The organism is Paenibacillus sp. sg306046 (assembly GCF_059821225.1).
The window spans coordinates 1-115,343 of record NZ_JCAMRT010000010.1; the positions used below are offsets into that span (position 1 = coordinate 1).

Annotated in this window: 94 protein-coding genes, 1 tRNA gene, 5 pseudogenes and 2 riboswitches (1 of these 102 running past the window's edge); of the genes and pseudogenes, 73 read left to right on the forward strand and 27 right to left on the reverse strand. The window is 53.3% G+C overall.

The genetic code is table 11. From position 1 onward, the window contains the following. Window positions 1–75: 75 nt before the first annotated feature. Together AC6ROY_RS11975 and AC6ROY_RS11980 are read right to left on the reverse strand one after the other, a co-directional pair. Complete coding sequence (locus AC6ROY_RS11975) at window positions 76–756, reverse strand: transposase (protein ID WP_500100674.1); 681 nt, start codon at window positions 754–756, stop codon at window positions 76–78. A gap of 466 nt (window positions 757–1,222) precedes the next feature. Continuing rightward, a complete protein-coding gene (locus tag AC6ROY_RS11980) occupies window positions 1,223–1,732 on the reverse strand; it encodes a hypothetical protein (RefSeq protein WP_500100676.1) in 510 nt (169 codons plus the stop codon). 355 nt (window positions 1,733–2,087) lie between these two features. Here AC6ROY_RS11980 and AC6ROY_RS11985 point away from each other — a divergent pair, with 355 nt between their 5' ends. Continuing rightward, the gene (locus AC6ROY_RS11985) at window positions 2,088–2,294 is read left to right on the forward strand and encodes a helix-turn-helix domain-containing protein (RefSeq protein ID WP_500100677.1); all 207 of its coding nucleotides are present in this window, start codon (window positions 2,088–2,090) and stop codon (window positions 2,292–2,294) included. A gap of 221 nt (window positions 2,295–2,515) precedes the next feature. Here AC6ROY_RS11985 and AC6ROY_RS11990 read toward each other — a convergent pair whose 3' ends face one another. Then, window positions 2,516–3,661, reverse strand: a complete 1,146-nt coding sequence (locus AC6ROY_RS11990) for a GGDEF domain-containing protein (protein WP_500100679.1) — start codon at window positions 3,659–3,661, stop codon at window positions 2,516–2,518. 195 nt (window positions 3,662–3,856) lie between these two features. Here AC6ROY_RS11990 and AC6ROY_RS11995 point away from each other — a divergent pair, with 195 nt between their 5' ends. Continuing rightward, on the forward strand, window positions 3,857–4,990 hold the full coding sequence (locus tag AC6ROY_RS11995) for a glycosyltransferase family 4 protein (RefSeq protein WP_500100680.1): 1,134 nt from the start codon (window positions 3,857–3,859) through the stop codon (window positions 4,988–4,990). A gap of 311 nt (window positions 4,991–5,301) precedes the next feature. On the opposite strand, the gene AC6ROY_RS12000 is transcribed toward AC6ROY_RS11995, so the two are convergent. Continuing rightward, window positions 5,302–6,339: an EamA family transporter gene (locus tag AC6ROY_RS12000; protein WP_500100682.1), complete on the reverse strand. Its 1,038-nt coding sequence runs from the start codon at window positions 6,337–6,339 to the stop codon at window positions 5,302–5,304. Window positions 6,340–6,459: 120 nt separating this feature from the next. After that, the gene (locus AC6ROY_RS12005; protein WP_500100683.1) at window positions 6,460–7,221 is read right to left on the reverse strand and encodes an SDR family NAD(P)-dependent oxidoreductase; all 762 of its coding nucleotides are present in this window, start codon (window positions 7,219–7,221) and stop codon (window positions 6,460–6,462) included. A 104-nt stretch (window positions 7,222–7,325) separates the two neighbouring features. On the opposite strand from AC6ROY_RS12005, the gene AC6ROY_RS12010 reads away from it, so the two are divergent. Then, the gene (locus tag AC6ROY_RS12010) at window positions 7,326–8,036 is read left to right on the forward strand and encodes a hypothetical protein (protein ID WP_500100684.1); all 711 of its coding nucleotides are present in this window, start codon (window positions 7,326–7,328) and stop codon (window positions 8,034–8,036) included. 31 nt (window positions 8,037–8,067) lie between these two features. Beyond that, window positions 8,068–8,529 (forward strand): hypothetical protein, encoded by a 462-nt coding sequence (locus AC6ROY_RS12015; RefSeq protein ID WP_500100685.1) that lies wholly within the window; start codon window positions 8,068–8,070, stop codon window positions 8,527–8,529. Here the strand turns inward: AC6ROY_RS12015 and AC6ROY_RS12020 are convergent. Further along, window positions 8,449–9,501, reverse strand: a complete 1,053-nt coding sequence (locus AC6ROY_RS12020; RefSeq protein WP_500100687.1) for a YkvI family membrane protein — start codon at window positions 9,499–9,501, stop codon at window positions 8,449–8,451. The genes AC6ROY_RS12015 and AC6ROY_RS12020 overlap by 81 nt on opposite strands. A 177-nt stretch (window positions 9,502–9,678) precedes the next feature. Between AC6ROY_RS12020 and AC6ROY_RS12025 the strand changes: the two genes are divergently transcribed. After that, on the forward strand, window positions 9,679–10,302 hold the full coding sequence (locus AC6ROY_RS12025) for a DedA family protein (protein ID WP_500100689.1): 624 nt from the start codon (window positions 9,679–9,681) through the stop codon (window positions 10,300–10,302). Between the two features lie 114 nt (window positions 10,303–10,416). Here AC6ROY_RS12025 and AC6ROY_RS12030 read toward each other — a convergent pair whose 3' ends face one another. Then, window positions 10,417–11,142, reverse strand: coding sequence for a DUF4309 domain-containing protein (locus tag AC6ROY_RS12030; RefSeq protein WP_500100690.1), 726 nt, complete (start codon window positions 11,140–11,142; stop codon window positions 10,417–10,419). A gap of 336 nt (window positions 11,143–11,478) precedes the next feature. Here AC6ROY_RS12030 and AC6ROY_RS12035 point away from each other — a divergent pair, with 336 nt between their 5' ends. Together AC6ROY_RS12035 and AC6ROY_RS12040 are read left to right on the forward strand one after the other, a co-directional pair. After that, window positions 11,479–12,048, forward strand: coding sequence for a xanthine phosphoribosyltransferase (locus AC6ROY_RS12035; RefSeq protein ID WP_500100691.1), 570 nt, complete (start codon window positions 11,479–11,481; stop codon window positions 12,046–12,048). 139 nt (window positions 12,049–12,187) lie between these two features. Further along, complete coding sequence (locus tag AC6ROY_RS12040; RefSeq protein ID WP_500100693.1) at window positions 12,188–12,511, forward strand: hypothetical protein; 324 nt, start codon at window positions 12,188–12,190, stop codon at window positions 12,509–12,511. 100 nt (window positions 12,512–12,611) lie between these two features. On the opposite strand, the gene AC6ROY_RS12045 is transcribed toward AC6ROY_RS12040, so the two are convergent. Continuing rightward, window positions 12,612–12,932, reverse strand: a complete 321-nt coding sequence (locus tag AC6ROY_RS12045) for a hypothetical protein (RefSeq protein ID WP_500100694.1) — start codon at window positions 12,930–12,932, stop codon at window positions 12,612–12,614. 122 nt (window positions 12,933–13,054) lie between these two features. On the opposite strand from AC6ROY_RS12045, the gene AC6ROY_RS12050 reads away from it, so the two are divergent. The 4 genes and pseudogenes from AC6ROY_RS12050 to AC6ROY_RS12065 form a co-directional block, all read left to right on the forward strand. Then, window positions 13,055–13,288, forward strand: coding sequence for a hypothetical protein (locus tag AC6ROY_RS12050; protein ID WP_500100695.1), 234 nt, complete (start codon window positions 13,055–13,057; stop codon window positions 13,286–13,288). 100 nt (window positions 13,289–13,388) lie between these two features. Further along, window positions 13,389–13,613: a hypothetical protein gene (locus AC6ROY_RS12055; protein WP_500100696.1), complete on the forward strand. Its 225-nt coding sequence runs from the start codon at window positions 13,389–13,391 to the stop codon at window positions 13,611–13,613. A 307-nt stretch (window positions 13,614–13,920) separates the two neighbouring features. Next, a tRNA-Leu gene (locus tag AC6ROY_RS12060) sits at window positions 13,921–14,004 on the forward strand. A gap of 142 nt (window positions 14,005–14,146) precedes the next feature. Next, window positions 14,147–14,457, forward strand: a pseudogene (locus tag AC6ROY_RS12065) (staphylopine family metallophore export MFS transporter CntE); the annotation flags it as partial. Window positions 14,458–14,543: 86 nt separating this feature from the next. Here the strand turns inward: AC6ROY_RS12065 and AC6ROY_RS12070 are convergent. Together AC6ROY_RS12070 and AC6ROY_RS12075 are read right to left on the reverse strand one after the other, a co-directional pair. After that, a complete protein-coding gene (locus tag AC6ROY_RS12070) occupies window positions 14,544–15,092 on the reverse strand; it encodes a GNAT family N-acetyltransferase (protein ID WP_500100697.1) in 549 nt (182 codons plus the stop codon). A 444-nt stretch (window positions 15,093–15,536) separates the two neighbouring features. Beyond that, on the reverse strand, window positions 15,537–15,689 hold the full coding sequence (locus AC6ROY_RS12075; RefSeq protein ID WP_500100698.1) for a hypothetical protein: 153 nt from the start codon (window positions 15,687–15,689) through the stop codon (window positions 15,537–15,539). A gap of 125 nt (window positions 15,690–15,814) precedes the next feature. Here AC6ROY_RS12075 and AC6ROY_RS12080 point away from each other — a divergent pair, with 125 nt between their 5' ends. From AC6ROY_RS12080 to AC6ROY_RS12125, 10 genes are all read left to right on the forward strand, one after another. Next, window positions 15,815–16,645, forward strand: coding sequence for a MerR family transcriptional regulator (locus tag AC6ROY_RS12080; RefSeq protein ID WP_500100699.1), 831 nt, complete (start codon window positions 15,815–15,817; stop codon window positions 16,643–16,645). A 136-nt stretch (window positions 16,646–16,781) separates the two neighbouring features. Then, window positions 16,782–18,800, forward strand: a complete 2,019-nt coding sequence (locus AC6ROY_RS12085) for a methyl-accepting chemotaxis protein (RefSeq protein WP_500100700.1) — start codon at window positions 16,782–16,784, stop codon at window positions 18,798–18,800. A 378-nt stretch (window positions 18,801–19,178) separates the two neighbouring features. Next, window positions 19,179–20,210, forward strand: coding sequence for an ABC transporter substrate-binding protein (locus AC6ROY_RS12090; protein ID WP_500100701.1), 1,032 nt, complete (start codon window positions 19,179–19,181; stop codon window positions 20,208–20,210). 62 nt (window positions 20,211–20,272) lie between these two features. After that, on the forward strand, window positions 20,273–21,283 hold the full coding sequence (locus tag AC6ROY_RS12095; protein ID WP_500100702.1) for a FecCD family ABC transporter permease: 1,011 nt from the start codon (window positions 20,273–20,275) through the stop codon (window positions 21,281–21,283). Then, window positions 21,280–22,320 (forward strand): FecCD family ABC transporter permease, encoded by a 1,041-nt coding sequence (locus AC6ROY_RS12100; RefSeq protein WP_500100703.1) that lies wholly within the window; start codon window positions 21,280–21,282, stop codon window positions 22,318–22,320. The genes AC6ROY_RS12095 and AC6ROY_RS12100 overlap by 4 nt, the downstream gene beginning before the upstream one ends. Before the next feature lie 66 nt (window positions 22,321–22,386). Then, window positions 22,387–22,959, forward strand: a complete 573-nt coding sequence (locus tag AC6ROY_RS12105; RefSeq protein WP_500100704.1) for a nitroreductase family protein — start codon at window positions 22,387–22,389, stop codon at window positions 22,957–22,959. Between the two features lie 59 nt (window positions 22,960–23,018). After that, complete coding sequence (locus tag AC6ROY_RS12110) at window positions 23,019–24,617, forward strand: helix-turn-helix domain-containing protein (RefSeq protein WP_500100705.1); 1,599 nt, start codon at window positions 23,019–23,021, stop codon at window positions 24,615–24,617. A 134-nt stretch (window positions 24,618–24,751) separates the two neighbouring features. Continuing rightward, on the forward strand, window positions 24,752–25,153 hold the full coding sequence (locus tag AC6ROY_RS12115) for an Rrf2 family transcriptional regulator (protein ID WP_500100706.1): 402 nt from the start codon (window positions 24,752–24,754) through the stop codon (window positions 25,151–25,153). 85 nt (window positions 25,154–25,238) lie between these two features. Beyond that, complete coding sequence (locus AC6ROY_RS12120) at window positions 25,239–26,141, forward strand: NAD(P)/FAD-dependent oxidoreductase (RefSeq protein WP_500100707.1); 903 nt, start codon at window positions 25,239–25,241, stop codon at window positions 26,139–26,141. A gap of 240 nt (window positions 26,142–26,381) precedes the next feature. Beyond that, entirely contained in the window at window positions 26,382–26,717 is a 336-nt protein-coding gene (locus tag AC6ROY_RS12125) for an antibiotic biosynthesis monooxygenase (RefSeq protein WP_500100708.1), read from the forward strand. A gap of 129 nt (window positions 26,718–26,846) precedes the next feature. Here AC6ROY_RS12125 and AC6ROY_RS12130 read toward each other — a convergent pair whose 3' ends face one another. Beyond that, window positions 26,847–27,803, reverse strand: coding sequence for a CAP domain-containing protein (locus AC6ROY_RS12130; RefSeq protein ID WP_500100709.1), 957 nt, complete (start codon window positions 27,801–27,803; stop codon window positions 26,847–26,849). An 8-nt stretch (window positions 27,804–27,811) separates the two neighbouring features. Beyond that, window positions 27,812–27,946, reverse strand: a riboswitch (cyclic di-AMP (ydaO/yuaA leader). 476 nt (window positions 27,947–28,422) lie between these two features. On the opposite strand from AC6ROY_RS12130, the gene AC6ROY_RS12135 reads away from it, so the two are divergent. Continuing rightward, complete coding sequence (locus tag AC6ROY_RS12135; RefSeq protein WP_500100710.1) at window positions 28,423–30,177, forward strand: methyl-accepting chemotaxis protein; 1,755 nt, start codon at window positions 28,423–28,425, stop codon at window positions 30,175–30,177. A gap of 19 nt (window positions 30,178–30,196) precedes the next feature. Further along, window positions 30,197–33,925, forward strand: coding sequence for a non-ribosomal peptide synthetase family protein (locus tag AC6ROY_RS12140; protein WP_500100712.1), 3,729 nt, complete (start codon window positions 30,197–30,199; stop codon window positions 33,923–33,925). A gap of 277 nt (window positions 33,926–34,202) precedes the next feature. Here AC6ROY_RS12140 and AC6ROY_RS12145 read toward each other — a convergent pair whose 3' ends face one another. Together AC6ROY_RS12145 and AC6ROY_RS12150 are read right to left on the reverse strand one after the other, a co-directional pair. Next, window positions 34,203–34,349 carry a zinc ribbon domain-containing protein gene (locus AC6ROY_RS12145; RefSeq protein ID WP_500100872.1) on the reverse strand — a complete coding sequence of 49 codons (147 nt, stop codon included), beginning with the start codon at window positions 34,347–34,349 and terminating at the stop codon, window positions 34,203–34,205. 141 nt (window positions 34,350–34,490) lie between these two features. Next, a pseudogene (locus AC6ROY_RS12150) lies at window positions 34,491–34,607 on the reverse strand (IS200/IS605 family transposase); the annotation flags it as partial. A 390-nt stretch (window positions 34,608–34,997) separates the two neighbouring features. On the opposite strand from AC6ROY_RS12150, the pseudogene AC6ROY_RS12155 reads away from it, so the two are divergent. The 7 genes and pseudogenes from AC6ROY_RS12155 to AC6ROY_RS12185 all read left to right on the forward strand — a co-directional run. Then, window positions 34,998–35,309 (forward strand): annotated as a pseudogene (locus AC6ROY_RS12155) (ABC transporter permease); the annotation flags it as partial. Between the two features lie 304 nt (window positions 35,310–35,613). Beyond that, window positions 35,614–36,789, forward strand: a complete 1,176-nt coding sequence (locus AC6ROY_RS12160; RefSeq protein ID WP_500100874.1) for an MFS transporter — start codon at window positions 35,614–35,616, stop codon at window positions 36,787–36,789. 232 nt (window positions 36,790–37,021) lie between these two features. Then, window positions 37,022–37,101, forward strand: a riboswitch (ZMP/ZTP riboswitch). Between the two features lie 46 nt (window positions 37,102–37,147). Next, entirely contained in the window at window positions 37,148–37,768 is a 621-nt protein-coding gene (locus AC6ROY_RS12165) for a DJ-1/PfpI family protein (protein ID WP_500100713.1), read from the forward strand. 445 nt (window positions 37,769–38,213) lie between these two features. Continuing rightward, window positions 38,214–42,791, forward strand: a complete 4,578-nt coding sequence (locus tag AC6ROY_RS12170; protein WP_500100875.1) for a DEAD/DEAH box helicase — start codon at window positions 38,214–38,216, stop codon at window positions 42,789–42,791. Window positions 42,792–42,919: 128 nt separating this feature from the next. Then, the gene (locus tag AC6ROY_RS12175; RefSeq protein ID WP_500100715.1) at window positions 42,920–43,405 is read left to right on the forward strand and encodes a GNAT family N-acetyltransferase; all 486 of its coding nucleotides are present in this window, start codon (window positions 42,920–42,922) and stop codon (window positions 43,403–43,405) included. Window positions 43,406–43,591: 186 nt separating this feature from the next. Beyond that, entirely contained in the window at window positions 43,592–45,313 is a 1,722-nt protein-coding gene (argS, locus tag AC6ROY_RS12180) for an arginine--tRNA ligase (protein ID WP_500100716.1), read from the forward strand. A 332-nt stretch (window positions 45,314–45,645) separates the two neighbouring features. Then, window positions 45,646–45,852, forward strand: a complete 207-nt coding sequence (locus AC6ROY_RS12185; protein ID WP_500100718.1) for a YqzE family protein — start codon at window positions 45,646–45,648, stop codon at window positions 45,850–45,852. Window positions 45,853–46,045: 193 nt separating this feature from the next. Here AC6ROY_RS12185 and AC6ROY_RS12190 read toward each other — a convergent pair whose 3' ends face one another. From AC6ROY_RS12190 to AC6ROY_RS12200, 3 genes are all read right to left on the reverse strand, one after another. Further along, window positions 46,046–47,089: a hypothetical protein gene (locus AC6ROY_RS12190; RefSeq protein WP_500100719.1), complete on the reverse strand. Its 1,044-nt coding sequence runs from the start codon at window positions 47,087–47,089 to the stop codon at window positions 46,046–46,048. A 165-nt stretch (window positions 47,090–47,254) separates the two neighbouring features. After that, the gene (locus AC6ROY_RS12195) at window positions 47,255–48,466 is read right to left on the reverse strand and encodes a YqhG family protein (protein ID WP_500100720.1); all 1,212 of its coding nucleotides are present in this window, start codon (window positions 48,464–48,466) and stop codon (window positions 47,255–47,257) included. Then, complete coding sequence (locus AC6ROY_RS12200; RefSeq protein ID WP_500100722.1) at window positions 48,463–50,289, reverse strand: DEAD/DEAH box helicase; 1,827 nt, start codon at window positions 50,287–50,289, stop codon at window positions 48,463–48,465. The genes AC6ROY_RS12195 and AC6ROY_RS12200 overlap by 4 nt, the downstream gene beginning before the upstream one ends. A gap of 169 nt (window positions 50,290–50,458) precedes the next feature. On the opposite strand from AC6ROY_RS12200, the gene AC6ROY_RS12205 reads away from it, so the two are divergent. Further along, entirely contained in the window at window positions 50,459–51,307 is an 849-nt protein-coding gene (locus AC6ROY_RS12205) for a lipoate--protein ligase family protein (protein ID WP_500100723.1), read from the forward strand. 121 nt (window positions 51,308–51,428) lie between these two features. Here AC6ROY_RS12205 and dat read toward each other — a convergent pair whose 3' ends face one another. Then, on the reverse strand, window positions 51,429–52,277 hold the full coding sequence (gene dat / locus AC6ROY_RS12210) for a D-amino-acid transaminase (RefSeq protein ID WP_500100724.1): 849 nt from the start codon (window positions 52,275–52,277) through the stop codon (window positions 51,429–51,431). A 321-nt stretch (window positions 52,278–52,598) separates the two neighbouring features. Between dat and AC6ROY_RS12215 the strand changes: the two genes are divergently transcribed. After that, window positions 52,599–55,370, forward strand: a complete 2,772-nt coding sequence (locus AC6ROY_RS12215; protein ID WP_500100725.1) for an adenosylcobalamin-dependent ribonucleoside-diphosphate reductase — start codon at window positions 52,599–52,601, stop codon at window positions 55,368–55,370. 298 nt (window positions 55,371–55,668) lie between these two features. Here AC6ROY_RS12215 and AC6ROY_RS12220 read toward each other — a convergent pair whose 3' ends face one another. Continuing rightward, complete coding sequence (locus tag AC6ROY_RS12220; RefSeq protein WP_500100726.1) at window positions 55,669–56,646, reverse strand: DMT family transporter; 978 nt, start codon at window positions 56,644–56,646, stop codon at window positions 55,669–55,671. A gap of 134 nt (window positions 56,647–56,780) precedes the next feature. Here AC6ROY_RS12220 and AC6ROY_RS12225 point away from each other — a divergent pair, with 134 nt between their 5' ends. After that, window positions 56,781–58,649 carry an ABC transporter substrate-binding protein gene (locus AC6ROY_RS12225; RefSeq protein WP_500100727.1) on the forward strand — a complete coding sequence of 623 codons (1,869 nt, stop codon included), beginning with the start codon at window positions 56,781–56,783 and terminating at the stop codon, window positions 58,647–58,649. 97 nt (window positions 58,650–58,746) lie between these two features. Here AC6ROY_RS12225 and AC6ROY_RS12230 read toward each other — a convergent pair. Then, window positions 58,747–59,462: pseudogene (locus tag AC6ROY_RS12230) on the reverse strand (SDR family oxidoreductase). A gap of 208 nt (window positions 59,463–59,670) precedes the next feature. On the opposite strand from AC6ROY_RS12230, the pseudogene AC6ROY_RS12235 reads away from it, so the two are divergent. The 15 genes and pseudogenes from AC6ROY_RS12235 to AC6ROY_RS12305 form a co-directional block, all read left to right on the forward strand. Continuing rightward, window positions 59,671–59,841: pseudogene (locus AC6ROY_RS12235) on the forward strand (winged helix-turn-helix transcriptional regulator); the annotation flags it as partial. 236 nt (window positions 59,842–60,077) lie between these two features. After that, complete coding sequence (locus AC6ROY_RS12240; RefSeq protein ID WP_500100728.1) at window positions 60,078–61,064, forward strand: thiamine pyrophosphate-dependent dehydrogenase E1 component subunit alpha; 987 nt, start codon at window positions 60,078–60,080, stop codon at window positions 61,062–61,064. Window positions 61,065–61,103: 39 nt separating this feature from the next. Next, window positions 61,104–62,081 carry an alpha-ketoacid dehydrogenase subunit beta gene (locus AC6ROY_RS12245; protein WP_500100729.1) on the forward strand — a complete coding sequence of 326 codons (978 nt, stop codon included), beginning with the start codon at window positions 61,104–61,106 and terminating at the stop codon, window positions 62,079–62,081. 23 nt (window positions 62,082–62,104) lie between these two features. After that, window positions 62,105–63,463: a dihydrolipoamide acetyltransferase family protein gene (locus AC6ROY_RS12250; protein WP_500100730.1), complete on the forward strand. Its 1,359-nt coding sequence runs from the start codon at window positions 62,105–62,107 to the stop codon at window positions 63,461–63,463. 23 nt (window positions 63,464–63,486) lie between these two features. Then, entirely contained in the window at window positions 63,487–64,866 is a 1,380-nt protein-coding gene (lpdA, locus tag AC6ROY_RS12255; protein ID WP_500100731.1) for a dihydrolipoyl dehydrogenase, read from the forward strand. Window positions 64,867–65,126: 260 nt separating this feature from the next. Further along, on the forward strand, window positions 65,127–67,802 hold the full coding sequence (gene ppdK, locus AC6ROY_RS12260) for a pyruvate, phosphate dikinase (RefSeq protein WP_500100732.1): 2,676 nt from the start codon (window positions 65,127–65,129) through the stop codon (window positions 67,800–67,802). A 208-nt stretch (window positions 67,803–68,010) separates the two neighbouring features. After that, window positions 68,011–69,309, forward strand: coding sequence for an NAD(P)H-dependent oxidoreductase (locus AC6ROY_RS12265; protein WP_500100734.1), 1,299 nt, complete (start codon window positions 68,011–68,013; stop codon window positions 69,307–69,309). Between the two features lie 42 nt (window positions 69,310–69,351). Then, complete coding sequence (locus AC6ROY_RS12270; protein WP_500100877.1) at window positions 69,352–69,861, forward strand: methyl-accepting chemotaxis protein; 510 nt, start codon at window positions 69,352–69,354, stop codon at window positions 69,859–69,861. Window positions 69,862–70,056: 195 nt separating this feature from the next. Next, window positions 70,057–71,010, forward strand: coding sequence for a sugar-binding transcriptional regulator (locus tag AC6ROY_RS12275; protein ID WP_500100735.1), 954 nt, complete (start codon window positions 70,057–70,059; stop codon window positions 71,008–71,010). Window positions 71,011–71,170: 160 nt separating this feature from the next. Next, on the forward strand, window positions 71,171–71,548 hold the full coding sequence (locus tag AC6ROY_RS12280) for a transcriptional regulator GutM (RefSeq protein WP_500100736.1): 378 nt from the start codon (window positions 71,171–71,173) through the stop codon (window positions 71,546–71,548). Between the two features lie 13 nt (window positions 71,549–71,561). Continuing rightward, entirely contained in the window at window positions 71,562–72,092 is a 531-nt protein-coding gene (srlA, locus tag AC6ROY_RS12285; protein WP_500100738.1) for a PTS glucitol/sorbitol transporter subunit IIC, read from the forward strand. A gap of 19 nt (window positions 72,093–72,111) precedes the next feature. Then, window positions 72,112–73,122 carry a PTS glucitol/sorbitol transporter subunit IIB gene (gene srlE / locus AC6ROY_RS12290; RefSeq protein WP_500100740.1) on the forward strand — a complete coding sequence of 337 codons (1,011 nt, stop codon included), beginning with the start codon at window positions 72,112–72,114 and terminating at the stop codon, window positions 73,120–73,122. 37 nt (window positions 73,123–73,159) lie between these two features. Further along, window positions 73,160–73,528, forward strand: a complete 369-nt coding sequence (locus AC6ROY_RS12295; protein ID WP_500100742.1) for a PTS glucitol/sorbitol transporter subunit IIA — start codon at window positions 73,160–73,162, stop codon at window positions 73,526–73,528. Window positions 73,529–73,659: 131 nt separating this feature from the next. Beyond that, entirely contained in the window at window positions 73,660–75,324 is a 1,665-nt protein-coding gene (gene ptsP, locus AC6ROY_RS12300; RefSeq protein WP_500100743.1) for a phosphoenolpyruvate--protein phosphotransferase, read from the forward strand. Window positions 75,325–75,348: 24 nt separating this feature from the next. Further along, window positions 75,349–75,615: an HPr family phosphocarrier protein gene (locus AC6ROY_RS12305; RefSeq protein ID WP_500100744.1), complete on the forward strand. Its 267-nt coding sequence runs from the start codon at window positions 75,349–75,351 to the stop codon at window positions 75,613–75,615. Window positions 75,616–76,224: 609 nt separating this feature from the next. On the opposite strand, the gene AC6ROY_RS12310 is transcribed toward AC6ROY_RS12305, so the two are convergent. Further along, window positions 76,225–76,350, reverse strand: coding sequence for a helix-turn-helix domain-containing protein (locus tag AC6ROY_RS12310; protein ID WP_500100745.1), 126 nt, complete (start codon window positions 76,348–76,350; stop codon window positions 76,225–76,227). 548 nt (window positions 76,351–76,898) lie between these two features. Here AC6ROY_RS12310 and AC6ROY_RS12315 point away from each other — a divergent pair. Continuing rightward, window positions 76,899–77,936, forward strand: coding sequence for a glycoside hydrolase family 88/105 protein (locus AC6ROY_RS12315; RefSeq protein ID WP_500100747.1), 1,038 nt, complete (start codon window positions 76,899–76,901; stop codon window positions 77,934–77,936). A gap of 79 nt (window positions 77,937–78,015) precedes the next feature. Here AC6ROY_RS12315 and AC6ROY_RS12320 read toward each other — a convergent pair whose 3' ends face one another. The 3 genes from AC6ROY_RS12320 to AC6ROY_RS12330 all read right to left on the reverse strand — a co-directional run bounded on the left by AC6ROY_RS12320 (window position 78,016) and on the right by AC6ROY_RS12330 (window position 81,162). Continuing rightward, complete coding sequence (locus tag AC6ROY_RS12320; RefSeq protein ID WP_500100748.1) at window positions 78,016–78,840, reverse strand: carbohydrate ABC transporter permease; 825 nt, start codon at window positions 78,838–78,840, stop codon at window positions 78,016–78,018. A 13-nt stretch (window positions 78,841–78,853) separates the two neighbouring features. Further along, entirely contained in the window at window positions 78,854–79,744 is an 891-nt protein-coding gene (locus tag AC6ROY_RS12325) for a carbohydrate ABC transporter permease (protein WP_500100749.1), read from the reverse strand. Between the two features lie 74 nt (window positions 79,745–79,818). Continuing rightward, window positions 79,819–81,162 carry an ABC transporter substrate-binding protein gene (locus AC6ROY_RS12330; RefSeq protein ID WP_500100750.1) on the reverse strand — a complete coding sequence of 448 codons (1,344 nt, stop codon included), beginning with the start codon at window positions 81,160–81,162 and terminating at the stop codon, window positions 79,819–79,821. Between the two features lie 191 nt (window positions 81,163–81,353). Here AC6ROY_RS12330 and AC6ROY_RS12335 point away from each other — a divergent pair, with 191 nt between their 5' ends. After that, window positions 81,354–83,192 carry a sensor histidine kinase gene (locus AC6ROY_RS12335; RefSeq protein WP_500100751.1) on the forward strand — a complete coding sequence of 613 codons (1,839 nt, stop codon included), beginning with the start codon at window positions 81,354–81,356 and terminating at the stop codon, window positions 83,190–83,192. Then, window positions 83,167–84,765, forward strand: a complete 1,599-nt coding sequence (locus AC6ROY_RS12340; protein WP_500100752.1) for a response regulator transcription factor — start codon at window positions 83,167–83,169, stop codon at window positions 84,763–84,765. The genes AC6ROY_RS12335 and AC6ROY_RS12340 overlap by 26 nt, the downstream gene beginning before the upstream one ends. Window positions 84,766–84,863: 98 nt before the next feature. On the opposite strand, the gene AC6ROY_RS12345 is transcribed toward AC6ROY_RS12340, so the two are convergent. Continuing rightward, a complete protein-coding gene (locus tag AC6ROY_RS12345; protein WP_500100753.1) occupies window positions 84,864–86,261 on the reverse strand; it encodes a sulfatase family protein in 1,398 nt (465 codons plus the stop codon). Between the two features lie 264 nt (window positions 86,262–86,525). Between AC6ROY_RS12345 and AC6ROY_RS12350 the strand changes: the two genes are divergently transcribed. The 14 genes from AC6ROY_RS12350 to AC6ROY_RS12415 all read left to right on the forward strand — a co-directional run bounded on the left by AC6ROY_RS12350 (window position 86,526) and on the right by AC6ROY_RS12415 (window position 101,363). Then, window positions 86,526–88,013 carry a sulfatase family protein gene (locus tag AC6ROY_RS12350; RefSeq protein WP_500100754.1) on the forward strand — a complete coding sequence of 496 codons (1,488 nt, stop codon included), beginning with the start codon at window positions 86,526–86,528 and terminating at the stop codon, window positions 88,011–88,013. Between the two features lie 25 nt (window positions 88,014–88,038). Further along, on the forward strand, window positions 88,039–89,574 hold the full coding sequence (locus tag AC6ROY_RS12355; protein ID WP_500100755.1) for an extracellular solute-binding protein: 1,536 nt from the start codon (window positions 88,039–88,041) through the stop codon (window positions 89,572–89,574). Between the two features lie 99 nt (window positions 89,575–89,673). Further along, window positions 89,674–90,627, forward strand: coding sequence for an ABC transporter permease (locus tag AC6ROY_RS12360; protein WP_500100756.1), 954 nt, complete (start codon window positions 89,674–89,676; stop codon window positions 90,625–90,627). A gap of 1 nt (window position 90,628) precedes the next feature. Further along, a complete protein-coding gene (locus AC6ROY_RS12365; RefSeq protein WP_500100757.1) occupies window positions 90,629–91,498 on the forward strand; it encodes a carbohydrate ABC transporter permease in 870 nt (289 codons plus the stop codon). A 114-nt stretch (window positions 91,499–91,612) separates the two neighbouring features. After that, on the forward strand, window positions 91,613–92,629 hold the full coding sequence (locus AC6ROY_RS12370; protein WP_500100758.1) for a helix-turn-helix domain-containing protein: 1,017 nt from the start codon (window positions 91,613–91,615) through the stop codon (window positions 92,627–92,629). Between the two features lie 4 nt (window positions 92,630–92,633). Next, entirely contained in the window at window positions 92,634–94,472 is a 1,839-nt protein-coding gene (locus tag AC6ROY_RS12375; protein WP_500100760.1) for a cache domain-containing sensor histidine kinase, read from the forward strand. Then, window positions 94,469–95,932 (forward strand): sulfatase, encoded by a 1,464-nt coding sequence (locus tag AC6ROY_RS12380; protein WP_500100761.1) that lies wholly within the window; start codon window positions 94,469–94,471, stop codon window positions 95,930–95,932. Before AC6ROY_RS12375 ends, AC6ROY_RS12380 begins: the two co-directional genes overlap by 4 nt. Before the next feature lie 205 nt (window positions 95,933–96,137). Further along, window positions 96,138–96,590 carry a BlaI/MecI/CopY family transcriptional regulator gene (locus AC6ROY_RS12385; protein ID WP_500100762.1) on the forward strand — a complete coding sequence of 151 codons (453 nt, stop codon included), beginning with the start codon at window positions 96,138–96,140 and terminating at the stop codon, window positions 96,588–96,590. Then, window positions 96,568–97,425 carry a M56 family metallopeptidase gene (locus tag AC6ROY_RS12390; RefSeq protein WP_500100763.1) on the forward strand — a complete coding sequence of 286 codons (858 nt, stop codon included), beginning with the start codon at window positions 96,568–96,570 and terminating at the stop codon, window positions 97,423–97,425. Before AC6ROY_RS12385 ends, AC6ROY_RS12390 begins: the two co-directional genes overlap by 23 nt. Before the next feature lie 269 nt (window positions 97,426–97,694). After that, entirely contained in the window at window positions 97,695–98,339 is a 645-nt protein-coding gene (locus AC6ROY_RS12395; RefSeq protein WP_500100764.1) for a DsbA family protein, read from the forward strand. Continuing rightward, window positions 98,339–98,776, forward strand: coding sequence for a disulfide oxidoreductase (locus AC6ROY_RS12400; protein WP_500100765.1), 438 nt, complete (start codon window positions 98,339–98,341; stop codon window positions 98,774–98,776). Before AC6ROY_RS12395 ends, AC6ROY_RS12400 begins: the two co-directional genes overlap by 1 nt. A gap of 66 nt (window positions 98,777–98,842) precedes the next feature. Continuing rightward, the gene (locus AC6ROY_RS12405; protein ID WP_500100766.1) at window positions 98,843–99,109 is read left to right on the forward strand and encodes a hypothetical protein; all 267 of its coding nucleotides are present in this window, start codon (window positions 98,843–98,845) and stop codon (window positions 99,107–99,109) included. Between the two features lie 276 nt (window positions 99,110–99,385). Continuing rightward, window positions 99,386–99,562: a hypothetical protein gene (locus AC6ROY_RS12410; RefSeq protein ID WP_500100767.1), complete on the forward strand. Its 177-nt coding sequence runs from the start codon at window positions 99,386–99,388 to the stop codon at window positions 99,560–99,562. Between the two features lie 376 nt (window positions 99,563–99,938). Beyond that, window positions 99,939–101,363: a DHA2 family efflux MFS transporter permease subunit gene (locus AC6ROY_RS12415; RefSeq protein ID WP_500100878.1), complete on the forward strand. Its 1,425-nt coding sequence runs from the start codon at window positions 99,939–99,941 to the stop codon at window positions 101,361–101,363. Window positions 101,364–101,533: 170 nt separating this feature from the next. Here AC6ROY_RS12415 and AC6ROY_RS12420 read toward each other — a convergent pair whose 3' ends face one another. After that, window positions 101,534–102,424: a hypothetical protein gene (locus tag AC6ROY_RS12420; RefSeq protein WP_500100768.1), complete on the reverse strand. Its 891-nt coding sequence runs from the start codon at window positions 102,422–102,424 to the stop codon at window positions 101,534–101,536. Between the two features lie 182 nt (window positions 102,425–102,606). Further along, on the reverse strand, window positions 102,607–104,586 hold the full coding sequence (locus tag AC6ROY_RS12425; RefSeq protein WP_500100769.1) for a glycoside hydrolase family 127 protein: 1,980 nt from the start codon (window positions 104,584–104,586) through the stop codon (window positions 102,607–102,609). A 129-nt stretch (window positions 104,587–104,715) separates the two neighbouring features. Here AC6ROY_RS12425 and AC6ROY_RS12430 point away from each other — a divergent pair, with 129 nt between their 5' ends. Both AC6ROY_RS12430 and AC6ROY_RS12435 read left to right on the forward strand, forming a co-directional pair. Further along, window positions 104,716–105,618, forward strand: a complete 903-nt coding sequence (locus AC6ROY_RS12430; RefSeq protein WP_500100770.1) for a helix-turn-helix domain-containing protein — start codon at window positions 104,716–104,718, stop codon at window positions 105,616–105,618. A gap of 67 nt (window positions 105,619–105,685) precedes the next feature. Continuing rightward, entirely contained in the window at window positions 105,686–106,255 is a 570-nt protein-coding gene (locus AC6ROY_RS12435; RefSeq protein WP_500100771.1) for an NUDIX domain-containing protein, read from the forward strand. Here AC6ROY_RS12435 and AC6ROY_RS12440 read toward each other — a convergent pair. Then, on the reverse strand, window positions 106,218–106,823 hold the full coding sequence (locus tag AC6ROY_RS12440; protein WP_500100772.1) for a P-loop nucleotide/nucleoside kinase family protein: 606 nt from the start codon (window positions 106,821–106,823) through the stop codon (window positions 106,218–106,220). The two genes, AC6ROY_RS12435 and AC6ROY_RS12440, sit on opposite strands and share 38 nt — an antisense overlap. A 534-nt stretch (window positions 106,824–107,357) precedes the next feature. Between AC6ROY_RS12440 and AC6ROY_RS12445 the strand changes: the two genes are divergently transcribed. From AC6ROY_RS12445 to AC6ROY_RS12470, 6 genes are all read left to right on the forward strand, one after another. Next, window positions 107,358–109,472, forward strand: a complete 2,115-nt coding sequence (locus AC6ROY_RS12445) for a methyl-accepting chemotaxis protein (protein ID WP_500100773.1) — start codon at window positions 107,358–107,360, stop codon at window positions 109,470–109,472. A gap of 341 nt (window positions 109,473–109,813) precedes the next feature. After that, window positions 109,814–111,430: a response regulator transcription factor gene (locus tag AC6ROY_RS12450; RefSeq protein WP_500100774.1), complete on the forward strand. Its 1,617-nt coding sequence runs from the start codon at window positions 109,814–109,816 to the stop codon at window positions 111,428–111,430. Between the two features lie 118 nt (window positions 111,431–111,548). Beyond that, window positions 111,549–112,439, forward strand: coding sequence for a carbohydrate ABC transporter permease (locus tag AC6ROY_RS12455; protein WP_500100775.1), 891 nt, complete (start codon window positions 111,549–111,551; stop codon window positions 112,437–112,439). Between the two features lie 112 nt (window positions 112,440–112,551). Then, the gene (locus AC6ROY_RS12460; RefSeq protein WP_500100879.1) at window positions 112,552–113,364 is read left to right on the forward strand and encodes a carbohydrate ABC transporter permease; all 813 of its coding nucleotides are present in this window, start codon (window positions 112,552–112,554) and stop codon (window positions 113,362–113,364) included. Between the two features lie 93 nt (window positions 113,365–113,457). After that, a complete protein-coding gene (locus AC6ROY_RS12465) occupies window positions 113,458–115,251 on the forward strand; it encodes a cache domain-containing sensor histidine kinase (RefSeq protein WP_500100777.1) in 1,794 nt (597 codons plus the stop codon). An 88-nt stretch (window positions 115,252–115,339) separates the two neighbouring features. After that, window positions 115,340–115,343, forward strand: the start of a protein-coding gene (locus AC6ROY_RS12470) for an ABC transporter substrate-binding protein (RefSeq protein WP_500100779.1). It continues 1,388 nt past the right edge of the window; the window shows 4 of its 1,392 coding nt (coding positions 1–4); the start codon lies at window positions 115,340–115,342; the stop codon falls past the right edge of the window.

The following is a 115,343-nucleotide window of genomic DNA, read 5'->3' on the forward strand; positions in this document are numbered from 1 at the left end:
AACTGCCGTCTCAGCTAATCTTTCTTCATCATACACTCGCTCCCATCTGTCTGCTAGGTGGGGGCTATTTGACCCTCACGAAGAATCGTTGAATACTTGCCGGCGCAAGGCTCGTGGTTTTTCAAGATGAACATTGTCACGAAGTCGAATGACAAAGGATTGTCCCTCTTTTTTATAACGATCCAAACGCTCCAATTTACCATAAGCGCGATCCATGACCATAATAAAATCAGTGTTTTCTAACGATTCACTTATCGGTCCGTCATGCTTAGAGCCAATCGTTTCCGTCACTTGAAGTGGCTGCATGTTTCGATCCTGCAAGGCTACATGTAGCTTCACAGCAGAACGTTCGCCGTGGTATGGAGCCCAAGGCAACCGTGTTTTTCCCACCGTCATCGTCGTGGAATCAATGAGTAGTAATTCTTTAGGAAAGGCCAGCTTCCGCCTCGTTTCACGGTTGCATTTACGGACAAGCAGATGAAAAAGTGCCTTAAATACTTCAAAAGGTACATCTGCTGCTTTGCCTGAAAAGCAAGAATAGTGCACCTTGGGTAAACCAATACGGGAGGCACGGTCCGCGCCGAAACGGTAACCTGACCATTCTTCACTTGCCGCAGCACACCAATACTGTAACAAATGATAAACGGTAAACTTTCGAGCTGTGTCCACATAACCGACGGCTTGAACGACGAGTGCAACTTCTTCAGGTGTTAGTATGGATTGAAGGATCGATGGAATCGTGATAGACTTTTTCATGGAGTCGTCACCTTTCGGTTGGTTTGTAGGGGTACAAACATTTTACCGAGTTGACGACTCTTTTTCTACCATTTAGTGGTTAATCAACAGGCCTGAGATGAAACAGGATTCATGAAGGTGGCTTACGTCGTCGGCGGCATCGATATTGAGGGAACAAGGATGTGCGGGGCATTTGGTCGGCGAGAATGAGTCCGTAAAATTTCGGCTTACGGCGCTGGATGATTAAATACACTGCAGTGTCAGTTAAAAGAGGCTACTCCGTGCTTAACGAATCTACCGACTTCGTCACATAGAAATTAAAACAAGCTACCGAAGGAACGAGCGCCTGCTAGGCTTTCTCTAACAATGCTTTCTCCCGTGATATAGTAAGGTTAAGCAGTACGAGAAAACAAAAAGGCAAGCACAGGCAAGGTTTGCCTGTGCTTTTTGAGGCGCTCAGCAATCCATGTATTGCTGAGGCTTCTCTTTAATTAAAAGCGATGTTCTTGATTTCGGCAAAGGACAAGCCGCTGGAGTAGCCGGTTTTGGCGACGGCATCCACGACGAAATATACATTACCTGTATACCAGGATGGAATATCGATTGAAGCTGAGCCGTAGTCGTCGCGAACCTCTTCACGGTAAAGCTCGAAATCGCCGCTGCCCAGACCGTCAGCATAAACATGGATGTAAGCGGAGTGGTTGGTTGATGTGATTGCGTAGGACCAGTCGAATGTAACCTGGCTGATGCCGCCGGAAACATAAGATTGGCCTATCACCTGAATGTGGCAGTCCACATAAGTGTTCGTCGCATATTGAAGAACGTATGCGCCTGTTGATGTTTCGTCGTGCTCACGGAAAGAGGCTGTGCAGTTCCCGGACCCGGTGTCTGTGTTCACCGTCCATTGAATCGGATCGGCGCCGGCTAATGCGGACTGACTGAATGTAAACATCAGAAAAATAGCCAGAAGCAGAATGACAGACTTTCTTAATCTCATTATATCACTCCAGTAAAATTGATAGTTATAGCGACATGGCGCTATATTCCAAATCATATCGAATTTACCTATAAAGTAAATATGTATTAAGCTCTAGAATGCTGTCGATTTCTTGGAATAAAAGGGGAATTCATTGTCGATTTATCGTTTTTGCTGAGAGGAACGGTTAGGCGGAAGCCGTATTCTTTGGCGGCAATCCAATCCTTGAGAAGTGTTTTTGCTTATGCATTCGCCAGAAAAGATTATTAACCGGTCCGGAATTTTGTTAACAAAAGTAAAATAAAATGGTTGCATTAGTAAATTAAGGGACATATAATAGTTCGTATGGAAAGGGTTGAGCTTGGGGGAGATAGAAATGCGGATTATTGCCAAGTCAAATGCAGTTACGAAGGCGCGGATTGTGAAAGGGTTGACCCAGCGCGAGCTGGCTGAGCGAACGGGGCTGAGCTACGCTTATGTCAGTTTGCTGGAGCGGTCCATGAAAACGATCGGACCCGGCACGGCCAAAAAGCTGACGGAGGCGTTGGAGCGTCCGTTTGATGAACTGTTTGAGCTGCAGTAATGCTGGAGGGGACGCGGTCTGATGCAAACAGACCCTTCTGGAATGGCTGCGGATGCTCAGTCACTGAGCGAAGCAAGGACAGGCCGGAATGCCCGGCCCGCAGTACAGAGCAGGCGGCGCACAGAGCAGGCAGCAAAACAGCAATCCCTCGCATCGTGTACGCCTGTGCGGCGGAGATGCGGGGGATGTGCATTTCAGCAGGGAAGCAAAAGTCTTCCATGTCAGTTCCAGCCGACGACTTTATTTTTGCCTGTCGTTTTGGCCTTGTACATGGCTTCATCTGCTTGCTTGACCAGTTCGTCAGCATGGCCACCCTTCTTCAGCTTGCTGTATCCCACACTTACGGTGACAATCGTTTCCGATTCGACGCGGGCGCGGACGCGCTCGGCCAGTTCCTCGACAGCCGCATCCGCATCCGTTACCATCACGACCATTTCTTCCCCGCCGTATCGTCCGCAGATGCCGCTTTCCGCTGTTTCATCCTTTACGATCTGAGCCACCTGCTTGAGCACCTGGTCGCCGATCTGATGCCCTTTCGTGTCGTTCAATTTTTTAAAGTTGTCGATGTCGCTGAAGATCACGGACACCGGCAGCTGCTGCTGAATGGCCTGGTTGAGACGATTATGAAAATATTTGCGGTTGTACAGCTTGGTCAGGCCATCGGTGATGGATGACGTGTAGATCGCCTGCATAATTTCGATGATGCGCTCGAAGATGAACAGAAACAAAATGATGTGGAACACAAATGGAATCGTTTGCTCCAGCAGCTTGAGCAGCGGCTGCTCGTCAGCGAATATGTACATATTGGCCATATGCAGCGTATGCGCAATAAAATAAAATGTCAGCATCGCTTGATATTTGCCGTTTTGCCCGATGCGCGGGTTTACGAGCAGGAAGCTGAGAAAAACAAGCAGAAACAGATACAGCTCCAGACCAAGCGGCTGCAGCAGCTTCGCTTGCTCGGCGGTGCTTGACAGCCAGTAAGGAGCAAGCCAGTAGGTGGAGCAGGCGGCGCCTGTCATCAGGAAAAAGAGGATAATCACGACGCCATGTCGCTTGCGGGTAGGGTTATATAGCTGGAAAATGCCGATGTTGATCATCATAAACGCCAGCACCTTCAAGGTCAGCTCCATAAATTGCTCCATGTCCCCCGCTTCGGCGCTCCAGGCCCGGCTGATCAGCTGCCCATATTGCACGAGTGTAATGGTAAGCGCGATCAGCATCGAGAAGTAGCCAACCTTGCGCCGTGACAGCAGCAGACGAATGGATAACAGCATGGTCATGATAATGATGACCGACAGCATGGAATGAATCCATAACATGCCTGGCGGCCCGAATAAGCCTTGTGAAAATGTCAAGCGATCCATAACCGGGATGCGGCCTCCGTCCTGCGCCTAAAGTTGGTTCTCATTATACCAAACCTATATTCGAGTAGGAAGTCTTGTTCTGCCTTTTCATACCTGATAGGATGGAAGATAGAGAGGCACCATGTGCAAGCAAGCTTGGTACATCATGGCTCAAGGCGCCATACAACTTTGGAAAGACCGGAGGTTTGTTTGATCATGCGAGTGCTTCAGGCATTATTTTTTCCGCCGGAACAGCCGGGCGGGGTATCGTCGATGGTCCCCTTCATGCTGGACCGGTTCAATAAACGCGGGTGGGAGATGGAGCTGTTTTCGCTGCCCAAGCGTATTCGCAATAAAGGCAGTGAAGAGGTACAGTTCGAAACCTTCGATTGGACGGTGTATGCCGGTCATCCGGTGGTCGACAAATATATACAGACGGTGAAGGATTATACGTGGTGGACGAAGCTGCGCATTCAGCGTTCCTTTGATTTGATTCATGCGCATCATCCGATTGCCGCTATGGTGATGAAGCAGGTATTTCCCGATACGCCGCTTATTATGACCGTCCATTCGAGCTATGAGCGGGAGCTGATTTTGAATGGGAAAATTGCGGTCAACGGTCCTGAGCATCAATTTCTGACCTCGGTGTACCGGGAGCTGGAGGAGAAGGCCGACCAGCTGATTACGGTGTCCAATTCATTCAAGCAGTATTTGTCCGACTACGTGCAGGAGCCGGAGCGGATCGGAGTCATTCCGAACGGCTTCGACGAGAAGCGGTTTCGGCCGGTGCATCATGAGAACAAGGTGCCGCAGCTAATCTCCGTTTGCCGGCTGGTTCCGGCCAAGGGACTGGATACGCTGCTGCGCGCTTGCGCCGACCTGAAGCGCCGGGGGCATAAATTCGTGCTTCATCTGATCGGAGACGGCCCGATCCGTACGGAGCTGGAGGAGCTGGCCGTGGAGCTCGATATTTATGAGGAAACGATTTTTTACGGCTATATTTTGCACCCGGAAGATTTTATGCCGTTTTTCGATGTATTTGTGCTTCCGTCGCGTGCGGAGTCATTCGGCTCGGTGTATGCCGAGGCTGCCTTGTGCGGGCTGGCTGTTGTCGGCACCCAGGTAGGCGGCATCGCAGAGCAGATTGAGCACGGCGTCAACGGCCTGCTTGTGCCGGTCGACGATGTCTCCGCATTGTCCGTAACGCTGGAGAAGGTGATTGGCGATCCGATGTACCGCTACCAGCTGTCGCGGGTGGCGCTTGACAAAGCCTTGAAGTCGTATTCGATGACCCGCGTCGTGCAGCAGCTGCGTACGGTGTATCGCTCGTACCGCAGCAAGGAAAGCTGAGTGCCGCTCAAGCCGCGGCTGTTGACCGGGAAGCGGGCAAGAGCTAACGAAAGTGGGAATGAATCACGGAGCGAACCTTCCGGAAAACCTGGCCGCTGGTCAGGTTTTTTGTTCCTTTGGATGAGGTGAATGAATGCGTGGGGGAATGATTGGATGGGCGAGGGGGGCCTCTGGGAAAGAGGAAAGGGGAAGGCAGTCCTCCCGGCTGCGCAGGTTACGGACGCTGTATGTTGCGCAGCCGGGAAACTTGAAGGTTGCTTTTGCAAACGAGAAGTACGATTGGGCCTATGATCTGGAGGCTGCCCGAGACGCTACGACAGCAGCTTGAGCAGCACGATGCCGGCGAAGCCAATCATCAGGCCGACGGCCTCCAGCCGCTTGAAGCTCTCGCGCAGTACAAACCGCGCATACAGCATGACGATGACGACGTTGGCGGCGGTCACAACCGATACAAGGCCGGTCACGCCGAGCTTGAATGCAGGCATCGCAAACATCATGCCGCATGCATTGGTGATGCCGACAGCCATTCCCCACAGCAGCGTTTTGCGGCTAGACCACCATGGCTTGTTGTTCGCCTGAGTGGCGGTTGCCGACTGGCTCGGCGCAGAGCGGGCATTCGCATGAGCAACTGCAACTGCCGCTTCGTTCACTTCGTAAGCTGCGGCTGGCCGTGAATCCACTCCCTGAGTGATGACCGCAGGTTCGGCCGCAGCGGCTGTCTCCTGCGGGGCGAGCCGGAGGCTGCTGCGGGCTGCCGCCGCCCGGCGCAAATCGAGCAGCCAGGTTGCGCCGAACAGCAAGCCGCCGGTGCCGTACATCAAGGCCAGCGTAGGAAAGGTGGCGGCATGCAGCAGCGTGGCCTGCTTGGTGAAAAAGTCTGTCAGGCCAAAAAACAGCATCGTCAGCACACCCCACTGGGCGCCCTGCAAGTTGCGCAGCGATAAATCTCCGGAGTACCGGACCAGCATCAGCCCGGTCATGATGACGATAAAAGCAAACAGCTGGCCGACGCTTAGCCGCTCGCCCCATACGGCAAAAGCGAGCAGCACGACAACAACGGGCGGAAGCCCGGTAAACATGGCGACCAGCGACGCCTTGCCGACCGCGTAGCCTTTGTACATCGAGGCATTGGAAATAAAGGAAAATAAGCCCATTAGCGCGCCCAGCCATACACCGCCGGACCAGGGCTCATGCATCAGCAGTGAGCCGCTTACTGTAATGACGGTGCCTGATATATAGACGCCCAGCAGCATCAAATTGCGGTTCAGCGGTTGTTTCGAAGACCATTGGTACAAAATGCCCCGTAATCCAAAGCTGATGGCCGAGGCACACGCGAGTAAAAACCACATGAGGTGTCAAGCTCCTTAGCAGGTAGATATAAGTAAATGTGAGTAAAGGAAAGTAACAGCAAATAAAAGCGAGTAACAGCAAATAACGAAAAATAACGGCAAGCGGCAGTGGGTGTAAAATCAAGGCTCGTAAATCATGTTGACGGTCATGCCGCCGTCGATGACCAGGTTTTGCCCGGTGATGAAGCCGCTCTCCGCTCCGGTCAAGTACAGGCAAGCGGCCGCAATATCTGACGGCGTGCCGACGCGTCCGACCGGGTGCTGCAGCCGGTCCCGCTCGGAATGGGCGGGGGTGGTGCGTGCGGACATTTTTTGCCAATCGCCCGTTTCGATCCAGCCGGGGCTGACGGCATTTACGCGGATGCCCAGCGGGCCCAGACTGACCGCCATGGCATGAGTCAGCGCGAGCAGCCCGCCTTTGGAAGCGGCGTAGCTTTCGGTATTCGCCTCGGACATCAGGGCGCGGGTGGAGGCAATATGGACGATTGCACCCGAGCTGCGAGCTTTCATCAGACGTGCGGCTTGCTGCGAGCAGACGAAGGCCCCGCGCAAATTGGTGCCGAGCACTTCGTCGAAGGAAGCCAGCGGCAGCTCAAGCATCGGGGCGTTTCGCGAAATCCCGGCATTGTTGATGAGTACGTCTAATCTTCCGTATTCCGAGCCGATGAGCTTGAACCAGCGCTCCACTTGCTGCTCGTCGGCCACGTCAACGGGTAAAAAGCTGCCCTTGCCACCCAGCTTGCCCACTTCCTGCATCAGCTCGCTGCCGGCCTCCCGGTCGAGATCCGCTACGCAAATGTTATAGCCTGCACGGGCATAGGCAAGCGAAATGGCCCGGCCGATTCCTTGAGCGCCTCCCGTGACCGCCGCTACTTGTGTCATCTAACTTCCTCCCTTTCAGGCTGGAGTAGCCGTTGCTTTTTGTGTAGACTATCACTACTATAACTATATAGCATACCATAAAAATGTGCCGGAGGTGCTTAAAGTTGAAACCGGAACAACGACAAAGCCGTGAATTAACGTACAAGGTCGGCTGGAAACGGGAGAAAATTAACCAGGCTCCGGTCCAAGGAACGTCGGCCAATGGGAAGCAGGAGGCAGCCGCTAGCGAAAAAAAGGAGACGGCAGCTAGCGCCAAACGTGCGTCAGCGGCGAGCGAGGCTGAAGCGCCCGTTGTTAGCGAAAAGCAGGAGACTGCGGCTAGCGCAAAGCAAGCAGCTGCGACTAGCGGAAAACAAGCGCCTGCTGCCAGCGGAAAGCGGCCGACCGCCGCTAACAAGAAGCAAGCCGCCGCAGCTAACGGAAAACCGGCGTCTGCGACCAGCGAGCGGCAAGAGCCTGCTTCCAGCAAGAAGAAGTCGTCGGCTGCTGGCAAAAAGCAGGCTTCCGCGACAAACAAAAAGCAGCCGCCTGCTGCCAAACAGCCGCAAGCTTCTGTAACTGGCGGAGAGTGGCTGCCCGCCACAAGCAAGCAGCATGCCTCCGCCGCCGGCAAAAAGCCCTCGCAAGCGCCTGCTAATGCGCCTGCTGCGGCTGGAGCCGAGAGCCTGCTGGCCCGGTGGAACAGGACGCTGCTTTGGCGCAAGGCGCCTGCGCCTGGCGGATTCGGTACGCTGCTCGTTTGTCTGACGGTTTTTCCGGCTGTGTGCTTCGCTTTATTTGTCTGGGCCGTGTATGAGCTGTCCAGACTTTCGTAGGGATAGATTTGAAGGAAAGGAGTGGTTGAATATGATGACGGTACTCGCCATCATTGGGGCGGTTGTCGGGTTGCTGGTAACCGGCTCCGCGATTTATCTCGTCTTGACGGTAGCCATGCGCCCGGTCGGCCAGCAGCAGACTCAGGCGGCTGAGCCGGGAGCAAGCATCGTGGAGAAGCTGCGTGCGATCGACAAGCTCAGAAGCGCGGCTCCGCAGCTGCTGCAATGGACATTTTTTGATTACGCGCTGCTGCTGCTGTTTCTGGTCGGGAACTTGTTTCTGCTAACCGATCTGATTGCGGTGCTGCGTGATGCCGAGGCTTTTCCGCCTTACCATGCGTCGTATTTATTGTGCGGGTTTATTTTTACGCTGACGGCGACATTGATGATGCTGATTCGGCTGGCGCTGGTGCTAGCGGTCGCCCGGAGCGGGCGGTCCGCTGCGGCGGAATACCAGAAGCACGAGCCAAGCCATGCTCAGCATGCCGAATAACGGATACAGCGAGCTGACCAGCGGCTTAAAGCCGAGCTGACTGCCGGCATAGCTGGACAGCAGCACAAGACGCAGGATGATGGCATACCGGATGCCCAGCCGCTGCTCCAGCTGCAGGCACAGCCCGTATACATTGGCAAGCAAGGTGGTGAAAATTTCACCGTAGATGACCAGCAGAAACAGCCACTGCACCCAGCCGCCGACGCTCCCGATCAGTTGACCCATCGGGATATCGAACTGCTGTACGCCGGGCATTTGCGAGGATAGGGCAATGTGGGCGGCGAGCAGCATGGCGCCGATGATGACGCCTCCGATCAGTCCTCCCCGTACAAGAATGCGCCTGTCCTTGATCTGGGCGCCGAGCGGGACAAGCACCGCCTGCGCCATTGCCAGATTAAACGCTGCATACAGAAACGGAGCGAGCCATACGCGTACAGGCGAGAAATCCGAGGTCAGCAGCAGCCAGTTGCTTGCGCCGGGAGAGTCGGCCGCCTGCCACACATTTAGAACACTGAACAGCATCATCATCGGTACGACAATCGTATTCACCGTCATAATCGCTTCCATGCCGCGCACAAGCAGCACATAGGCGGCTGCGAGCGTCAGCAGCAGTCCGAGCTGATAAGGAATATGCAACGGCTCGGCGAACACGGCTCCGCCGCCGGCCAGCATGACCATGCTGACCCCGAGCAGGGAGATCAAGGTGATCAGACTGATGCAGGCTCCCGCACGCGGTCCGAATAGCAGGTTGTTGACATCCTCATAAGACCGGGAGTCCAGCTCACCGGCCACGACCATCAGCTTGATGCCAAGCCATGTAAACAGCAGTGTGGCGATACCGATTGTAATCGTTGCCATTGAGCCGTACCGGGTAAAAAATTGTAAAATTTCCTGCCCGGTGGCGAAGCCGGCTCCGACTACAGTACCAATGTAGGTGAAGCTGACCTGCATGACGCTTCCCCATGTTTTCATACGGGATGGGCTCCCTTCCTGGACGGCTTGTATATCTAACCATATGAAACTTGTACGGGCCTGATGACTTGTTTCTGCTATTGGGAAACGGCGGCAGTTTCTGGTACAATGAGCTTAGGCATGTCTGTCACCTGCAAGAGATGCCTGGGAAATTCAGGCAGTTTGGGGCGTGTCATCTTGGAACACTTACTGGGATTAATTGAGCAGTATGGATATATCGCCTTGTATGGGCTATTGGCACTAGGTATTGTCGGCATACCTGTGCCGGATGAAATTTTAATGACGACTGTAGGCACGCTGACCATTGGTCGGGATCCGTTGCTGCACTTTTTTCCGTCCTTGGCTGTAAGCTTCGCCGGATCAATGACTGGAATGCTCATCAGCTATTGCTTGGGACGGGCAGTGGGCAAGCCTTTTTTAACGAAATATGGCCGCTGGATCAAGCTGACGCCTGAACGGCTTGCGCTTTCGGAGCGGTGGTTTTCCAAATACGGCCTCTGGGCGGTTGCCTTTGGCTACTACGTACCGGGTTTGCGTCACCTTACGTGTTACTTGTCAGGGGTAAGTAATGTGAACTTTTTCCGTTACCTGCTGTTTGCAAGCTCCGGGGCGCTGGTCTGGTGCATGACCTTTCTGTCGCTTGGTCACCTGATTGGCCGCAAAGCGCCTGTGCTGCTGCACGCTGCGGAGCCGTATCTCGGAGCTTGTGCGATTGCACTCATTCTCATCCTGATTGTCGTCGGAGTGATCTTCTATCGCCGCCGTCAGCGGAGGCGTACATCGTCAGCGGGCTCGAAGTAAGCAGGCTTCGCGGGAAACGAAGTACAAAGCAAAGAAGCCTGGGCAACCACGGGTACGTGATTGCTCAGGCTTCTTCAGGCCGCTTCCGTGCATCAGAGCAGGAGCGATCTGCGATTATTCGGCAAATAACTTGATCGAGTTGACCTTCTGCGTCTTCGGGTCGATATCCAGCTTGAGAATGGCTCCGCTGGCCTTGTAGGTGAAAACGTAGGTGGAGTTGGTCGTCGGCTTGCCCAGCGCCTTGCTGACTCCGGCTACCGGATCGCCCAGCTTCAAGCCGTTCAGTCCCGGGTCGATATCCGCACTGCGGACATCAATAAAATGGACTTCTTTTTTGTCATTGAAGCCAATGAGAAAATCGCTGTAGTCATAGACGGAAATCGGATCGACGTCATCATCCATCACAAATTCATCCTTGGGCTTGCCGAACTTGTTTAAAATTTCTCCCGCGCTTGTTTTCAAGGTCAGTCCAAGCAGCGTTGGTTTCGCTTGCGTGTACGGGTTTTCAATCTCGATCTTGGGTTTGGCGCCGGCAGCGGTTTTTCCCTTGGCGCCGGAGGACGGCTCGGGTTCTGTCTTGGCGTCCTTGTCGGCGCTCGCCAGTGATACCTTCTCGTTGTTGGGCAGCGGAGTAGCGGGAGCCGGTACCGAGCTGTCCGCCACAGGCTGACTCGTTTCAGGCGCGGGAGCCTGGGTAACAGTCTGCTGCTGTGGCGGCAGCGGCGCCGCTGGCTCGGCAACTGGCGGCGGCACAGGCTGCTTGGATTGACAGCCGGGTGTGAAGGCGGTCAGGCATATGGCAACGGACAAGAAACCGATGAAGGATCTCTTTCGTTTCATCATGTACTTCCTTTCCGTGGGTCTTGTAATCGTCTAGGTGAGGAACCTTTCTAATCATACTCTTTCGCTGTATGGTTCACAAAGACGAAAAAGCTGCAAATAACGCTAAAAATTATGAAAATAGGCCATTTTCATTTTCAAAGTTGCTGAATCGCGTTGGCAGACTTTCTTTCCCCGGTTCTTACCCTTTTAGACGAAAGTTAAATCATAAAGTTGCAGTTTTCTTAATAATTTTGGAAAACTCCATATTTTTTTAGCAGGCTGCTACTTGAAAGGGGGTTTGCCGATGTGATAAGTTTACGAAAAGACGGTTCTACTATTGAAAGGCGTGGGGTTATGGAGCTATTGAAGCAACGCATAAAGGAGCAAGGTATCGTCCTGTCGGATGAAGTGCTCAAGCTGGACGCAATTTTGAATCATGCTGTCGATCCGGTGCTGACGACCGAGATGGGACGTGAATTTGCCCGTCTGTTCCGTGAGGAGCAGGTGACCAAAATTATGACAATCGAATCCTCAGGTATTCCGATTGCGTTTGCGGCTGCACAGGAGCTTGGCGTTCCGCTGGTATTTGCCAGACGCAAGAAGCCGCTGAATACGGACACGGAGACGTACTGTGAGCGGGTTCCTTCGTTTACAAAGGGGTTTGTGACGGACATTATGGTGTCCAAGGAGTTTCTGGACGAACAGGACCGGGTGCTGCTGATTGATGATCTGATTGCGAATGGAGCGGCCGCACGCGGTCTGATCCGGATTATTCGCCGCTCGGGCGCTGCGCTTGTCGGGGTCGGGATTGCGGTGGAGAAGTCGTTCCAGCCTGGCGGACGGACGATTCGCGAATCTGGCGTGCGGGTAGAGTCACTTGTAAAAATTTCGTCGCTGGCGAACGGACAGGTTCATTTCGAGTAGCAACATTTGCACATGACGGAAAGCAGCGAATGCCTTCCATATCGGCGCATTTTCCTTTATAATAGTAGCAGTGACTTTTTATTCAGCTTGAACAGCAGCAGTTGGTTCCGACTGACTACTTGGGGGAGGTGCTACTAGCATGGGCAAAGAAATTCCGGCAGATTTTTTTGTGACGAAATTAGGTGAGGCCAAGGTTCATTTCGAACGTGCCCTTGATTGTAAACATACGGACTTCGACGATCTGTATCCTTATATGATTGAGCATCCTCAGTTTTTTTGGTACAAACGTTATGTGGCCTGGTCTGAATTGCTGACGATCGTGAAGCTGTGCAAGGAACTGGACATTGCTTGGGAGGATCAGTTTACCGAGCAGCAGGTCGAGTATATTCATAAACGTGTAATGTCCAGCAAGGTGCTTGACTACTGGTTCGAAACGAATGATTCCAGAGAGCATGTGGGTTAACCCCTTGCTTGACTGACGAGAAAAACCTGAATGCCGTTCGTGTGCATTCAGGTTTTTTTGCAGTTCGCTTCTCCGCCAAGACGCACGTCCCATCGTTCGCTCAGGATGAGGAGGGGAGAACGCCCATCGCTTCGATTTGCTTGCGTGTGTCCGCTGTTCCCAGCCGGTGCAGCAGCATGTAGATTTCCGTTAGCGTCCAATCGTAGGCATCATTTTGCTCGTCGTCGGACAGCATCCGTAAGGGAGTAAGTCCGCCCATGAACGTTGTTTGTTCGTCGTCCTCCTTGTCCTCGAACAATTCCTGCAGCTGATCAATTTCTTCCTGGTTCGCCTGAATTTCGAATTCAAAATTGCCTGTCATGGCTGCCGGCTCCAAAATTTCTCCGCTGCCGACAGCGATATAGTACGTTTTTTTGTCCATAGGGAATAGGTTCCGCTCCTCGTCTGGGATATGGCGCACTTTTATTGTATCCCCTGATTGGTGTATATTTATGAGACCTATTCTTGTGCTGAGCACGGCCATGGGCCGAAAGGAGACAGAGAATGATTACCGAAGAGGAACTTGATCGCTACCGGGTCGACGGGACGATGCTTCGTGTTGTGCGCGACGCGGACAAGGCCAATGACGTCAAAGGCATCGTGGTGGCCTGGGACGAGGAGACGGTGATGGTCCGCAGATTGAACCGGCGAATTGTCAAGCTGGACCGGGCGTACCATTACCAGCCCTTCAGCGAGCCGCGAACGGAGCTGTTCGGCGGTCCGGAGCTTGCGCCCTGACGAACGAGGCAGCCGGACCTGAGCAACAGGCATCACGCATGAGACCGCGTAATCAGGGAAAGCTAGTTTTAAACGCATTTTCTTGAGGGCGGTGACTTGGATGGAGCAGAGGCAATCGGAGCTGATCCGGCTTGCGGGTGGATTTCTGCTGCGTGTGCATCCGGCAGAGCGGGGCGTTAGCGGTGAAGTGATTATGCCTGATGCCGCCTGCGACGCGCAGGGCCGTATGTCCGGTACGCTGCTGTTCCATGCTCCGCAGCAATTAACGCGCGAGGAGTTGGCGGAGTGGTCCAACCAGGCGGTTCGGGCTTATTTGGAAGGATGAAGCCGCGCAGAGCCAATCGAGCGGGGGACAGGGGACGGCAAGAAGCATAAATTCGCCGCGGCACTCATATCGTAGTACCTGGGATGACAGCGTCAGGGGAAGGTGGCGTGGGATGAAGCAGGGCTCTGCAATTCGGGGAACCATCTACGGGATTTTATTTACGATTCCGATCTGGGGACTTATCATCTGGGCAATCTATAGCTGGTGGATCGCGGATTAAAAAATATTAAAAAATCGTTTGACATCCGAATCAAACGATGATATTATACGTCTTGTCCCCTAATAAAGGACGAAATAAATAGGATATGCGTTCGTGGCGGAATTGGCAGACGCGCTAGATTCAGGTTCTAGTGGGGTAACAGCCGTGGAGGTTCGAGTCCTCTCGAGCGCATCAGAAAAACCCTTGTACAGCAAGGGTTTTTTGCTGTTTCAGACTTATCTATTTACGTCAAACCCCTCCTGATACCTTATCGTACCCGATCCAAGAGCATGACTCTCGCATGTGGCAGATTTTCCACCATTACGCGGACGTAGCGGCGCTATGTGTAAGCTTTTCTTTAACGGGTGGCGTGTTTTTCTTCTGTATAGGGATCGTCGTCATGGGGGGCGCTCAAGCGCTTCTCTATCCGACGCTGACCTCGTACTTGTCTTTTGTGCTGCCTCAGGCGAGTCGCAACATGTTAATTGGATTATTTGTCGCTACGGCTGATTTAGGCGTCTCGCTGGGAGGGGTTATGATGGGGCCTGTCGCGGATCTGACCTCCTATTCCTCGATGTAAATGATTGCGCTTTGGTGGGCGTGTCGATGCTCCTGTGCACTTATGTTCGGCGACCCGGCTGCTAAACGAAGCGATCCGTCCGTTTCATAAGCTGACCCCGAGCTTGCTCGCAAGCGATCAGCAAGGCTAAGCTCGGGTGCATGGCGCCTTTTCAGCGCCGGCAGCCAGCATTTTCGAGCCATTCTCTTTTGAGTAAAGCATATTGAAAGGTGTTTTCGTATTTGGGTGTTCCATCCTCGTTGGTGGTGAAGGAGATAAACTCCATAAAGCAGCCTTCCTTACGCATTCCTAATTTTTCACATAGCTTTTGTGATCTTACGTTATCGTCCTCAACATACGCATAAAGCCTTCTGGCTTTTTTTTGTGTAAATAGATATTGGAGGAGAGCTTCCGCGCTTTCACGAGCGTATCCCATTCCTTCATACCTGCGATTGAAGTTCCATCCTATGCTAAACGTATCAGGCTCCTCATGCATATAAAACAGTTCCCCTATAAGCTCAGGGCTCTCCTTCAAGCAGACTGCAAGATAGGAGTCTTCACTACTTCTTTTTTGAAGCTTAGCAACGGCTTCTTCTAATGTAGAGGCTTGATCGCCAAGGAAGCAGCTCACTCTGGGATTCGCCGCATATTCCATAAAGCCTTGGGCATCTGTCACGGAAAAATTTCGTAAGATCAAGCGATTGGTTTCAAGGATTTTCATGGGTAGTTCCTCTCTTTCGACTCATGGTTTTGTGAAGCAGTTGAAAAGGCGTACTACACTTTTCCTTCTTCCTTCCCCGATCTTGAAAATAGTTCAATCCATTTATTTTTGTAAAAGCACCCGATAATGAAAGCAAGAATAGAGATAATGGTTATCAGGGTGGCGACCGCATATTGTTCTTGATGCCGCATGAGACAGCTTGGCTGCTTGTATAACCTCCTCATCACTCGCCTCCAGGCGACCGTAACGAATGTTATCGGCCACAGTCCCGGAAAAAAGATGAGTATCCTGCAATACAATTCCTAGTGAGCGGCGTAAATCAGCCTTTCGAATGCGTCGAATATTGATGCCATCATCAAGGATTTCGCCCTCTGTAAAGTGCGCCAAACACAAGCGATATCAGCGCAAATAGCAACAAAATCAAGCCATATTTAGTTATCGGGCTCATATAGTTCCTCCACTACTTCCCTTATTGATTAATTCCGCCATTAACCATGAAATCATGACCTCCATAGCAACCTCCCCAAGCAAAAAAAAGAGAGTCAGCCATGCATTTTTTTTGAAATCTCTCACACTTTGGAGCAATTTTCTCAACATAAAAAATCTCCTTTTTAGCAGGTAAGCTTTTTGCAGCATGTAGATGAAATGTGTCAATACGTGCTATCATAAACTGTATAGTAACTATACAGTCAATACGATTTTCCATTTCTAGGGAGGCAGCGATGAATCGAGCCGACATGCTATCCATTAGCGCTTTTTCCAAAGTGTCAGAGGTTCCACGCAAAACGCTGATTTACTATGATCGTATCGGGGTGTTCAAGCCGGCTTTTGTTGCCGATAACGGATATCGCTATTACCATCGCAGCCAGCTGGAAACAATGGGAGTGATTCATGTCTTCAAGGAGCTCGGTATGTCCCTTGAGGAAATTCGTGAGCATCTGGGCCATCGTACTCCTGCTCGATTGCTTGAGCTTCTGCGCAAGCAGGAGGAGATTGTTCAATTGCAGATGGCCAAGCTTGAACGAACCCGGCAAATGATAAGCCTGCAAGCAGAGAGAATTGAGCATTCGATTCATGTAAACACAAGCCGGATGAAGGTGATCTGGCAACCCGGGATTCCTTTGCTGCTGAGTCGCCGTATTCATGCCTCCAAGACGGACCTTTCCGAATCTCTCTGGGATGATTTTCAAATGCGTCTGGAGAGAGAACATGCGCCAATCGGATATCCGAACGGCGTTATTGTTGAGCAGGCGGATTTACTGAAGAGAAACGGAGACATGGTGTCCCATATGTTTAGTCGCATGGAAACTCATTCTGAAGAGCAACACTATATGTCGGAGGGATTTTACTTGGTTTCGTACACGAGGGCGGATTATGGAGATACGGATAAAATTTATCCGCAAATCTTTGATTGCATAGAAAAGATGAAATATGTTATCATCGGCGATGCCTACGAGGAGTACTTGCAGGATGAGGTGTCGCTGCAAAAGCCGGAGGATTATCTGGTCAGAATTATGGTTCAGATTAAGGAGCCCTCCGACGTGAGGATGTGAGCTGTGGAGTTATATAGACTTTTTACCTAAAAAAAGAGTGGAAATTTGTCGAAGGAGTGCCTTTATGGTTAAAAAGTCTCATCCCTTTTGCCGATATAGTATTAAGTAATTATTATCTATAATAAGGGGATAGCTCATGGCTTTCAAAAACTCGCGCATCATTCGTGCCGTACTAACATTCTCTTCTATTCGTCAAACGGCGGGGCGAATTGTGCTATCTACACTGCTCACCGTCCTTGTCTGTGTTTCGGTTTTGTCGTTTACGTTCTACAATCCTACCTCCAGTGAGGTCAGAAGCCAATCAGAGAAGCAAATGGAGCTGAATACGAGGCTGCTGGCCAAGGAAGTTGACAGCAGAATGAAAGAAAAGCAGACTATCATTAAAATGCTTGCGGAGCAAGGAGCAGAGCTGGGTAACGACAAACAGAAGCAGATCCAATTGCTTACAAAGGCACAGAAGCTGCATCCTGAATTTACAACGATTTTGTATTCGCCTGATGCGACGGGCAAGTTTGCCATGGACTCCACAGGCAAGGAATTTGATTTATCTCAGCGTCCTTATGTAAAAGAGATACAGGCAGGACGCGCTTACGTCTCTGAGCCGCTTATTTCTAAAGTAGATAATAAGCTGGGCGTGGGAATTGGCGCTCCGATCCTGAAGGATGGCCAGCCTGTCGGCTTTTATACAGCAGGCTATCCGATTAATGACGTCGTCGAAAACATTGCCCGCTTTGAACAAGGCGCGACGGGAAGAGCGCTTATGACGACTGCGGATGGAACGTTTATTTATTATCCCGAGGAGTCTTTTATTTTAAACAAAAAGGTTGCTGATTTGGGTATCCCTGTATTAAACGAAGCATTTGCTCAAGCGGTGAAGGGCGATTACAAGGCCATTCATTTCCAGGAAGAAGGCGTAGAGCAGCTTGCTTATATGACCAAAACGGATCTCAATTGGATCGTTGCTACTTATGTGAATGAGAGCGAGTTTTTAAAACCGGTTAATGAGTTGCTCAAGCTTCTACTCATCGTAGGGTTAATCATTGTTGTGGGAGCGCTGCTGCTCAGTATTCTGATTGCGCTGCGAATCGTACATCCTATTCGTCAATTAACACACGGCATTGATCTGCTGGCGCAGGGCGATCTTACGTATCGCATTCCCGTCAAAGGCAAAAACGATATTAGCGCAGCTCTTCATTCCTTTAATACGGCAGGCGAGCAAATGCATCAGTTAATGAAGGACGTTGCAGGCTTAACCGGGCAATTGACTGAATCGGCAAAGCAGCTTGCGGCAGGCGCCGATCAAGGGGCACATGCATCGCAGAATATTTCGGAGGCCATTATGGTTGTGGCTGAAAGCTCGGAGCGGCAGACGTCCAGCGTACAGGATGGCAGCGATGCAGCGGAAAATATTGCGGTACAAATTAACGGCGTTGCAGCACATAGCTCAGATGTATCAGCGATCGCCTCTGAGGCCACTACCTTGGCAAAAGACGGCTCTGCGGCTATGAATACGCTTGGCAGCAAAATGGACGAGATGGAGCTCGGCATTCGTGAGTTGTCCGGCACCATTCAAGACCTCAGCAGCTTGTCTACCAAAATTGGCGGGGTTGTGGGCATCATTAGCAGCATTGCTCGCCAGACGAATATTCTTTCCTTGAACGCAGCCATTGAAGCATCGCGCTCTGGCGAGGCTGGTCGAGGCTTTTCCGTCGTAGCTGATGAAATCCGGAAGCTTGCAGGACAGTCGATGGCATCCGCGGAGCAAATCGCCGGCTTTGTTGAGAGCATTCAGCTTGAGATCAAGCGTACGCTTCGCGCGTCTGAACAGACTGTAGGGCAAGCTGCTCAAGGCAGACAAGCAGGCGAAGCGGCAAGCGAACTGTTTACGCACATCCGTTCATCTGTTGAGCAGGTTGCAGACAGCATTCGAAACGTTTCGGCAGCGGCCGAGGAAATTGTTTCCTGCACTGGCAGCCTGGTTGACTCGATTCGCCTCATCGCCGATTCCGCCAGCGAAACTGCGGCTGAATCCGAAAATGTTTCGGCTGCCGTCCAGCAGCAAATGGCCTCGATGGAGGAGATTGCTTCCTCCTCCGCAGAGCTAGCCAACATGGCAGAGAAGCTTCGGACGCAAATGGATAAATTTAAGCTTTAGCCGGCTGAATTTTACCGTTGCGGTGTAGCGAAACCTCCTTACTAAGGATTGCGCGATTATGGAAACCTCCGGTCAGCTGGCCGGAGGTTTTTCAGGTTCCATAGCGGTTGTTTTTGAATGAAGCAACTTGATAAATGCTTGAGCCGCGTCCGATAGTTGAACCGACTTAAGCTTTACAAAGGCGATTCCTCTTGGAGAGGTTCTACATGTTGTCCTCGCAAAAAATCGGCGGCATTGCATGCCGTGGTTTTGGACGGATAAAATGCGTACACAAAACGGATATAATCGTTCATGTACAAAGCGAAGGCCAGTCTCTAATATAATTTAGTGATAATGATTTTCAATGATTTGGCGGTCAACCAGGGGGAGGACATAAGGATGAGGGCTTTACGGTTAAGTATGATTGTGCTGCTGATGTGGACGCTGGCAGCTTGCGGAGCAGGCGGCTCAGGCGGCTCAGGCGGTACAGTCGGTGCTGGGGAACCGGCCGTTGCAGCAAAGCAAAGCGAAGGTGCGGCCAAAACGGCGGCGCCGGAAGCAGGCGGGACGGGGGCAGGCAAGGAAAAAGTAATCAAGCACGCGATGGGGACGACGACGTTGACCCAGCAGCCGGAGCGGGTCGTTGTGTTGTTTAACGGAATGGTGGACAATGCTGTTGCGCTCGGCGTTAAACCGGTCGGCGCTGTGGAATCGTGGGAAGAGAAGCCGTGGTACAAGTTTCTGCGTGACAGAATGGACGGTGTCAAAAGTGTAGGTGAAGAAACTCAACCTAATATGGAAGCTATTATTGCACTGAAGCCGGACCTGATTATCGGAGTGAAAACCCGTCATGAGAAAATTTTGGCCCAGCTGACCGCTATTGCGCCGACGGTAATGGCCGAAAATTTGTTTGATTGGAAGGAAAACCTGAAGCTCGGCGCGGCCGCGATGTACAAGGATAAGGAAGCGGAGCAAATTTTGACGAACTGGGACAAGCGGGTAGCCGATTTTAAGCAAAGGGCAGGCAACATGCCAGGTACGACCGAGGTTTCGATTATGCGTTTCGAAAGCGACGGCAGCACCCGTTTTTACGTGACCGGCTTTGCGGGGACGATTTTTCAGGAGCTGGGCTTTGCCCGGCCGAAGGCGCAGCAGGTGGAAGGCAAAGCGGTTGTAAACCTGACATCCAAGGAGCAGATGGCGCAGCTTGACGGCGATTATATGTTCGATGTGACCCGTTATTCGGAAGGGGATTTGTCCAACAAGCAGGCTTACGATGCCTGGACCTCGCATCCGCTGTGGAAAAATCTCAAGGGAGTGAAGGCTGGTCACCATATTCCGGTGGATGTGATTAGCTGGAATTTGAGCGCGGGAGCTTTGGCGGCAAATGCGATGCTGGACGATTTATACAAGCATTTCCAGATTAAGTGAAGTATTCGTTCTGTGGCAGCGGGCGAGTCGGGTTCATCACGAGAGGACAAGGAGATAGGCCAATGACAGCAAGAAGAACAACCGGCTGGAGAGCCGTCGGGCTGGCAGTTTGCTGTGTGGCGCTGCTCCTGACAGTGGTCGCAAGCCTATTGTTCGGTGTGGCGACCTACAGCCCGTCCGTCGGCTGGTCGGCCGCATTTCATTATGACGAGTCGGTGATGGAGCAGATGATCATTCGAACGACCCGGATGCCGCGGATGTTGATTGCGGCTGCAGTCGGAGCGAGTCTGGCTGTGGCCGGCGCGTTGATGCAGACGCTGACCCGCAATCCGCTCGCTTCGCCAGGTATATTGGGCGTCAATGCCGGAGCGAGCTTCATGGTCGTGATGGCCGTGGTGGTGTTTTCGATGTCGTCGATGCAGGCGCTCATGTGGCTGGCCTTTGCCGGAGCGGCGCTGGGGGCGGTTGCGGTTTATGTGCTTGGCTCGCTGGGGCGGGAGGGCTTGTCGCCGATGAAGCTGGTTTTGGCTGGAGCGGCGATTACGGCGTTATTTTCTTCCTTCACACAGGCGATTCTCGTGCTGAACAAGCAGGGGCTTGGCTCGGTCATGTTTTGGCTGACCGGTACGATTGCGGGCCGCGAGCCGGATATGCTGATGGTCGCCGGACCTTATATGGCGCTTGGCGCAGCGGCTGCCTGGCTGCTGTCCGCGCAGCTTAATGTGCTGACGATTGGCGAGGAGACAGCCCGGGGACTGGGGCAGCGTACAGCCTGGCTTAAAGCCGGGGTTGGGCTTATCGTGCTGATCCTTGCGGGAGGCGCGGTTTCGATTGCCGGTCCGATCGGGTTTATCGGGGTTGTCGTGCCGCATATGGCGCGTTTTGCGGCCGGACAGGACCATCGCTGGGTGCTGCCCTATTGCGCTGTGCTGGGCGCGCTGCTGCTTGTTGCAGCTGATCTGGCGGCGCGTTTTCTGATCATGCCGGAGGAGGTGCCTGCCGGCGTGATGACCGCGTTGATCGGCGCGCCATTTTTCATTTATATCGCGCGGAGGGGGCTGGTCCGGTCATGAACAGCTTGACGCGAGCCAAGGAGGCTATCCGTCCGTCACAGAGTCCGCTCCGCAACAAAGCCGTGAGGATCTCGGCTGTGCTGCTGGCGCTGCTTGTCATGATGGCTACGCTCAGCGCGGCCCTCGGCGATATGGTCATCTCGCCGGTGCTTGTGCTCCGCGCTGCATTTGGCTTCGGGGAGCAGGCCCATGTTATGGTCGTGCAAATGCTGCGGCTGCCGAGAATCGTCACGGCCGTGCTCATCGGAGCAGCCTTGGCGGGCGCAGGCGCGCTGCTGCAGGGGATGCTGCGCAATCCGCTCGCGTCTCCTGACATTATCGGGGTGACCGGCGGCGCTTCCGTGGCGGCAGTCATGTTTCTCACCTACGGAGCAGGCCAGCTTAGCATCCGTTTGCTGCCGGCATTTGCACTGTTGGGAGCGGCGATTGTGACGGCGGCGTTGTATATGCTGGCATGGAAAAAAGGGACGGCGCCTGTGCGGCTGGTGCTGATCGGCATCGGCCTGTCGGCCTTGATGTCTGCGGCGACGACGATGATGGTCATTTATAATCCAAAAAATGACGCCAGCCAAGCTTATGTATGGCTGACAGGCTCCATTTATGCGGCCAACTGGGAAAATGTGCTGACCTTGCTACCCTGGACGCTGATTTTACTGCCGCTGGCCTTCATGCTCGCCAGACACGTTAATATCGGCCAGTTGGGCGATGCACTGGCGGTCAGTGCAGGCAGCGCCGTTGAACGGAACCGTTTGCTGCTGCTGCTGCTCGGCGTTGGGCTGGCTGCGTCGGCGGTGTCTGTGGCCGGAGGCATCGGCTTCGTTGGCTTGCTTGCCCCGCATATGGCGCGCAAGCTGGTCGGCTCGAACTTTGCCCGCCTGCTGCCCGTGTCGGCGCTGCTTGGGGCGCTCATTGTACTGCTGGCCGACCTGGCTGGACGGACATTGTTTTTGCCGCTGGATGTGCCTGTCGGGGTGTTTACGTCGGCTGTCGGCGCGCCGTTTTTCATTTATTTGTTGTATACAAGCCGGAATGCGTAAGCCTGGGCCGGACATTCCGCTGCAGGCGGCGCCAGCCGCTATTCATGCTGAGAGGGTGAGCCATTGTTGAAAAGGTTAAGTGAAGCTGGAGAAACGCCGGTGGCCGATCTGATCCGGTCGCGTCGGACGGTTCGGGTGTTCAAGGATACACCGGTAGATGAGGAGCTGCTGCTGCAGCTGCTGAATGTGGCAGTTTGGGCTCCGAACCACGAGCAGCGGCAGCCGTGGCGGTTTATTTTGTTCCAGGGGGATGCGAGACGCGCCTTTGCTGAAGCGATGGTGCAGACGTATGATCCGGAGGAGCGGGCTCAATACGGCGAGAAAAAAAAGCAGTACCTTGAAGCGGTCCCCGCTCATCTGCTCGTGCTGCAGAAGGAGGACCCGCGCCAAAAAAAATGGGATGAGGACTACGCAGCCGTGTGCTGTCTGATTCAAAATTTCCAGCTGGCGGCCTGGGAGCAAGGGCTTGGCGTCGTCTGGAAAACAAATCATTACAATTATAGTCCCGAGTTTCGCGCATCCATGGGGGTGCAGCCGGGGGAAAAAATTGTTGGCGCGCTTCATATCGGCTATCCGCAGGTCGTGCCCAAGGCAAGCGAGCGTATTCCGGCTGAAAATGTGCTGACGGTCTTTCACTAGACGCGAGAACAGGCTATACTGGAGTTGATGATAATAATTCTCAATGAAGGTGAGCCATCATGCCGTCTTACCGTGCTTCCTTTTATTCCTTTCTATGCTTATCTTCGTTCCGCAAACGGGTATGTCGTTCGCGGCAAACCTTGCTGCGCCGAACCATTCCCTGCGACATGCTTATGATTGTCGCGCGGGGAACAGCTCTGCTTCGTCTGAACGGCCAAGTCCTTGCCGCGCAGCCGGAGCAGATTTTGTTTTTGCGCGCATGGATGCAAGTGGAGCTGCTGCCAGAAGCCAGCGGCGTCGAATATTATATGCTGACGCTCCGGACGCTGACCGTCAATAAGCGGCGAGGAGGGTGGGACTGCTCCCCGTGCGGGGCGAACGAGGCTCTTGCCTGGCTGCCTCCAGGTTTGCTGAAGGCAAGCGCCGCCGGGAAAATAATGGAGTTGCTGGAGCAATTCCATCAGGCTGGCGAGGCAGGCAACGCCGGCGCACAGCAGGCGCCGCAGCTTCTGCTCGATGCGCTGCTGCCGCTGCTGCATGACGGGGCGTCCGGGCCTGAAGCGCTGCAGCAAAGCTTGCAGGAGGCGGACGGTCTGGAGCGCAGCACCGCTTATTTGCATGCGCATTACCAGGAGCGGATTAAGCTGGAGACGTTATCGAGCCTGGCGGGTCTGACGCCTACTTCGTATTCCCGCAGCTTTAAGCGGGCGAAGGGCGTGTCGCCCATGGACTATTTGAATGCCATTCGCATGAATCAGGCCAAGCGGCTGCTGGAGGAAGGGCGGGTCACAATCAAGGCTGTGTCCCAATCGGTCGGCTTCGGCAACGAATTTTACTTCAGCCGCGTATTTAAGCGGGAAACCGGTCTTTCGCCTTGTATGTACGTGCAGCGGAAGGAGCTGCGCATTGCGGTGGCGTCAAGCTTCCGCTATGAGGACTGCTTTCGTTCGATGGGTGTGGAGCCAGTAGCGGTTATGAACGGTTGGGATGACGGCTGCCGGATCGAGGAAGCCAGCGCTGCCTGGATTCGGCAGCAGCTGCAGAGTCTGAAGCAGGCGCGACCCGACCTGATCGTCGCCGATTGCCGGCACCAGCCGATCTATGAGCAATTGAAGCAGATTGCGCCGACCGTGATGCTCGGCTTTACGGTCGATTGGCGGACCACTCATCGGAAATTGGCGGAGCTGGCAGGCCGTGAGCAGGAGGCGGGCCATAATATCGGGCAGGTGGAGCGCCGAATCCGGGAGCTGCGCGGGCTGCTTAACTCGGCTTGCACAGATGAAACCTTTTGCTTCCTGCGTCTGTATAGCCGGAAGGTCAGGGTGCAGGGAATCGTCCAGCATCCGATGAATACGCTGCTGTACACGGAGCTGGGGCTCAAGCCCAGCTACCGGGTGCCGCTGGACCTTCCCTATCTGGAGTTTGAGCTGGACAAGGCGCCGACGCTTGATTCGGATCATCTGTATGTGTACGATAATCGGGAGGAATCGGAGAACGAGGCCGATCTGCTGACACGGCTGCAGCCGGGCGCGGCTTGCGGCGGGACGCCGCTCGACGTTAGCCGCCGGGTTCGGCTGGCGTCGAACTGGATCGGCCGGAGCTGGTCGCCGCTAGGCCAGCATCAGATTATGGACGAGCTGCTGCAGGGAAAGCTGTAGCGGCTTGTTCCCGTACGTATGTCGGACTTGTTGCCCCGGGCAGGGCCGGATGGCAGGCTTTGTGGCAGTTGACAGCAGGGAATTATAAAGTATATTATAGACATGTTAAATCCTTGATTGAGGTGGATGGTTGGATGAAATATTCGAAGGCGACCAATTACGCCCTGCACACGATGCTGTTTCTCGTGGCCGCTAGTCCGAATAAGCCTGTCGGCGTGCAGCAGCTGGCGGAGCGGCAGAATGTTTCCCCTACGTATTTATCCAAAATATTGACCAAGCTCGTCAAGGCCGGCATGATCGAATCGGTTTCAGGGGCTAACGGCGGGTATACGTTAAAGCGGAACTGGGAAAATCTTTCGTTTCTCGATATTATTCATGCGATTGAAGGCACGGCGTCCTTATTTGATTGCGGGCTGGATCATGGGGACGGATGCCTCATTCAGAAGGTGATGCTGTCGGCGGAAGAAGAGCTTGAGCAATATTTGGAGCGGCAAAAACTATCTGAGCTTGCCAAAAAAATAACCGTGGCTCCCTAAGCCACAGCTATTTTTTATATAATCAGAGATATAAAGAATCTTTTAAGTCTTTTATTTGGGCATTGAACTAAAGGAGGAACTGACGTTGATCTATGATTGTGTCATTATTGGTGGAGGACCTGCCGGTTTAAATGCGGCGCTTGTGCTTGGGAGAGCCCGGAGGAAGGTGGCCTTGCTGGACAATAACGAGCCGAGAAATAAAGTGACGCATGCTTCACACGGCTTTTTGACCCGGGATGGCGTAACTCCATCCGAATTCCGGCGTATCGCTTACGAGGAAGTGCTGCGGTATCCGTCCGTGGAGCATCGGGTGGGGAAGGCGGCGGATATTCAGCGGAGCGGCGATACCTTTACTCTGAGTATGGGGGACGGGGAAAGGCTTGAAGCGCGCAAGGTGCTGGTGGCGACAGGTCTCCGCGAGGTGCTGCCGGACATTCCGGGTCTGCGTGAATGTTATGGAACGAGCTTGTTTAATTGCCCTTATTGCGACGGATGGGAGCTTCGGGATCAGCCGCTGATCGTTGTCTCGACACAGCCGAGTGTATTCCATCTGACGAAGCTGCTCTATAACTGGAGTCAAAATCTGGTTATCTGCACGAACGGGCAGGCGGTGCTGAGCGAGGAACAGAAGCTGCTGCTGCAAGCGAGACGGATCGAGGTGACCGAGCAGGAAGTGGCCGCGTTTATCGGCGAAGCAGGGAAATTGCGGCAGGTGGAATTCGCTGACGGGACCCGCATTGAGCGAACGGGCGGGTTTGTTGCTCCTGAATGGCTTCCGCATGCGTCCTTTGAAGCGTCGCTGCAGTATGAAGTGAACAAGCTGGGCGGGATTGCCGCCGATGAGTGGGGCAAAAGCACGGTTCCGGGCTTGTACGCCGCAGGGGATGCCGCTTACGTGATGCCTTCTCAGCTGATCCTTGCCGCCGCAGCGGGCAGCAGAGCGGCTGCCGCCATTAATTTGGAGCTGACGGAGGACGATTTCGCTTAACGAAAACGGAGCGCGGACGTTCGTGGCTGATCTCGCAGGGAGCCGTGTCTGGAGGGCAGCCGGTCAAATCGTCTATGCCGCCGCCGGATAATCCATTCAGCTTTTTGCTTGCGGCAGGTATATTTTAAGATAATCGAATGTATAAGTTTTCAGCGGAGCTGAAGAATTCGATTATCGCAAGAAAAGCAACCGCGAAAACACGGATGCAAGTATACCAGCCAGGCAAAGGAGACTTCTAGCATGCTGATTCAGACGAGAACGATTCAAGCGAAGCCGGGACATGCCGATACAATCATCGAGCGATTCAGTCGGCCGGGTGCGATGGACAAGATGCCCGGCCTGCTCGATATTAGCGTCATGGTAAATAAACGCAGCAAGGATATGGATGAGGTTTTGGTCATGATTCGCTGGGAATCGGAGGAAGCGTGGAAAAACTGGGAACGAAGCCCGGAGCATATCGAGGGGCATCGCAACCAGAAGGATCGCACGCCTCCGGACTTTGTCATTAGCACCACTGTTAATATGTATGAATTGAAAGCAGCGCGCGTCGGTCAAGCTGCCGGTTCCGAAGCTTAGCGAAAAGTTACAGATAGCCAAACACCCCTTACTCCAGAACGGGGAAGCCGTCATGGCTTCCGACTCGTTCGGAGGAAAGGGGTGTTAGAGCTTGCTCATGAGACTAAGGCATCAACCGATTTCGTTTCTTTAATTCGCAATAAACTCCTGCACCCAAACGCCATTGTAGTAAGCAACGCCGATTTTCGTATAGTTCGGGCTCATTATATTTTGCCGATGGCCTGCACTGTTCATCCAGGCAGTCATAACCTCTTGCGGATCACGTTGTCCTTTGGCGATATTTTCGCCGGCGTATGAATAGTTAATGCCATAAGTTTTCATCATATCAAATGGAGAGCCGTAAGTCGGCGACGTATGATCGAAATAATTGCGGCTGTACATATCCTTCGCTTTATCCAGCGCCATATTGGCAAGCGCCGGGTCGCTCGTCAGCGGCGACAAGCCGGCTTTGGCCCGCTCGGCGTTCACGATTGTCACCACTTGCTCAGCGTAAGCAGAGGCCGTGTCTGTACCGGACGGCGCGCTTGGCGCTGCCGGCGCTTCTGTGCCTCCTGCCGGCGTTCCCGGAGCCGTTCCCGTGTCTGGCGTCGGCGTTCCGGCGTCAGAGCCCGGAATAGAGCCGCTGTCCGGCGTTCCGGCGTCAGAGCCCGGAACGGAGCCGCTGTCCGGCGTTCCAGCGTCAGAGCCTGGAACGGAGCCGTTGTCCGGCGTTCCAGCGTCAGAGCCTGGAACGGAGCCGCTGTCCGGCGTTCCGGCGTCAGAGCCCGGAACGGAGCCGTTGTCCGGCGTTCCAGCGTCAGAGCCCGGCGTCACCGGAGCAGGCGTATAGCCCCCGAAGAAGCCGCCGCCATACAAGTCTTGCAGGCCCGGATAATTGCCTTGCAATTGCGGGCATACTATGCGAAGGTTAGCGCCTTGAACGTGTTGAAGCAGCTCGTTCAGCGACAATCCGTACGTTTGCTGAAGACGGTTCGCGATGAGATCCTGTCCGATCGGAGCAGTCGTCGGCGCTGCAAAGGCAGAGCCTGCTCCAGCAACGACACTAATGGCGAGCGCACCTGTCAAAACGGTTTTTTTGAAACGCATTACATCCATCCTCTCCTTATGTTGGCCTGCGAGGTTAGCTGACGGGTTCGGGTCAAAGAGCAATCACCCGGCCGCAGATGCGGCTTCACCCCTGAATCGTGGGTTCCCCGCGCTTCTTACAGAAGCTTCGGCCTTTCGTTTAGTTTTGTCCGCCCGAACTGGCCCAAGCGAGCCGTTCGTTGCGGTTGCCTCATAGTAACATGATCCACAAGGCGAAGCATCCCGTAAAAGTTTCCATGTTAAAATTTACAATACGTTCAAAATTGAGAAAAGCAGGACTGCGCCTATACGTTTTTAGACCTAAAAAAGCCGAAACTCCGCGTCAAAACGCGGAAATTTCGGTTTTTTTCGTTGAGGATTTCCGAGCTTCAGGGGGACGATTGTCCCTGACGGATTGCGATTTATCCGGGGGCTTCCAGATGTGGAAACCGCGTGTCCCATTTATTGGTGAAGACATCGAAGTAAATTATGGTATAATGGAAAAAATGTCCTGAACTTTGTCGAATTATGTAAACTGACGGCGGTGCAGCGACATTTGTTTTGGCCGCAAAGGGGGAGGATACTCGCAACACGTTAGATCCCTTTAAAATCTATTTTATATTGGAGGAACCGCATCAACATGGACAAGAAAACCGGTATGTCGTTTTATGCAAAAAATCTGCTGCTTTCATCGATCAACATTGTCCTGATTGGGGCGCTTCTGATTATCTCCAGCTACTTTATTCAGAAGTCGATACTGATCAAGCAGCTTCACAACCAGATCGAAACGGTTACCGCAGCCTGGTTCAAGCAAATTGACATTGGCAAGGTACAGAAAGCCATGCAGGAAAAAAGCTATGACGGCCCTGTGCAGGCCGAGCTGCGCGATTTGATGGATTCGGCGAGCAAGTACAATCCGACGATTGCCCAAGCCTATATTTTCGGCACGGAGCTGAAGGACGGGAACAAAACCTCCATCACGGCGGTGCCGACGCATCTGGTGCAGCCGTTGAAGGAGGGGAATTTGGGGATTGGCGATATGTACGAGCAGCCGCAGGTCGTCGTTGATACGGTGACCAAAATGCTGGCCTCGCAAAATTCCGAATTTTCCACCGTATATGACGACACGCTCGGCACCTGGGTCACGATTGCTTATCCTTTGAAGGACAGCAGTGGCCGTATCTTTGCTTATTTTGCCGTTGATGCGGATGCTTCTGCCGTTCCAAATGGACTCAAGACGCTTCTTACATACGGGTTGTTGATTTTGGCCGGTTCGCTTGTGCTGATCCTGCTTGTGCAGTTCTACATTGTCAAACGCACGCTCTCGCCGATCAAGGAGCTGATTCGGGGAATCGAGCAGGTGAGTGCGGGCAATCTTGACGTGGAGATCAAGACAGGGCGCGATGACCTCGGGATTATCAACGATAAGTTTAACATCATGACCCGCAAGATGAACAATACCATTGTGAAGGTTCAGGAGCTGTCTGTCCAGGTGGCCGATTCGGCGAAGAGCCTCTACTCCACGATGGAAGAAAACAATCAGCATGCCGAAGCGATCAATGAGCATATCAAAATGATAGCCGACAACATCAAACACCAGGAAAGCTCCAGCACGGAAAGCTCACGGGCCATTTCCGAAATTTCCGGCGTTATCCAGACGATTGCCCACAGCTCCTCTGGCGTAGCCGACGAAGCAAACGACGTGGAGCGCAAATCGTCGCAAGGAGATATGGCGGTGCAAGACATGGCTGAGCAAATGAAAGTGATCGACCAGTTTGTAAAGGACACTTCGGCAACCGTCGGCCTGCTGGATCGCCGCTCGCAAGAAATCGGCAACATTCTCGGTCTGATTACCGGTATTGCCAATCAAACGAATATGCTTGCCTTGAATGCCGCCATTGAAGCTTCGCGCGTCGGCGAGCATGGCCGCGGATTTTCAGTCGTTGCCGGCGAAGTGCGCAAGCTGGCCGAGCAATCCCATCAGTCCGCCGATCAGATTTCAGCGTTGATCAAGGAGGTGCAATCCGAAATTCATCAGGTTGCGCAATCCATGAGCCATGGCACAGAGGTTGTGGGGAAGGGCATGGTTATGGCTGAAGAAACGGGCAGGCTGTTCTCCGAAATTTTGACCTCCACGAGAAAGGTATCGCTGCAAATTCAGGACGTCTCCAGCGCTGCGCAGGAAATTTCGGCAGGTGCTGAAGAAATTTCGGCGACTGCGGACGAGCTGAATGTAGCCGTAAGCAAAACAGCTTCGAACGCTAATGAAATTACGCACTCTATTGATGAGCAAAAGCACCATCTGCAAACGATCGTCGAGTCTTCCAACGTGCTGTCTTCGTCCGCTGAAGAACTGCATGAGCTGATTAAGCAATTTAAAGTGAAGAAACTCTGAAAGGTGAGATCGGTGTAATATGATCCTAGAGACAAAACAATCGGATAACAGGGAAGAACTAGAACTGGCGCTGCTTCAGATTCCTTTGGATGTTGATCGCTCCCTCAGAACCTATACGTATGCTCACAGCGAAATCAAGCTTCCTTCCGACTTCGTGGATACGTGGTCCGATCAGGCCATGACCGAAGAGGATCAATTACTTGTCTTACTAACCGCTTATATCTCATTACTTTACCGGTATTCGGGAGAGCATGAGTTTGTAATCGGCACAGCTACGAATAAATATGCGGCGATAACTCTGCAGGTTTCATTGGAGGAAGCCCGAACCTTCCGTGACGTGAAGCAGCTTATACGCCGACAATTGCTGGAGCCGTCTGCCAATGCGGGGGCCGGGAGACCTGAAACCTTCCTCAGCCTGAACCGCAAGGTGGCGGATGCAAGAAACCAGCTGCTCGGCTGGGAGCTGACCGGCGGTGACGGCGAGCTTGCGCTGCGCTTGGAGTACGATGCTTCTTTATTGCAAGAAAAAAGAATTCAGCGGTTTAGCGAATCTTTTTTCAAGCTGGCTACAGCTGTCCTGCAGGATGAAACGCTGAGCATTGGAAATATGGATATTTTGTCAATCGGCGAACAGGCCATGTATGCCGAATTGAATGATACGGCCTTCAACTCCCCGCAGGGCATGACGTTTCACCGGATGTTTGAGCAGGCCGCGGGCGAATTTCCCGAACGTCCCGCCATTTCGGCCGCTGCGGAATTATACACGTACCGGGCGTTGAATGAACGAGCTAACCGGATCGCGCATCGACTGCTGGCCAGCGGGCTGCGCAAGGGCGATTTCGTCACCATCTTTATGGAGCGCAGTCTGGACACGATTGTATGCCTGCTTGGGGTGATGAAAGCCGGAGGGGCCTACGTGCCGCTTGACCCTGAATATCCGGAGGACCGCATTCGCTATATTGTGGAGGATACGAAAATCGCCTACATGCTGACCAAAGCGGCGTACCTGGATCGGGCCCGCTCGCTTACGGATAACCCGGATACGGAAATCCGCATCCTGTCGGTGGACACGGATACCGAGCTGAGCGGCTATCCGGCGCATAACCCGGAGGTGGAGGTGCAGCCTGAGGATCTGGCGTACGTGATCTACACGTCCGGCTCAACGGGCAACCCGAAGGGCACGATGCTCGCGCATGACGGAGTGGTCAACCTGGGAGCATTTATCGTCGATCAGTTCGCAATAACGGAGCGCGACGTGTTGACTCAGTTTGCTTCCTTCAGCTTCGACGCTTCCGTCTGGGAAGTCGTAAGCGCGCTGTTTTGCGGAGCGCATCTGTACCTGCTGTCAGCCGAAGAGCGCGTTTCGGTCGAAGCCTTCGCCTTGGCCGTCGAACAGGTGCAGGCGACTGTCATTCCGGCTGTGCCTACCGTGTTTTTCAATCAGATGGCCGTTCGGCTGTCGGAGGAAGGCTTCCGCAAGCTGAGCGGGCTGCGCAGCGTCATGATTGCAGGCGAAGCGCTGTATGGCGAGCAAGTGCGGACGTTCCAGCACAAATCCGAGTACCGCACGGACATCTACAACTTGTACGGGCCGACGGAATGCACGGTCGGGACGACGTTTCATCGCGTCGCCAAGCCGTTCCCGGAAAAAAGCACCCATATCCCGATCGGAAAGCCGAACGGCAACTACAAGGTCTACATCGTGAACCGCGAGCTGCAGCTTTGCCCGGTGAACGTGCCCGGAGAGCTGTTGATCGCCAGCGTCGGGCTGGCCAAGGGATATCTCGGGCAGCCGGAGCGCACGGCTTCGGCGTTTATTCCGAGTCCCTTCGAGCCGGGCAAGCTGGTGTATAAATCGGGAGATATTGTGAAGCTGCTCGAAGACGGCACGATTGAATACGTGACGCGTCGCGACTCGCAGGTGAAAATTCGCGGTCACCGTATTGAAATCGGCGCCATCGAAGATGTAATGTCCAAATTTCCGAATGTGCAGGATACGGCGGTCATTGCGGTCAAGGAGCAGAACGGTCAGCAGGCGTTAGTCGGCTACTATACGTCCAAGGACGGCGAGCTGCTGTCCGGGGCCGTGATCCGCACGTTTTTGCATGAGAAGCTGCCGGCCTACTATGTGCCGAAATGGCTGACCCAGCTCGATGCGATGCCGCTTTCTCCGACAGGCAAGGTTGCGCGTAAAACGCTGGCTTCCTACGAGCTTGTGTCGGGCGAAGAGCTGACGCCGTTTGTCGCCGAATTGCAGCCGCATACGGCCGCCCAGAAGCGGGTTGCGGCAGCCTGGGAGCGCATCCTGAACCGCAAGCAGCTGCATATTACGGACGACTTTTTCCAGATTGGCGGGGATTCGCTGGATTTGCTGCAAGTGCTGGTGCTGCTGAAGCCCGATTGCCGCCAGCTGACCATCCAGGACTTGTTTCACGAAAAAACGATGGAGCAGCTGGCTGCCCGGATGGAGCAGCTCGAACAGCTTGAGCAGCTTGCCCAGGACAAGCCGGTTGCGTCGGAGCAGACGAGCGACAAATTCCTGAAAATGCTTGAGGAATATCCAGGCATACCGGGGACAAGCGCCGATTACGCCGCCGGTGCAGAGCCTAATTGCGTGCTGCTGACGGGAGCTTCCGGTTATCTGGGCGCGCATCTGCTGTACGAGCTGCTGAAAAAAAGCCGCGCACGCGTCATTGTGCTGGTCCGCAAGCAGCCAGGGCTGTCCTCCGGTACAAGGCTGCAAAACGTGATGAAGGCGTATTTCGGCGACAGCTTGCTGGAGTTAATGAATGAGCGGGTGCAGGTGCTGGAAGGCGATCTGGAGGCTCCGCAGCTTGCATTGGCACAGGCCGACTGGGAGCGGCTGCAGCGCGAGACGGATGCTGTCATCCATGCGGCGGCAGATGTCAGGCATTTCGGCAGCGCGAGCCAATTCGAACAAACCAATGTGAGAGGCACGCTGCATCTGCTGGAGCTTGCCGAATCCAAGCCAGGCGTCAGATTCCACCACATCTCGACCATCGGCATTCCGGAGGAGCTGGCTTTGTCCGGTCAATGGGAAACGGTGGAAAGCCGGGATGCATACCCGGATGAACTGCAAGTCGACAATGTATACACGAACAGCAAGCTGGAAGCCGAGAAGCTTGTGTTAGCCGCAGCGGCAAGAGGACTGGCTGTCAGTATTTATCGCCCGGCGAATCTGACCTGCCATTCCGTGACCGGTAAATTCCAGACCAATATCGACAGCAACGCGTTTTACCGGATGATCAAAGCGATGCTGCTGCTCGGCAAGGCTCCGGAGGCCGACTGGTACGTCGATTTCACGCCAATTGACTACGCCAGCAGCTCGATTGTCGAGCTGGCGCTCCGTCCTGAGGCGATCGGCCATATTTTCCATATTTGCAATCCGAAGCCGCTGCTCTATGCGGATTTGATCGACTATGTGAATAAATGCGGCTATAACGTCGAAACGCTGCCATTTGACGACTATACGGCATGGCTGCTGGACAAGAGCAATCAGCATAACGCCGAAGCGCTCGGGCTTGCGATGGCTCAGCTGGAAGGCGACGGGGCCAAGGATTCCCCTTATGTGTACGGCAGCGAGCGGACGTCCTTATTCCTGGGCAGCGACAGCTTGCCTTGCGCAGCGTCCGATCTTGCCTTTATTCAGAAAATGATTGCGTACGCTGTGTATATCGGCTACTTCCCGGTACCGCAGCAGCGTGTACAAGCCTCAGTGCTGGCGTAGCTTGCCAAGAGCTTTGTCCGGATGGCCTGATTTCGGGCTGTCCGGACAAAGCTCTGTGCTTATGCAGCTATAATTCATGAATGATTTGTAGGTATTATCGGATATATAATCGGTGTAACACTTCATCGTTCATTAAATGAACAGTGAATTGATCCTCCACACGGTTGAACCCGTAGGATTCTTGGCTAGTTCACGCACGCAGACCATTTCTGTTTTGTGCAACTGCCAAGTCAGAGGCTAGACCAATAGCCCGTCCTAGATCAGAGCCTCTAGCTATCTAGGCTGATCGACTGTTACCATCGACCACAGGTTGATGCAGGATATTCATGGCTCCAACTCGGTCACGGTGGGCCTTAAAACCGCAGAAGCATTGGTACGTTCGGTTCTTGGCGTGTTTACGATTTGTTCTTGTCGTCTTTCGGATGTTAGCTTAGGGAATGCGCCAGCCCCTTCTGCTTGTTCCGTTAGCGCGTTGACCGTCTTCACGTATTCATGGCCCATTTGAATCAACACGGAGGTATCACTCGGAAATATGCGGATTTGAACGGTTACGGTTTGCAGATTGTCACCCCCGTGCTTTCGGTTCAACGTAGCGTTTGATGGCTTTGGACGACACGTTGCCGGCTGTACGAACGAAACAGGAACGCGGCCAGAGACTAAGCAAACAACTTAAGTGCTTGAATGGTGGGTGGAAGCAGTCATTGTTCTCAGACAGAGAATCTGTTGGCACTTGTCTCATGAGCTGATTGTACCAGTTAATGTAGCAACTGCAACGAGAATTTAATAAAAAAGCAGGACGACTAAGAACCGGAAGACACTTTGTCCTGAGCCGATTCACTTCACTCCTGAAGGCCGGGGCAAATTCTGCTGACTGTTTGTAATGTTTAGCCGATAGGACATCTGAAGACTCCTGATTCCCTCATGTTGTATGCGAAGAGGAGCGGGAGTTTTTTGCATCGTCCGACCGGAAGCTGGAGGAGGCGAATGAACGAAAACAATTGGGGTACATTGAAGTAATTGGAGAAATCAATTACAGGAAGGCGCGAATTGGCTCGAAAAGAATAGCTGTCCAACTTGTACAGGCATGATGGCGGTTGAGGAGGATAAAATACGATCAGCGCGCAGCATGGGGGCTAATGAATGGCAAATTTTGCGTCATGTGATCGTCCCGGCGACGGTGCCGTATATGATTACCGGCATTCGGCTCGCGATGGGAACTTCGTATATGGCGATTATCGGGGCGGAGATGATTGCGTCCAATGAAGGGGTCGGGTTAGTTTGCCTCGGGATGATGGGCTTCTGCACGGACCGGCTGTTCGGCTGGCTTGGCCGCAAAACGTTGTCCCGCTTCGGCGTGGTCAGCTCAACCGGTCAGTGGAGATAGCTGCGACGCAGGCAAGCGGTTGTCTTGCAGGAAAAAATGATCTCGCGCGAATGGAACGGCTTGCCGTCAGGGGAGCCGCTTTCATTTACCGGAGACGTAAGCGGTTGCTCAACATTTGCCGCTCTTGGCAGTTGCCTGTTTTTTGCCGCGTGTGCTATTCTAACGTACAGTGTCGGTTGCTTGATACGAGCTTCCGGCATTGGAGCGGAGATTGCATACCTAGAGAGAAGGCGCACAAGTTATGAGCATGCAACAGCAAGCCACGCGGACAGCGGCACCGAATGCAGCGGCAAACGGACAAGCGATGCCGGTGGCGAAGAAAGACAAATTTCCAATTGCACTGCTGTCATTGACCGCCGGGGCGTTTGCCATCGGGATGACAGAGTTTGTGATCATGGGGCTATTGCCCAATGTCGCACAGGACCTGCAGGTAAGTATTCCGCAAGCGGGACAGCTTATTACAGGCTATGCGCTGGGGGTGGCGATCGGCGCGCCGGTGCTGGCGCTGGCGACCTCCCGAATGCCGCAGAAGCTGCTGCTGTGCATTCTGATGGTGCTGTTTATTATCGGCAATCTGGTTGCGGTTATCGCGCCGAGCTATATGGTGCTGATGGCGTCGCGGTTATTTACTTCGCTGGCGCACGGCACGTTTTTTGGCGTAGGATCGGTCATCGCCGCCAATCTCGTCGCTCCGAACCGCCGGGCTGCGGCTGTGTCCGTGATGATGGCCGGGCTGACGATCGCCAATGTCATTGGAGTTCCGTTCGGCACGTGGATCGGCCAGCAGATGGGCTGGCGCGCATCCTTTGCGGCCGTCGCCGTGATGGGTGTCATTACGCTGCTCGGCATCATCGCGCTTGTGCCGAAAATTCCGCTGGACGCCTCCTCCTCCAGCCCGATCCGGCAGCTGCGGGCGCTCGCTCAGCCCAAGCTGCTGATCATGCTGCTGGCTGGCGCGGTCGGGTGCAGCAGCTTGTTTGCGGTATTTACGTATATTGCGCCACTGCTGCAGCAGGTAACCGGCATGGCCGAGCAGCACGTGACCTGGGTGCTGGTCCTGTTTGGCATCGGCGTCACGATCGGCAATTTGCTGGGAGGGAAGCTGGCCGACTGGAAGCTGATGCCGACGCTGATCGGCGGTTTTCTGCTGTTGGCGTTGACGCTGATTTTGCTCGGAGCGATCGCTCACCTGACGCTGTTTGTCGTCGTGACGGTTTTCATCTGGGGCATCGTGTCCTTCGCGGTGCTGCCAGGCTTGCAGCTGCGTATTATGACGCTGGCCAAGGATGCGCCGGCTCTGGCGTCTACGTCGACCCACTCCGCCTTAAATGTGGGCAACGCCGGAGGAGCATTTCTCGGCGGGGCGGTCATCACGCACGCAGGCCTTGCGTATTTGCCATGGGCCGGGGCGCTGCTTTCACTGGTCGGCTTGCTGATCGCCGTGGCGATATACCGCTCGGATAAGCGGAATGGGACGTAGTCCGTCGGTTGTCTAAGGAGTTCGCTTTAAAAATAAAGACCTCAAGCTCCACATGACGTGGAATTGAGGTCTTTATTTAACTATGACGATTGGATGGAAGCAGGTGTCAGAAGAACATAAAGTCCTAGACTGATAGTTAAAGTGTTAGACTGAACGGAATTCAGCGAACGGGCGGGATAACGCAACAAACGCTTGATTTATATTGAATTTTCAGATTATAATGAAGTAAATATTCGGTATGTGCGACTGGCGTAAACGTGGAGAACCACGAGGGAGCACATATTTCATAGGCCGTACGCCTGGGCAAAGTATTTGGTCTTAGACCGAATGCTTTTATTTAATTTTGGGAGCTGATGATATGGAACAGGTGCGGCAAGCAAGACATGTAGCGGTATTAATTTTTGAACAGGTTGAACCTTTGGATTTTGCAGGACCATTTGAAGTTTTTATTGCTGGAAGTAATCGAGGACAAGACTTCAAAGTTTACACTGTGGCGGAAAAAGACAGTCCGATCGAAGCATTGGGAGGTCTAAGCATTAATCCGGCTTATACGATCGCTAACTGTCCTAAGCCTGATGTATTGGTGATTCCTGGAGGTTGGGGTTCAAGAAAGGAAATGAACAATGAAACAATTACGAGCTGGATTCGAGAAATATCCAATGATGTAGAAATTATCCTGTCCGTCTGTACTGGAGCCTTAATTTTAGCAAAGGCCAAATTATTAGATGGTTTAAAAGTAACAACAAATCGTTTGGCTATGAATGAATTAAGGGATGTTGTACCTGCTTCTACTGAAATAGTTGAAGAAGCTCGCTACGTTGATAATGGGAAAATTGTATTATCCGCTGGAGTTTCCGCTGGCATGGATGCTGCGTTGTATGTTGTAGAAAAATTACTCGGCGAAGATAGAGCCATAAAAACTAAAAATATTATGGAGTATGATTGGAAAAGAGATTCAACTAACGGGGACGTTAGTTGAATAGCCAGCGACAGTCTAGGACTTTATTTTCTCGTCCTTAGCTGTCGCTGTTTCAATTTCCGGAGTCATTCTAAAACTTATTATATGGAATGTAACAATTTGACGATTCGAAAAGCCGCGTGGAAGTCCAGTCCACTACATCTATTTCCTGCTGACAACAGGGGGACTTTGTTTGTTTTTTCGTCCAATGCTGCTGAAGACGGGAGACATTCCGCCTGGTTGGGCGGTCGGTCGCTGCGGTCGCTGGCAGTGGCGGCTCCGGATATGCTATGTTTAGCGGTAAAGGGACACAGTCGGAGCAGGAGGGATTCGCATGGCAGACGTTCAACCGGAGCATGTCCGGTTCCATCGGGTATTGTGGAGCTGGTTCGGCAAGCGGTTCGGGGAGCCGACCGAGGTGCAGCGCGAAGCGTGGGGCCGCATTCAAACCGGTGCGCATACGCTGATTTCGTCTCCGACGGGCTCGGGCAAGACGCTGGCCGCGCTGCTGCCTGGTCTGGATCAGGTGCTGCGCAGCAAGCAGCAGCTTGGGGAAGCCTATGCGCCCGGCGTGCGAACGCTGGTGGTGACGCCGCTCAAGGCGCTGAATCATGATATTCATGAGCATTTGCTTCTGTTTATTGAGGAAATTCAGGCTGAGCTGGCGGCCAGCGGGGCAGGGAACGGGAGCGCGATTACGGTCGCCGTCCGGACCGGAGACACGAAGCAGAGCACTCGCGCCTCCATGCTGCGGACGCCTCCCGATCTGCTGGTGACGACGCCGGAGTCTTTGTATTTGCTGCTGACCTCGCCGCGGGCGCGCGACATGCTCCGGACGGTGCAGCAGGTCATCGTCGATGAAATTCACGATCTCGCTGCGGACAAACGCGGCGTCCACCTGTCGCTGACGCTGGAGCGGCTGCAGCACTTGTGCGCCGGACCCATCCAGCGCATCGGCGTATCGGCGACGCAAAAGCCGATCGAGCGAATCGCCCGCTACTTGGGCGGCTGGGACGGCGAGCAGCCGCGTGGGGTGGCGATTGTCCAGAGCCAGGCGGACAAGCGTTACGCGCTGCAGGTGACGGTGCCGGAGCGGGTGCTGCCCGGCGCAGATAAGGAGGCAATCTGGACGCCGCTTGTTCAGCGGCTGCTGCAGCTGATGGAAGGGGCCCGGACGGCGCTGATCTTCGCCAACAGCCGCCGGATGTGCGAACGGCTGACGCTGCGGCTGAACGATCATGTCGGCTATGAAATGGCCCGAAGCCATCACGGGAGCGTCGCCAAGGAAAAGCGGCTGGAGGTGGAGCGGCAGCTGAAGGCGGGCGAGCTGCGCTGCCTTGTCGCCACATCGTCGCTGGAGCTAGGCATTGATGTCGGTCATGTCGAGCTGGCGCTTCAGATTGATTCGCCGTTCAGCGCTGCGGCAGGCATTCAGCGGATTGGCCGGGCCGGGCACAGCGTCGGCGGCGTGAGCCGGGGCGTGCTCGTTGCGCGCAGCCGCAGCCTTCTGCCGGAGCTGGCCGTGCTGGCCCGGCGAATTGCGGCACGCGACATCGAAGCGATCCGCGTGCCGCGGGGCGGCCTGGACGTGCTGGCGCAGCAGGTCGTCGCCCTCGTGTCGCTTGGCGATGACTGGGATGTGAACGCTCTGGAGCGGCTGCTGGCGGGCAGTGACAGCTTCCGCGACATTTCCCGCGACAGGCTGCTTGCGCTGCTGGAGCTGCTGGCGGGTTTTTACCCGTTCGCGCGCCCGCTGATTACGTGGGACCGCGACACAGGCCGTCTCGGCCGTCTGGCCGCTGCGCCGATGGCGGCGCTGGTCGGCGCGGGCACGATCCCGCAAAGCACGGCGTATCCCGTGCATCACAGCGAAACCGGACTTCATCTCGGCGAGCTGGATGAAGAATATATTCAGGAATCGTCCGTCGGGGACGTATTCCAGCTGGGGACCGCGTCGTGGCGCATTGTCCGCATCCGGCCGGAGCGTATTTATGTCCGCGAGGCGGAAAACCGCTACAGCGAAATTCCGTTCTGGCGCGGTGAAACGGGAGGCAGGTCGTTTGAGCTGGGCGAGCAGACCGGCGCTCTGTGGCGGGAGCTGCGGGCGCGGCTGCAGACCGGACCGGCGCAGGAGGCTCGGTCGTCGGCATCTGTGACGCCGAGCGGGCAGAGCGAGTTGCCTGGCCGTACGGCACAGGACGCGCAGACGCAGGAATGGCTGATGGCCGACTATTATATGGACGCCGAAGCCGCTGCGAGCTTGATCGGGCTTGTCCGCAATCAAATGGCCGTCGCCCCGGTGCCTACAGACCGGACGGTCGTCATCGAAACGTTCACCGATGAGCAAACACATGTGCATGTGGTGCTGCACAGCGTATTTGGCCGCAAGCTGAATCGCACCTGGCTGCTGGCGCTGAACCGGAAGCTGATCGAGTCGGGCCATCAGCCGACGTACACGAATGCGCGGGATAACGGCATTGAGCTTGTATTTCCCCGTTACGAAACGGCTGTCATTCAGGCGATCCGCTCGCTGACATGGGAGCAGGCTGAGCCGCTGATCGTGCATGCGGTTGCCCAGTCGCCGATGTTCAACGGCGCATTTCAGCGGCAGGCGGAAACGTCGCTGCTGCTGTCGCGCAGCTTCACCCGGATGCCTGCCTGGAAAAAACGGCTGCGCAGTCAGGAGCTGCTCAAGGAGGCGCTGCCCTTCCGGGAGCGGTTCCCGCTGTTCCGGGAGGCGATGCGCGAATGTATGGAGGAGCATGTCGATTCGGAGCATTTGCGGCAGCTGCTTGAGGCGGTGGAGCGTGGCGGACTGGCGTACGCCGAGCATCGAGCCGCTTATCCTTCGCCGCTGGCCGCGCAATTCCAGTCGGACTATACCTTCGCGCGGCTCTACGAATCCGACGCGCTGCCGCAGGATCTGCAGGTCGAGCTGCTTGGGTTCAGCCGTCAGCTGGCGGCTGAGGTGTTCGGCAGCGAAACGGTCCGGCAGGCGGTTTCCCCGCAGGCGCTCGCTGAGGAAGAACGGCGGCTGCAGCAGGCCGACCGACTGTGGCGGCAGGCGGATGACGTGCTGCGCCATCTGAAGGAACGCGGCGATGCTACGCCGGACGAGCTGCGTCGCGCCGCCGGGGCTCGCGGGAGAGCCGACGCCGGAGAAGCAGCCGGAACGCGTGACATGACGGCGGATACCGTAGGCTTGGCCGGGGCCGATGCGGGAGCGAGCGCTGCTGACGAGGGCGTGTCCAGTCATGGAGCCAAGGGCGAAGAGGCGACTGGGATTGGCGAAAGAGCTGGCTTCGACGGCGAGGAAGGAGCAGCGGATGCGGCCGATTTGCTGGACGGCTGGCTGGAGCAATTGACAGCGCGCGGGCAAATCGCGACGCTGGAGCTGCCGCTGCAGACGGTGATCGTTTGCCGCGACGAACTGGAGCTGTATGCGAGCCTGCAAACGTCTGCCGAGGCGCGGGCTTTTATTTTGCAGCGCTACAGCGACCAGGCGATTTCCATTACAGTGGAAGAACTGATGAGCCGGTACGGGTTGGAGCAGGCTGCTGCCGAAGGCTGGCTGCAAGCAGCGCTCCAGGAGCAGCGGATGGAAGCGGCGCCGTTCTCGGACCCGTCAGCCTCCGGGCTGTGGACGAGCCGGAAGGTTGCGTCGCGGCTGATCCGCACGTCGCTGCAGCTGTTCCGCCGCAACGGCGAGGCGGTGCCGGGCTTGACTTATTTGCGGCATATGCCGCTGTTTGCGAGGCTGGGCGAGGCTTCGCCGCTGACGGGCCAGGATCGGCTGCGGGAGCTGATCGGCGAGCTGCAGGGGCTATTTCTCCCGGTATCGCTGTGGGAGTCGCTGCTGTTCCCGGCCCGCATGCCAGGGTACCGCAAGCAGGAGCTGGACTTGCTGTGCTCGTCAGGCGATGTCGTCTGGATCGGCCGCAAGCAGCCGGAGGAGAAGGAAGGACGGATCGCCTTTTTCCTGGCAGAAAGCCAGGAGCTGCTTCAGCCGTGGCTGGAACGAAGCTGCGCGGAGGGCGCGCCGTCGTCCGGCCCCGGTCTGCTGCGGCTGCTGCAGGAGAAGGGGGCGGTATTTCTGACACGGCTGTCCACCGAAACGGGCCGTCCGCCATCCGTGCTGCTAACGGAGCTGCTGGAGCTGGTGTGGGACGGGCAAGCGGCCAATGACCAGTTTGCCCCGATCCGGCTGCATGCTGTCGGCAAAAGCAAAAAGACGGACAAATTTCAGTCCGGCTTCGGACGCTGGTACCCGCTGCACGCGCTGGTTCAGCCTGACTACGACCGGGAGGCGGCGGCGCTCGCCTGGATCAGGCACTTGCTCGGGCTCTATGGGCTGATCACCAAGGAGCTGATCGCTTACGCTACGCCGTATGCCTGGGAAACGGTGCTGCCGCTGCTCAAGCAGCTGGAGGAGTGGGGGGTTGTCGTCCGCGGCTTGTTTATTCAGCACGTGCCGTATTTGCAATTTGCAGCGCGTGATTTTCTGACGCAGCTGTACCAGTCGGCGGCAGCTCCGGCTGCTGCGCGGGCGGGAGGAGAGGAAGGTCGGCTGACGCTGCTGAGCGCCGTTGATCCGGCGAACCCGTTTGGCCTGCACGTCCCGTGGCCTACAGTGGCCGGGGTGTCCTTCGCCCGCAAGCCGGGTTATTATCTCGTCTTCCAGGGCGGGCGCTGGCTGTACTGGATCGAAGGCAACGGCAAGCGCATTACCAGGCTGGACGGCCGGGGCGAAGCTGCGCAAGCGCAAAGCCGTACCATTGGTGCAGCTTCCGTCCAGCGGCCGGAGGCGGTGGACTTCCACGGCGAAGCTGCGGCCGATGAAGCTGCTGCTGCTGCGGATGTCAGCATGCAGTTGAGGGCTGTATTCCGGCTGTTTTTACAGCGCGAGCAGCTGCGCAAAATTGTCGTGGAAAGCTGGAACGGGGTACGTATTGTGGAAGCCCCGGAGCAGCGGTTTCTCCAGCAGCTTGGCGCTGAACGGGACCGCAACCACTATGTGCTGTGGCCGAGCCAGCTGAACGGCTGAAGCCATTGTATGGTAGGCGAGCGGCCGTTTTTTTGCTAAGATGAGGAGCAGAGCGTGTACCTTCATCGAAGGTGATCCGAAATGCTTCGATCAGAAACTTTTTTTATCGACGGAAAGAGGTTGTAGCTGTGGAAATTCGCCTGGCAACGTTAGCGGACGTACCGTCCATTCTGGACATTTATAATGAAGCAATCGCCAATACGGTGGGGACGTTTGATACGGTGGAGCGAACGCTGGAGCAGCAGCAGGAATGGTTCACCCAGCATGGAGACGCTTATCCAGTTATTGTAGCGGAGGAGCAGGGCGTCATTACCGGCTGGAGCGCGCTGAACCGGTATTCCGACCGGCAGGCGTACGCGCGGACCAGCGAGCTGTCGCTGTACATTCGCAGCGATTACCGGGGCCAGGGCATCGGCCGCAGGCTGCTGGAGCTGATGCTCAAGGAAGGCAAGCAGGCGGGACTGCATACCGTGCTGTCGCGGATCGAGGAAAGCAATGAGCCAAGCTTGCATCTGCACCGGGCGTACGGCTTTGAAACGGTCGGCACCATGCGCGAGGTCGGGGTCAAGTTCGGCCGGCTGCTGAATGTCGTAATTCTGCAAAAAATGCTGTAGCCCGACAGCTGGAGAACCGCTGCTTGCTTGACTCGATTTTTATCGCCCGATATAATGGGAGATATGTGAAATTAGACCGGGTCACCAGGCTCCGCGCGGAGGCTGCAGAAGGCACCCCATCAGGGGTGCTTTCTCGCATTCGGGGGCCGGGTGAGGCTGCATCCATGGAAAGGGGCTTATTCAAACATGAACTACAAGCAATGGCTGGCCGAGCAAACGGTATCGAAGCTGGACGGCGTGAGCGCGGAGGCGCTGGCGGAATGGATCGAATACCCGCCAAATCCGCAGATGGGCGACCTGTCGCTTCCCTGCTTCAAGCTGAGCAAGCAGCTGCGCAAGGCTCCCCAACAAATCGCCGAGGGGCTGGCGCAAGGCTGGGAGGAGAATCCGCTGGTGGAGCGCGTTGAGGCGGTAGCCGGTTACTTCAACGTCTTTCTGAACAAATCGGCGTATGCAACCGATGTCGTCGGCGAAGTGCTGGCCCAGGGCGAATCGTTCGGCGCGCAAAATATCGGCCAAGGCCGCAGCATCGTGATCGACTACTCTTCGCCGAACATTGCCAAGACGTTTCATATCGGGCATCTGCGCTCGACAGTCATCGGGCGGTCGTTGCACCGGATTTTTAGCTTCCTTGGCTACAACAGTGTAGGCGTCAATCATCTGGGCGACTGGGGCACCCAATTCGGCAAGCTGATCGTGGCCTACAAGCTGTGGGGCGATGATGCGGCGGTGGAAGCGGACGGGATCGGCGAGCTGCAGCGCATCTATGTGAAGTTCCACGAGGAGGCCGATGTGCGTCCCGAACTGGAGGATGAGGCGCGCGCCTGGTTTGTCAAGCTGGAGCAGGGCGATGAGGAAGCAGGCAAGCTGTGGCGCTGGTTTGTCGATATCAGCCTGAAGGAATTTCAACGCATGTACGATCTGCTCGGCGTGACCTTTGACTCGTATGCAGGCGAGAGCTTTTACAACGATAAAATGGCCGCCGTGCTGGACGAGTTGAAGGAGAAGGCGCTGCTGGAGGAGGATCAGGGCGCGCTGCTCGTCAAGCTGGAGGATTACAATATGCCGCCTGCCTTGATGGTCAAGAAGGATGGGGGCACCTTGTACCATACGCGCGATGTAACGGCGGCGAAATACCGCAAAGCGACGTATGACTTCGAGAAGGCCATTTATATTACGGATGCCGGTCAAAGCTTGCATTTTCAGCAATGGTTCAAGGTTATTGAGCTGATGGGCTATGCGTGGGCGAAGCAGCTTGTGCATGTGCCGTTTGGCAAGGTCGGTCTCGAAGGGGCGAAGCTGTCCACACGCAAGGGCAATGTGATCAACCTGGAGGACCTGCTGACCAAGGCGATCGAGAAAACACGGGACATTATCGAGGAGAAAAATCCGGAGCTGGACAACAAGGATGAGGTTGCCCGTCAGGTTGGCGTCGGCGCGATTGTGTTCAACGACCTGAGCAACAACCGGGTGAAGGATATTGTATTCTCCTGGGAGGAGGCGCTGAACTTCGAAGGCGAAACCGGGCCGTATGTGCAGTATGCGCACGCTCGCGCCTGCAGCATTTTGCGCCGGGCTGAGGATACGGCATCGGAGGGCCAGAGCGCAGGCGCGGCGGCCGAGCTGGGGCTGCTGACCGAGGCAGCCGAGCAGGGCTTGGTGCGCGAGCTGTACATGTTCCGCGAGCGGGTCGTTCAGGCGATGGACAAGCTGGAGCCGTCGATTATCAGCCGCTACCTGATTGATCTGGCGCAGGCGTTCAACCGTTTCTACCGCGAATGCCCGATTCTCAAGGCGGACGTTCCGGCTGATGTGAAGACGGCGCGTCTGGCGCTGGTGAAGGCGGCGACGATTGGGTTGACGAACGGGCTGCGCCTGATTGGTCTGGAAGCGCCGCAGAAAATGTAAGCTGTAAAATATGGAAATCGTAACGGAATGAGAAAGCCCTTCTCCGTCTGCGCAGCAGGAAGCTGCCGGACGGGGGAGGGCTTTTTTGCGCTGCGCGGAGGTACAGTGCGTGTGCGAGGGCATTTGTGCGATGGGGCGGTCATCAGTCGGTTTACGCCAGCAAGGCAGTAGAGCAGCAGGTCAGCAGAGCGTCATAGAAGCAGAGCCTCAGAGCAGCAGAGCATCATGGCGTCAAAGCAGCAGGGCTTTTGCGTCAGTGTTCCGCTTTACATGGACAGGGTGTTTGCTGCGGCAGGGGCTTGCCCATACTAGGAACAGAAGGAGGGGGCGTCATGGGCAAAAGTGATGAGCTGGTCAAATATGTGACGGAGCGGTTTGTCCGTTATATGGATACGCCCAAGGAAGTACGCCGTCAGGCGCGGGCCGGACGCAAGGAAACGAAGGAGCGGTGGGACGTGCGCTGGTTCGGCATGCTGCCGCTCGCGCTGCGCATGTGGCGGACCCGCTGGTTCGGTAAAAAGAAGCGGTCGCGGAGCTGAGCGTGAGGCTTTGGGAGGAAGCCTGGCCGCATCCGATTCAAACCCGGCGATCATCCGCAGCAAGTCTGCAAACAAAAAAAAGGGAAAAGCTTCTTGCACCCGAGTCTCGTCGGCCTTCCTGAGAAGGGGCCGTCATGCCTCAAGGGAACGCGGGAAGCTTTTCTATATAGGGAGTGAGGAGAGAAACCGTTGGTTAGGGGTACAGCTTGCCCAGACGCAGGATCGCGTCCAGTGGAAGATAGCGATCGCCATCCTGCGCGACCTGCACGTAGGCGTCGCCGCCGGACCATTCCTGATAGCCGGCTACGGCCAGCGGAACGGTCACCTCGCCGTTATACAGCTCGGCGACAAATACGGGAGGCGTTCCTGCATGGATGCGTGCTTGCAGCAGCTCCAGGCTGCTGCTGTCCGTCAGCGGCGTTCCCTGAACCCAGGAAAGCTTGGCAAACGGATCAACCGGCGCTGAATAACCGGTGTTTACTATTTTATGCTGAAGGGCGGTTGTGGTGAACGCTTGCAACGGAGCGGACGGCTCAGGGAAGCTGTCCTTGGTCATAAATGGAAGCTCCTCGCCGGTTTTGGCGTCCAGGTACCAGACTCGGTCCGCGTTGTCCACCGTTACTTTCCAAACCGCCTGCAGCGGGTTCCAATAATAAGGCTGAGCCTGATACGTATACTCCATAAGTTCGAGCTGCACCAAGCTTTGGTACAGCGTATTGCGGCTGAACAGCGGGGAGCTGCCTTTGCCGTATTCCGTAAGCCGATAGCCGCCGGATTCCGCAGCGTGAACGATCAGATAGCCTGTATCCTGACCGGCCGAGCGGAGCAAAATGACCCAGCCGTGAGTACCTGGACCAAGCGGCTGACTGCTCCAGTCTGCCTGTGCCCAGCCTTCGAAGCCGGGCTGCCTGGACAATTCGCCGATGTAACCTGTCACCGCTTCGCTCAGCTCTTGGGCTGGCGGGAGGGAGGTGAGCGGTTCGCCGGGTGCGGGTCCTGCAGTTGGCGCCGGTTCATTCGGCGGCAAGGTGGGCGCTGTCGATAAGTTGGCAGCGTTTACGGCTGAGCGGCCGGGTTGTATGCCTTCGCTTTCTCCGACGGGTCCAATGGGCGGTTGCCCCGAGCTTGCCGGTTCAGCATGTGCGACATGACCTGCAGATGTAGGCGCGACCGGCACGAGAACCAGCAAGCCGGTTCCGAGCGCGAGGGAGGACAGGAAGAGCATGAGCTTTTTCATAACATTCACCTGCTTCACCTTGGAGTCGGTGCATATCGCCTCGACCTGCGCCGCAAGAGCGAATATGCCTTTATTGTACAAGCTATGCCGGAAAAAGTTTGTTAGAACATGTAGACGGCCGAAAAATACTTTTCCCGGAAAACTGCTAGTGTTCGCGCGGGTTCGTCAGGAGAGCGGACCATTCGCAGCCGGAAGGTGGAACAATCCGCAGTTGATGGCGCAAATTTGGATGCGCGGCCGATGCTGCCACTCTACCTCCTGGGTGCGGCGCTCATATTGCGCGTCAATTTCGGCTTTTGCCTCCGGCTCGGCGGAACGCAGCAGCGTCTCATAATAGTCGCGTACCCGGTGATGCTCCTCGCGGAGACGGTTGTTCGCATGGATCGCCCATTGGTGGTCGTAGCCAGCCAGCTTTTGCTCCATAAATTGTTCGAGAAACAAGACGGCTCGCGGCAGCGTCAGCTTGTCAGGGATGACATACACGCGTGCAGGCAGGCGCGGCGTCAGCTTGCGCGGAGCGATCCAGTCCTGAAACTGCTCGCGGATTTCCCCGGTCAGCAGCTGAATGCCGACGGAATGAAATTCGCTCCGCTTCATGTCGCACGTCAGCTCGACCTTGTAGTTGACTGCCAGCCATGTTTCATACGGCACCGTATGGTGAAAGGGCTGTGACAGCTGCGCGGCCGGAGGGGCGTACGCCTCAAACAGGCGGACGAAACGTCCCTTGGCGCGGACGGCGTCGAACAGCTGCTCCAGCCGCCGGCTGCCGTAGGTCAGCTCATCGCGCGGCACCCGGGCGATGGCGGTGGTCGGCACGAAGCCGAAGTAACGGCCGAGGATGCTGTCGCCTGACGGCGGTTGTCCTGCACCGGCGGGCGCGGGCGAAGTGCTTGCCGCAGCGCCAAGCCTGGCCGTATCAGCTCCATCATCCGTCCTCGCAGCGGTTCCAGCATAAGTGGCTCCGCGCCCGACGCTTCCGGTAGCCTTGGCGCTACCGTCTGCCCCAGCCGTCTGCCCGTTAGCTGCTGCTTCGCCTACGCCAGGCCCCGGCTGCTGGGGCTTCGCCGGAGCATTGCTTGGCGCGGCGCCCGGCGGCGCTGCCAGGCTCATGCCCGGTTGAGGACCGCCCGGCTGCGGATGGGGATGCAGCTCACGGTACGCTTCTGGCTCAAAAATGAACGTACACGTCATCGTCTCCGGAGTAACGCCGGTCCGCTCTACGAAGCTCCAGTAATACGGCCGATGCGTCAAGTCGCGGTCGGCGGACGGAGACAGCTTGACGGTTACGTACGCGGGATGCTTTTCAATTAGCTCGCATTGCTCGGCCTCCAGGTAACGGAGCACGAAGGAGCGGATCTGTGCGCTGTCCATACTCATGGATGCACCTCCCCGCCGCCGGGCGGAGGCATCACCGACTGGCCGACGGCGTTAAGCAGGGCGGAGAACGGCGTATCCGTCTGGCCGTCCGGTTCTCCCGCCGAAGCAACGGGCGGCTGGCTTTGGCGCAGCTGAGTAAACGATTCGCCCAGATCATGAATATGCCGGCGCATTTCGTCCGGGTCGCTGGCGGTCAGCAGCAGCTTGGCCAGATGCGATTCAAGCGGCGTCTGCTGCTCCAGCCGTTCGAGAATCGTATCCAGTCCGCCGATGACCAGCTCGAACATATTAATTTTCTCATGGAGCAGCGATAAAATATGCTCCTCGATGGTGCCGGTCGTGGACAGGTTGTAAATTTTCACGTCCTGCTGCTGGCCGAGCCGATGTACCCGTCCGATCCGCTGCTCGACCCGCATCGGGTTCCAGGGCAGATCGAAGTTAATCATATGGTGGCAAAATTGCAGGTTAATGCCTTCGCCGCCCGCTTCGGTTGCGATCAGCACCTGCGCACGGTTGCGGAACAGGTCCATCATCCAGTCTTTTTTGCCCCGGTTCATGCCCCCGCGGTAAGGGACAGCGGTGATTTTACGGTCGCGTAAATATTGCAGCAAATATTCCTGGGAGGCGCGGTATTCGGTAAACACGATCACCTTGTCCTGAATCGACTCGATCAGCTCCAGCACCTTTTCCGCCTTTGTATTGGCTTTGATCCCGCGGATGACTTCTACGAGCTCCCAAATCTTGGGGCGGATCGGAGAATCCTCGTCTGTTTTCTTAAACATGTTGACGAGTGTAATAAACACCGCATCCCGGCTGGAGCATACCTCGCGCTGCAGCGTGACCAGCGACAGCACGCTGCTCAGATCGCCGCCGGACTCTTCATAGCGGGTGCGGACGAAGCGGGTGACGCCGTCATACAGCGCTTGCTCCTCCGGCGACAGCTGGAGCGGAATGTTGCGGACGATCCGTTTCGTAAACGACACCTGGCCATCGCTGCGCCGGTTGCGGATCATGACTTTGCCGAGCTCCTGCTGGAGCTGCTCTTCATTTTTCGGGATGCGCTTATCGACGACAAAGTTGGACTGAAAGCTCGTCTGCCCGCCAAGCTGGCCCGGCTTCAGCAGGGTGATCAAGTTGTACAGCTCCTTGAGATCGTTTTGCACCGGGGTCGCGGTCAGCAGCAGACAATATTTTTTGCGCAGCTCCATGACGAACTGGTAGTTGGTCGTTTTTTTGTTTTTGAGCTTATGCGCCTCGTCGATAATGAGCATGTCATATTCCTGCTCCATCACGATGCTGCGGTGCGGATCACGCTTGGCTGTATCCATCGAGGCGACGATAATGTCCTGCTGCGCCCACATATACGCTTTCTTTTGCGCCACGGCGGGAATGCCCAGCTTCTGGTTCAGCTCCCGCACCCATTGCAGGACAAGCGAGGCGGGCACGAGAATGAGCACCTTGCGGACAAGCCCGCGAATCATATATTCCTTCAAAATCAGCCCGGCTTCAATCGTTTTGCCCAGGCCGACCTCATCGGCGAGAATCGCTCTGCCCCGCATCTCGGTCAGCACCCTTCTGGCTGTGCTTGTTTGATGCTCCAGTGGAACGAGATTCGGCAGATGCGACAAACAGAGCAGCTCGTCGAAGGAGCCGATCATGCCGGAACGCTCAGCCTCGCAGGCGAGACGAAACATCGTCCAGTCATCCCACGGACCGTTGCGCTGGGCGCGGGCATGAAGCTCCTCGAACCAATCCCGTTCAAAATGCAGCTCCACATGCTCGTTCAGCGGGCGTATATGTTCTTTGCGTTCGGTCGGTTGCATGGTGGACACTCGCTCCTTTTCATCGGCGCATGCCTTCAGGTGTCGCTCTCGGATTCCGAGTTAATTTTTAGTATGTACGAAACCGGGCGCTTTCAAACGGCGGCGGGATGCATTATGATGAAGGGTAGCGTCGCTGGACGCTTACTCTGTAGATGAGCTGGTGATGGGAATGGAAACGAAGACATGGCGATGGATTCGGTCGGGCGCAAGCGATCCGGCCTATAATATGGCGATAGACGAGGCGATTTTGACAGCGCACGGGGAAGGGGCGGTTCCGCCGACGGTGCGCTTCTACGGCTGGTCGCCGGCGACACTGTCGATCGGTTACTTTCAGAAGGCGAAGGAGGAGATCGACTTTGCCGCTGTCGAGCAAGCCGGGTACGGGTTCGTGCGCCGGGCGACCGGCGGACGTGCGGTGCTGCACGATCAGGAGCTGACGTACAGCATGATCGTTTCGGAAAGCTACCCCGGCATTCCGCGCAGCGTAACCGAGGCGTACCGGGTGCTGAGCGAAGGTCTGCTGCTTGGCTTCCGCAGGCTTGGTCTGGCCGCCGATATGGTGCAGCTCGCCAGTCCCGAGGAGCAGGAGAAATATGCGTCGATGGGCTCGGCGGCGTGCTTTGATTCACCTTCCTGGTACGAGCTTGTCGTGGAAGGCCGGAAGGTAGCGGGCAGCGCGCAGACGCGCGCAAAAGGCGTCGTGCTGCAGCATGGCTCGATTTTGCTCGACCTGGATGCGGATGCGTTGTTTAATCTGCTGGTGTTCAGCTCCGACCGGATCAAGGACCGGATGAAGCAGCAGTTTGAGCGCAAGGCGATTGCGATCAATGATCTGCTGCGGTCCGTCGGGCGCGAGCCGGTGGGCTTGGCCGACGTGGAGAACGCCTTTGAGTCGGGCATTGCCGAAGGGCTGGGCGTCCGGCTGGAGCCGGGCGAGCTGACCGCTTACGAGCAGGAGCTGGCCGAGCAGCTGGTGCGGGAGAAATACGGAAATGCCGAGTGGAATTTGCGGCGCTAGCTTGTGAACGGGTGAGCGGCGCGGTTCGAGACGTGGGGAGATAAAAAAAGCCGTTCGGTTTTCCGGAACGGCTCTTGCTCTTTCGTCGTGCATAGCCCCCTGTTTCGGGCGATCTATCCGTTTATTCGCCGATCATGGCTTCGAAGGCCGTCTGCAGCTGCTGGACGACCGGGCCGCGAACGCCATTGCCGACCGGGCGGTTGTCTACGCGGATGACCGGCGTCACCTCGGCGGTTGTGCTCGTAATCAGCACCTCGTCCGCCTGGCCCAGCGCCTCAACGGTAAAAGGCTCCTCCACGACGGGGATGTCCAGCTCCCGGGCGAGCCGCAGCACAACCATACGCGTAATGCCATGCAGGATCAGATGATTGGCCGGGTGCGTGCGCAGCGCACCGTTTTTGACGATCATCAGATTGGAGGCGCTGCATTCCGTGACCGTTCCGCTGCGATGGAAAATAACTTCGTCCGCGCCCCGGTCCAGCGCATCCTGCTTGGCCATGACATTCGGCAGCAGATTCAGCGTTTTCAGATCGCAGCGGAGCCAGCGAATATCGTCCAGCGTAACGGCGGTAATGCCCTGGCGCATACTGTCCAGCGGCCGGTCATAGCTGTAGGCGTAAGCCATCAGGACAGGCTCGGCGTAAGCCGGGAACGGATGCGAGCGGGCGGCGATCCCCCGGGTAATTTGCATATAAATGTTGCCAGTCCGGATGCCGTCTCGTACGAGCAGCTCCCGCAGCCTTTCCTCCATCACAGAGCGGGAAAACGGAAGCGGAATACGCAGCGCCCTGGCTGTCCGCTCCAACCGTTCGAAATGCCCGGCTGCTTCAAAAATCACACCGTTATAGACACGGAAAACCTCATATAAGCCGTCTCCGAAATAATAACCCCGGTCATCGGGCGAAATATGGACCTCATGCCGCGGAAGCAGCTCATGCTGGTACCAGACCGTAGAGGATTGAGACATCATAAGAAGAACCCCTTTTGCGTGAAATATTAAACGTTGCTTTCAGACTATCAAACGGGAGCGGTCCAAGTCAAAAAAAACAGGCGAACCGCGAAAAGAGGCGCAAGCCGGAGCATGTCGCAGAGAAACCTTTGCCGCTTGGCCCGACGCCCGAAATTTCACCGATTTCTCACTCGAAGTCCGGCAGACGGTCGTATATAATGAAGCTTATCTATAGAGGCTCGGACGGAGCCTCCGGGAGCGAGACCGGTTACGTGTCTTGACGTTCCGCAAAGCCCCTGCCATCCGGTACGGGCAGCCGTCACATTCCCAGGGGGTGTTGGCTTGAAAACTGTGCAGCAGACCAGGTTGGAAGGGTTAAGCGAAAAAATATTTTTGGACCGCTACGCGATGAAAAATGCGGATACCAGCCATACAAAGGTGGGAGATACCGTCCTCGTGCTCACGAAGGATGATCCCAAGTTTCCTGCGAAGGAAGTCGGCGAAGTGATCGAACGCCAAGGCTCGTTGGTCAAGGTTAAGGTGCGCAGCGGCGACATTGTCGAATCCTCCGTCGAAAAGCTGACACTTACCGTGGAGAAGACGCCTCAGCAAATGTGGGACAGGCTGGCCGGTGCGATGGCTTCGGTCGAAGCGACGCCTGAGAAACGCCAGCTGTGGACGGAGCGGTTCCGGTACATTTTGGATGACTGGAAGCTTGTTCCGGGCGGCCGGATTGCGGCTGGCGCCGATGCGAGCGATGAGCTGACGTTATTCAACTGTTATGTCATCCCGTCGCCGCGTGACAGCCGTGGAGGCATCATGTCCACCCTGACCGAGATGACGGAAATTATGGCGCGCGGCGGCGGCGTTGGCATCAACCTGTCCTCGCTTCGTCCCCGCCGGGCGGTGGTTAGAGGCGTCAACGGCTCCTCCAGCGGCGCTGTTTCCTGGGGAGGCTTATTCAGCTACACGACGGGATTGATCGAGCAGGGCGGAAGCCGCCGCGGCGCGCTGATGCTGATGATGAATGACTGGCATCCGGATGTCGTCGATTTTATTACGGTCAAGCAGTCGATGGGTCAAATTACGAATGCCAACCTGTCCGTCTGTGTGAGCAACGGCTTCATGAAGGCGGTCAAGGAGGATCTGGACTGGGAGCTGGTGTACCCGGACACAACCGACCCGGACTATGACGAGCTGTGGGACGGCGATCTGGACAAATGGCGCAGCAGCGGCAAAGCGGTGCTGCCATACCGTACGGTCAAGGCGCGCGAGGTGTGGCATACGATTATTGAATCGGCCTGGAAGTCGGCGGAGCCTGGTGTCGTCTTCATGGAATATTACAACCAGATGTCCAACAGCTGGTATTTCAACCCGATTATTTGTACGAATCCGTGCGGCGAGCAGGGGCTGCCGGCGTGGGGCGTGTGTAACTTGTCGGCGGTCAACTTGTCCAAGTTTTATGATGAGGCGAAGCATGACGTGGCGTGGGACGAGCTGGCTGAGGTGGTGCGGTTTTCGACGCGCTTCCTGGATAATGTCATCGACAAGACGCCTTATCACTTTGAAGAAAACCGGGTTAATCAGCAAAATGAGCGCCGGGTCGGTCTAGGCTCCATGGGCCTTGCCGAGCTGATGATCAAGCTGGGCATCCGTTACGGCAGCCCGGAATCGCTGGAATTTCTTGACCGCATCTATGGATTTATGGCGCGGGAGGCTTATTTGGCGTCGGCCGAAATTGCCGGGGAAAAAGGCTCATTTACGCAGTTTGAAGCGGAGCCGTTTCTGCAAAGCGGCTTCATGCAGTCGATGACCCGCGTATACCCGGAGGTCGGCGAAGCGATCCGGCAAAAGGGGATGCGCAACGTTACGGTCATCACGCAAGCGCCGACCGGCAGCACCGGGACGATGGTCGGTACCTCGACCGGCATCGAGCCTTACTTCGCGTTTGAATATTACCGGCAAAGCCGTCTCGGCTTCGACAAGCAATATGTGCCGATTGCCCAGCAATGGAAGGATACGCACCCGCAGCAGGAGCTGCCGGACTATTTCGTTACGGCGATGGACCTGTCGGCGGAGGATCATATCCGGGCGCAGGCGGCGATTCAGAAATGGGTGGACAGCTCGATTTCGAAGACCGCAAACTGCCCGTCGGACTTTACCGTTGAGGAAACGAAGCGGCTGTATGAGCTGGCGTTTGACCTGGGCTGCAAGGGCGTGACGATTTACCGTGACGGCAGCCGGGATGTGCAGGTGCTTAGCACGGAGAAAAAGGAGGGCCAGCAGGACAGCGGCTCGGCGGTGTCGGCTTCGACCGGAGCTGAAGCTGCGCCGTCGTCGGCGGCAGGAACGGTAGCGGCTGAAAGCGCCGGGGCGTCGTCTGCGTCGTCGGCATCGGAAGCGCCTGGACAAGCATCGTCTGCGTCTGCGGCATCTGCCACCCTTTCGTCTGCCGTCCCGGCATCGACAGGAGCAGGCCAGACATCCGTAGCGGCAAGTGAACCGGCTTCCCTGACTCGCTTGACCGAATCGCTGGCCGTCTCCATCGACCCGCGTACGGAGCAAGTATTCGACAAGCAATACAAGCGCCGCCCGCAAGCGCTGCGGGGTGCGACCTACAAGTTCAACACGCCGTTTGGCATGGCCTACATTACGATTAATGATATGAACGGCTCGCCGAGCGAAATTTTCCTGAATGTCGGCAAGGCCGGCTCCGATGTATTTGCGATGTCCGAGGCGCTGGGCCGCGTATGCTCGTTGTTCCTGCGTTACGGCGATCACGGCAACAAGGTACAGCTGCTGGTGAAGCACCTGAAGGGGATCGGCGGCTCGGGCGCCATTGGCTTCGGCGCGAATCGCGTGGAATCTATCGCCGACGCTGTGGCCAAGGCGCTGGACATGCACGGCGATCACACGGACACCGCTGACGACTACGTGACGGCCACCCAGGAGATCGTAGCAGAGCCGGCTGCGCCGTCAGCGCCAGCGCCGTACTCGGTTGCTTCGAGTGCGGTTTCTTCGCTCGACTTGTGCCCGTCCTGCGGCTCCGCTTCGCTGATTAATAGCGAGGGCTGCAAAAATTGTGCGAATTGCGGGTATAGCAGGTGCTCGTAATCTAACTGAATAAAAATACAAGATGAGTCAGCTGTGATTTTTCATATGAAGTGAGAAAAATTCATAGTATTCCGAGAAATTTGTTCACTATATTGAGAAAAAGTTATTTATACAACATATCGTATAAATATACAGAATCTCTTTCTTGAGGCTGCTGTCCTGAAGGATAGTTAAAAATCTTCATGGACAGCCAGCCCTCTTTGTGTAGATATCCCTCCAACTACTCCTCTTGCACCTCAAACAGTGGAACAATCCAGTTTCTATATATCGGATTCGCTTGGTAATGGTTTAGGCTTTTTTAACAACGGCGCAAGCTCACAGCAACAATGGCCGTTCCGATGATACATAACGAGCCTGCTTGCAAATAGGTAATACTGCGTCCGAGAAACAAAATATCCATCAGGGCAACTTCCAGCAGCATTAAATTATTAATGAGGCTACTTTCATAGGCGCGCAGCTGCTTTTGGGACCAAGCCCAAAGTGTAAAGGCTAGTGCTCCATTAATGGGTCCAAGCCATAACAGAATGAGGATCAGCGTTAAAGAGTAACGCGGAATACCCTCTAATATGAATCCAGTTAATAGCATACCTGCAGCCCCGATCAGCATTGGTGTAAGAACGAGTGCAGAAGAGGCTGTTTGTTTTTGGGTAAGCAAATAACGGGAATAGGTCAAGTGTACAACGTTGCCAACACAGGATATCAGGATCAAGACGATGCCGATCAGACTGCTTTGGGCTATATGCCACGGATAATAATAAATGACGATGCCGGCCATAGCAGCGAGAACGGCCAGGAAGGTGGCGCGGCCCTTTAACTCACGCAGCCAAAACCCGTCAATAACGAGCAGGAGCAGCATATTTCCCACCGATAGGAACATGTTGGACTGCATAGGGGTCAAATAAAACTGGCCTGCATACTGAAATCCTTGAGCCAGAATAAACCCGGTAATTCCGAGAATCAATTTGTCCTTCCAAGTCAGCATCCATTTCCCTTGTGATCCTTCTATATTCACGATTTGAGCCTCATGTCCTTCATTTCGCTGAGTGTGCTTGTGATCACGAAGCCGCAGCACCACCCATAAGGTAAACGCCGCTGCGCTGTAGCGCATGCCTGCAAGAGTAAAGGGACCTACGCCCTCAACAAACGCATATTGATTCAAGATGTAAGAGGAGGACCACAGTAGTGTTACGAAGACAGCTGCTGTAATTGAAAGCACGCGAATCATCGATAGCACTTGTATGCTGCTATTGTTCTTAACTTTCTTTTCTGCATCCATAATAGTTGCATCCCTTCTCTAACAAGGCTGTTGGTAACTCCATAGTAAGCTTGTAAAAAGGGGATAAAAAGAGTAGAATTTTTAATCTAATAATTTCCCCTTTTTGAATCATCACTCTGTTTAAGGAGATTTGTATGCAAATTGCCTATCACTACTTGAAGCTAAGGGAATTTTATAGCTATGCAGATAAAGAGCCTGTAGAGGTTTCGCTGGAGCAGCTTGCAGAAGTGTTGTGCTGTACACGACGTAACGTGAAGCTGATTGTGAAGCAATGCCAGGAGCTAGGGTGGATCGGGTGGCAGCCTGGGCGGGGGAGAGGGAATCGTTCCATCCTTACATTTAACATGGAATCGAGTAACGTCATACGCTCATGGGCCCAGACCAAAATAGATAAAGGTCAGTATTCGCAAGCAATGGAGCTTATGCGTGGGTATGATTCGAGCACACCTCTTCAACAACAAATAACAGAATTGATCTATAAACAATTCGGCATCCAATCCACGCCATATAAGAAGGGGCACCTTGATGTGCTGCGGCTTCCTTTTTACCGGGAAATGCCTTTACTGGACCCGGTCAACGCAACCCTCCGAACAGAGCTGCATATGATTTGCCAGCTTTTTGACACACTTATTGAATGGGATAGTTCACATGCCGTTTTTGTACCGCGGCTCGCTGTGCACTGGGAGCAAAATAGGGATGGAACCGTATGGATGTTTTATTTGCGCAAAGGCGTCCTTTTTCATAATAAAAAAGAGCTGACCTCTGCAGATGTCCATCATACGTTCATGCGCCTTAGCAAGTTGGCTGCGGATTGCGCAAATCAGGAACGGGATCGTCTGTGCTGTGAATGGAAAGTCCTTCATATTCGGAATATAGAAGCCACACATCGGTATGCACTGCGTATTCAACTGGATGCACCAAGCTCTTTACTGCTGCATTTTCTAGCTGCACCCAAGGCATCCATTATTCCATGTCAGACTCACGAAAATAATGAGAGGTTACCGATAGGAACTGGACCGTTTAAGCTATTACGTAATGACGCGGAGATGGTGGTTCTGGAGGCATTTGCGGACTACTACCGTGAGAGGGCACAGATGGATAAGGTTGAAATTTGGATATTGAAAGAGCTGCTCACACAAAAAATGCCAGATGGCGGTTTAGGCGGACAACCTGTTTTCTACACGCATCCGTTCCAAATTCATGCGCTTGCTCCAACGGGGACCACGATTATGGAGCAGACGGAGGGAGGCTGCACGTTCATGATCTTGAACGGCCGCAAGCAAGGACCGTTACAGGACCCTGCTTTGCGGCACAGGCTGCGTAAACTTTTGCAGCCCGAACAGTGCGTGGCGGAGCTTGGAGGTAGTCGGAGCGGAGCGGCTTACAGCTTTTTTCCAGATTGGAGTGCTGCTATAGCGGCTCAGTTATCGGTAGAGATTGAGAACGCAGAGACAGATAAGACAGTGGCTACAGTGGCTACGATGGTTTCATTACAAACCGATGGTTATCCAAACTCGCTTCAGCTGTACACGCATCCCATCTTGAACAATTCGCTTGAGCAGACGGCTCGGTGGATTCAGCAGTGGTGTGCATCCGCAGGCATCTCTATACACATTCACGTTATGCCTTATGAACAATTCAGTCGACCTGGAGCGATAGATGCTGCAGACATCGTGCTGCTTAACGCTATTACAACGAATAATCGGGAGTGGTCGCTGCTGCATGTACTGCTCCATGAAAGCTATGGGGTTCATCGCTTCGTTGATCCGGTATTGTTAATCGAGCTTGATCAAAGATATGCTGCCATCGCCCATGAAATGGATTCTGCCGCCCGCTCCGTACTTTTGCAGGAAGTGGAAGCTTTGCTGCTGCGTCATGATGCGTTGCATTTTCTTTACCATTTGCGGCATGCTGCCTTTTACCATCCGAACCTGCTCGGAACAGAAAAAATCAACCCCTATGGCTGGGTTAATTTTCGTGAGCTGTCACTGCGTCCTGAATAGTTTTAACAGCGTGAGCCTTTAGCCAGCCCAGAAAAGCTCCGTAACAGGCAGATTTGTTGAAATAAATGTCTTGCTAAACACATGGGATTGTAAGTGCTTACGCATATACATATCCCCCATCCGGGTACAAGGTGCTACCTGTCGTGAAACTGTTGGTCATTAAATAAATGACCGTATGGGCGATTTCCTCGTTAAAACCTACGCGTTGGAGCAAGGATACTTTTTCATATCCCTTAAAGGCCTCACCCCGAGCCGTTCCTTCCTGTCCTTCCCTCCAAATCGTGCCGGGTGATACGACATTGACTCGAACAGGAGCAAGTTCGACGGCCAATGCCTTGCCCAAACTTTCGATGGCACCGTTGCAGGCACCATATGCGGCGCCTCCCGAAAGGGGCGCTGGCTGAAGCCACCGGACATTAACACTATTGATCCCGCTGGGGAAATGCAAGGCACTGCATGTTTGGCAGCGTAAAACTGAGGCCGGAAATTTCCTTTAAAGCTACTTTCTGATATATCTGTGATTGCTGTAACAGGTCCAAGGACATAAGAGGCTCCTGGTGTGAATAGGTGATCAAAATGCCCTACTTCACGAAAAAAGGTCTCTATGTCCTGTTCGCTCTGATTGTCTAGCGAATATGTCTCTATATGCTTGGAGTTAATTTCATTTTTGGCATAAGCAAGCTTCTCCACAGAACGGCCTGCGATGACGATGTGTGCTCCCGAATCGGCTGCGAGTTTAGCTGTGGCTAGACCAATGCCAGAGCTCCCGCCAATGATCACGACCCGTTTGTTCTGCAATACGTGGTTTGTCATGCACACATCTCCTTTTGCAAACTATTATGAATGAATAATTAGGCGGCTGAAAAGTACGATTTTTGATGATACCAGGTACTTTTTTTGGTACTAATGGAGCCGGTGGGAGATTATATTACGAGAATTGACTCGCCATTTACAATTTGAAGGAATTGCTTATAATGTTGTTAAAGAATTAGAGGCAAGAGTGGAGGTTAATGGAATGAGTATTGAAACGCAGGAGCCGAGATTGACTGGTGTTGTGACGACACTGCGGATGATCGGCGGAAAGTGGAAGCCTCTCATCCTCTTTATTCTGTTGGTGGACGGAACCAAACGCTTTGGTGAACTAAAGAGAATGATTGCGGCCACGCTACTGGGTTTGTTATATAATGACTTATCTTGAACAACAAGATCCTACGATGTAATTGAACCTCGAAATTATGTTCTTCATAATTTCGGGGTTTTTTATGTTTTAAAAGGAGTTATCCATGTGCTTAGTCAACATATCGAGACAGTGGAGCGACTATCCGGCAGGAGTAATTGGGTCTTGACAAAGTGCAGAAAACAGCAGTAATATGTAGCTATATTTACAAATGTAATAATAAAGAACATATGTAAAGAGGGGGATTCTACATGGCTGTCGAAATTAACACCAAGGCTGATCTATCCACTGAAAAGTTGTTAGAGCTTTATTATCAGATGTGGCTGGTAAGGTATTTTGATGAAAAGGTCGATGAATTTTTTGCTAAGGGCTTAATTCATGGAACAACACATTTATGTGTAGGACAGGAAGCAACAGCGGTTGGCGCCTGCGCGGTGCTTGAAGATAGAGACAAGATTACAAGCACACATCGGGGCCATGGGCATTGTATAGCAAAAGGTGCTCAAGCAGATCGAATGATGGCTGAATTATTCGGCAGAGAATCCGGCTACTGTAAAGGAAAAGGCGGCTCCATGCATATTGCAGACGTGGAGAAGGGGAACCTGGGCGCTAACGGGATTGTCGGCGGGGGGATTCCAATTGCGGCAGGCGCCGCTCTTACGTCCAAGATGAAAAACCTCGGCTATGTGGTGCTCTGTTTCTTTGGGGATGGAGCAACTAACGAAGGCAGCTTCCACGAGGCGATTAACTTGGCGGCAATCTGGAAGCTGCCCGTTGTTTTCTTCTGCGAAAACAATCAATATGGGATGTCTGGGCCGGCGAAAGAAATGATCGGGGCTGAACACATTTCTGACCGTTCAAAAGCATATGGCATTCCTGGGATAACGATAGAAGGAAACGATATTTTCGAAGTTATACGCACGACTAATGAAGCGGTTGAACGCGCTAGAACCGGCCATGGACCGACACTGATCGAGGCGAAAACCTATCGTTGGAAAGGACACTCGAAGAGTGACGCTAAGAAGTACCGGACGAGGGAAGAAGAGCTCCATTGGAGAGATGAAAAGGATCCAATCGCTAAAATGGAAGCAAAGCTGATCGAAGACCAGACGGCTAACAAAGAACAGCTTGAGCAATTGCGTATCAGGGCACTAGAGGAAATCGAAGCGGCAGTTAAATTTGCGGAAGAAAGCCCGATGCCGGCAGTAGAAGCAATAACGGATGACGTGTTCGCTTAAGATTTATAGTTGATACATGGTGAGGGGGAGCCGAACGTAATGCGGGAAATAACTTATTTAGAAGCGGTTAAAGAGTCGATGTCCCAGATGATGCGGGAAAATGAAGATGTTTTTGTGCTTGGAGAGGACATCGGTGTTTATGGGGGAGCTTTCGGGGTTACGCGCGGCATGATTGAAGAATTCGGTCCTGAGCGTATACGAAATACACCAATCTCGGAGTCGGCAATTGCTGGCTGCGCTGTTGGAGCGGCGCTCACGGGGATGCGTCCAATTCTGGAGCTGCAATTCTCTGATTTTATTACGATTGCCACAGACCAGATTGTCAATCAAGCAGCCAAAATTCGTTATATGTACGGCGGTAAGGGAAAGGTGCCTATGGTACTTCGCACTCCTGCTGGTTCAGGTACGGGCGCGGCTGCGCAGCATTCGCAAAGCTTAGAAGCTTGGATGGCGCATATTCCTGGACTTAAGGTTATTCAGCCTTCGACAGCGTATGACGCGAAGGGATTGCTTCGTGCAGCAATTGAAGATGATAACCCTGTCATTTTCTATGAGCATAAGCTGCTTTACCGGACGAAAGGCAATGTCCCTGAGGAGCCATACACCCTTCCAATCGGCAAGGCAGACGTGAAGCGTCAGGGATCGGACGTTACGATAGTCGCTACCTCGATTATGGTGCACAAAGCGTTAGAGGCGGCGGAGACGCTAGCGAAAGAGGGCATACAGGTTGAAGTCATCGACCCAAGAACGTTGGTGCCGCTTGACATTGAGACGATTGTGGAGTCGGTGAAAAAAACCGGCCGTTTCATCGTAGTTCACGAGGCAGTGAAGCGTGGCGGCTTCGGTGGAGAAATTGTCAGCCAGGTCATGGAAAGCGAGGCGTTCGATTATTTAGACGCTCCGATTCAGCGGTTAGGCGGTCTGGACGTTCCGATTCCATACAATCCGGTCATGGAAAAAAAGGCCGTTCCTCAGGTTGAAGATATCGTACAGGCTGTGAAGAAGGCGCTCAAGTAAGTGACAGGGAGGCCCGAAAGGACATGTTAAATGAAGTGTTTATGCCGAAGCTCGGCATGACTATGGAAACAGGTACAATAATTCGCTGGTTCAAAAATGAAGGTGACGCTGTCCGTCACGGAGATATTTTGTTGGAGGTGCTCACGGATAAAATCAATATTGAGGTGGAGGCGTACCATTCCGGTATTTTATTAAAACAGTATTACGGAGAGGATACGGTTGTTCCGGTTAACCATGTTATTGGTTACATCGGAGAGGCTAATGATCAAGCGCCAGCATTACCGCCGGCTGCCTCGGGAGCTGTATCTGACGGTGATTTAAATGTAAAATCTTCGGCTAATGAGCAGGCAATAGGCGATGTCGCCAAGCTAGTGGGGCAAGAGCAGATCGGTAAGCCAAGAGCTACCCCGGCTGCACGGAAGGCTGCATTAACCCAAGGGATTGCGCTGCATCTGATCCAAGGAAGCGGGGAAAATGGCCGTATTCATCGTGCAGATGTTGAAAAATACGCAGCCGCAGGCGCCAAGTCTGGACAAGGAGGGGAAGCAGTGGTTCGTGCAACTCCGCTTGCGCAGAAGGTTGCGACTGCGAACGGTCTTGAGCTGGAACAATTGCAAGGCAGCGGTGAACGCGGCAAAATTGTGCGCTCCGATGTTGAGCGCGCCTTGAACGCCACGAAGGTCCAAGCGGCGGAAAAACGAGTTGTTAAGCTGCAAGGGATGCGCAAAATTATTGCTCAGCGGATGTCTCAGAGTGCTTACACGGCCCCTCACGTTACGATCACGACTACGGTGGACATGACGGCAGCTAAGGCGATGCGTACGGAGCTGTTACCGACGATTGAGAAACAAACGGGGCTGCGGCTTTCATATACGGAAATCTTGATTAAAGCCATTTCAATCTGCCTTATGAGGCATCCTCATTTGAATGCACGCTGGGAAAATGATGAAGTTGTGCTGCAGGACAATACCAACATCGGATTAGCTGTATCCGTAAAGGATGGCTTGCTTGTCCCTGTTATTTTTGAAGCGGAGCAAATGGGACTTGCGCAATTGGTGAAGAAATCGAAGGAACTGGCCGGTAAAGCTCGCGACAGCAAGCTGAAGCCTGAGGATTTAAGTGGAGGAACGTTTACTGTCAGTAATCTGGGAATGTATGCCATTGATTCCTTTACCCCTATTATTAATCAGCCTGAGGTGGCGATTCTTGGAGTGGGCCAAATTCAAGATAAGCCCGCCGTAGTCGGCGGAGAAGTTTTGGTTCGCCCGATTATGACACTGAGTCTTTCATTTGACCATCGAGTGGTGGATGGCGCTCCGGCAGCAGCCTTTTTAACTGAATTAAAGACCGTCCTGGAATATCCATATCAATTACTGGTTTGATTAAGGCTTATGAGGTGAACATAGTGAATTCATACGATATTGCTGTACTTGGTGGCGGACCCGGCGGTTATGTTGCTGCGCTTCGTGCGGCAAAGCTAGGACATTCCGTTGTGCTTATCGAAGGCTCGGAGCTTGGAGGCACTTGTCTTAATCGCGGTTGTGTACCTTCAAAAACGTTGTTGCATATGGCCGAAGCGGCTGAAACAATCCGAAAGGTTCAAGCTTGGGGAATCAAGACAGGACCTATCGAGTTCTCCTGGGATGCCATGCTGGCTCAACAAGGTCAAGTCATGCAGACGCTCCGCACCGGCATTGGCGGGTTATTGAAAATGAACAAAATTAGTCATATGAGAGGCTGGGGAAAGGTACTGTCCTCGCGTGAGATTGAGGTATCCTCGGATACGGAAGTGACTAGAGTAAGAGCAGAGAAAGTTATTTTGGCTACAGGCTCTAAACCTTCCATCCCTCCGATCCCAGGCTTAGAAGGGCTGCCTTATCAAACAAGCGATTCGATATTTCAATTGAATCATATTCCAAAAACGATGACGATTGTCGGCGGCGGTGTGATTGGTGTTGAGTTTGCCGCTATTTTCTCAGCCTTTGGTACAAAGGTTACGGTAGTTGAAGCGTCAGACCGTATTGTACCAACTGAAGATGAAGCGGCTGCTCAAGCTTTAGCTAAAGCTTTAAAGCAACGCGGGGTTCAATTGCACGTTGCAACCAAGGTGGAGCAGGTTCGGTATGAAAAGGGGCAGTTTATTGTTTCAGCAGCGCGTTCGGACGAGAAGCTCGAGCATACAGCGGAGGAACTGCTTGTCGCTGTAGGACGAATTCCAAGTCTTGGAGGACTGGAGGAGCTGCGGCTTAAGATGAATGGCCGGTTTGTTGAGGTCAATGATTATTTAGAGACGAGTATTCCTCATGTGTATGCGATCGGGGATCTGGTAGGAGGGTATCAGCTTGCTCACGTAGCTAGTGCAGAAGGATTGATCGCAGCCGCCAATGCCGCAGGGAAGCAAGAAAAAATGAATTACCGTGTCGTTCCCCGCTGTATTTACACTCATCCGGAAATAGCAAGTGTAGGGATGACCGAGCAGGAAGCAAAGAAAAGCGGTCTGTCGGTTAAGGTCCAAACGTATGCCATGCGGGGAAATGGGAAGGCCTTGTCCATGGGAGACACCGATGGCTTCGTGAAGTTGATTGCCGACGAAAAGTACGGTGAAATTATTGGTGTAACTATGGTTGGACCTCATGTAACAGATATGATTACAACAGCATCAGCCTTTATGCATTTAGAAGGTACGGTCGCCGAGTGGGCTAATTTGATCCATCCGCATCCGACCGTTTCGGAGTCCTTGTTCGAGGCAGCCAATGGTTGGCTCGGCATGGGAGTTAATCATTAGGAAATGATCAAGTGCTAGTCGAGAAAGGTTGTCTCTGTGGAGACAGCCTTTTTGTTGCTTATTAATCGGTATTGTACTTATTTTCATCATTACTAATTAAATGTTTCACTTTATATGCAAAAAAAGACTAATTAGTACACACTAAATATTTAAAAGAACATAATTTATCGTTGACACTTCGTTGTGTCGAGGTTAAAATTACATATGTAAATAATAAAAACAAATGTAAAATAGACGTGTGAATTCGGAGGGCGGTAACTATGGAAAACAAGAGAATTGTTTCGTTTGAAGAGGGAAATGCAGAAATGAAGGTGCTGCTGGGCGGGAAAGGGGCAAATCTCGCTGAGATGACTCGCGTGGGGCTGAATGTTCCTCCTGGATTTACAATTACGACGGACACCTGCCGAGCTTATTACGCTAATGAGAAGAAGTTGCCAGCAGGTTTAGAGGAAGAGATTCAAGCAGCGCTTCGACAAATTGAATTGAAAAAGGAACAAGGCTTTGGGGATGCCAACAATCCGCTGCTTGTATCCGTACGTTCCGGCTCTGTAACCTCGATGCCAGGCATGATGGACACCATTCTCAATTTGGGATTAAATGATGAAACCGTAGAGGGGTTAGCCCGGTGTACGAATAATCCACGTTTCGCTTACGATTGCTACCGCCGATTCATTCAAATGTTCGGAAATGTCGTGTTTGAACTAGAGAGTTATTTATTTGAGACAAAGCTCCACAAACTAAAAAATAGAAATCAGGTAGTGCAGGATAAAGATCTGAATGTAGAGCTGCTGCAAGAGCTAATCACCGAATATAAAGAGATTATTCGGAATAGGGCAAATCGATCGTTTCCTCAAGATGTCCAAGAGCAATTGATCTTAGCTGTAGATGCAGTGTTCCGGTCATGGAATAACAAACGGGCAATTGTATATCGAAAGGTGTACAACATACCGGAAGAGCAGGGGACGGCTGTTAACATTCAATCCATGGTGTTCGGCAATATGGGAGAAGATTGCGGAACCGGTGTCCTATTTACAAGGAACCCTTCTACCGGGGGAAAACATTTGTATGGCGAGTACTTGACTAATGCACAAGGCGAGGACGTAGTAGCTGGGATTAGAACTCCGCTTCCGATTGCCAAGCTGGCGGAGGAAATGCCGGAAGTTTACCGACGATTAGACAAAACATCCAGGCAGCTAGAAGCCCACTATAAGGATTTGCAGGATATCGAGTTTACGATTGAAAAGGGCACGCTCTATATACTGCAAACCCGCAATGGGAAAAGGACGGCACAGGCTGCGGTGCAATTAGCGGTTCAGTTCGTGCGCGAAGGGCTTATTTCCCCTAAAGAGGCGATTCAAAGAATTGAAGTCGGCCATTTGGATCAGCTCCTGCATCGTGCAATTGATCCTGGCGCTGTTCTTGATGTTATGGCTACAGGACTTCCGGCTTCACCTGGGGCTGCGATGGGGCTAGCGGTGTTTGATGCAGACACAGCTGATGAATGGGCGCGTGAAGGCAAGAAGGTTGTTCTGATTAGCGCAGAAACGAGCCCAGAGGATATACATGGCGTTATCGCCGCAGAAGGCGTATTAACTAGCCGCGGCGGCATGACAAGTCACGCAGCGGTTGTGGCCAGAGGAATGGGAAAGCCTTGCATTTGCGGCTGCGAGGAGCTGCAGGTAAATCGTGAAGAGAAGCGATTCCGGGTTGGAGAACTGATTATCGAACAGGGTGAATGGATTACGCTGGATGGATCATCCGGTCGTGTCATTCGCGGGGAGGTCCCTTTGAAGGAGCCTGAGCTAAGCGATGAATTGCTGCAATTGCTGCAGTGGGCAGACGAATTTCGCAGATTGAAGGTTTTGACGAATGCGGATACGCCCGAGGATGCTGCGAAGGCAAGAAGCTTTGGGGCGCAAGGGATTGGGCTTTGTCGGACCGAGCATATGTTCATGAGCTCTGATCGTTTACCGGTTGTTCAAGCCATGATTTTGGCGGACGGTTTCAACGAAAGAAAAGAAGCGCTCGATATTTTGCTTCCGATGCAGCAATCCGACTTTGAAGGGATCTTTGATGCAATGGACGGATTACCTGTCACGATTAGGCTTTTGGATCCGCCACTGCACGAGTTTTTACCGAAGCTGGAGGACCTGCTGAAAAAAAACGATGCCGCTGAGGATAGGGATACAAGGAATCAAAAAGCTCATGAGCAGCTAATCAGAAAAGTTCGTAGTCTTCAAGAGATGAATCCGATGCTGGGTCAACGAGGGTGCCGTTTAGGAATCTTATTCCCTGAAATTTATAAAATGCAAGCAATTGCCGTATTCCGGGCAGCCGTTCTTGCTGCAGGTCGCGGGAAAGCAGTGATTCCGGAAATTATGATCCCTTTAGTAGGACATGCCCATGAGCTTAAATTAATGCGAGAACTTGTGGATGAGGCTGCAGCTGAGGTGTTCGGAGAAGAAGGGGTGTTAGTACCCTATCAGGTAGGAACCATGATTGAAGTACCGCGGGCGGCTTTAACTGCAGGGGCAATCGCTGAGTATGCGGATTTCTTTTCGTTTGGTACGAATGATTTGACACAGATGACCTTTGGCTATAGCCGGGATGATGCAGAAGGAAAGTTTCTTAACTGCTATGTGGAGCAGAAAATTGTTCCGGACAATCCGTTCCAGGTGCTGGATGAAGAAGGCGTAGGAGCTCTCGTTCAGATGGGAGTGGCCAAAGGAAGAGCGGTGAAGCCAAATTTGAAAGCCGGTATTTGCGGCGAGCACGGCGGAGATAAGCGGTCCATATCCTTCTGTCATGAGATCGGATTGGACTATGTCAGCTGCTCGCCTTACCGGGTACCTCTGGCGCGTATTGCAGCAGCGCAAGCACAAATTGCCAGCGAAGCTTCAGAGCAAAGCAGGGGGAAGCAGGCAGTAAGCAGCTAACCGATTTTGAATAGATCGACCAACACGATTTACATTTGTTCGAACTTCTTATTTTTGTATTGACACGATTTGAAAGAGGGTATAAAATTACAAGTGTAAATGTAAAGAACATTTGTAAAAATTGAAACATCTGAATTTATGGTTCAGGCAGTACTAGGTCTTGATCTCATAGCGATTATATTGAATCTGAAGAGGGGGAGAATCTACGATGAATTTGAATAAGAAGTTAGCAGAGTTAGAACGTAAAGGCGGATTAATCCGTGTTGGTTTGGTCGGAGCGGGTCAAATGGGACGAGGCATGATTTCGCAAATCGAAAGCATGAAAGGTATGCGTGTAGTGGCTACGGCGGATGTACGTATGGAGAATGCTAAGAACGCCTATCTGTATGCAGGAGTGAAAGCCGAGTATATCGTAGAAACGAGAGAGCTTGAACAGGCGGAGCGGGCGATTGAGCAGCGTCATGTTGTTGTTACTGACGATATGCAACTATTGTTAGCGCTACCAAATGTCGACGTCATCGTCGATGCAACAGGAGTGCCGAACGTTGGCGCCGAAATTGCTTGGAAGGCAATCCTGAATAAAAAGCACATTGTTATGTTAAATGTAGAGACAGACGTAACGGTCGGTCCATTGCTGAACAAGATGGCGGCTTCGGCTGGCGTTGTGTATACCGGCTCAGCAGGGGATGAGCCTGGAGCGGTTATGGAACTTTATAACTTCGCAGACGCAATCGGTTTTGAGGTACTGGCAATCGGCAAGGGCAAAAACAACCCATTGAATGTAAAAGCTACACCAGATTCGGCAAGGGAATACGCATTAAGCGTGGGAGCCAATCCGAAGATGATTGCATCCTTCCAGGATGGAACAAAGACGATGATCGAGATGACTGCTGTGGCTAACGCAACAGGCTTCGTCCCGGATCAGGCAGGGATGCATGGACCGTCAGCGACTGTACAGGAGCTTACAGAGGTATTGAGGCTGCGCAAGGACGGGGGAATTCTAAGCCGCACGGGAGTTGTGGAATACGTAAATGGGGTAGCTCCAGGAGTATTTGTCATTGTCACTTCGGGCAAAGAAGAAGTTATTCATGAAATGGAATATTTGAAGATGGGCAAGGGGCCGAATTTTGTCTTATTCCGTCCCTATCATTTAACAAGCTTGGAAACGCCATTGTCGGTAGCCGGTGCTTACTTCTATAACGAGCAAACGATTGCACCTTGGAAAGGGTTAGTTGCTGAAACCGTGACGATAGCCAAGAAGGATTTGCAGCCGGGAGACCGTCTGGATGGAATTGGCGGCTTTACGGTTTACGGTAAAATCATGACTGCGACAGAAGCTAAATCACATAACGCACTCCCGATTGGCTTAGTGCAAGCACAAGTGGTCATGCGCGCGATAAAAGCCGGTGAGGTCATAACGTATGCCGATGTAGAACAGACAGCATCTTCTGTTATTTGGGAGCTTCGTAAATTGCAAGACCAAGCGCTGCTCACTGGCAGTCTCTAATGGTATGCTTATTATGTTGACTCCTATGAATCAACAGATCAAATTCGTTGGTATCAGTCTGTCAAAAATGCGGGTCAGCAAATGGATATTATCACTAAAAGCATCGAAGGATTAACAGAAATGATTGGTAGTTTGAACGAGAAGTCGCTCCAAATCGGAAAAATCACTCAGTTTATCTCCGACATAGCTGAGCAAACAAAGTTTTTGTCGTTAAATTCAGCGATTGAAGCGGCACGTGCAGGCGAGCATGGACGTGGTTTTGGGGTAGTAGCGGGAGAAATTCGCAAGCTGGCTGATCAGACTACAGACTCGGTGCACAGAGTAAAGGAATTAATTGAATTCATTCAAGCTGAGGTTCAAAATGCTCTTGGCAAGGCAAACGCCACTGTTGGTGAAGTTAAAAGCGGTTTGACAGAAGTCAGCGTCGTAAACAGCTCCTTCGTTAACATACGCCGGTCTGTTATGAAGGTAACAGATCAAATTCATTTCTTTGGCGACAGAAAATATCAGGGCTGCGTCTGCTGCAATTGGCGAGGTCAGGAACAATCGTGATGAGACGGTTAAGTAACGCTAATAAAATGATCAGGACAGGACTCTGTCTTGACGCATCCACCTTTCTAGTGAAGCAGTCGCTGAGGTGGATTTTGTCATCTAAATTACAATGGAAACTGTCATAAAGTGTGTTATAATTCGTCATAAAGTCTGAAATTTTCTTGAAGATGAAGGACGGATTGGGGTTGATTGATCATGATGAGCGATGAAGAAAAGAAGTTTTTGCTCAAGATTAGTCGAATGTATTATTTTGATGAATTTACCCAGGCGGAAATCGCCAAGAAGGTCGGCGTTTCCCGGCCTATCATTTCTAAAGGCTTACAGAAGGCGCGTAATGAGGGTCTTGTAGAAATCATCATTCATGACCAGGCATTTCATACGATTGATTTGGAACAAGAAATTGAAAACGCTTTTTCAGTAGTCGACGTTATTGTTGTGCCTACAGCAGAGATGCCGGCAGAGGTTGCTAAGGTTGCCCTATCTAAGGCTGCTGCTGCCTATCTGTTAAAGCAGCTTAAGGATGTCACGAAGATGGGTATCTCTTGGGGGACAACACTCTACAATGTAGTGAAAGAATGTCCGAATGAAGCTCATGAGCAATTGAAGGTAATCCCGTTAATAGGGGGGATGGGGTCTAATCGAATCGAGCTTCACTCCAATCAAATCGCGTATGAGCTATCTAAAAAACTAGGCTGCAGCTGCGAGTCTCTATATGCTCCGGCCATTGTCGAAAGCCCGAATTTTCGCGAGTTACTTCTGCAAACACCTACAGTAGCTGATGTGCTGGAGGAAGCGAAGAAGATTGATTTGGCTCTCGTTGGAATCGGGAATCCTTTCATTAGCTCCACGATGGAGGAGATTGGGTATATAGGCGATGAAGAGCTGAAAAGCTTAAAGGATGCGGATGTGGTAGGTGATATCAACTCCTGCTTTGTTCGTTCAGACGGCTCGATTGCAAAGGAGACTATCAACGAGCGTGTAATAGGGATTAACGTGGATGATCTTAGGCATGTAGGGAAGGTCATTGCTGTCGTTTCAGGCGCTCATAAGACGGACAGCATCGTGGCAACATTGCGAGGCGGTTATATCCATACATTGATTACTGACGAACAAACAGCTTCAGAACTCGTTCAAAAAATAAAAAATTAAAGAGTCGATAGATGTAGATGTTGGTTTCTGGTTGCAGATCATGCAGCCTTTTTTTATTAGATTTTTCGTTTTTTTTGTTGACACAGAAAATGAAAGCGATTTATAATACAAATGTAAATAACAATGACAAATGTAAAGAGGGCGAAGAGGGGGGTTCAAATTGCAATGGTGGAATACGGCTATCTTGTTGTTCGTGATCTCATGGTTTCTACAAATTGCACTTAGCTATGTACAGAACAAGCACTATCAACAAACCGTTCGGACAATGTCCGGGCAGGGATCGGGTTTTCTCGGGGTCGGAGTCGTGAAGCGGAAACTGGGCATTGGCTCCGTTGTGATCTTGGTGACGGACACAGACGGCGTAGTGACCCAAGCTCAAGAATTGACAGGAGTAACGGTGTTTGGCCGATTTAAACAGGCAGAGGATTTTATCGGGCGCTCATTAACGGAACTAGAGAGGTTTACCGCGGATAAATCCCGCCTCCACGCGGTGAAAAATGCGTCTGAGCAGATTAAACGGCAAGCAATGAATCATTAGAGGAGGAATTTGAATGGATTTTTTAGTGCATGTGGCGGAAGGCTTCATCGGAATGTTTCAAGCGGGAGGTAAGACATTTGTAGGGCTGCTTACGGGAATTGTTCCTACCCTAATCTGTTTAATAACTGTCATTAATGCAATTATCAACTTTGTTGGTGAGGAACGTATCAACAAGTTTGCGCAAAGGACAACTAAATATGCCGTTTTAAGATACACAATCTTTCCGATTCTTGCCGTATTCTTTATGACAAACCCGATGTGCTACAGCTTCGGAAAGTTTTTGCCGGAACGCCAAAAGCCAGCTTTTTATGATTCGGCCGTATCCTTTGTTCACCCCATCACCGGCTTATTTGCACATGCGAACGCCTCAGAGTTATTTGTTTACTTAGGGATCGCAACGGGGCTGCAAACCCTCAATCTTTCACTTGGGCCGCTAGCCATCCGGTATTTCCTGGTCGGTATCATCGTGATATTGATTCGCGGACTTGTGACTGAATGGATCACGGCAGCTATGATGCGCAAAAGAGAAGCACAGGCTAATTAAATGAAGGGGAGATGAAAACATGGCTGCATATAAAGCGGTAAAGGTTTCCAAAGGAGCCGGGGGATGGGGTACGGGGTTCATTATTGATCCAAATGAGCAAAAGAAATATATTGTTTCCGTAACAGGAGGAGGTATTCATCCGATTGCCCAACGCATAGCAGAATTGACTGGCGCCGAGACTATTGATGGGTTCACCTCTTCGGTTGAAAGCGAGAAGATGGCATGTGTCGTTATCGATTGTGGAGGTACTGCTCGTTGTGGCGTATATCCGAAGATGGGCGTGCTTACACTAAACATTCATCAAACATCGCCTTCCGGACCGTTGATGAAATTCATCAAGGAGGAAAATTTCGTTTCGGGTGTAAATGAAAGCTGCATTTCGCTGTTGGACCAGGTCGAAGTAGCGGCAATGCAAACAAGCTCAAGCGAAGCCAAATCGGTCAAGGAAATTAAAGAGGATGCCAAGGCTCGGGCTAAAGAGATGTATAAGCAGCCGCAAAAGTCCAACTTTATCGTAAAAATCGGCCGCGTGATGGGCAATGTCGTTAGCGTGTTTTATCAAGCGGGTCGAGAAACGATGGAAATGGTACTTAAAAATATTTTGCCATTCATGGCATTTGTAAGCGCTATCATGGGTATTATCCTCTACACAGGTATTGGTGATATCATAGCTAGATTTGTTACTCCATTAGCTGGCAATATCGGAGGGCTCTTGGTTCTGTCGGTTATTTGCGCAATCCCAGTCTTATCGCCAATGTTGGGCCCTGGGGCGGTTATCGCACAGGTTGTCGGGGTACTGGTCGGAACCGAAATCGGCAAAGGTAACATTCCTCCTCAACTGGCGTTGCCCGCTTTATTCGCAATCAATCCTCAGGTCGGATGCGACTTTGTCCCCGTCGGTTTGACGTTAGGCGAAGCGAAACCGGAAACGATAGAGATTGGCGTACCTGCAGTTCTTCTGTCTCGACAAATTACGGGCCCGATTGCGGTGCTGATCGCGTATGTATGCAGTTTCGGATTATACTCTTAAAGTTACAAAAATATAGAGAAGCCATGCGGAGGTGTTCATGTTGCAAACCTTATACGATGCAACGATTACAGCAATTGGATCAGATGTTCCTATTATTATCGAAGAAAACGTACTTATCTTTTTTGACGAAAAATCCCCGAAGGAGCTTCATGATGTGGCGGTCGTACACAGGAATGCTGGCCTGATTGGGGAGGTTTCGGCCGGAGATACATTCATTTTAAGTGGCATTCATTATCGAATACTTTATGTTGGCGATACAGCTAATAAGTCGCTCCGGGACTTGGGACATTTTACTATGAATTTTACCGGCGATTTATCTGAAACGCTCCCGGGCAGTATTTATGTTGAGAAGAGTGCCATTCCCGATCTTCAGGCCGGCGCCGTATTTCGATTTGTAAGAGAATAGATAGACAGGATATCGGAGGGAAATCATATGAATTTTATTAAGAAGCGATTTGAACTGGAGCGCAAGGGTTCTCTCATCCGAGCTGGTCTGGTCGGAGCGTGCAGGGTGCTCACCTCCGGGGAGGACGTGGTATGATGCAGGGGATCGCGGCTTCATCTGGAATTGCCATCGGACGTGCCCTGCTGCTCAGCAAGCCAGAAAGACAATTAGCAAAATGCAGGGTTAACGAGGGACAGGTGTCAGAGGAGATTCAACTGTTTAATGAAGCTGTTCTGCGCGCTAAAACGCAACTGAGGACCCTAATTGATAAATTAGAGTCCGAAGGCAGTGAACAGGAAGCAGGTATTTTGGAGGGACAGTGGTTTTTACTGGATGATTCCCAACTGAAAACGGATGTCCATAGCAAAATTATAAATGAGCAGGTTCAAGCGGTTTGGGCTGTAAGCGAGGTGTTCGGCGAATATGCCAAGGCTTTTGAAATGATGGAAGATGAATATCTTAGAGAGCGGTTAACCGATATGAAGGATGCAGAAAGTCGCTTGCTTGACGAACTGCTCGGTAATCGGAATGTCGATCTTTCGGCGTTGTCGGAGCCTGTAGTTATTTTGGCTCATGATTTGACGCCTTCGATGACGGCGCAGATGAATAGGAAGATGGTGCTCGGATTTGCTACAGAGGTAGGAAGCCGAACGAGCCATACGGCTATTATGGCGCGGAACTTTGGAATTCCGGCCATTGTGGGCATCAAGGAACTGCTTTCCACAGTAAGCGATGGGAGCTTGGTCGTATTAGACGGAGAAGCCGGGCTTGTGGTAAGCGAACCGGATGAGCAGCAGTTGTCAACGTATGAGCACAAACGTACGGAACAAGTTGCCGTGTCACAGCAATTGAACACGCTTAGAGAAGTATCTCCTGTAACGATAGATGGCAAGCATTTTGAATTGTATGGTAATATTGGAAAGCCTGAAGAGGCTGGTATGGTGCTTGAGTATGGCGGCGAAGGTGTGGGCCTGTTCCGAACTGAGTTTTTATTTATGGACCGCGATGATATGCCGTCGGAAGAGGAACAGTATGAGGCGTACCGCGACACTCTTTTGAAGATGATAGGAAAGCCTGTGATCATCCGGACGCTGGACATCGGGGGAGATAAGGAGATTCCTTATTTGCCCATTGACAAAGAATTCAACCCATTCCTCGGCTGGCGAGCCATCCGCTATTGTCTGGCTGATCCCACATTATTTAAAACTCAATTGCGGGCGTTGCTCCGAGCCGCGGTTGAGGGTGATCTGCGAATCATGTTTCCGATGATTTCCGGGGTGAAGGAAATCGAAGAGGCGAAGGCGTTGCTGGAGGAGGCGAAGCAAGAACTTGCTTCTCAAGGTAAAGCCTATAAAGAACATGTTCCTGTGGGCATTATGATTGAAATTCCATCCGCAGCACTGATCTCTGATAAGCTGGCCCTGCACGTCGACTTTTTTAGTATTGGGACCAATGACTTGATTCAATATACGGTCGCTGCCGACAGAATGAATGAAAAGGTCAGCTATTTGTACGATTGCCAGCATCTGGCCGTTCTGCGCTTGATCGATATCGTTTGCAGAAATGCTAAAGCTCATGGAAAGCATGTCGGGATGTGCGGGGAGATGGCTGGTGATCCACAGATGGCCAAGTTGCTTATCGGCCTTGGTGTAGACGAATGGAGCATGAGCGTTTCGCAAATTCCTTACGTTAAGCAAGAAATTTTAAAGCTGTCGGAAAGTGAATGTATTGCCTATGTGAGGCAACTGCTAAGCTAATAGAAGAGTAAAGGAGAACGAGATATGCTGACGCAACAAGTAACTGTACAGAACCATACAGGGCTGCATACCCGTCCGGCAAAAGAAATTGTAAAAACAGCTGGTTCATTTCAATCTGTTATTACATTGAAGAAGGATAATAAAACAGCTGACGCTAAGAGCTTTATTAGCGTGATCTCATTAGGCGCGCGCAAAGGCACGGAAATTACGGTGAGTGCAGTCGGGGAAGACGAGGGACGCGCTCTACAATCGATCATTGCCTTATTCGACAACAAATTCGGGGAAGACTAGCTTCAAAATAAGGTAAGCGAGGGCAGATTTACGGGTTTGCCCTACTTTCATCATGAGATCTTCTATCCGAATAAATGTTTTATTTGTGATCGTAGTGTATAATTATGATCACAAATTGATTTGCATTAATTGGGGTGATGTTATGAAGGAGACTCAAATCCATGGCTTTCTTTATTGTATCCGATGTAGGGATGAAACGGACCACACGATCACCTATTTAAACAAATTGCTCTCAAGAATCGATTGTGACGTTTGCGGTAGACATATGGTTCTCAATATTGACATATCGCATGAAATTTATGATGAGATTCTTAAGAGAATCATCAGTAAGCCCGAACGAATGACTGAGGAATACCGTGATCATCTCAGGGAATTTCTGCTTTCGCTGCCAGTAAGGATTGTAAGTAAACCGTATCGTGTTTATAAGGAATCGAAAGAGATTAAAGGATACTTTAAAAAGTATAGTATTAGAAAAAAGAATGGTTGATTTGATGTTCAAGCCTCAATATCTGCATCTGCTATTTAGGGTTAAGTTAATTTTAAAGGTCAAGGGCTGGAATTCCAAACACGATGTTTGGGAATCCCAGCCCCTTTTTGCAGTAAACATAGTCAGGACAATCCAAGCGATTTACGAAACTCGCGAGGAGTAACGCCATATGTCTTTTTGAAGGTTTTCGTAAAATGAGGGTAGTCGGTATAGCCGATAAGCTCGCTTCTTAATAAGACTGACGACATGCTTGATGTTCAGATGCGCCCCGTAATTTCGGGTTTCACGAACGGTTTGAAGCCAGCTATAAATAAACTGTTTGTATACTGGGTATCCTTGACCGTTTCTCCGCTAAGAATAGCTTGCCTATTGTATTCGAGCTTTAAAGGGCGTATTCAGCGCGTTGCTTTCCATCCATTTGCTATGAAAGCAATCAATCGAATGAAGGGCTCACGCTTGTCGGTAATCATCAAGTCAGGAAACATGCTTTCGGCTAATTGCAATCCTTAAATTTCCGTTAGCTCCTTCTCCTACGATTGCAAAGCCAAGAGAGGATTCGGATACAAGCTTGCATAGACTTTTGCGAATCCCAGCCTCATCCTCAATAATTACTGTGCGAATTATATGGGTGTGTCCTTTCTTGGTTGAGCCGCCAGGTCTTTTCGATTGACGTTTGCGTGGCAGGGTGGCCGCCTCTGAAAAGGGATTGAAATCGTTTCCCAATCATCATATATTAGAAGACGGAGGTTATGCTTGACGATATTCAGGGACACCCCTGCAACAGGAGATGGATGTTATGCGTAAATTTGAATGTAATGAAGATGAAGTCAGGGAGCTAATTGACCGGGTCGTTCAAAGAACGATGAATATGGATTTTACGTGGAACTGGTCCTGCGGGGTGGCCTATTACGGAATTTGCAAAGCCTGGGAAGTGACCGGGAATCAAGCGTACATTGATTTTCTGGTCAAATGGGTGGATGAATACCTGGAGCTCGGGCTGCCGCCTATGATGGTCAATGCTTGCGCCATGGGACATACCATGCTGACGCTGCACGAAGCTACAGGGGACTCCAAGTACCTCGACCTGGCTCTGTTAAAAGCCGATTATTTGCAAAAGGAAGCCATCCGGTTTGGAGAAGGCGTATTCCAGCACACCGTATCCTCCGACAATGACTTTCCTGAACAGGCATGGGCGGATACGTTGTTCATGGCCGCTTATTTCCTGCTGCGTCTCGGGTTTAAATTGGACAACAAGCAATATATTGAAGATGCGCTGAATCAATTTTACTGGCATGAGGAATTTTTGCAGGATACGAAAACAAACCTGTTCTATCATGCATGGGATAATGTCAGACAAGATCACTTGTCCGGTATTTATTGGGGCAGAGCCAATGCCTGGGCTGCTTATACGATGGCTCAAGCGTACAAAATGCTTAACCCGTTCATGCCGATGTGGATGCAGATTGGCGGGGCTCTTGGAGACCAGCTGAGCGCTTTGGTCAGGCTGCAGTCGCCGGAAGGCTTGTGGCGGACGGTGCTGAATGATGAAACCTCGTATCTGGAGACATCAGCCTCTGCGGGCATTGCCGCCGCGCTGTCCATTAACGGGCACCCGCTGCACCAAAATTATATGGCAAAAGCTTATGAGGGGATTCTGGCCAACATTGACGAAGACGGCTCTGTTCGAAATGTTTCGGCAGGCACGGCGGTCATGTACTCTGCGGAGGATTACAAGGTCATTTCCAAGAAGAGAGTTCAGGGATGGGGCCAAGGCTTGACCCTGGCGTACCTGGTTGCTCTGCTGCAAAATAAGGAGCTTGTCAGCAAAATCTAATCATTCATCACGGAAAAGCCGTGCCATGTCCGTAAGGATCTGCACGGCTTTTTCGCGAAACTATTCCACGCCAGGCCGGTTATCCCTTCACGGCTCCGGCCGTGACGCCCTTGGTAATTTTCTCATTAAACATCGCATAAATGATAACGGCCGGTATGGAGGTCAACACCATCACCGCAAACTGGGAGCCGTAGTCAGACGAATATTGTCCGGCGAAGTTCATGACAGAGAAGGGCAAAGTTTTCAAATCATCCTTGCTGATAAAGGTAGCGGCCATAATAAACTCATTCCAGCAGTTCAAAAACGTTGTGACTGCAATGGTGACGACGGCCGGCATCGTTAGCGGCAATATAATTTGGAAAACAATGCGGTAAATATTGGCTCCGTCCATAACGGCGGATTCCTCCATAGCGATCGGGATGCTCCGCATAAAGCCGGTCAAAATAAACGTGCTCAAGGGAACAGAGACGGCGGTATAGGGTAAAATGAGACCCCAGTAAGAGTCCGTCAGGCCGATTGCTTTGAAAATAGCGAAGTTGGGCAGCAGTGTCGCATGAATCGGAATCATGATGCCGAGCAAAATGATCGTATAGAAGAAGGAGCGGCCCTTCCAAAGCATTCTTGTAAACGCGTAAGCCAAGGTGATCGAGATGACAACGGTCAAAGCAATCGTTGCCCCCGAAACGATGATGCTGTTCAATAAATATTTAGGAAACTTCCCGTCGACCCAGGCGTTGATGTAGTTATGCCAAACGGGAGCCTCCGGCCAAAACAAAATATGTTCGGAGAAAAATTCGCTTGCGTCCACAATCGAATAGTTGGCCAGCCACAGCAGCGGAAACAATTGAATCATGGCGACCAGCAAGAAAAATACCCATAATACGCTTTTTTGCAGGTTTGTCAACGCGGTCACCCCCTTAATAATCCAGTTTATTGTTGCGGGTCAGTCGATTGGAAACGAAGGTCGCAAGCAAGCAGACCAGAATAAAGAGGATGGAGATCGCATTCGCATAGCCGTATTTGCTTGCCGAGAATGCTTGATTATATAAATATACCGCCAGAAATTGGGTCGAATCGCCAGGCCCGCCGTTGGTTGTCAAATACACGGTTTCCATTTGCTTCAAGGCAGTAATCATAGCCAACGTCACTTGAACGGAAATAACCGGAAGCAGCATAGGTACGGTAATTTTGAAATGAAGCTTGAAGCCTGTAGCCCCGTCCATGCGTGCGGCTTCGTACAGCTCCTCGGGAATTCCCTTGATTCCTGCATAGTAAAATAACAGGCCCCATCCGAAGCCGGACCAGATCAAGATAGCCAAAATGGAGCCAAGCGCGGTTTGCGTGTCTCCGAGCCATACATGCTGCATCGAATCGAGTCCGATTGCAGCCAATACTTTGTTGAAGACGCCAAAGGTCGGGTCCAGCAGGTTCAGCCACATTCTTGAGATGACGACAACCGACACGACGCAAGGGATAAAAAAGATCGTTCGGAACCACTTCTCCGCTTGTCCGCCAATCCGATCCAGCAAAATGGCAAAAAAGATACATATCGGATGCTGCAGGAGGATGAATCCGACGCCCAGCAGCAGCGCGTTGCGCAAAGCAATCCAAAAACGCGTGTCATGAAATAACAGCTCGGTATAATTGCTCAAGCCTACCATATTGACCTGTGTGCCTGGGCCAACGGTATCCGTGAGCGAATAATAGCCGCTTAACAAAATGGGGGCAACAAATGTAAGCAGGAAAAAAGCCAGTCCCGGAAACACAAAAACAAATATGGCAAGCTTATTGCTTAATACTTTATGCATCGTTTCCACTCCATCCCGGCATACAAAAAGGGCAGCGAAGTGCAACTGCCCCTTTTGAGCATGTATAGGTTAGCTTATTTTTTATCCGCCGCGGTCTGCAGGGTTGCAATAAATTGTTCAGCGGTTCCTCCAGCGACCAAAGCACCCATGGCATTCTCGGACGCATTTTTGAAAGCGGCGGAGGAGGCGTCATTAAACAGCATCCCGGAAGTTGAAGTCGCCTGAAGCAAAATATCGGTCAAAGTTTTTTGAACCTCGGTTTCTTTTCCGGTCAGCTCATACTTTTGAGCGGGAACCGCAGCTCCTGTCTCCCAGGCTGTTCTGGCCCACTGGTCGGCCCGCATCATGTAGTCGAACAGCTTCTTCGCCTCTTCCTTGTTTTTCGAAGCCTTGACTACCGAATACCCGCCGCCGTTCCACGCAATCAGATCCGTATCTTTTCCTTTACCGGATGCTGTTGCAGGAAACCTGATCACGCCCAGATTTTTGCGAAAATCCTCGGACAGCTTCGTATTGGAAGCCATTCCGGCTTCCCACGAGCCCATATACCACATGGCGGCTTTGCCTTGCGTGAACAGGTTTTGCGAAGCGCCGTAATCCATCGTCATGTAGGCCGTATTAAACACTTTTTCATCCGCGAAGCGCTTCAGAACCCGGGCAGCCTCAATTAAGTGAGGGTCGTCTGCAAATTTCTTTTTCCCTTGCGCCGCCTCCAGAATGGAGGACTGGTCGCCGCTAAGCCGCTGCGCAATGTTCTGGTACAATTCGGCCAAATTCCAGAGATCCTTTCCGTTCATGGAAAGCGGCTCAATGTTTTTGGCACGGAATGCTTTGGCTGCGTCAAACAGCTCCTCCAGCGTGGATGGAACCTTGATGCCATTGCTCTCGAACAGCGCCTTGTTGTAATAAAGCACCTCGTAGTCACTGTTGCGCGGCAAACCGTAGAGCTTGTTATCGAAGGTGAAGCCTTTCAGGACGCCGGTCAGGAAATTGTAATCCGTTCCTTCATATTTCTTAGGGTCAAGCTCCTCGACCCACCCGGCGGACACCAGTGTGCTCAGCTCCGCTCCGGAGTGTACCATGGTGATATCAATGGGCTCGCTGGAGGACATATACGCCTTCAGTTTGTTTTTAAACGGCTCTTCGGCGAGCGCTTCCACTTCGACGACGACATTCGGATGTTCCTTCATGTAGCGGTCCAGGACGGTTTGCTCCGCCAAGCCTTGACCTGCTTTGCGATCCGGCAAATTGGAGAAGAAACGAAGGGTTACTTTTTGCTCGCCGCTGCCTTCCTTGGTCCCGGCTGAGGCATTTTGACCCGCATCCGGCTTGGCCCCTCCGCACCCCGATAACACGACAAGTATAGCTGCGAGCAGCGCAGACGCTGCCACGCGTGAATGATGCTTTTTATGCGACATGTGATTTCCCCCTTGGCTGAATAGGTGCTGTATTGTGCTTGTATGCATCATACCAATGAAAAAGCCGATCAGTCAGTAGAGATTTAGCTAATAAAGTAGGGGATTATCGAATGTATGGCTCCGATTATTGTCAGAGCGGGCAGGGCAAGCTACACTACAGAAAAAGACATACGGAAATGTGGTGTACCTTCATGGTTCAGCTATTTATGAACATGAATCTCAGAATCAAGCTCACGATAATTATTGTTTTTTCCATCACGCTTGTGGTGCTTGTCTTTGGCTTGTATTCCTTCCAAACCTCTCAATCGCAGGTAGTCAACAAGGTAAGCACATCCAATTTGTCCGTCATTAAAGTGATTGACAGCAATATTGCCGGCATGCAGAGAGCAATTGCGGACTGGGTGACGGTCTTCATCCTTTCCTCGCCGGTGCAAGCTTATCTGCATGATCAAACGCAAAGCACGGGGGCGCTGGAGCCGGTCCTTTATTCCGGCATGATGGGCTCCCTTATGAACCAGATGCTCGTTACCGGTAACTTCGATTATATGGCTTTATACGGGTCCAACGACGCACCGGGCTACCAGGTGGCGACGGATGACAGCAGCGGCTCGGGCGCCTTCTCCAGCATTCTCAAGAGCGACATTTACAAGCGTACGGTTGAGCTTAACGGCGCTGCCTTCTGGTTTCCCTTGACGGAGCCGAACAACGTTTTTATTGAAGCGAACCGGAAAGACAAGCTTGGGATGACGCGAATGATCAAAAGCACCTTAAACGGACATCTGATCGGCTTTATTTTTGTCGGCGTCAACAAGGAAACGATCAAAAACAAATATTTGAAAAATTTATATGATGAGGATCATGGCATTTTGATTGTGGATGAAAAAGGGGTTCCGCTGCTGGCCGCAGGAAAGGAGTTTTACCAGCCGGATGCCCCGGAGCTGGCCTTTATCAAAGCCGAAGAAAAGATGGCGGAGGGCTCCCGCATCGTATCCATCGCCAAAGAAGACCTGCTTCTTACCTACAGTCAAATCAATAACGGCTGGCGAATTGTGTATGCGGTGCCGCTGGTCTCGCTGACCAAGGAGCTCAACTCGATCAAATTGGCTGTTGTGATCATTATTGTGACTTGTTTATTGCTAAGTATACCGTTGGCTGCGATCTTGACCGCATTTTTAACCAGGCCGCTCAAGCTGCTGCTTCAGTCGATGAAGCGATTTCAGAACGGACATTTTCAAGAGCATGTGGAGGTTATGCATCGGGATGAAATCGGCCAGCTGACACGGGGCTATAATACGATGGTCGCCAATATCAAGTCTTTGGTTGACGATGTGTATGTGCTGCGCCTCAAGGAGCAGGAGGCCGAGCTGAAAGCGTTGCAATCGCAAATCAATCCTCACTTCTTGTACAATATGCTGGATACGATATTCTGGGAAGCTGAAAGCTCCGGACAGGAGAAAATCAGCGAGATGGTTATCAATTTATCCCGGTTATTCCGGCTGAGCTTGAACCAAGGCAAAAGCTTTACCAGCGTCTCGAAGGAAAAGGAGCTTATCGAGCTTTACTTATCTTTGCAAAAAATGAGATTCAGAGAGCGATTAAGCTACCACATTGATATTCCGGAGCAGCTTGAGAGCCACGTCATTTTGAAATTAAGCCTGCAGCCGTTTATTGAAAACGCACTTGTCCATGGCATCGAGAAAAAACGAGAGGGAGGGCATGTTCGCATATCCGGATCCCTTGATCAACACCGGCTGCGCTTTGTCATTGAGGATAACGGCTCTGGCATGAGCGCGGAAACAATCCAAAAAATATCTCAGCTTCACGACGAAAACGATGTTTATACATCCAAGGAAACCGGGGGATATGCGATCCAGAATGTCATCCAAAGACTTCGCCATTATTACAAGGACCAGTTTCAGCTGACCTTTACCAGCCAACCGGGAGAAGGGACTGTCGTGGAGCTGATCATACTCGAGCCCCTGAATTCGAAGGAGGAAAAGCAGCATGATCCATCTGATGATCGTCGATGACGAAGAGCGTGCCCGCACAGGCTTGCAAACCTTGATCGACTGGCAAGGCCAAGGAGTGGAAATTGTTGCCGAGGCGCGCGACGGCTTGGAGGCTTTGGAGCTGCTGGAGCGTGTTCACGTCGATATTTTGTTGACAGACATTCGAATGCCCGAAATGGACGGCCTGGCTCTGATCGAGAAAGTAAATGCGACGTATCCCCATATTCAATCGGTCATTATGAGCGGCTATGACGACTTTGCTTATGCGCAAAAGGCTTTATCCCTGGGGGCCGCCGATTATTTGCTCAAGCCAAGCCGAAGAAAAGAGATTCTGGAAACGATTCTGAAGCTGATCGGCAAAATTGAAGCAGGGCGGCTGCAGGAAACGAACCTGGAGAAGCTGAAAACAGGGTTTCGGGAAAGCTTGCCCCTGCTCCGAGATAAAACGCTTGCCCGGCTTGTTTTACGAGAGGACCCGCCGAGTGACAAGCTACTGGCCAGTCTGGAGCTAAGCGGCCTGACCTTTTCGCACCCTTACTTCTGCATTTTCATCATTCAGATCGACAATTTTTTTGCCTGGCGGAAGCCATACGCACAACTGGATGTTGAGCTTTATAAATACGGCTTGCTTAATCTGGTGGAGGAGACGATTAATGAGACTTATCATTGCGCGGCCTTCGAGCATCACGATGAAATCATCGTTATTTTGAACGCGGCGGAGCCGCTAAGCAAACCGGAAGCCGAGGCGCTGGCTCAAGCCATTCAGCACAATGCGCAGCGATTTCTTCATATGAGCGTATCCATCGGGATTGGCAGCATGGGCGCCTCTATACGTCATCTGCAGCTTTCCCATGCGTTGGCCGCGGCTGCCCTCGACACCAAATATCACGTCGGCCCGCAGAAGATCATCATCGCAGCAGAGCTTTCAGACGATGAACCCGGCGATCCGCTGTATCCGATAGAGCTGGAGAATGCCGTTCTGCATGCGATTGTCCTCGGCGACAAGCACAAAATCGACGAAAGCTTGAGACTGTTTATCCGGGCCTTGAAGCCAGAGGAGGCATCCAGAAACGATCTGCTGACCTTATCGCTCGCCATGTATTTTGCGCTTTACAAGCTTTGCATCGAAAAAAATATCAGCGTAAACGACATTTTCGGGCAAGATTTGCAGGAGATGACCCTAAGCTTGTCACGGGCCAGCATGGACAGCATTCATCACGAATTGTTAGAGAAGGCGGCTCGGATCAGCGATTTGCTTGCAGCCAAAAAAAATAGCAATAAGCTTTTTGAATCCATTCTGGCCTACATCGACCAGCATTATGACAAGGAGCTCAGTCGCGAGACGGTCTCCAGCGAAGTATATATTACGCCCGGCTATTTAAGCTTATTGTTTAAGCAGCAGATGAAAATCAGCTTTCTGGACTATGTGCATAAAGTCAGAATCGGTCATGCATGCCGATTACTTCAGGACATGAGCAAGCGAATCGGGGATATTGCCTTGGCTGTCGGGTATAACGATGAAAAATATTTTTATCAGGTATTCAAAAAATATACGGGGATGACGCCGAATAAGTATCGGAACCATCTCGGCTGAAGTGTGATTTGTCATGAAGAAAGCCGCCTGCCCCGGACGTTACGGGGGAAGGCGGCTTTTCCTGATCAGGAGGCCAAGCTGCAAGCTGCCCGGTGCGACTACTTCCGCAATTCCGCCAGTTGCCGCTTCAGCCGCTTGACGAGCTGAGGCTCCTCCTCAATGCGATTGATCAGCTCCAGCGGGTCCTCCTGCAGGTCGTACAGCTCGTGGAGGTCATTATGATTTTCGATCAATTTGTAGCGGCCGTCGAAAATCATCCGGGTGTTGGTCAGCTCGCTAAACTGGCAGCTTTTGTGCGCAGCCGGGTTTGGCTCCAGCTGGGGGACAATCGACTTCCCGTCCAATTTGCCTGCCGCATAAGCAACCCCGGCCATGTCCAGCACGGTCGGATGCAGGTCCATCAGCTCCACTAACGCGCTGCTTGTGCCGGCGGCCTTGCGGCGCGGGTCGGCAATGATGAGCGGAATACGCAAAGCCCCCTCATACATCGTATTTTTCTGAAACAAGCCGTGATCGCCCATCATTTCGCCATGATCCGCACAGAAGATAATAATCGTGTTGTCCGCGAAGCCTCTGCGCTCCACCGTATCCAGAATGCTCCCTACCCAGTCATCAATCAGCTGAATAGCTGCGCCGTAATGCCGTTTTACGTTGTTCAGCTCCTGCTCGGTCATCTCGCCTGTCTGCTGCCTGGCTTTCTTTTTGACCCACTCCGGCTTCCGCTCAAGGCTGTCCGGAATGGAGGGAGGAAATTCCTGCTCGGGGAACGCCTTCACATAATCCGCAGGCGCATCCCAAGGGTCGTGCGGACCGACGAAGCTGACAAACAGATGCCACGGCGACTCGGTGTCAACCTGCTCAATAAACGCGCAGGACGTACGCCCGATATAGCTGTCATGGAAATGCTCGGACGGCAGCGGCGAAGGCCAGGCGTTATAGTAGCTCCACTGCTGGAAGCGCAGCCGGTAATCCTCGACAAACGCGCCAAGCAGCCCCTGCTCGCGCAAATAGTGCTGGTACGGTCCCGCCAGCTGCGACTGATCCTCGGCATCAATTTCGAAGGTCATCAGCTGGTTGCGAGGCATGGCGGCGTTCATTTTCCCTTCGGTTTCATGCGGATCGGTAAACCCCAGATGATACATCAAGGGCAGGTCGCCGTTCCGGCCGTACGTATGATCTCCCTTGTGCAAATCGCTTTTCCCGACGATCGCGACCCGGTAGCCCGCTTCCCGCAGCGCTTGATAATACGTAGGCTGATCCGCAGGATAGTTGACGAAGTTCTCCAGATTGCCGAGCCGATGCGGGTAAACCCCGGCCGCCAGTGAGCAGCGGCTTGGCCCGCATACGGGGCTGTTGCAGGCGGCCCGCTCGAACCGTACGCCATTTGCCGCGATGCGGTCGATGTTCGGCGTGCTGAGCATGGAAGCGCCTGCGCAGCTCAGCCAATCGGCCCGAAACTGATCGACCATAATCATTAAAATATTGGGTGCGCGCATTGTAGATCCTTCCTTTCCAGACAGCAGTTTCAAAGCAGAATTTCAAAGCTTCCTCCCGACTATAGCAGAACGATCGGTTCGGTTCGATAACGGATCATCCGATTTATTTGCATATTATATGGAGTCATCGAAGGCCGCGCGCATCCGCGGAAAAAATGCAAAGAAATCGGAAAATGCGTTAACGACTTTGCTGCGGCATTCCTCGTATAGTAAAGGTAGCTTCTTCGCAACCTAGAAGAGAACAAAGGGGGAGGGCAAGCGAGCTTGAGTAAAAAGCCTCATATTATTTTATTTAATCCCGACCAATGGCGCGGCGACGTGATGGGTCATCTGGGCAATCCGGCTGCCGTTACGCCGAATTTGGACGAGCTAGTCGCCACGGATGCGGTTTCCTTCCGCCATGCGTATTGCCAAAATCCGGTCTGCACGCCAAGCCGCTGCTCATTTATGTCAGGCTGGTACCCGCACGTGAGAGGGCATCGCACGATGTACCATATGATGCGGCCCGATGAGCCGGTGCTGCTCAAGACGCTGAAGGATGCGGGCTATTACGTATGGTGGGGCGGGAAAAACGACCTCATCCCTCCGACAAGCGGATTTGACGCTTACTGCGATGTCAAGTATGTGCCGGAACGCAAGCCTAAGCCGATGTTCGGCGGCGCGTTTGACGGGAGCGGGGACAACTGGCGCGGAGCGCCTGGCAGCGACACGTATTATTCCTTCTATGTAGGAGAACTCGATACGGGTGAGGAAAGCTTTTATTATGATTCGGATTGGGCAAATATTCTCGGCGCGATCGAGCTGATCCGCAATGCTCCGGCCGAGCAGCCGCTGTGCATCTACTTGCCGATCCTGTATCCGCATCCGCCGTATGCCGTTGAGAAGTCGTGGGTTGAGCTGATCGACAAGACGCTGATCCCGGAGCGCATCCGTGCGGACAGGCTGTCGCCGGACAAGCCGTCGATATTATCCGGCTTGCGCGGCATCTACAACATGCAGAGCTGGTCGGAGGAACGGTGGCTGGAGCTGAGAGCGACGTATTATGCGATGTGCGCCCGCGTCGATCATCAATTCGGCTTACTTATGAAAGCGCTTAAAGACGAAGGTTTTTACGACGATACGGCTGTATTTTTCTTCTCCGATCACGGCGATTTCACCGGAGATTACGGCCTGGTCGAGAAAAACCAGAACACGTTCGAGGATTGCTTGACGCGCGTTCCGTTTTTGATCAAGCCGCCGGCTTCAGCCGCCGTCAAGCCAAGGGTAAGCGACGCGCTCGTCGAGCTGGTCGATTTGACCGCAACGGTTCACCACTACGCAGGTCTTACTCCCGACTACAGCTCGTTCGGCAAAACGCTGGCTCCGCTTGTGGCCGGAGAGACCGAGGAGCATCGCGATGCCGTCTTTAGCGAAGGCGGTCGGCTGCACGGCGAGACGCATTGCAACGAATCCGCGCCCGCCAACGAGGACCCGTCCATGTTATATTGGCCGCGTGGCGAAATGCAGCGCAGCGAAGGACCTGAGCATACGAAGGCGGTCATGATCCGGACCGATCGCTACAAGTATGTCCGCCGCTTCTACGAAACGGACGAGCTGTACGATCTGGCGCAGGACCCGGCCGAGACGCGGAACCGCATCCATGATGCTTCGCTGGCGCAGGTGCGGGAGCAGTTGAGAGAGCGCATGCTCGACTTTTATATGGAAACGTGCGATGTCGTGCCTCATGTCAGAGATTCGCGGGAAAAGAAATAAAACGACGTATCGGAGGGTGAGCTTGATGAAAAAATTAACGGCGGTTGCATTGGGTGCTTTGCTTGCTTCTTCAACGCTGGCGGGCTGTGCAGCCAATTCGGGCACAAGCAAGCCGGAGGCCGGGAAGCCGCAGGGCGCGGTTGACGACGGCAGTGAAAAAATAACGATTAATTTGATGACGCGCAGCTATGCCGGGGGCGGCTGGGCTCCAAATCATCCAATGGTCGATGAGATGAATAAACGGCTGAACATTGATCTGAAAATCGAGTGGGTGCCTGCCGCAAGCTACCAGGAAAAGCTGAATGTCATGGCGGCCTCGAACAATTTCCCGGATGTGTTTTATGCGCCGAATGCTGAATTTGTCAAGTGGCAGGCGAAAAATGTGTTCATGGACGTATTGCCGCAGCTCGGCAATTACCCGAATATTACGAAGCATATTCCCGAGGATGCGCTGAAGCAATTTAATCCGAAGGGCAGCTATTACGGCATCCCGTTTTATTACCAGGAGGTGCGGGATTCGCTGGCGATCCGCAAGGATTGGCTGGACAAGCTGGGGCTCAAAATGCCGGAGACGGTTGATGAATTTTACGAGGTCGCCAAAGCGTTTGCGCTGAAGGACCCCGACGGCAATGGCAAGCAGGATACGGTCGGCTTCTCTCTGGAGGTCAGCCCTGCGGGCCGGTTTGGCTTCGGGGGGACGGCTAACTTTTTGACAGCCAGCTTCGGTCTTGCCAACTATTGGACGCTCGACGGCAGCGGGAAGCTGATTCCGATGCAAACCCAGGCGAAGGAGCTGAAGGACTTTATCGGCTTCATGCGCAAGGCGTATGCGGAGGGTGTGCTGGATAAAGATTCGCCGATCCTGAAGTCGCGGGATTCGCTCAACAAGCTGGAGGCGGGCAAGTCGGGTATTGCCTATGTGAATCCGCAGCAGCTGTTCGCGGAAACGTTGCCGCCCTTGCTGAAAACAGATCCGAAGGCGGAGCTGGTGCAGCTGATGCCTCCGAAGGGGCCATCCGGCAAAGGCGGCATTCCGGTCCTTACATCCGGAGACAAGATCGTGATCAATTCCAAGATTGATGCCAAGAAGCAGCAGCGTATCCTGAAGCTGTTGGACTACATGCTGTCTGATGAAGGCTATGATTTTGTCAAGCATGGCATGGAGGGCGTTCATTATAAAAAAGTGAGCGACACGAAGTACGAGCAGCTTGAAGCTTCGGTGAAGGACCGTCAGTACCTGCTGCTGGGCTGGTTCTTCAAGCGTTATGACCCGATGTTCCTCATTTATAAATGGATGGACCCTAAGGAAGTGTCCACAATCAAGACTTACTTCGACAATAACGAAAAAGTGAAGGTCAAGGATGCGGCCGCCGGGCTTGTTTCGGACACAGCGACGAAGCAGGGAACCAATCTGGACAAGAAGTGGATGGATACGATGGTGAAGGTAATGGCCGGCCAGGAGCCGATGGAAGCGATTGATAAAGCCATTGCCGAATGGAAAGCGGGCGGCGGCGACAAAATTATTCAGGAAATGAACGACGAGTACCAGAAGCTGAAATAAGCTGAGGAAGAACGTCATCCGAGAAGGCAGACGCCGGGAAGTCCAAAAGCTGCGTGTGGTCTTTCCCGGTCGGTCTGGAAGGCGAAGGAGGTTTTACGCTTGAGTACAACAGTTGCGCATCAGGAGCAGGCACACCGCAACACAGCAGCACGCAGCCGGTGGTACGAATGGAAACGCGGGCTCCCGATTTATCTCATGATGCTGCCCGGTTTTCTGTTCTTTATCCTTTTTAAATACGTGCCGATGGCCGGGATCGTCATTGCGTTTCAGCAATATGATCCGTTCGAAGGCTTTCTGGGCAGCCCCTGGGTAGGCTTGCAGCATTTCGAGACGCTTTTTCAGGACCCGGACTTTTGGCTTATATTCCGCAATACGATCATCATCAGCGCGTTGAATTTATTTCTCTTTTTTCCGATGCCGATCCTGCTAGCGCTGCTGCTGAATGAGGTACGGGTCAAATGGTTCAAGAAAGGCGCGCAAACGCTGCTTTACGTGCCGCATTTCTTGAGCTGGGTCGTTATTGTCAGTATGACGGCACTGCTGTTTTCCACCCAGGACGGGGGGATCAACAACCTGATCTCGACCTGGGGCTATGAGCGGATGGACGTCATGACGAACCCGGATTCGTTCTGCGGCTTGTATTTGCTGCAGGTCATCTGGAAGGAAGCCGGCTGGAGCGCGATCATTTTTCTTGCCGCGCTGGCTTCGGTGGACCCGACGCTGTATGAGGCCGCCCGTGTGGACGGCGCGAGCCGCTTGCGCCAAATTTGGCATATCAACCTGCCTGCGCTGCGCTCGACGATTATCATCTTGTTTATTTTGCGGCTCGGACATGTGATGGATACCGGCTTTGAGCATATTTTGCTGCTGCAAAACTCGCTGAATATTAATGTTTCTGAAGTATTCGATACGTATGTGTATCGGGTCGGGATCAACCAGGCGGAGTTTAGCTATACGACGGCTGTCGGCTTGTTTAAGGCCGTGATCGGACTGGCGCTCGTCTACATCGCCAACCGCGCATCGCGCAAGATCGGCGAGGAAGGGGTGTATTAAGATGAAACAGACGGCTTTGCGGCGAATGCCCTCCCTATTTGATCTGATCGTTTACACGCTGCTTGCGATCATTTTGCTCGGTGTGCTGTTTCCTTGCCTGTATGTGCTGTTCAGCTCGTTTGCGACAAAGCAGGAGACGCTCGCCCGGGGCTTCTTCCTCATTCCGGAGACGTGGACACTTAATTCCTATGGTTATTTGTTCAGCAATCATAACTTTTTGACCGCGTACTGGAATGCCTTCCAGATTACAATCGGCGGGACGCTGCTCAGTATTTCCACCACAACGCTGATGGCTTACGGGCTGTCCAGAACGTGGCTGAAGGGCAGACGGGCGCTGAATATTATGGTCGTCATTACGGTACTGTTCAGCGGCGGCATCATCCCGATGTATTTGCTTACAAGCCAGCTGGGGCTGTTGAACAGCTTCTGGTCGCTGTTTCTGAACAACTTGATTTTGCCGTTTAATTTAATTGTCATGCGCAGCTTTTTCCAGAATACGCCCAAGGAGCTGGAGGAAGCGGCGCGGATCGACGGCTGCGGCGAGTGGACGCTGTTTTTCCGGGTCATGCTGCCCTTGTCCATGACTTCGGTAGCGACGTTTATCGTGTTTTACGCTGTATTTTACTGGAATTCCTATTTTCAAGCGATCTTGTTTATCAGCGATTCGCAGCTGATTCCGTTGCAGGTGTTTTTGCGTCAAATCGTGCTGGAATCCGGCAATTCTCTGGAATCGGTCGCCGGCGGCTACGAGTTCGGTCCTCCTGTCAAAATGGCGGTTGTTGTCATGGCTTCAATCCCGATGATTGTGATGTATCCGTTTTTCCAGAAGTATTTCGACAAGGGCATGCTGGTCGGCTCCGTCAAGGGGTAAACGCAGAACAGGACTGCCGGAAGCGAAATCCGACTATGCTATAATGGAAAGCAGGCTGCCGAGGTTCAGGCTTCGGGCCTGACTTCCATTATGAAACTAACGGATGGTGTTCCTATGTATCAGGTCATGGTAGTAGAGGATGAGCAGTGGATTCGCGGCGCAGTCGTCAAGATGGTCGAGCAGCTGGGCGGCGCCTTCGAGGTAGTGGCCGAGGCGGGCAACGGAGAAGAGGCGCTGCAAGCGATTTATCAGGTATGGCCGACGATTGTCATTACCGATATCCGAATGCCGATCCAGGACGGCTTGTGGCTGGTGCGCGAAATTGCGGAACGTCAGCTGCCGGTCATTCCAATTATTTTGACAGGCTACAATGAATTTGAATATGCACGCCAGGCGCTGCGGTATCACGTCTGTGACTTTCTGCTGAAGCCTGTTCTGGAGGATGAGCTGAGCAAGGCGCTGGAGAAGGCGAAGGCTGCGATTCCGCAATTTCATAATTTACGGCAGTATTACTTGGGGATTCAGCAATTTTTCGATAAAATTACGGACTATGATTCAGCCGCGCTGTTCAAGGAGCAGGCGCAAATTGTCAGCCGCATCGCGGCAGCCGACGATTTGCAGGAAAGTGAGAAGGGGGTGCTGCTCCGGACGTATTCGGGCAAGTACAATGACTTGATCCAGAGCATGCTGCCGAGCTTCGCCCGCATACCGCTGCCGGCGGGAGGACGCGCGGAGGAGATTGGCGCGCATTTCCTGAAGCTGACCGAGGAATGGCTGCAATGCTACAACACGATGACCAACGGCGAGATGCGTCAGGTCATTCGGAAGGCGTGCGACTATCTGCAGGCTCATTACCGGGAGGAGCTGTCTGTCGCGGACATTACCCAGCGCTTTCATATCAGCGTCTCGCAGTTCAGTCTGCTCTTCAAGAAATATACGGGGCAGTCATTTATCAATTATTTAAATACGCTGCGGATTCAGCAGGCGAAGCATCTGCTCGTCGAAGGGGAGCGCAAGATTTACGAGGTGGCCGAGCTGGTGGGCTTCCAGTCGCTGCCGCATTTTAATCGGGTGTTCAAGCAAGTTACGGGCCAGTCGCCCAATGAGTATCGGAAATGGTTAAATGTGTGAGCGGATGAACCGTTTATTGGGACGATTTCACCGGCGATTTTCGATCAAGACGAAGCTGACGATCGCCTTTCTGCTGGTCGTGCTCGTTACGATTTTGCTGATGGGGTTTTTGTCGTATCAATTTTATAACAACGGGATTAAAAATGATTTTCACCGCATCTCCCAGGAAGCGACGCTGCGGCTCAATCATCATATTGATTTCTATATTTATCAGCTGACCAAATCGACGTCCTCGGCGGCCAAGGATGAGCTGGTACAGCGGTGGATGAAAGACGGGCAGCAGGCGTCGCTTGAAGAAAAGCTGGACGTTCAGAACGTGCTGCGCCGACATGTCGCTTTGAACTATCCGGAAATCGTAGGCATGTTTTTGCTGACCCCTGACGGCCGCACGCTGGCAATGACGAATCTGGCGCTTCGTTCGGAGGAAGTGCTTGCTCAGGAGCCTTGGTACGGGAACGGCATTCCGGAGAAAACAGCGGTCATTGCGACCCATGCGGTGAAATATGTAAATGAGGATGTACGGGTCATCTCGCTCGAAATGCCGATTTTTAGCGTGGAAAGCATGGAATTGCTCGGAAAGCTGGTCATTGACTTTCATCTGGACGAAATTCAGCGTACCTTCGAGAAGTCGAGTCTGGCGCCGCAAGGCCGCTTCTTCATTATTTCGGCGCAGGATACTCTGGTGTATTACCCGAATTACAAGTGGCTCGGCTTGCCGCGTGAGCAGACGACGCTGTGCCAGCTTGACTTGACCAATAATGAAAATGCGTCTGTGCAGCAATGGGGAGGAGAGCGGACGCTTGTCGCCGTCACCCGGTCGGACACGACAGGCTGGACGTTTGTGTCGATCGTCCCCTTCGAGGAGATGGCGTCGGCCTCCAAGCATACCCCAAACACGATGCTGCTTGCATTTGTCATCATTGCGGGCTGTATTGTGGTCATTGTGCCTTTTTTGTCGGGCGCGCTTGTGAAGCCGATTTTGCAGCTGCGGCAGGTGATGCGCAGCGTAGAGCGCGGCGACCTGCAGGTTCGGGCGCCTGACGCGGCGGGGCATGATGAATTCCAGTATTTGAACCGCAGCTTCAACCGGATGATCGAGCAGGTGAACCAGCTGCTGGAGACGGTAAGCACGCTGAAGCTGCAGGAGGTCAGCCTCCAGCTGCGCGAGAAGGAAGCGCTGGTGAAGGCGCTGCAAACCCAGATCAACCCGCATTTTCTGTATAACTCGCTCGACATTATTAAAAGCATGGCTTATCTGGAGGATATGCCGGAGATGGTGAAGATGGCGCGGAGCTTGGCGGACTTCTACCGCTACACCGCCCAGGATATGAATGCGATTGTGCGGCTGGAGGAGGAATTGACGCAGCTCAAGCATTATTTGTCCATTATTCATATCCGGTTTCCCGGTACATTCCGCAGCCAATTCAGCGTCAATGACAAGTTTATGGCTTGCAGAATTCCAAAGCTGATCGTACAGCCGCTTGTGGAAAATGCGGTCAAATATGCGATCGAAGCAAAGGAAGGCAAGGGCAGCATTATCGTCAATGCCTTCGACGACCGATCGGACCTCGTGATCGAGGTAGCGGATAACGGACCCGGCATACGCCGGGAACGTCTGGCGGAAATTCAAGCGATGCTGCAGCAGCTGTCGGACAATGCGCTGCATGAATACGGCAAGCAGCCGAGCCTCGGCTTGGCAAATGTGCATGCACGCATCGTGCTGCAGTACGGCAGCCGTTACGGGTTAAGCATTGATTCCTTTGAGGGCCGCGGGACGGTCGCTTCGCTGCGGCTGCCGCTTCCCGTTATCCAGCACAATTCTGAAAGTGAGGGTTATCCTTGAAAGCCATTATGCTGATGTTTGATACACTCAATCGACATATGCTGCCGCCGTACGGCTGCGATTGGACTCATGCGCAGAATTTCAAGCGGCTGGCCGAGAAAAGCGTAACGTTTGATCAAGCTTACGTGGGCAGTATGCCGTGTATGCCGGCGCGCCGCGAGCTGCAAACCGGCAGGTACAATTTTCTGCACCGGAGCTGGGGACCGATGGAGCCGTTTGATGATTCGATGCCGGAGCTGCTGAAAAAAAGCGGCGTTTATACGCATCTCGTGACCGATCACCAGCACTATTGGGAGGATGGCGGCGGGACTTACCATACCCGGTACAGCTCGTGCGAGCTGATCCGCGGTCAGGAGGGCGATCCGTGGAAAGGCGAGGTGGCCGAGCCGGAGCTGCCGGACATGATCGCAATGAAGGAGATGCATTCGCTGGTCCGTCAAGATTGGATCAACCGGAAGTATATCCGGGAGGAGCAGGATTTCCCGCAGGCGCAGACGATGGCGAAGGGGCTGGAGTTTATCCGGCATAACCGGGAGGCGGACCGCTGGTTTGTGCAGATTGAAACGTTTGACCCGCATGAGCCATTTTACGCGCCGCAGGCGTACCGGGACCTGTACCCGCATGACTATGCGGGGCGACACTTTGACTGGCCGCCTTACGGGTCGGTGAAGGAGACGAAGGAGGAGATCGCGCACGTCCGTTATGAATATGCCGCCTTGCTCAGCATGTGCGATCATTACCTCGGCAAGGTGCTGGATACGATGGATGAGCTCGATCTGTGGAACGATACGCTGCTGATCGTTAATACTGATCACGGGTATTTGCTTGGCGAGCATGACTGGTGGGCGAAGACGATCATGCCGTTTTATAACGAGGTCGCTCATATGCCGCTATTTATTTGGGACCCGCGCAGCGGCGCATGTAACGAACGAAGACAAAGCCTCGTCCAGACGATTGATTTGGCGCCAACGCTGCTCGGCTACTTCGGAATCGACGTTCCGCCGGATATGCAGGGCCATGATCTTGAGCAGACGATCGCTTGCGATCAACAGGTGCGGGAGGCGGCGCTGTACGGCTTGCACGGGGCGCATGTCAACGTGACCGATGGCCGGTATGTGTACATGCGGGCGCCGGTGTCTCCGGATAATACGCCGTTGTACAATTACACGCTGATGCCGACCCATATGCGCAGCCGGTTTTCTGTACAGGAGCTGCAGGACATTGAGCTGCAGGCGCCGTTTTCCTTTACGAAAGGGGTCCAGACGATGAAAATCGCTGCGGCGGGCTACAAGCATTTTCACTCCTTCGGCACGCTGCTGTTTGATCTCCAGCAGGACCCGTTTCAGCAAAGTCCGTTGACCGATCCCGCGGTCGAGCGGCAGATGCTGGAGCTGCTGAAGCGGCTGATGGCGGATAACGATGCGCCGGCCGAGCAATATGAACGCCTGGGCTTAGGCTGAGGACGCTGGGCTGATCCGACAGTCCAGAGCCAGATGGAAGGAAAGAATGTGTTTAATGACCCGCCAAGCCTGACCAGATGCATTTTCTGGTTAGGCTTTTATGTTATACTGAGGAGAAGTTGATTTGAAAATGGCACGGATGATGAAGGCGAAACATGCTGCGAATGCTTCAGCACGTTAGACATAGCTGAGGAGGTTACACCGGGTGAAATATGTAGGCTACCGGACTCAAGAAGAAGGGGTTAACCGATTTTTCGGATCTTTAGAGTCGCGAATTATGGAATTGATGTGGAATTCAGGCGATTGGGTCAATGTGCATCAGATTCGCGAAGGCCTTGAATCCGAGCATGACTATTCGGTCAATACGATCATGACGGTATTAAACAGGCTTGCCGATAAAGGGATCGTCGAAAAGCAGGCGCTTGGACGAGGCCGCAATAAATTATCGAAGTTCAAAGTAAAGGATACGAAGGAAACGTTTATATTAGAGCAAACAAGAAGCGTCACGGAAGGTCTCATTAAGGATTTCGGGGAAGTTATCGTTTCCCATATGATAGATGTGATGGAGGAGGTCGATCCGGAGTTGCTTCGAAAGGTAGAACTGAAGCTTCAGGAGGCTCGGCAGAGGAACCAGGATGAGAATACGAAACCAAGCTGAATTTGCCTTCCGCCTGTTTGGGTGCATCGTATGTTTGTTGGCTGCCCAACTGGGCTGGTCTTTCTTTCATCAATTTAGCGACTTCAAGTGGGCGCCGAGCATGTATCCATTTGTTCATGCTGTGTGGAGAGACTTTAGTGTTGTGCATAATCCCGGAGAACTGATCCTGACAAGCATCACCCTATGGATGGCTGTCGCTTTCATATGGAAGCTGGTAAGCGCCGCTCTGGATCATCATCGTTGGAACCGGCTTATTTCCAGCCGGACCGATCATGAACGTTCCAATCAGTGGACCGGGAAGTTTCCGAAGCTGGAAGCGCCAATTATCGTCATCCAAGAATCCCGAATGCTGGCCATGACATCCGGCGTCCGCAAGCCAAAGATTATCCTTACGACCGGCTTGATTGAAGGGTTGGATGAGCAAGAACTAACCGCAGTCATTCTGCATGAAGGCTATCATGCCGCATACCGGCATCCGATTAAAAAATGGTTTCTTCAGCGTCTCGCACGAATCATCTTTTTCCTTCCGGTTCTCCGGACGTTGTCTACCTATTATGCCGTCTGGATCGAACTACTAGCCGATCGAGCCGCGATGGATACGATGCAAAATACAATCCCCCTCGCATCGGCCCTTGTTAAGCTGATTCATCAACCAGGAGGAACAGCAACATACATTGGCGTAGATTTTGCCAGGACGGCGGTTAATTTTCGCTTGAAGCAAATTCTGAATGGCGAAGACCGCCAGGAGCTTACTTTCTGTTCCTGGAGCACCTGCTGGTTATCCGTAATTCCGGGAAGTTTGGTGACGATCATTGTATTTTTCAGTTGCTTATGAACAAGCGGGGTCGAGCCTTTGGGCGAGCCTCGCTTTTTTGGATTAAAATTTGAACATATTCGCAAAATGCGCATCCAAAATATTGACACGCTTACAGGATTGGCATACATTTAAAACTACATCACGTAGTTTTTATGAACGTCTGAGGTTGATAGGTCGCAAGCTATCCATTTTCTGTTTATGAAGGAGGAAATTCGATGTCCAAGCAAACAAAGGCTGCTCCCTACACATCAAAGCCTGCCGGAAACCCAGTGAAGCGGCTTGTCGTCATGACGGCAGCGGTGATCGTGTTATTGATCGCATGGTTTGGGGTAACCAGGATGTCATCAAGCAATGAAACGCCGGTCGCTTTTAAGGAAATGCCTTCATTAGTTGATCAGCCTGTACAGGGACAAGAGCAGGCGCCGGTGACACTGATTGAATTCGGCGACTATAAATGCCCGTCATGTAAGGCGTGGAGTGAAACCATCTATCCAAGGCTAAAAGCCGATTATATTGACACGGGCAAACTGCGGTTTTCTTACATTAACGTCTTGTTTCACGGGAAAGAATCGGAGCTTGCCGCGATAGCCGGAGAAGCCGTTTTTGAACAGGATAAAGAAGCGTTTTGGGCGTTTAACAAGGCGTTATTTGCGGCCCAGCCGAAGGAAAACCATGACGGGCTATGGGTCACGGAGGAGAGGCTGCTTGAAGTTGCGAGGGCGTCTGCTCCAGCAATCAACTTGACCAAATTGAGCGAGGATATCAAAAAGCAAGCAACGCTCGCTAAAGTTAAAGTTGATGCTGAGCTCGTGGAAACGTATAACATTAAGCAAACGCCGACGATTATGATTAACGGCGCCATCGTGCAGAATCCATTTGATTTGAATGAGATCAAATCCTTAATCGACCAAAGTGTCGAGGGTAAAAAATAATGAGAGCCTCCGTTCAACCTTATTTGCTTTATGCCGCATGGATGGTGTCACTTGCTGCAGCCTTTGGCAGCTTATATTTCAGTGAAGTGCTCGGCTTCGTCCCTTGCGATTTATGTTGGCTCCAGCGAATCTTTATGTATCCGCTCAGCCTTATTTTAGGCATAGCCGCATATTACAATGAAACCTCCATCAAAAAATATGTAGTGCCTTTGACCTGCGTTGGAGGCTCCATATCGTTATACCACTATTTGCTGCAGAAGGTGCCTGGCTTTGTTGAAATTAAACCATGCACGCGCGGAGTGCCCTGCAATGTCGATTACATAGATTGGCTAGGCTTTATTACGATCCCTTTTTTGGCCTTAATCGGCTTTTCACTTATCCTCCTTTGTTTGACATTACTGAAGTCTCGACGGGATCGGCATGGAGAAACAAGCTGAGCCATCATGGGGCGTATGAAATGAGTCCGGGAAGAAGCAAGTATCGAATAGAAGGGAATACCTGCCATGCATGTTCATTTTAACGGGGCCTTGAATGTTAAAAAAATCAGAAACAGCGCATTGCTGCTCATTCCACTGCTGTTAGGCGCATTCGTCGTTGATCAATACGGGTCCATCCCGGAAGGAGTGCGCCTTTACCTGTACGTTGTTCCGTTTGCCGGGCATCTGCTTTTGTCGGTGGTGATGAAGCAGAGAGAGTCATGGGTGGTTGGCGGCATTTTGGGGACCTTGATTTCCATGGCTGTCATCATCCTTACCGTATTAGCTTCATGAAGCAGGCTGGAGTAGGCCTGGCGAACAGATGAATAAAGCAAGAGCAAGCTCCCTTATCGACAAAAGGGGGCTTTTTGCGCTGTTGTAAACTCCAGGAATAAACACCAATTTACGCATAACGACAAATTTAGATTAAAATTAGATCAAGAGTAGATCAAGAATAACTAAAAAATCGTTAAATCATGAGATTTATGCTAAATGATGTGGTATTGTGTAGATATAAAGAACTGGACGAGGTTTTAAAAGTAGTTCTAATTTACCATGGGAGAGGGATGTTTGGATATGAGACCAGGATTTTTTAACCATTTGGAGACGATGAGCCATGATGATGAGATGAGATACAGACACCTGATCCGCGGGGTCAAGCAGCTTTTGGAGGAAAAACAAAACGAAGGCATGCTGCGGAGAGTATTCCGGAGAAAAAGACGCGTTGAAGCAAAAGCATGGAAATAACAAGGTGAAACGATCTCTCCAGCCTCCGGAGGGATCGTTTTTAGGTTAAGATTGCGTAAATTTCCTGCGATATCGGGTGGAAAGTTCGGTTATACTTAAATACTGGCTATGCATTTTCACGGAATGCTGGTAGGATAGTGGTTATGCTTAAAGATGAGTTAGGCACTTGTTAGGCATGGAAGCGGAACGAATGTTCCTGTTATGTGGCCGAATAACTTCGCAATCGGAGAGAAATCCGGCCGCGGTTGACGTGCTAAGCTTAACTTAAATTGATTTTGAGCATAAGGGGAGATCATTCTTGAAAAATCATCCGGAACAGGCACCGCCTCAACAGCATGAAGGAACATTTGGAAGCAAAGCTAACCTTCTTGTTGTGATGGTGATGATCCTCGGTGTGTTCGTTGCCATATTGAATGAGACGCTGCTTAATGTGGCGTTGACCAAAATTATGGCTGACATGGGTATCCAGCCCGGTACGGCGCAATGGCTGTCCACGGGTTACCTGCTTGTCATAGGCGTTTTGATTCCTGTCACCGCGTTTCTGATTCAGCGGTTTACGACCCGAGCTTTGTTTTTGTCGGCGATGGGTTTGTTTTTTATCGGTACGGCCATCGCGGCGGTGTCGCCGAATTTTGCTACGCTGTTGATCGGCCGGGTATTGCAGGCGGCAGGCACGGGGCTGCTGTTCCCGCTGCTGACGAACGTCGTATTTGCCGTCGTGCCGCTGGCGAAGCGGGGATCGGCGATGGGTACGATCGGGATTGTCATTACGTTTGCGCCTGCGATCGGACCGACGCTGTCCGGTGTCATCGTTGAGCATTTCAGCTGGCGCGTGCTGTTTTACGGCGTGCTGCCGATTGCGCTGTTTGTTATCTTCTTTGCGTTTGCGAAGCTGAAAAACGTAACGGAGACGACAAATCCGAAAATTGACGTGCTGTCCTTGCTGCTGTCTACGCTCGGCTTCGGCGGCCTCGTATTTGGATTCAGCAGCGCGGGCGAAGGACATGGAGGCTGGTCCAGTCTGCAGGTGCTTATTCCGATTGGCGTCGGCGTTGTCTCCCTCGTCCTGTTTACATGGAGGCAGCTGACGATTGCTCAGCCGCTGCTGAATTTGCGGGTGTTTTCCTACCGAATCTTCCGTCTGTCCACGGTTATTATGATGATTGTGATGATGTCGATGTTTTCCGCGATGATGCTGCTGCCGATTTTTCTGCAAAATGCATTAGGCTACAGCCCGTTTCAAGCGGGGCTGGTTATGCTGCCGGGCGGTATTTTGATGGGGATCATGTCCCCGATCAACGGGCGGCTGTTCGATAAGTTCGGGGCCAAATGGCTGGCCATTGTCGGTCTGTTGCTGATCGCCAATACGCTGTGGCAATTTGCCTTTATCAACACATCAACCTCTTATACCTTCATTATGGTCATGAACACGCTGCTGATGCTTGGCATCTCGATGCTGATGATGCCTGTCATGACTAATGCGCTGAATGAGCTGCCGCCGATGCTGTATGCGCACGGCACAGCGGTGATCAGCACGCTGCAGCAAGTCGCCGGAGCGGTCGGAACGGCGCTGCTGGTCGGTATGATGACGACTACGGCGGGCAAATACGCCGCCAATGCAGGCGCCAGCCTCGCGCCGGAGCAGCTCAAGGTGCTGTCGATGATTGCAGGGATGAAAAGCGCTTTTTTGTTCGCCTTCTCGCTGGTGGCCTTCGCACTGATCATTTCCTTCTTCGTTAAGCGGGCCGTACCGCCGAAAGCGGAGCCGGGAATGGATGCACAGCGGGCGCCTGTTCATTAAGCAGCGGCTGGCATGGGACGGCTGAATCGGTACGTCTTTGTATGTGAAAAAGCTTCCGGACGGCGCCTGCGTGGCGCTGCCTGGAAGCTTTTTTGCTGCGAGCGGGTCGTGCTGCGGGTTACGCGCGGGTTCGCCGCGGACCGGGCCGCTTGCTTCGGTTCAGAAGGACTTCAAGAGCCGGGGGAGGATTTTTTCATCTTGCCCGGATTGTTGATTTTATAAGGGACGGGATGCTTGGTCAGCTTTTTGGCAACGAGCTTGCCCTCGAAGGTCAATTGGTCGCCGACAGCCAGCTCCAGCTTTTTCAAGGTAGCGCTATGGCTTGACCACGCTTCGCCGAGCTCCAGAGCAGGCTCTGTGATGCATACCGCTTCGTAAATGACGACCTCGTCATCGTTGTCGGAGAAGTGATTCGGCACGGTAACAAACGCTTTGACGGTGGCCGTCATGCTGACCTTCTCCTCGGGCAGCGTCAGCTTGGCCGCTTTTGTTTTTTTCGCGCTCTTCGGTTTGTCAGCGGGTGGCTGCTCGTCCAGTGTGAGGGGTGGCTCTGCTTGAAGCGATGCCTGCTGCGCTTGATCGGAATCGGACTGCGGGCTGTCGGCGGCGGGAGAGAACGCTGCCTCGGCAGAGCCGGCGTTGGTGTCCGGGGACTGTCCTTGAGCATAGCTGGTGTTATTGTCTTCGACAGGCTGCCCTTCGTCTGCACGGGGCCCTGCGTCAGCTGCGGGCTGACCGGAATCGGCCGCGTCTCCGCTATTGGCTTCGGCTGTCGCTTCGGAGCTAAGCCGCTGGACGAAGCCGGACGCCTGCATTTCCTTCAAATAGGAAGGGTGGATGCAGTGCCGCCGCTGGTCCTCGAATTCAATGACAGCCGTAATCGCATCGACGAAGCCGATGATCGTGCAGGGTAGGCTTGCGCCGTGTCTTTTATAAAGAAAGGCTTTAGATTTCGTCGCTTTATCGGTCAGCAGCCCCCATAGCTTGCACTGCTCGATCAGCGCGGCTTCATCGTCGAAGGGTTGGTAGGTGACAGGTTCAATCAGGAATGCAGATCCCATAGCTCCATTGGCCGCCTTTCTGCTTCTGTTTTCTGTCCCCTATTGTACCATGTTTTGCGCCGGAGCGCTTACGGCTGCAGACGCCTAAAACCATTCACCAGCACACAAACCGGTGGCGGCGAAAGGTTTTAGGCGCGCTTGCGTTTGCCCGTCCCATCCCGTTCAGACGGGACAACGTCCGGTTACGGCTGGACCAGCCGGGTCCAGACGGTCATTTCGCCGCGGCCGCGGTTGCCCCACCTGCAGTAAGGCACGGCGCGAAAGCGGACCGGCTGGCTGAGCTGACGCAGCGGACGATACGGCGCATCCTCCCAGGTCGCGGCATCATCCCGCAGCGCATCGCCTTCAATCACGTACACGCCGCCCAGCAAGTCGGGCTCGAATGTTTCAACCAGTCTCGTGTTGGCGTACACGGCGAGTGAGGCAAGCGGAGCGCCGTTGTCGATCTCCTCCAGGCTGTAAACGAGAGGGCCGCGCTGCAGCGCGGCTTTGCCTGCGACAGCCCGAATCGATGGATGTCCCTCGATCCATTGGGCCCGCAGTGGAAGCGTCCATTCGATCTGATCGTGATCGAACCACAGCCGGTCGATTTCGGCATAGCCGTTGACGAGCCGAATGTTCGCATCGGCCGCTTCGCCGTTGACACGCAGCGCTGGGAGAGCTTCTGCGGCATGGCCGCACCAGTCGGGCACCCGCAGCGCAAGCGTAAAGCGCTTAGGCTGCGCGAGCTGCAGCAGGAAGCTGACCTCGCCACTCCACGGCAGCGTCGATTGCTGCTTGAGCCGGACGTGTTCGCCGTCCACCGTCAGCTCTGCGTCGCTGCCGATGTACAGCTGGGCGAACAGCTTGTCGCCCCGTACGGTATATATATAATCGCCGAGTGAAGCGAGCAGTCTGGCGACGTTGGGCGGGCAGCAGGAGCAGCCGAACCACGGCTGCCGCTCGGCCTTCACATGAAACTTCCCAGGGTTGTGCTCGCAAGCGGTTGGCCATACTTCCAACGGGTTGACGTAGAAGTAGCGGGTGCCGTCAAGCGACATGCTGCCCAGCACGAGATTGTACAGCGCTCGCTCCATCACATCCGCGTAACGGCTGTCCGGGTCCGCCTGCAGCATCCGCTGCGCGAAAAAAATAAGGCCGATGGACGCGCAGGTTTCCGCATAGGCCGTATCATTGGGCAAATCATAGTCACGGGTGAAGGCTTCGCCGTGATGCGTGGACCCGATGCCGCCTGTCACGTACATCTGGCGGGTTGTGACATTGGCCCACAGCCGTCGGCAAGCGTCGAGCAGCTGCTCGTCCTGTAGCAGCAGCGCCAGATCGGCCATTGCCGTGTACATGTAGACAGCCCGCACCGCATGTCCGGTTGCGACGCTCTGCTCGCGGACCGGCAGATGGCTCTGGTTGTAGGCCAGCCAGGCAGCCGGGATCGGGCCGGCCTGCGGCGTTTGGTTGCGCGTCATGCGCTGCTTCCATTCCTCCTCGAAGAAGTGGGGGGACTGACCCCGCTGGTCGATAAAATAGCGGCTCAGCCGCAGGTAGCGGCTTTCTCCGGTCGTTTTATACAGCTTGACCAATGCAAGCTCAATTTCCTGATGTCCGTCATAGCCTGGCAGCTGGCCCGACTCGGCGCCGAATACGGAGCCGATATAGTCGGCGAAGCGGCACATCGCATCAAGCAGCTTGCGCTTGCCGGTCGCCTCGTAATAGGCAACGGCAGCTTCCATCATATGTCCGGCGCAGTAAAGCTCATGATCGTCCTTCAAATTCGTCCACCTGTCGCCAGGCCGCTTGATTGTGAAATGCGTATTCAAGTAGCCGTCCGGCTGCTGCGCCTGAACGATCAGGTCGATCAGGCCGTCGGCGAGCTGCTCCAGCTCCGGGTCCGGATGAGAGGCCAGTGAATAACCGACTGCCTCCAGCCATTTGGCCGGATCGCTGTCCTGAAACACAAGCCCGCCAAACTCGCCTTCCTCCAGGCCGCCTGCAATGCGCAGGTTGCGGATCGCGTGACTGGGAACGGCGTCCGGCAGCTCGTCGTTTAACGCTTGCCATTGGTAAGGAATCACCTTCTTGCGGATCAGCTCGGTATAGGGCGTCCAAAAATGATCGTCAATGTGAACAGACGGCTTGGCGGCTTGCAGGGGGCGGTTGGTCATCATCGGAAATGAACACTCCTTTATAGGGGCAATTGGCTGTTTCTTCCCTTATTGTAGCTGGTATAATGAAGCCAAACGACGACGAAATGCAACCTGTTTTTGATACAATTTCACACAGCTAGGAGTGGGGCGATGCAGGAAACGAGGCTGGTCATGCTGCAAGTACCGCCGCTTCCGTATTATCTGGAAAGCGGCAAAACGATCGCGCCGCCAGGCTGGCAGCATCCGAACCGGACAGGACTCGGCTTGTTCGACCTGCTGCTTGTCGCCAGCGGGCGGCTGCATATGGGCGAGGACGGGCAGGAGTGGCTGCTGGCGCGCGGCGACTGCCTGCTGCTGCGACCGGACGGCCATCATTATTCCGTCAGCCCCTGCGCGGAGGAGACGGTCTTTTACTGGGTCCATATGCAGGCGACAGGCGGCTGGAAGGAAGTGACGACTGCCGCCGGGCACGAACTGCTGCTGCCCGAGCGGCTGCCGGATGACCGGGAGACGGGGCCGGTCGTGAGCCGCTCGGCAATTTCCATCCCGAAAAGCTGTCCGCTGGGGGATGCGGAGGCCGGCTTCCGCATGCTGGAGCGGCTGCTGGAGCTGTCCGTCGAAACACGCTCCGTCGCCTTCTGGCAGGAGCAGCAGCTGTTTCTGGAGCTGGCTCGCCTCCTAGCTGCGGAAGGGCAAGCCGCTCATGCTTCGCCAGTGCTGGCGCTGGCGGAGCGAACGGAAGCGTTTCTGCGGCAGCACTACCGGCAGGAGGTGACCAATGAGTCGCTGGCGGAGGCGCTGCACTTCCATCCGAACTATATCATCCGCTGCATGAAGCAATGCTACGGCTGCACGCCGCTGGAGTTTTTGTCTGCGTACCGGATCGGGCAGGCGAAGCTGCTGCTGCTCAAGACGGAATGGTCGGTGGCCCGGATAGCCGAGCATGTCGGGTTTCGTTATACGCCTTACTTTACCCGCTGCTTCCGGCAGCAGGTCGGCGTGACCCCGCTCCGCTACCGCAAGCAGTATGCGGGAGAATCGGGGACAGCGTGACATGGCTGCAGTGTGGTATAGTGGAAAACGGAATTACGGATTCATACATCGAGTTGAGGTGGCAGGGATGGACGTTAAATTTTGCATGACCTGCGGTCATGCGTTGGAAAACCGCGACGTGGACGGCACGCTGCGCCGGGCTTGCCCGCAGTGCAGCTTCGTGCATTGGGGCAATTACAGCATCGGCGTCGGCGCGCTGGTCGTCCGCGAGGGCAAGGTTCTGCTTGTCCGCCGGGCGCAGGAGCCGGGAAAAGGCTACTGGACCAACCCCGGCGGTTATATCGAGCAGCTGGAGCCGATCGAGGAGACCGTGGTGCGCGAGGTGCGCGAGGAAGCGGGCATTGCGGCGGTCGTCTCAGGCGTCATTGCCTTGCGCGACCAGCCCCGCAGCATTCATAACGTGTACATCGCGTTTGCGATGGACTATGTGTCGGGGGAGCCGGAGCCGGACGGCGTGGAGGTAGATGGAGCGGGCTTCTTCAGCGCCGCCGAGATGGAAGGGATGCATGTCGCTCCCTTTACCCGCTGGCTGGTCGAGGTTGCGCTGCAAGGGCAAGCGGACGGCTTGCAGACCGACCGTCATCCTGCATGGGAGCAGCTCAAGGGGTATGGTCTGTTCCGAACGCAAACGAAATAAGCGTCGTCAGCTTGTCCTCGTCAAGCGGCCCGCTGTTGTCAAAGTCGAGCATCGCTGACGCGGGCAGCGGCCAGCAGATGTCGCGGCGGCCAAGCGCCAGCCGAAAGCTGTCCCAGTTGTCCAGCTTCCATACGTCCAGTATGGAAGCTCTTTGCTGTATGCGCTGATGGTAGGCGTCTTCGTCAGCCAAGTAAACGCTGATGACCTTCCAGCGTACGTGCTGCAAGGACAGACCGGCCCGGGCCAGCTCGCGCTCCGGCCACTGAGGGTCCGCCGTTTCGCGGGTAAACGGGCCGACGACGATTGCGTCGAGACCAAGCATGGTTTGCTCCAGCACAGCATCCATCGTAATCCGGTAGCCGAGGTCGCGGCAGTACGTTTTATAGACCGGCGAATCGCGGTCATTCGGGTCGAGGCCGGACATGAACATGATCGTCTCGGCGGCCGGCCGCAGCAGCGTGTCCATATCGAATAAGGGGGCTCGGCTGCGGCGGGCCAACGCTTTGGCCAGCGTCGTTTTGCCGGCCCCGGCGGGGCCGAGGATCATCAGGATCGTAGGCTTGCTCATAGCGTCGCTCCTTTGGCGAACAGGTTGCTTTAATTATACGGCGGCCGGATCGGGAACTCCAGCTGCGCAGCTCGGCAATGAAAAAATGACAAAAAATTAATGCCCGAAATTGTTACATTTTTGGAATTAGTTTATTATAATAAGGGACAGGACCTGGCTTTGTGCCGAGAACGAGAAATATCTTCGTGTTTTTGGCGAAATACGTCGAAAAAGATCATTTATTTGCCAGAAATGACTATACGTGCTGCGACAATACTCTTATACTTAACTCATTAGTGCAAATCAAGCTCGTATTAATGAAACGCGGCGATTTTTCCCGTTCAGGCATGAAGCTGGGGACTAAGCCGGGAGGGGGAGTCCGTCAAATATCTCTCCACACGTACGGCTGCACGAAAAAGAAAGCGGACAACGCAGAGCGGCATCGTCGAAGGCGCCGACGGAGCAGGAAGCGACTGCAGCAAGGCTGATCGCTCGAAAGGCAAAGCGGGCATCATGGAAGCAAAGAATTGATATTGGACATCTGGAGGCAGCAGCATGGACTTCGTATTAAAGCCGTTTACAGCGATTATGTCAAGATTAAAGTATGGTCCCAAATTTGTGCTCGTGAGTGTATTGTTTATAATTCCGATTGCGATTTTATTTTACATCTTCATGGCTGAGCAGCAGCAGCAAATTCGGACGCTGAAAAACGAGCAGCATGGCGCTGAGCAGATGAACCAGCTCGTGCCGCTTATGCTGATGGTGCAGCAGCATCGCGGGCTGATGAACGGTTACTTGAACGGCAACCAGGCATCGCAGCCGCAAATTGATGCCAAGCGGCAGGAAATCACCGACTTGCTGACCCAGCTTGATAAAAGCATCAGTGCGGCAGCTATCCCGAAAAGCGCGCAGGCATGGCAGTCCTTTAAAGCAAGCTGGACTTCCCTGCAAGCCGGGGTGACGCAGTTGAAGGCAACCGACAGCTTCGATCGCCATTCTGTGTTGATCGACGAGATGCAAGGTCTGATTGTCAGCATCGCGGATGAGACCGGCTTGTCGCTGGACGGCAATATTCGCTCTTATTACCAGATCCATATTCTGGTCAATGCGCTCCCTGCGCTGATTGAAAATGTAGCCGTTATTCGCGGATTGGGCAACGGCGTGCTTGCAGCAGGCGCGCTGCCTGAAGACGTCAGAGTACACTTGAGCGTCGAGGCCGCCCAGGCGCGGAATGCGTTCAAGGAGCTGGAAAAGTCATTGGGCAAAATATCTGGCGACCAGCAGGCGAATCAGGCAGAGCTTGGCGGGCAAAGCGAGAAAGCAACGCAAGCGGTGACGGCTTATTTGAACACGTTAACGGCCGAGATTTTGCAGAAAAGGCCGGTTACGATGAAGCCTGACGATTTTTTTGCCCAAGGGACAAAGACGATCGAGGCGGAAAGCCAGCTGTACAAGTTGATTTATGAGCAGCTGCAGCATTTGCTGGACGAGCGAATCGGCGCACTGGAGTCGGAGCGAACGGTGCTGTTGACGATCATTTTGATTATATTTGCCCTTGTTGTTTTGTTCTACACGGCGTTTTACCGCAATGTCATGGACACGGTGCGCACGTTGAGCAACCGGGTAGCTGCGATGGCGGCGGGCGATTTCTCGCAAGACATCCGGCTGAATACGCAGGATGAGCTGCAGACGGTAGGCAGCGCGCTGAACCAGATGCAGCAGGCGATGAACAACGTGCTCGGCAGCAATCAGGCAATTTCCGAGCGATCGGCTGCGTCTTCTGAGCAATTGTTCGTCATATCGAACGAATCCATGCTTGCGATGCAGCAGCTTGCCGATTCTGTGCAAAGCATTGCCGATGGCTCTGCGCTGCAGACGCGCACGATGGCAGAATCCTCAACCGCGATGAATGAAATCGCCCTGGGGGTGTCCCGGATTGCCGAAGCGGCCTCCGAGGTGACGCATGTTGCGGTGCGCGCGAGTGAAAGCGCGGTGGAAGGCAGCGCGCAGCTGGCGGACACGGTGCGGCAGATGACCGGCATGAAGCAGACGCAAGTCCAGTCGGCGCAGGTGGTCGCGCGGCTTGATGACCATTCGGCGCAAATCGGAGAAGTGATTCAAACCGTCGTCGATATCGCCCAGCAAACGAAGCTGCTTGCGCTGAACGCCAATATCGAGGCGGCGCGTGCCGGCGAATATGGCAGAGGCTTTACCGTGGTGGCCAAGGAGGTCGGCAAGCTGGCCGAGGAAACCTCGCACTCAGGCGGCGTGATCGCCAGTTTGCTGCAGGATATTCGCGGCTTGGTGGAGGAAACGGTGGCGGCCATGCAGCGCATGCAGACGGAAACCGACAGCGGCATGCAGTCTATGGAAAAAACGAAGGCGATGATCGGCCGTATTTCCAGCGATATTCAAGTCGTCAGCGATCAAATGCAGGAGGTATCGGCAACCTCCGAGCAGATGTCGGCTGAAATGGAAGAGGTGACCGCCGCCATTCTGGAGGTATCCGCCATCTCGGCCAAAGCATCGGATGAAGTGGTGACGATGTCCGCCTCGACCCAGCAGCAGCTTGGCTCCATGGAGGAAATTCAGGCCGCGGCCGGGCAAATGCGGGATGTCTCCAGCCAGCTGCAGGACGAGCTGAGCAAGTTTACGCTGAAGGCGCAGTAGGCGGCCGCAGATCATTTTCCAGCTTCAAAACCGGATTTCACTCGCGCGAAAGAGCGTGCAGCTTGTCGGCCTGATGGCCGGGCGAGCGTGCGCGCTTTTTTGCGTTGCCGGAAATGCGGGGCTGAGTTCCAACTCGCTGGCTTAACAAACACATGGACAGCTTAGACAGCTTGGGCAGCGGTATACGGGTGTCGCGGCTTAGGCGAGCACAGTTTGGACAACGTATATCCATATCGACAAACCATACATTTGTCCCCGTCGAATAGTGAAATTAGGGGCTGTCCCGAGCCGCGGGTTCCCCGTATACTGGGGCAAGATACGGTGTCAGGAGGTGGCTGGACATGGCGCAGCTTATAAAATTAGGGGTGATTGACGATATCCGGACGGTCGTGAACGGCATCGTGAATCAAATTGATTGGCTGGACCACGGCATTGAGGTTGTCGGAACGGCGTCCAACGGCGAGGACGGGATGGAGATGATTCTCCGGACGAAGCCGCACATTATTTTAACGGATATCCGGATGCCGCGGATGGATGGGCTGGAGATGACCCGGCTTATTCTGGAGCACAGCGCGCTGACGCGGATTATTTTCATGAGCGGCTACAGTGATTTTGAATACGCCCAGCAGGCGATCCGGCTCGGAGCCTTCGATTTTATCCAGAAGCCGTTTATGCGCGCGCAGATCGTGGAGGTTGTGCTCAAGGCGAAGCAGGCGGTCGAGCTGGAGCTGGAGCGGCAGGAGCGGCTGAAGGATATGGAGGTCAAGGTGCGGGAGAGCATGCCCGTGCTGCGCCAGGAATTTTTCCGCATGCTGCTGCAGGTGCCGTCCAGTCTGACCAGTATTGAGGAAAGATGGAACTTTCTCGACATTGACATTGCCCGGGAGCAATTTATCGTGATGCTGATCGAGGTGGACCGCTTTGCGGATATTAGCCAGCCGCTGCCGATCGCCGAGGTGGAGCTGGTCCGCTTTACGATTCAAAATATTATCGAGGAAACGATCGGCAGCTTCACGAAGGGACTCATGTTCCGGGAAAATCTGCATCAGTTTGTCGCTTTGCTGAACCCGTCGCCGACGGAAAGCGCAGAGACGATCGCCGAGCGCTGCCGCGAAAATATCGCCCGTTATTCCGGCCATACCGTATCCATCGGGCTTGGCCTGGAGGTGCGCGATATTCAGCATATCACGCAGTCGTACCAGCAGGCGATGACGGCGTTGTCCTACAGCTTCTACACCGGCGGGGACAGTGTGTACAGCTTTCAGCAGGTGCAGGCGGGACGGGCGCTGCCGCAGCGGCCTGACCCGGAGCTGGAGAAGGAGCTGCTGTACAGCATCCGGATCGGCAATGAGGAGAAGGCGCTGGATGCGTTAAAGCGGATTTATGCCGCCAGCCGCTGGGAAGGGGGCGTGCCGGACCCCGGCGCGCTGAAAACGATGTACGTCGAGCTGGCCTTTATGATGAACCGCGCGATGGCCGAGAAAATGACCGGCGCTGACCGGACGGAGCTGGAGGCGCAGCTGCGGGATATTCAGCGCGATACGGCGTCCTCGTTAACGGGGCTGCAGGAGCGGATCACCGAGTTTTGCCGTCTCGGCTGCGAGTGGGTGCGCAGACAGCAGGCCAAGGAAGCGAACCAGCAGGTCGATCAGGTGATCGACTACATCCGGACCCATATTGACGCGAATTTATCGGTCGGCGACTATGCGAAGATGGTGTACTTGAGCAGCAGCTATTTCTCGAATTTGTTCAAAAAGGTAACAGGCATGACGATTACCCAGTTCGTCACGTATGAGCGGATGGAGAAGGCGAAGGAGCTGCTGATTCAAGGCATGCAGGTGCAGGAAATATCATTGGCGCTCGGGTACGAGGACCGGCCGTATTTCAGTGAAATTTTCAAGCGGCATACCGGGATGACGCCGTCCGAGTTTCGCCATCTGTACGAGTCGGGCAACTGATCGGGCTCTCCCCAGACAGTAACATTACCCCCCTTGCAAAGTGAAATTCCCTCTCACTCCTGACGCGCCGGTTCTTATATAGTTAGGGCAACCGATAACAGCAGGGAGAGGATTGCAGGTGAAAAACAGGACTTTGCATGCGTATGTATTTATTATTCCAAGCCTTGTGCTCACGCTGGTGCTCGGGGTATACCCGATTCTGTGGGCGCTTCGCTATATGTTCTATGAATATCCGGGCTATGGAGTGCCCGAATTTATCGGCTTGGCCAACTTTACGCGGGCGATGAAGGACGAGGTGTTCTGGCAGTCGGTCGTCAATACATTTGTGTACGCGGCGGGGAAAATTGTGTTTACGATTCCGCTGTCGCTGCTGCTGGCCGTTATTCTGAACCGCGCGATCCGCGGCCGCCAGCTGCTGCGTGCCATCTATTTTATGCCGACGATCATCAGCGCTTCGGTCATGTCGATTGTATTCGGGATTGTGTTTAACTCCTACAACGGCATCCTGAATCAATATTTGATGAAGCTCGGCATCATTTCATCGCCGATTGAATGGCTCGGTCCTGATTATGCGATGGTGACTGTCGTCATTATCGCGATCTGGGGAGCGATCGGCAACTATATGCTGCTGTTTCTCGCAGGTCTGCAAAACATTCCCGAGGATCTGTACGAGGCGGCTGCTATAGACGGAGCCAATACGCCGCAGAAGTTCTGGTACGTGACGATCCCGATGCTCGGGCCGATTTTGCAGATGATCATGATGCTGGTCATTACGGTGTCGCTGAAGGGCTACGAAAATATTATGGTGCTTACCGAGGGCGGTCCGTTCGGCAAAACCGAGGTTATGTTCCTTTACGTGTACAAGCTGTTTTTCCCGGTCTCCACGACAGGTGCGAGCGTACAGCAGATCGGTTACGGCAGCGCGGTCGGCTTTATTACGGCTTTGATTGTCGGAGCCATTACCCTGGTTTATTTTGCTGCGTCCCGCAGGCTTAACAAGCTGTACTAACTTCCATCCCGAAAGGAGACTGAATGGCATGAGTTCATCTGCGACTTCCATCAAGCCGGCGCTGTCCGGAGCGAAGCAGGGCGGTAATTCCCGTCTGCTGCATGTGCTGTCCATGACGCTGCTGTGGGTATTTCTGCTTGCAGTTGCCGTCTTTACATGTTTTCCAGTCATTGTGGCGATACTAGGCTCATTCAAAACGAATCTGGAGGTCACCTCCGGCGCGACGCTGCTGCCTAAGGACTGGCTGTTTTCGAACTACGCCGATGCCTGGAAGAAGGCCAACTTCGCCTTGTTCACATGGAATAGCGCCTTCGTCAGCCTTGCGACGACGGTGGGTACGCTGCTTATTACGACGATGGCGGCTTATGCGGTAGACCGCGGCCACTTCAGAGGCAAGCAGCTGTATGTCGGGCTGCAGGCCAGCACCATGTTTATTTCGATCGGAGCCGTTGTGCTGCGTCCGCAGTTCGACCTGATGGTTGCGCTCGGACTGAACACCTCGCTGTGGGGCGTGGTGCTCATTTTGATCAGCGCCCATGCGACGTCCTTCTTTATGCTGATCGGCTTCTTCAAGGGCATTCCGAAGGATTTGGATGAAGCGGCTTACATTGACGGCTGCAACTTCTACACGGTTTACTGGCGAATTGTGCTGCCGCTGCTGCGTCCGGCGATCGGGGTTACGGCGCTGTTTGCCTTCCGGAACGCATGGAATGAATACATTTTGCCGTTTGTATTTACGATGAGCAATCCGAAGCTGCAGACGCTGACAGTCGGGCTGTCCAATCTTAGATATGGACTTGGGGCCGCCTCTGAATTACAATTAATGCTGGCAGGCGCATGCATCTCGATTTTGCCGATGCTGCTTGTTTATGTGTTCGCCAACAAATCATTTATGCAGATGACCGCAGGTTCGCTCAAAGGGTAGCCGAGCGTAATCCGCCTGAGCCAGCGTAAGGACCTGACGGGAATGCCGTCAGGTTTTGTTGCGCTCATGCGGCTGGAGGGGGAGGTTAGGTCTATGCAGCGTTTCCTGTATCGGCTCTCGCTCAAAAAAAGGCTGCTGGCGGCGCTTGTGCTGCTTGCGATTATCTGTACGTCAGTGACCGGACTGACATCGGTTTATTTGGCCTCGCGCGTAGCGGAAAGCAACGCGGTGGAGCTTAGTCTGAATACGTTGAACAAATCGGCGCAGGTCATGGATGAACGGCTGAAGAGCATTTTGGTCGCCTCGTCGACCATTATGATCAGCGAGCCGTTTTTGCAGATGATGAAGGATGTCGCGTCCGGGAACAATACGGGTTATTATCAATATTTGACCGCGCTGCAGGTTCCGTTTACCCAGGTGAAGCTGACGGAATCGTCAATCGACTCCATTCTGATCGTCACGCCGGTCGGGGAGTTTTACCCAACCCACTCCGTTCGCAATCCGCACGTCCGGCTGCAGGACACGTCCTTGTATCCGCTGCTCCGAAACGGCAAGCCGTCCATCTGGGTGGAGAGCCACACCGATGAGCTGTTTGCTGGAGGCGGCCGGGTTGTTTCGCTGCTGCTCCAGCCTTATGTAGAAAACACTCCGGCTGAAGTGTACCTCATCATCAATATTCGCGAGGAAGCGCTCAAGCAGCTGATGTTTCGGAACATCCAGGACAAGAAGATCGGATTTCTGCTGTTGAACGGCGACGGTGAGCAGGCGGTCCGGTTCGCCGAGCAGGCGGCCAGTCTGGAGCAGCGGATGAAGCTGCAGGAGAGGATGCGCGAGGAGGAGAGCGGCTATCTGTCGCTGGGCCAGGGAGCGGAGGAGCTGCTCGTTCATTATACCCGACTGAATCTGGCCGATACGTGGACGCTGGTCAGCCTGCAGTCGAAGGCCGCGCTGCTCGGTCCGATGGCTGCAATCAAGTGGTGGGTGCTGCTGATCATGGGCGTCTGCATCGCGCTGGCGCTGGTCATGTCCGGCTGGCTCGCCGACCGGCTGCTCCGACCGTTGTACCGGCTGCAGGGGCTGATGCATAAGGTCGAGCACAGCGATTCGCTGGATGTGCGCTTCGAGAGCGTGTACCAGGATGAGGTCGGCCGGGTCGGTCACAGCTTCAACCGGATGCTGGCCCGGCTGGATGAGCTGATTCACGAGGTGAAGCGGTCTGAGCAGGAGAAGCGGAAATCCGAGATGAAGGTGCTGCAGGCGCAAATTGATCCGCATTTTCTGTACAATACGCTGAACACGATCTTGTGGAAGTCGGAGACGGCGGAGCATCAGGATGTGAAGGAAATGATTTTGTCGCTGTCCAAGCTGTTCCAGCTAGGTCTGAATCAGGGCCGCGAGCTGACGACGCTGGACAAGGAGCTGGAGCATGTGCGGCAATATTTAAGCATCCAGCAGAAATGCTATGAGGGGCTGTTTACCTTTGTCGTCGAGCTGAAAAATACCCGCTTGCTGCCGCAGCCGATCGTGAAGATCGTCCTGCAGCCGCTGGTGGAAAACAGCATCCTGCATGGCTTCCGGGACATGGAGGAGGGCGGCTTTATCTACATTGGCGTGGACGGAGACGAAGCCGGGCTGCGGCTGACGGTGGAGGACAACGGCTGCGGGATGGATGCGGATGAGGTGTGGAAGCAGCTGAACCAGGACAGCGCCGAAAGGTCGTCCTACGCTTTGTCCAACGTGTATGGGCGGCTGGCGCTTTACTACGGCTCCGGAGCCCGAATGCGGCTGGAAAGCGAGCCGGGCGTACGCACCGTGGTGACACTGACGCTGCCGGCCGTAAAGCTCGACGAGGAGGAAGACCGCAAAATCATCACCCTACGAAAGTGAATTTACCCTACCCGGGTTGTACGCGGGCTCGGCTATACTGAAGTGGCAAGCTAACACAAAGCATGAGTACAATTCGGGAGGGTTTGCTTTGA

Excerpts from the sequence above, each read along its gene's own strand:
- AC6ROY_RS11990 (WP_500100679.1), bottom strand. The coding sequence starts at position 3,661 with ATGGATCGCTTGACATTTTCACAAGGCTTATTCGGGCCGCCAGGCATG.
- AC6ROY_RS12055 (WP_500100696.1), top strand. The coding sequence starts at position 13,389 with ATGGAGCAGAGGCAATCGGAGCTGATCCGGCTTGCGGGTGGATTTCTG.
- AC6ROY_RS12190 (WP_500100719.1), bottom strand. The coding sequence starts at position 47,089 with ATGAAAAAGCTCATGCTCTTCCTGTCCTCCCTCGCGCTCGGAACCGGC.
- AC6ROY_RS12195 (WP_500100720.1), bottom strand. The coding sequence starts at position 48,466 with ATGAGTATGGACAGCGCACAGATCCGCTCCTTCGTGCTCCGTTACCTG.
- AC6ROY_RS12245 (WP_500100729.1), top strand. The coding sequence starts at position 61,104 with ATGCGGGAAATAACTTATTTAGAAGCGGTTAAAGAGTCGATGTCCCAG.
- AC6ROY_RS12250 (WP_500100730.1), top strand. The coding sequence starts at position 62,105 with ATGTTAAATGAAGTGTTTATGCCGAAGCTCGGCATGACTATGGAAACA.
- AC6ROY_RS12205 (WP_500100723.1), top strand. The coding sequence starts at position 50,459 with ATGGAAACGAAGACATGGCGATGGATTCGGTCGGGCGCAAGCGATCCG.
- AC6ROY_RS12305 (WP_500100744.1), top strand. The coding sequence starts at position 75,349 with ATGCTGACGCAACAAGTAACTGTACAGAACCATACAGGGCTGCATACC.
- AC6ROY_RS12435 (WP_500100771.1), top strand. The coding sequence starts at position 105,686 with ATGGACGTTAAATTTTGCATGACCTGCGGTCATGCGTTGGAAAACCGC.
- AC6ROY_RS12045 (WP_500100694.1), bottom strand. The coding sequence starts at position 12,932 with ATGGACAAAAAAACGTACTATATCGCTGTCGGCAGCGGAGAAATTTTG.
- AC6ROY_RS12140 (WP_500100712.1), top strand. The coding sequence starts at position 30,197 with ATGATCCTAGAGACAAAACAATCGGATAACAGGGAAGAACTAGAACTG.
- AC6ROY_RS12420 (WP_500100768.1), bottom strand. The coding sequence starts at position 102,424 with ATGGGATCTGCATTCCTGATTGAACCTGTCACCTACCAACCCTTCGAC.
- AC6ROY_RS12095 (WP_500100702.1), top strand. The coding sequence starts at position 20,273 with ATGACAGCAAGAAGAACAACCGGCTGGAGAGCCGTCGGGCTGGCAGTT.
- AC6ROY_RS12355 (WP_500100755.1), top strand. The coding sequence starts at position 88,039 with ATGAAAAAATTAACGGCGGTTGCATTGGGTGCTTTGCTTGCTTCTTCA.
- AC6ROY_RS12200 (WP_500100722.1), bottom strand. The coding sequence starts at position 50,289 with ATGCAACCGACCGAACGCAAAGAACATATACGCCCGCTGAACGAGCAT.
- AC6ROY_RS12125 (WP_500100708.1), top strand. The coding sequence starts at position 26,382 with ATGCTGATTCAGACGAGAACGATTCAAGCGAAGCCGGGACATGCCGAT.
- AC6ROY_RS12035 (WP_500100691.1), top strand. The coding sequence starts at position 11,479 with ATGGAGCTATTGAAGCAACGCATAAAGGAGCAAGGTATCGTCCTGTCG.
- AC6ROY_RS12295 (WP_500100742.1), top strand. The coding sequence starts at position 73,160 with ATGTTGCAAACCTTATACGATGCAACGATTACAGCAATTGGATCAGAT.
- dat (WP_500100724.1), bottom strand. The coding sequence starts at position 52,277 with ATGATGTCTCAATCCTCTACGGTCTGGTACCAGCATGAGCTGCTTCCG.
- AC6ROY_RS11985 (WP_500100677.1), top strand. The coding sequence starts at position 2,088 with ATGCGGATTATTGCCAAGTCAAATGCAGTTACGAAGGCGCGGATTGTG.
- AC6ROY_RS12465 (WP_500100777.1), top strand. The coding sequence starts at position 113,458 with ATGCAGCGTTTCCTGTATCGGCTCTCGCTCAAAAAAAGGCTGCTGGCG.
- AC6ROY_RS12020 (WP_500100687.1), bottom strand. The coding sequence starts at position 9,501 with ATGAAAACATGGGGAAGCGTCATGCAGGTCAGCTTCACCTACATTGGT.
- AC6ROY_RS12370 (WP_500100758.1), top strand. The coding sequence starts at position 91,613 with ATGTATCAGGTCATGGTAGTAGAGGATGAGCAGTGGATTCGCGGCGCA.
- AC6ROY_RS12390 (WP_500100763.1), top strand. The coding sequence starts at position 96,568 with ATGAGAATACGAAACCAAGCTGAATTTGCCTTCCGCCTGTTTGGGTGC.
- srlE (WP_500100740.1), top strand. The coding sequence starts at position 72,112 with ATGGCTGCATATAAAGCGGTAAAGGTTTCCAAAGGAGCCGGGGGATGG.
- AC6ROY_RS12130 (WP_500100709.1), bottom strand. The coding sequence starts at position 27,803 with ATGCGTTTCAAAAAAACCGTTTTGACAGGTGCGCTCGCCATTAGTGTC.
- AC6ROY_RS12405 (WP_500100766.1), top strand. The coding sequence starts at position 98,843 with ATGCATGTTCATTTTAACGGGGCCTTGAATGTTAAAAAAATCAGAAAC.
- AC6ROY_RS12220 (WP_500100726.1), bottom strand. The coding sequence starts at position 56,646 with ATGGATGCAGAAAAGAAAGTTAAGAACAATAGCAGCATACAAGTGCTA.
- AC6ROY_RS12265 (WP_500100734.1), top strand. The coding sequence starts at position 68,011 with ATGAATTTGAATAAGAAGTTAGCAGAGTTAGAACGTAAAGGCGGATTA.
- AC6ROY_RS12365 (WP_500100757.1), top strand. The coding sequence starts at position 90,629 with ATGAAACAGACGGCTTTGCGGCGAATGCCCTCCCTATTTGATCTGATC.
- AC6ROY_RS12400 (WP_500100765.1), top strand. The coding sequence starts at position 98,339 with ATGAGAGCCTCCGTTCAACCTTATTTGCTTTATGCCGCATGGATGGTG.
- ppdK (WP_500100732.1), top strand. The coding sequence starts at position 65,127 with ATGGAAAACAAGAGAATTGTTTCGTTTGAAGAGGGAAATGCAGAAATG.
- AC6ROY_RS12110 (WP_500100705.1), top strand. The coding sequence starts at position 23,019 with ATGCCGTCTTACCGTGCTTCCTTTTATTCCTTTCTATGCTTATCTTCG.
- AC6ROY_RS12185 (WP_500100718.1), top strand. The coding sequence starts at position 45,646 with ATGGGCAAAAGTGATGAGCTGGTCAAATATGTGACGGAGCGGTTTGTC.
- AC6ROY_RS12165 (WP_500100713.1), top strand. The coding sequence starts at position 37,148 with ATGGAACAGGTGCGGCAAGCAAGACATGTAGCGGTATTAATTTTTGAA.
- AC6ROY_RS12275 (WP_500100735.1), top strand. The coding sequence starts at position 70,057 with ATGATGAGCGATGAAGAAAAGAAGTTTTTGCTCAAGATTAGTCGAATG.
- AC6ROY_RS12450 (WP_500100774.1), top strand. The coding sequence starts at position 109,814 with ATGGCGCAGCTTATAAAATTAGGGGTGATTGACGATATCCGGACGGTC.
- AC6ROY_RS12310 (WP_500100745.1), bottom strand. The coding sequence starts at position 76,350 with ATGTCGTCAGTCTTATTAAGAAGCGAGCTTATCGGCTATACCGACTAC.
- AC6ROY_RS12015 (WP_500100685.1), top strand. The coding sequence starts at position 8,068 with ATGATGACGGTACTCGCCATCATTGGGGCGGTTGTCGGGTTGCTGGTA.
- AC6ROY_RS12445 (WP_500100773.1), top strand. The coding sequence starts at position 107,358 with ATGGACTTCGTATTAAAGCCGTTTACAGCGATTATGTCAAGATTAAAG.
- AC6ROY_RS12335 (WP_500100751.1), top strand. The coding sequence starts at position 81,354 with ATGGTTCAGCTATTTATGAACATGAATCTCAGAATCAAGCTCACGATA.
- AC6ROY_RS12460 (WP_500100879.1), top strand. The coding sequence starts at position 112,552 with ATGACGCTGCTGTGGGTATTTCTGCTTGCAGTTGCCGTCTTTACATGT.
- AC6ROY_RS12075 (WP_500100698.1), bottom strand. The coding sequence starts at position 15,689 with ATGTTGAGAAAATTGCTCCAAAGTGTGAGAGATTTCAAAAAAAATGCA.
- AC6ROY_RS12225 (WP_500100727.1), top strand. The coding sequence starts at position 56,781 with ATGCAAATTGCCTATCACTACTTGAAGCTAAGGGAATTTTATAGCTAT.
- AC6ROY_RS12005 (WP_500100683.1), bottom strand. The coding sequence starts at position 7,221 with ATGACACAAGTAGCGGCGGTCACGGGAGGCGCTCAAGGAATCGGCCGG.
- AC6ROY_RS12425 (WP_500100769.1), bottom strand. The coding sequence starts at position 104,586 with ATGATGACCAACCGCCCCCTGCAAGCCGCCAAGCCGTCTGTTCACATT.
- AC6ROY_RS12325 (WP_500100749.1), bottom strand. The coding sequence starts at position 79,744 with ATGCATAAAGTATTAAGCAATAAGCTTGCCATATTTGTTTTTGTGTTT.
- AC6ROY_RS12000 (WP_500100682.1), bottom strand. The coding sequence starts at position 6,339 with ATGTGGTTTTTACTCGCGTGTGCCTCGGCCATCAGCTTTGGATTACGG.
- AC6ROY_RS12040 (WP_500100693.1), top strand. The coding sequence starts at position 12,188 with ATGGGCAAAGAAATTCCGGCAGATTTTTTTGTGACGAAATTAGGTGAG.
- AC6ROY_RS12375 (WP_500100760.1), top strand. The coding sequence starts at position 92,634 with ATGAACCGTTTATTGGGACGATTTCACCGGCGATTTTCGATCAAGACG.
- AC6ROY_RS12440 (WP_500100772.1), bottom strand. The coding sequence starts at position 106,823 with ATGAGCAAGCCTACGATCCTGATGATCCTCGGCCCCGCCGGGGCCGGC.
- AC6ROY_RS12100 (WP_500100703.1), top strand. The coding sequence starts at position 21,280 with ATGAACAGCTTGACGCGAGCCAAGGAGGCTATCCGTCCGTCACAGAGT.
- AC6ROY_RS11995 (WP_500100680.1), top strand. The coding sequence starts at position 3,857 with ATGCGAGTGCTTCAGGCATTATTTTTTCCGCCGGAACAGCCGGGCGGG.
- AC6ROY_RS12080 (WP_500100699.1), top strand. The coding sequence starts at position 15,815 with ATGAATCGAGCCGACATGCTATCCATTAGCGCTTTTTCCAAAGTGTCA.
- AC6ROY_RS12135 (WP_500100710.1), top strand. The coding sequence starts at position 28,423 with ATGGACAAGAAAACCGGTATGTCGTTTTATGCAAAAAATCTGCTGCTT.
- AC6ROY_RS12085 (WP_500100700.1), top strand. The coding sequence starts at position 16,782 with ATGGCTTTCAAAAACTCGCGCATCATTCGTGCCGTACTAACATTCTCT.
- AC6ROY_RS12090 (WP_500100701.1), top strand. The coding sequence starts at position 19,179 with ATGAGGGCTTTACGGTTAAGTATGATTGTGCTGCTGATGTGGACGCTG.
- AC6ROY_RS12050 (WP_500100695.1), top strand. The coding sequence starts at position 13,055 with ATGATTACCGAAGAGGAACTTGATCGCTACCGGGTCGACGGGACGATG.
- srlA (WP_500100738.1), top strand. The coding sequence starts at position 71,562 with ATGGATTTTTTAGTGCATGTGGCGGAAGGCTTCATCGGAATGTTTCAA.
- ptsP (WP_500100743.1), top strand. The coding sequence starts at position 73,660 with ATGATGCAGGGGATCGCGGCTTCATCTGGAATTGCCATCGGACGTGCC.
- AC6ROY_RS12345 (WP_500100753.1), bottom strand. The coding sequence starts at position 86,261 with ATGCGCGCACCCAATATTTTAATGATTATGGTCGATCAGTTTCGGGCC.
- AC6ROY_RS12160 (WP_500100874.1), top strand. The coding sequence starts at position 35,614 with ATGCCGGTGGCGAAGAAAGACAAATTTCCAATTGCACTGCTGTCATTG.
- AC6ROY_RS12240 (WP_500100728.1), top strand. The coding sequence starts at position 60,078 with ATGGCTGTCGAAATTAACACCAAGGCTGATCTATCCACTGAAAAGTTG.
- AC6ROY_RS12315 (WP_500100747.1), top strand. The coding sequence starts at position 76,899 with ATGCGTAAATTTGAATGTAATGAAGATGAAGTCAGGGAGCTAATTGAC.
- AC6ROY_RS11980 (WP_500100676.1), bottom strand. The coding sequence starts at position 1,732 with ATGAGATTAAGAAAGTCTGTCATTCTGCTTCTGGCTATTTTTCTGATG.
- AC6ROY_RS11975 (WP_500100674.1), bottom strand. The coding sequence starts at position 756 with ATGAAAAAGTCTATCACGATTCCATCGATCCTTCAATCCATACTAACA.
- AC6ROY_RS12115 (WP_500100706.1), top strand. The coding sequence starts at position 24,752 with ATGAAATATTCGAAGGCGACCAATTACGCCCTGCACACGATGCTGTTT.
- AC6ROY_RS12340 (WP_500100752.1), top strand. The coding sequence starts at position 83,167 with ATGATCCATCTGATGATCGTCGATGACGAAGAGCGTGCCCGCACAGGC.
- AC6ROY_RS12070 (WP_500100697.1), bottom strand. The coding sequence starts at position 15,092 with ATGAAAATCCTTGAAACCAATCGCTTGATCTTACGAAATTTTTCCGTG.
- AC6ROY_RS12030 (WP_500100690.1), bottom strand. The coding sequence starts at position 11,142 with ATGAAACGAAAGAGATCCTTCATCGGTTTCTTGTCCGTTGCCATATGC.
- AC6ROY_RS12415 (WP_500100878.1), top strand. The coding sequence starts at position 99,939 with ATGGTGATGATCCTCGGTGTGTTCGTTGCCATATTGAATGAGACGCTG.
- argS (WP_500100716.1), top strand. The coding sequence starts at position 43,592 with ATGAACTACAAGCAATGGCTGGCCGAGCAAACGGTATCGAAGCTGGAC.
- AC6ROY_RS12330 (WP_500100750.1), bottom strand. The coding sequence starts at position 81,162 with ATGTCGCATAAAAAGCATCATTCACGCGTGGCAGCGTCTGCGCTGCTC.
- AC6ROY_RS12395 (WP_500100764.1), top strand. The coding sequence starts at position 97,695 with ATGACGGCAGCGGTGATCGTGTTATTGATCGCATGGTTTGGGGTAACC.
- AC6ROY_RS12430 (WP_500100770.1), top strand. The coding sequence starts at position 104,716 with ATGCAGGAAACGAGGCTGGTCATGCTGCAAGTACCGCCGCTTCCGTAT.